Annotated in this window: 74 protein-coding genes (1 of these 74 running past the window's edge); 32 read left to right on the top strand and 42 right to left on the bottom strand. The window is 56.9% G+C overall.

Annotated elements, in window-relative coordinates; translation table 11 throughout:
- The first annotated feature begins 127 nt into the window (after positions 1-127).
- From GRS80_RS01575 to GRS80_RS01560, 4 genes are all read left to right on the top strand, one after another.
- Positions 128-892 (top strand): transposase, encoded by a 765-nt coding sequence (locus GRS80_RS01575; RefSeq protein ID WP_160046025.1) that lies wholly within the window; start codon positions 128-130, stop codon positions 890-892.
- A 228-nt stretch (positions 893-1,120) separates the two neighbouring features.
- On the top strand, positions 1,121-1,606 hold the full coding sequence (locus GRS80_RS01570) for a (2Fe-2S)-binding protein (protein ID WP_149080935.1): 486 nt from the start codon (positions 1,121-1,123) through the stop codon (positions 1,604-1,606).
- 5 nt (positions 1,607-1,611) lie between these two features.
- A complete protein-coding gene (locus GRS80_RS01565) occupies positions 1,612-4,041 on the top strand; it encodes a xanthine dehydrogenase family protein molybdopterin-binding subunit (protein WP_160046024.1) in 2,430 nt (809 codons plus the stop codon).
- Entirely contained in the window at positions 4,042-4,890 is an 849-nt protein-coding gene (locus tag GRS80_RS01560; protein ID WP_160046023.1) for a xanthine dehydrogenase family protein subunit M, read from the top strand.
- Between the two features lie 176 nt (positions 4,891-5,066).
- Here the strand turns inward: GRS80_RS01560 and GRS80_RS01555 are convergent, their stop codons facing one another.
- On the bottom strand, positions 5,067-5,639 hold the full coding sequence (locus GRS80_RS01555; protein ID WP_160046022.1) for a UbiX family flavin prenyltransferase: 573 nt from the start codon (positions 5,637-5,639) through the stop codon (positions 5,067-5,069).
- Between the two features lie 155 nt (positions 5,640-5,794).
- On the opposite strand from GRS80_RS01555, the gene GRS80_RS01550 reads away from it, so the two are divergent.
- Positions 5,795-6,151, top strand: coding sequence for a VOC family protein (locus GRS80_RS01550; RefSeq protein WP_160046021.1), 357 nt, complete (start codon positions 5,795-5,797; stop codon positions 6,149-6,151).
- Positions 6,152-6,183: 32 nt separating this feature from the next.
- On the opposite strand, the gene GRS80_RS01545 is transcribed toward GRS80_RS01550, so the two are convergent.
- On the bottom strand, positions 6,184-7,536 hold the full coding sequence (locus GRS80_RS01545) for a UbiD family decarboxylase (RefSeq protein ID WP_160046020.1): 1,353 nt from the start codon (positions 7,534-7,536) through the stop codon (positions 6,184-6,186).
- Positions 7,537-7,733: 197 nt separating this feature from the next.
- Between GRS80_RS01545 and GRS80_RS01540 the strand changes: the two genes are divergently transcribed.
- Complete coding sequence (locus tag GRS80_RS01540; protein ID WP_160046019.1) at positions 7,734-8,168, top strand: universal stress protein; 435 nt, start codon at positions 7,734-7,736, stop codon at positions 8,166-8,168.
- A gap of 2 nt (positions 8,169-8,170) precedes the next feature.
- On the opposite strand, the gene GRS80_RS01535 is transcribed toward GRS80_RS01540, so the two are convergent.
- The 3 genes from GRS80_RS01535 to GRS80_RS01525 form a co-directional block, all read right to left on the bottom strand.
- The gene (locus GRS80_RS01535; RefSeq protein WP_160046018.1) at positions 8,171-8,830 is read right to left on the bottom strand and encodes an isochorismatase family protein; all 660 of its coding nucleotides are present in this window, start codon (positions 8,828-8,830) and stop codon (positions 8,171-8,173) included.
- A gap of 69 nt (positions 8,831-8,899) precedes the next feature.
- Positions 8,900-9,409 carry a tripartite tricarboxylate transporter TctB family protein gene (locus GRS80_RS01530; protein WP_160046017.1) on the bottom strand — a complete coding sequence of 170 codons (510 nt, stop codon included), beginning with the start codon at positions 9,407-9,409 and terminating at the stop codon, positions 8,900-8,902.
- Between the two features lie 132 nt (positions 9,410-9,541).
- A complete protein-coding gene (locus GRS80_RS01525) occupies positions 9,542-10,504 on the bottom strand; it encodes an ornithine cyclodeaminase family protein (protein WP_255455238.1) in 963 nt (320 codons plus the stop codon).
- A 129-nt stretch (positions 10,505-10,633) separates the two neighbouring features.
- On the opposite strand from GRS80_RS01525, the gene GRS80_RS01520 reads away from it, so the two are divergent.
- The 3 genes from GRS80_RS01520 (at position 10,634) to GRS80_RS01510 (ending at position 15,137) form a co-directional block, all read left to right on the top strand.
- Positions 10,634-12,298: a thiamine pyrophosphate-binding protein gene (locus GRS80_RS01520; protein WP_160046015.1), complete on the top strand. Its 1,665-nt coding sequence runs from the start codon at positions 10,634-10,636 to the stop codon at positions 12,296-12,298.
- Positions 12,299-12,358: 60 nt separating this feature from the next.
- Complete coding sequence (locus tag GRS80_RS01515) at positions 12,359-13,855, top strand: tripartite tricarboxylate transporter permease (protein WP_149080924.1); 1,497 nt, start codon at positions 12,359-12,361, stop codon at positions 13,853-13,855.
- 277 nt (positions 13,856-14,132) lie between these two features.
- Positions 14,133-15,137 (top strand): tripartite tricarboxylate transporter substrate-binding protein, encoded by a 1,005-nt coding sequence (locus tag GRS80_RS01510; RefSeq protein WP_160046014.1) that lies wholly within the window; start codon positions 14,133-14,135, stop codon positions 15,135-15,137.
- A gap of 66 nt (positions 15,138-15,203) precedes the next feature.
- On the opposite strand, the gene GRS80_RS01505 is transcribed toward GRS80_RS01510, so the two are convergent.
- Positions 15,204-16,400 (bottom strand): FAD-dependent oxidoreductase, encoded by a 1,197-nt coding sequence (locus GRS80_RS01505; RefSeq protein ID WP_160046013.1) that lies wholly within the window; start codon positions 16,398-16,400, stop codon positions 15,204-15,206.
- Positions 16,401-16,578: 178 nt separating this feature from the next.
- Here GRS80_RS01505 and GRS80_RS01500 point away from each other — a divergent pair, with 178 nt between their 5' ends.
- The gene (locus GRS80_RS01500; RefSeq protein ID WP_160046012.1) at positions 16,579-17,259 is read left to right on the top strand and encodes an isochorismatase family protein; all 681 of its coding nucleotides are present in this window, start codon (positions 16,579-16,581) and stop codon (positions 17,257-17,259) included.
- A 186-nt stretch (positions 17,260-17,445) separates the two neighbouring features.
- Here GRS80_RS01500 and GRS80_RS01495 read toward each other — a convergent pair whose 3' ends face one another.
- The 8 genes from GRS80_RS01495 to GRS80_RS01460 all read right to left on the bottom strand — a co-directional run bounded on the left by GRS80_RS01495 (position 17,446) and on the right by GRS80_RS01460 (position 27,270).
- On the bottom strand, positions 17,446-18,264 hold the full coding sequence (locus GRS80_RS01495; protein ID WP_160046011.1) for an NAD(P)-dependent oxidoreductase: 819 nt from the start codon (positions 18,262-18,264) through the stop codon (positions 17,446-17,448).
- A 704-nt stretch (positions 18,265-18,968) separates the two neighbouring features.
- Positions 18,969-19,730 (bottom strand): IclR family transcriptional regulator, encoded by a 762-nt coding sequence (locus GRS80_RS01490; RefSeq protein WP_160046010.1) that lies wholly within the window; start codon positions 19,728-19,730, stop codon positions 18,969-18,971.
- 214 nt (positions 19,731-19,944) lie between these two features.
- On the bottom strand, positions 19,945-21,315 hold the full coding sequence (locus tag GRS80_RS01485; RefSeq protein ID WP_160046009.1) for an MmgE/PrpD family protein: 1,371 nt from the start codon (positions 21,313-21,315) through the stop codon (positions 19,945-19,947).
- 105 nt (positions 21,316-21,420) lie between these two features.
- Positions 21,421-22,368 (bottom strand): EamA family transporter, encoded by a 948-nt coding sequence (locus GRS80_RS01480; protein WP_160046008.1) that lies wholly within the window; start codon positions 22,366-22,368, stop codon positions 21,421-21,423.
- Positions 22,369-22,497: 129 nt separating this feature from the next.
- A complete protein-coding gene (locus GRS80_RS01475) occupies positions 22,498-23,466 on the bottom strand; it encodes an LLM class flavin-dependent oxidoreductase (protein ID WP_160046007.1) in 969 nt (322 codons plus the stop codon).
- A gap of 63 nt (positions 23,467-23,529) precedes the next feature.
- Positions 23,530-24,027, bottom strand: a complete 498-nt coding sequence (locus GRS80_RS01470; protein ID WP_160046006.1) for a (2Fe-2S)-binding protein — start codon at positions 24,025-24,027, stop codon at positions 23,530-23,532.
- Positions 24,024-24,947, bottom strand: coding sequence for an FAD binding domain-containing protein (locus GRS80_RS01465; protein WP_160046005.1), 924 nt, complete (start codon positions 24,945-24,947; stop codon positions 24,024-24,026). The genes GRS80_RS01470 and GRS80_RS01465 overlap by 4 nt, the downstream gene beginning before the upstream one ends.
- Positions 24,940-27,270, bottom strand: coding sequence for a xanthine dehydrogenase family protein molybdopterin-binding subunit (locus GRS80_RS01460; RefSeq protein WP_160046004.1), 2,331 nt, complete (start codon positions 27,268-27,270; stop codon positions 24,940-24,942). The genes GRS80_RS01465 and GRS80_RS01460 overlap by 8 nt, the downstream gene beginning before the upstream one ends.
- 104 nt (positions 27,271-27,374) lie before the next feature.
- On the opposite strand from GRS80_RS01460, the gene GRS80_RS01455 reads away from it, so the two are divergent.
- Positions 27,375-28,673 carry a M20/M25/M40 family metallo-hydrolase gene (locus tag GRS80_RS01455; RefSeq protein ID WP_160046003.1) on the top strand — a complete coding sequence of 433 codons (1,299 nt, stop codon included), beginning with the start codon at positions 27,375-27,377 and terminating at the stop codon, positions 28,671-28,673.
- Between the two features lie 15 nt (positions 28,674-28,688).
- Here GRS80_RS01455 and GRS80_RS01450 read toward each other — a convergent pair whose 3' ends face one another.
- The 3 genes from GRS80_RS01450 to GRS80_RS01440 all read right to left on the bottom strand — a co-directional run bounded on the left by GRS80_RS01450 (position 28,689) and on the right by GRS80_RS01440 (position 30,705).
- Positions 28,689-29,021: an AzlD domain-containing protein gene (locus GRS80_RS01450; protein ID WP_149080911.1), complete on the bottom strand. Its 333-nt coding sequence runs from the start codon at positions 29,019-29,021 to the stop codon at positions 28,689-28,691.
- A complete protein-coding gene (locus GRS80_RS01445) occupies positions 29,021-29,749 on the bottom strand; it encodes an AzlC family ABC transporter permease (RefSeq protein WP_149080910.1) in 729 nt (242 codons plus the stop codon). The genes GRS80_RS01450 and GRS80_RS01445 overlap by 1 nt, the downstream gene beginning before the upstream one ends.
- 296 nt (positions 29,750-30,045) lie before the next feature.
- The gene (locus tag GRS80_RS01440; protein ID WP_160046002.1) at positions 30,046-30,705 is read right to left on the bottom strand and encodes an isochorismatase family protein; all 660 of its coding nucleotides are present in this window, start codon (positions 30,703-30,705) and stop codon (positions 30,046-30,048) included.
- Between the two features lie 115 nt (positions 30,706-30,820).
- On the opposite strand from GRS80_RS01440, the gene GRS80_RS01435 reads away from it, so the two are divergent.
- The 4 genes from GRS80_RS01435 (at position 30,821) to GRS80_RS01420 (ending at position 34,378) form a co-directional block, all read left to right on the top strand.
- A complete protein-coding gene (locus GRS80_RS01435) occupies positions 30,821-31,939 on the top strand; it encodes an ABC transporter substrate-binding protein (protein WP_343161400.1) in 1,119 nt (372 codons plus the stop codon).
- A gap of 129 nt (positions 31,940-32,068) precedes the next feature.
- Positions 32,069-32,767: an ABC transporter permease gene (locus GRS80_RS01430; RefSeq protein ID WP_160046000.1), complete on the top strand. Its 699-nt coding sequence runs from the start codon at positions 32,069-32,071 to the stop codon at positions 32,765-32,767.
- Position 32,768: 1 nt separating this feature from the next.
- On the top strand, positions 32,769-33,581 hold the full coding sequence (locus tag GRS80_RS01425) for an ABC transporter permease (protein ID WP_149080906.1): 813 nt from the start codon (positions 32,769-32,771) through the stop codon (positions 33,579-33,581).
- Between the two features lie 2 nt (positions 33,582-33,583).
- Complete coding sequence (locus tag GRS80_RS01420) at positions 33,584-34,378, top strand: ABC transporter ATP-binding protein (RefSeq protein WP_149080905.1); 795 nt, start codon at positions 33,584-33,586, stop codon at positions 34,376-34,378.
- A gap of 544 nt (positions 34,379-34,922) precedes the next feature.
- On the opposite strand, the gene GRS80_RS01415 is transcribed toward GRS80_RS01420, so the two are convergent.
- From GRS80_RS01415 to GRS80_RS01400, 4 genes are all read right to left on the bottom strand, one after another.
- The gene (locus GRS80_RS01415; RefSeq protein ID WP_160045999.1) at positions 34,923-35,801 is read right to left on the bottom strand and encodes an LLM class flavin-dependent oxidoreductase; all 879 of its coding nucleotides are present in this window, start codon (positions 35,799-35,801) and stop codon (positions 34,923-34,925) included.
- 379 nt (positions 35,802-36,180) lie between these two features.
- Positions 36,181-36,807 carry an urea carboxylase-associated family protein gene (locus GRS80_RS01410; RefSeq protein WP_235019606.1) on the bottom strand — a complete coding sequence of 209 codons (627 nt, stop codon included), beginning with the start codon at positions 36,805-36,807 and terminating at the stop codon, positions 36,181-36,183.
- 1,110 nt (positions 36,808-37,917) lie between these two features.
- Positions 37,918-38,223, bottom strand: coding sequence for a Rieske 2Fe-2S domain-containing protein (locus GRS80_RS01405; RefSeq protein WP_160045997.1), 306 nt, complete (start codon positions 38,221-38,223; stop codon positions 37,918-37,920).
- 173 nt (positions 38,224-38,396) lie between these two features.
- Positions 38,397-39,398: a succinylglutamate desuccinylase/aspartoacylase family protein gene (locus GRS80_RS01400; RefSeq protein WP_160045996.1), complete on the bottom strand. Its 1,002-nt coding sequence runs from the start codon at positions 39,396-39,398 to the stop codon at positions 38,397-38,399.
- Positions 39,399-39,665: 267 nt separating this feature from the next.
- Between GRS80_RS01400 and GRS80_RS01395 the strand changes: the two genes are divergently transcribed.
- The gene (locus GRS80_RS01395; RefSeq protein ID WP_160045995.1) at positions 39,666-40,331 is read left to right on the top strand and encodes a hypothetical protein; all 666 of its coding nucleotides are present in this window, start codon (positions 39,666-39,668) and stop codon (positions 40,329-40,331) included.
- 174 nt (positions 40,332-40,505) lie between these two features.
- On the opposite strand, the gene GRS80_RS01390 is transcribed toward GRS80_RS01395, so the two are convergent.
- A complete protein-coding gene (locus GRS80_RS01390) occupies positions 40,506-42,278 on the bottom strand; it encodes an ABC transporter substrate-binding protein (RefSeq protein WP_160045994.1) in 1,773 nt (590 codons plus the stop codon).
- Between the two features lie 1,016 nt (positions 42,279-43,294).
- On the opposite strand from GRS80_RS01390, the gene GRS80_RS01385 reads away from it, so the two are divergent.
- The 4 genes from GRS80_RS01385 to GRS80_RS01370 are packed head-to-tail and all read left to right on the top strand — an operon-like array spanning position 43,295 to position 47,324.
- Positions 43,295-44,224, top strand: coding sequence for an ABC transporter permease (locus GRS80_RS01385; RefSeq protein WP_343161399.1), 930 nt, complete (start codon positions 43,295-43,297; stop codon positions 44,222-44,224).
- Between the two features lies 1 nt (position 44,225).
- Complete coding sequence (locus tag GRS80_RS01380; RefSeq protein WP_160045992.1) at positions 44,226-45,281, top strand: ABC transporter ATP-binding protein; 1,056 nt, start codon at positions 44,226-44,228, stop codon at positions 45,279-45,281.
- The gene (locus GRS80_RS01375; RefSeq protein ID WP_160045991.1) at positions 45,271-46,338 is read left to right on the top strand and encodes an ABC transporter ATP-binding protein; all 1,068 of its coding nucleotides are present in this window, start codon (positions 45,271-45,273) and stop codon (positions 46,336-46,338) included. The genes GRS80_RS01380 and GRS80_RS01375 overlap by 11 nt, the downstream gene beginning before the upstream one ends.
- Positions 46,335-47,324: an ABC transporter permease gene (locus GRS80_RS01370; RefSeq protein ID WP_160045990.1), complete on the top strand. Its 990-nt coding sequence runs from the start codon at positions 46,335-46,337 to the stop codon at positions 47,322-47,324. Before GRS80_RS01375 ends, GRS80_RS01370 begins: the two co-directional genes overlap by 4 nt.
- Before the next feature lie 75 nt (positions 47,325-47,399).
- Here the strand turns inward: GRS80_RS01370 and GRS80_RS01365 are convergent, their stop codons facing one another.
- Positions 47,400-48,035: an isochorismatase family protein gene (locus GRS80_RS01365; protein ID WP_200840300.1), complete on the bottom strand. Its 636-nt coding sequence runs from the start codon at positions 48,033-48,035 to the stop codon at positions 47,400-47,402.
- Positions 48,036-48,587: 552 nt separating this feature from the next.
- Between GRS80_RS01365 and GRS80_RS01360 the strand changes: the two genes are divergently transcribed.
- From GRS80_RS01360 to GRS80_RS01350, 3 genes are all read left to right on the top strand, one after another.
- The gene (locus tag GRS80_RS01360) at positions 48,588-50,456 is read left to right on the top strand and encodes a methyl-accepting chemotaxis protein (protein WP_160045989.1); all 1,869 of its coding nucleotides are present in this window, start codon (positions 48,588-48,590) and stop codon (positions 50,454-50,456) included.
- Between the two features lie 132 nt (positions 50,457-50,588).
- On the top strand, positions 50,589-51,962 hold the full coding sequence (locus GRS80_RS01355; RefSeq protein WP_160045988.1) for an MATE family efflux transporter: 1,374 nt from the start codon (positions 50,589-50,591) through the stop codon (positions 51,960-51,962).
- Positions 51,963-52,188: 226 nt separating this feature from the next.
- Positions 52,189-53,502 carry an RNA-guided endonuclease TnpB family protein gene (locus tag GRS80_RS01350; RefSeq protein WP_160045987.1) on the top strand — a complete coding sequence of 438 codons (1,314 nt, stop codon included), beginning with the start codon at positions 52,189-52,191 and terminating at the stop codon, positions 53,500-53,502.
- Positions 53,503-53,568: 66 nt separating this feature from the next.
- Here the strand turns inward: GRS80_RS01350 and GRS80_RS01345 are convergent, their stop codons facing one another.
- The 5 genes from GRS80_RS01345 to GRS80_RS01325 form a co-directional block, all read right to left on the bottom strand.
- Positions 53,569-53,967: a VOC family protein gene (locus GRS80_RS01345; protein ID WP_160045986.1), complete on the bottom strand. Its 399-nt coding sequence runs from the start codon at positions 53,965-53,967 to the stop codon at positions 53,569-53,571.
- A gap of 125 nt (positions 53,968-54,092) precedes the next feature.
- Complete coding sequence (locus GRS80_RS01340; RefSeq protein WP_160045985.1) at positions 54,093-54,851, bottom strand: ABC transporter ATP-binding protein; 759 nt, start codon at positions 54,849-54,851, stop codon at positions 54,093-54,095.
- Positions 54,844-55,668 (bottom strand): ABC transporter ATP-binding protein, encoded by an 825-nt coding sequence (locus GRS80_RS01335; RefSeq protein ID WP_160045984.1) that lies wholly within the window; start codon positions 55,666-55,668, stop codon positions 54,844-54,846. The genes GRS80_RS01340 and GRS80_RS01335 overlap by 8 nt, the downstream gene beginning before the upstream one ends.
- Positions 55,668-57,632: an ABC transporter permease gene (locus GRS80_RS01330; protein ID WP_160045983.1), complete on the bottom strand. Its 1,965-nt coding sequence runs from the start codon at positions 57,630-57,632 to the stop codon at positions 55,668-55,670. Before GRS80_RS01330 ends, GRS80_RS01335 begins: the two co-directional genes overlap by 1 nt.
- A 121-nt stretch (positions 57,633-57,753) precedes the next feature.
- The gene (locus tag GRS80_RS01325; RefSeq protein WP_160045982.1) at positions 57,754-59,046 is read right to left on the bottom strand and encodes an ABC transporter substrate-binding protein; all 1,293 of its coding nucleotides are present in this window, start codon (positions 59,044-59,046) and stop codon (positions 57,754-57,756) included.
- A 440-nt stretch (positions 59,047-59,486) separates the two neighbouring features.
- Here GRS80_RS01325 and GRS80_RS01320 point away from each other — a divergent pair, with 440 nt between their 5' ends.
- On the top strand, positions 59,487-60,914 hold the full coding sequence (locus tag GRS80_RS01320) for an FAD-dependent oxidoreductase (RefSeq protein ID WP_160045981.1): 1,428 nt from the start codon (positions 59,487-59,489) through the stop codon (positions 60,912-60,914).
- Between the two features lie 39 nt (positions 60,915-60,953).
- On the opposite strand, the gene hcaB is transcribed toward GRS80_RS01320, so the two are convergent.
- The 5 genes from hcaB to GRS80_RS01295 form a co-directional block, all read right to left on the bottom strand.
- The gene (gene hcaB, locus GRS80_RS01315) at positions 60,954-61,751 is read right to left on the bottom strand and encodes a 3-(cis-5,6-dihydroxycyclohexa-1,3-dien-1-yl)propanoate dehydrogenase (protein WP_160045980.1); all 798 of its coding nucleotides are present in this window, start codon (positions 61,749-61,751) and stop codon (positions 60,954-60,956) included.
- Positions 61,752-62,642, bottom strand: coding sequence for a VOC family protein (locus GRS80_RS01310; protein ID WP_160045979.1), 891 nt, complete (start codon positions 62,640-62,642; stop codon positions 61,752-61,754).
- A gap of 253 nt (positions 62,643-62,895) precedes the next feature.
- Positions 62,896-63,360, bottom strand: coding sequence for a hypothetical protein (locus GRS80_RS01305; RefSeq protein WP_160045978.1), 465 nt, complete (start codon positions 63,358-63,360; stop codon positions 62,896-62,898).
- A gap of 2 nt (positions 63,361-63,362) precedes the next feature.
- Positions 63,363-63,875, bottom strand: coding sequence for a 3-phenylpropionate/cinnamic acid dioxygenase subunit beta (locus GRS80_RS01300; protein ID WP_149080879.1), 513 nt, complete (start codon positions 63,873-63,875; stop codon positions 63,363-63,365).
- 21 nt (positions 63,876-63,896) lie between these two features.
- Positions 63,897-65,321, bottom strand: coding sequence for a Rieske 2Fe-2S domain-containing protein (locus GRS80_RS01295; protein WP_160045977.1), 1,425 nt, complete (start codon positions 65,319-65,321; stop codon positions 63,897-63,899).
- 297 nt (positions 65,322-65,618) lie between these two features.
- On the opposite strand from GRS80_RS01295, the gene GRS80_RS01290 reads away from it, so the two are divergent.
- Positions 65,619-66,017 (top strand): hotdog fold thioesterase, encoded by a 399-nt coding sequence (locus tag GRS80_RS01290; RefSeq protein ID WP_149080877.1) that lies wholly within the window; start codon positions 65,619-65,621, stop codon positions 66,015-66,017.
- A gap of 135 nt (positions 66,018-66,152) precedes the next feature.
- Here GRS80_RS01290 and GRS80_RS01285 read toward each other — a convergent pair whose 3' ends face one another.
- Positions 66,153-67,688: an AMP-binding protein gene (locus tag GRS80_RS01285; protein WP_160045976.1), complete on the bottom strand. Its 1,536-nt coding sequence runs from the start codon at positions 67,686-67,688 to the stop codon at positions 66,153-66,155.
- Positions 67,689-67,985: 297 nt separating this feature from the next.
- Between GRS80_RS01285 and GRS80_RS01280 the strand changes: the two genes are divergently transcribed.
- Positions 67,986-69,113 carry a CaiB/BaiF CoA-transferase family protein gene (locus tag GRS80_RS01280; RefSeq protein ID WP_160045975.1) on the top strand — a complete coding sequence of 376 codons (1,128 nt, stop codon included), beginning with the start codon at positions 67,986-67,988 and terminating at the stop codon, positions 69,111-69,113.
- Between the two features lie 123 nt (positions 69,114-69,236).
- Here the strand turns inward: GRS80_RS01280 and GRS80_RS01275 are convergent, their stop codons facing one another.
- Positions 69,237-70,232 (bottom strand): LLM class flavin-dependent oxidoreductase, encoded by a 996-nt coding sequence (locus tag GRS80_RS01275; protein ID WP_160045974.1) that lies wholly within the window; start codon positions 70,230-70,232, stop codon positions 69,237-69,239.
- 175 nt (positions 70,233-70,407) lie between these two features.
- On the opposite strand from GRS80_RS01275, the gene GRS80_RS01270 reads away from it, so the two are divergent.
- Positions 70,408-71,472 carry a quinone-dependent dihydroorotate dehydrogenase gene (locus GRS80_RS01270; protein WP_160045973.1) on the top strand — a complete coding sequence of 355 codons (1,065 nt, stop codon included), beginning with the start codon at positions 70,408-70,410 and terminating at the stop codon, positions 71,470-71,472.
- A gap of 9 nt (positions 71,473-71,481) precedes the next feature.
- On the opposite strand, the gene GRS80_RS01265 is transcribed toward GRS80_RS01270, so the two are convergent.
- Positions 71,482-72,240 carry a class I SAM-dependent methyltransferase gene (locus GRS80_RS01265; protein WP_160045972.1) on the bottom strand — a complete coding sequence of 253 codons (759 nt, stop codon included), beginning with the start codon at positions 72,238-72,240 and terminating at the stop codon, positions 71,482-71,484.
- 302 nt (positions 72,241-72,542) lie between these two features.
- Here GRS80_RS01265 and GRS80_RS01260 point away from each other — a divergent pair, with 302 nt between their 5' ends.
- The 5 genes from GRS80_RS01260 (at position 72,543) to GRS80_RS01240 (ending at position 78,343) form a co-directional block, all read left to right on the top strand.
- Positions 72,543-73,679 carry a PrpF domain-containing protein gene (locus GRS80_RS01260; protein WP_160045971.1) on the top strand — a complete coding sequence of 379 codons (1,137 nt, stop codon included), beginning with the start codon at positions 72,543-72,545 and terminating at the stop codon, positions 73,677-73,679.
- The gene (locus GRS80_RS01255; RefSeq protein ID WP_160045970.1) at positions 73,676-74,656 is read left to right on the top strand and encodes a MaoC family dehydratase N-terminal domain-containing protein; all 981 of its coding nucleotides are present in this window, start codon (positions 73,676-73,678) and stop codon (positions 74,654-74,656) included. Before GRS80_RS01260 ends, GRS80_RS01255 begins: the two co-directional genes overlap by 4 nt.
- A gap of 126 nt (positions 74,657-74,782) precedes the next feature.
- A complete protein-coding gene (locus GRS80_RS01250; protein ID WP_149080870.1) occupies positions 74,783-75,805 on the top strand; it encodes a dihydrodipicolinate synthase family protein in 1,023 nt (340 codons plus the stop codon).
- A gap of 471 nt (positions 75,806-76,276) precedes the next feature.
- Positions 76,277-77,635 carry an MFS transporter gene (locus GRS80_RS01245; RefSeq protein ID WP_160045969.1) on the top strand — a complete coding sequence of 453 codons (1,359 nt, stop codon included), beginning with the start codon at positions 76,277-76,279 and terminating at the stop codon, positions 77,633-77,635.
- 276 nt (positions 77,636-77,911) lie between these two features.
- Positions 77,912-78,343, top strand: coding sequence for a universal stress protein (locus GRS80_RS01240; protein ID WP_160045968.1), 432 nt, complete (start codon positions 77,912-77,914; stop codon positions 78,341-78,343).
- A gap of 89 nt (positions 78,344-78,432) precedes the next feature.
- On the opposite strand, the gene GRS80_RS01235 is transcribed toward GRS80_RS01240, so the two are convergent.
- The 6 genes from GRS80_RS01235 to allB form a co-directional block, all read right to left on the bottom strand.
- Positions 78,433-80,388, bottom strand: coding sequence for a TRAP transporter fused permease subunit (locus tag GRS80_RS01235; protein ID WP_160045967.1), 1,956 nt, complete (start codon positions 80,386-80,388; stop codon positions 78,433-78,435).
- 6 nt (positions 80,389-80,394) lie between these two features.
- Positions 80,395-81,351, bottom strand: coding sequence for a TAXI family TRAP transporter solute-binding subunit (locus GRS80_RS01230; protein ID WP_160045966.1), 957 nt, complete (start codon positions 81,349-81,351; stop codon positions 80,395-80,397).
- Between the two features lie 182 nt (positions 81,352-81,533).
- Positions 81,534-83,492, bottom strand: a complete 1,959-nt coding sequence (locus GRS80_RS01225; RefSeq protein ID WP_160045965.1) for a TRAP transporter fused permease subunit — start codon at positions 83,490-83,492, stop codon at positions 81,534-81,536.
- Positions 83,493-83,497: 5 nt separating this feature from the next.
- Positions 83,498-84,457: a TAXI family TRAP transporter solute-binding subunit gene (locus tag GRS80_RS01220; protein WP_160045964.1), complete on the bottom strand. Its 960-nt coding sequence runs from the start codon at positions 84,455-84,457 to the stop codon at positions 83,498-83,500.
- Between the two features lie 215 nt (positions 84,458-84,672).
- Positions 84,673-85,893 (bottom strand): C45 family peptidase, encoded by a 1,221-nt coding sequence (locus GRS80_RS01215; protein ID WP_160045963.1) that lies wholly within the window; start codon positions 85,891-85,893, stop codon positions 84,673-84,675.
- Positions 85,893-87,211, bottom strand: partial view of an allantoinase AllB gene (allB, locus tag GRS80_RS01210; RefSeq protein WP_160045962.1) — the 3' portion only. The gene runs 73 nt beyond the window's last position; only the last 1,319 of its 1,392 coding nucleotides appear in the window; the start codon falls outside the window, past its right edge; the stop codon is at positions 85,893-85,895. The genes GRS80_RS01215 and allB overlap by 1 nt, the downstream gene beginning before the upstream one ends.

Raw genomic sequence — 87,211 nt, 5'->3', positions numbered from 1 at the left:
AGATTTTCACGAAGTTGACCGATCAGCTGAGTTTCGCAGGCTCCTGGATCGAAAATCACCTCGACGGATTCATCCAGAAGTTGCGTTAATCACTAAACTCCGGGAGCGAGAGGACCGACTGAATCGATTGCGGGAAGCCAGGGACCGACTCAACGCCACCGAACAGCAGCTCAAGGAAGAGCAAGCCGAGAAGATCCGCCAGAGAGAACAGGAAGAAGAAGAATCAGGCCAGAAGAAGCGTGGCCGGAAGCCCACACCTCCGGAGGAGGTGGAGCTTCCGGAGGACTCGAAGGCAAACACGACAGATCCAGCGAGTCAAACGCTCAAAACGAGCAACGGGTGGAAACAGGGCTACAACGGCCAAGCAATGGTGGACTGCGACACACAGGTCATCGTCGCTCAGGAGATCACTACTGACGCAAACGACGTCCAGCAGCTCAAGCCGATGCTGGAGACCTGCGAGGAGGTGAACGGCAAGCGCCCGGAGAAGGCGCTTGCCGACGCTGGCTACTGGAGCAAAGCGAACGCGCAGTTAGCGGATGAGCAGACAGAACTGTTCATCGCCACGACCAAAGACTGGAAGCGACGGAAAGAACTCCGGGAAGCGGATCCGCCACGAGGGCGGATCCCCAAGTGGTACGGGCTGAAAGAACGCATGGAGCGAAAACTCCGGACGAAACGAGGCAGAGGTATCTATCGCAAGCGCAGCCAGAGCGTCGAAGCAGTGTTCGGTCAGCACGTCACCCGCGGCTGTGACCGATTTCTGTTACGTGGGGAGGCGGGAGCGCAAGCGGAGTGGTCGTTGTTTTCGGCGACGCACAACCTGTTGAAGCTGTGGCGGTCCGGCCGAGGGCCGGACGGCCACGAAGTAGCAGACACGATCGCCAGATAGCTGAGTTTGCCCCTCTTTTTCTCAACGCTGCTGGATCGGTTGAGCAAATTATACTGCGGTGTCTTCGGCCGATATCGATGACTGGGTGTGTGAGAATTCTTAGACAGGCTCCTAGTGGATACGATTTCTCTGCTCTCTCATTTTGTTGTGAATATTCTCCGCTACCGGCCTGGGAGCCACTAATCGTTCCAAAACATATTTTGTAGTTGGTCGCTCTGGTATACTCGAATGAGTCAGCAAAACCCAACGACTACAGTTACGGCCACCATCAATGATAGTGAGATTGATGCGACAGTTCCGTCGCGATATCTGTTGTCGGATCTGCTTCGACGTGAACTCGATATTACGAGTGTTAAACGTGGGTGTGAAACAGGCAAGTGCGGTGCCTGTACCGTACTGATGGACGGAGATCCGGTTAAATCGTGTAGTGTCCTCGCTGCTCAAGCGGATGGCACGGGAATCGAGACGATTGAGGGATTAGACGACGAACTCGGTGAAATCATAAAGAATGCCTATTCGCGGAATCACGGTCTGCAGTGTGGATTTTGCACATCTGGATTCCTGTTGTCGACGAAATCTCTGCTTGAAGACGTCTCCGATCCATCGAGAGATGAAATCCGCGAACGTCTTCAAGGAAACATCTGCCGGTGTACGGGATACACGCGAATCATCGAGGCCGTCGAAGACGCTGCTGTGAGATACGACCCCGAGTGATCGTTATGGAAGGAAAAACAAAATCACAGACTGACACGGACGAAGACACCCAGTACAAGGGTCGATCGATCCAGCGACTGGAAGACGATCGGATTCTCTCTGGAAACAGTCGGTACGTCGATGACATCGAGCTTCCGGGGATGTTGCATGCAACCGTTGTTCGGAGCATGCGCTCTCACGCTCTAATCGAAGAGATCGACACGAGTGAGGCTGAGGAAATGGACGGTGTCGTTGACACTCTTACCGGGGAGGAAGCTGCTGAAATGGCGAACCGGTACGGAAGTCGTCGCTCTGGAATGATGGATGACCATCCACCGCTGGCACAGGAGAAGGTGCGGTTTGCTGGTGAAGGGGTCGTCGCCGTTGCTGCAGAGTCTCACTACCTTGCTAAAGACGCAGCAAGTACAGTGAGCGTAAGCTACGACTCACTCCCGTCGATGGTCGAACTCGATGACGCGCTGGACCCGGAGTCCGAAGACGAACTCGTCCACCCAGAACTCGACGAAGCAGACGAAGACGTTTCGGGGAACGTCTGGGGCTCGTATTCGATCGATATTGGTGATGTAGAGGCGGCCTTCGACGAGGCTGACACTATCGTTTCACACGAAATAGAGACCAGTCGGCCAACAGCAGTTCCGCTGGAACCCCACGGTGCAGTTGCCGACTACGACCCCGCTGATGACGTACTGACCCTCTATACGTCGACACAAGAGGCCCATCAGGTACGGAGGGATCTTGCTGATACTCTAGATAGGCCGGTCAACTCTATCCGGGTAGTTCAGCCAGAAAACATGGGCGGTGGATTTGGACACAAACTGGAGCTACACGAAAACGAGATCGTCGCGGCACTCTTGTCGATCCGGACGGAACGTCCGGTCAAGGTTGTACTCGACCGCATCGAGGAGTTCCAGGGGACACGAGCACGACAACCACAACGACACGAACTCGAGTTAGCTGTCGACGATGACGGATCGTTCCTCGGCATTCGGGACGACATTACGGCTGTCGCTGGTGCCTATGCTGCACTCACGAAACCCGGTCTGTGGGTCTCTTGTAACCTCGTTGCTACGCCCTACCGAATCGATAACATCGAGGTAAACGGTCGATGTGTCTTTACGAATACCGTCCCATCAGGTGCATATCGGGGGTTCGGTATGACTCAGGCTGCGACAGCCCGTGAATCCCTCATCGAGAAGGTATCAAAGGAACTCGATCTCGATCCCTGGGAGGTACGTCGGAAGAACCTGATCGGAAACGAGGAGTGTCCGACGACGCATCCGATGGGGTTCTATTTGGACTCGTGTGGGACGGAGGAGTGTCTGGGTCTCGTTAGAGAAGATATCGATCTTTCGTTACTGGAAGAAAAAACCGACGACGAAATCGTCCGCGGCCTCGGTGTTGCATCCGCGATGCACGTCAGCAGTGCACAACGCCCTGCGTATACGTCGGATAACAGCTCGGTCACGATCAGGATGGACGAAGACGGTTCGGTGACGGTGACGAGCGATCAGTGTCCGATGGGGACTGGACTCGAAACGTCGTTCGCACAAATTGTTGCCGACGAGTTGGGGATATCCCCATCGAATATCAACTTCGATTTTGCAGACACAGAAACGTCTCCATTCGGACTCGGATCGTGGGGAAGCCGAGCAATCACCGTCGCCGGAAGTGCGGCCTACGAGGCCGGACGGTCACTGAGAGAACGGCTGACAACGATTGCGGCCCACCAGCTCGAGGCTGCACCATCGGATATCGTTCTCGAAGAAGGTCGGTTCTTCGTCGAATCCGATCCATCACGTTCACGGCCGCTGGAGGAGATTGCCTACGACGCACACTACAATGGTCGCAAACTGCCCGACGAAATCACTGCTGGGGCAGTGACCGTTACGGAATCGTTCGACAGTCCAGCACCGGGCATCCTGGATGAAAGCGGAAAAGCGGATATCGCGGTCAATTACCCGAGCAACGTCCATGCCTCGATCGTCGAAATCGATACGAGAACTGGCACGATCGACATTCTCGATTACGCGGCAGCTGACGACATCGGTGAAGTAATCAATCCGATGATCGTCGAGGGACAAATTCAGGGCGGAATTGTACAGGGACTTGGCATGGCATTGGGTGAAGACCTGGAGTACGACGCAAGCGGACAGCCGGTCAATGCGATGATGGAGGATTATCAACTTCCACTGATCAACGAAACGCCAATGATTACGAAGATCCGGGAGGCGGATACGACGTCCGAACGCGCTCCGCTCGGAACGAAGGGTGTCGGAGAGAGTGGCTCCATACTAGCACCGGTCGTGATACTGAACGCCGTAAATGACGCGCTGTACGACGAGTTCGTTTCGTCGACGGTAACTGAAATGCCACTCGACCCGGAAACCGTCTATCAGCTTTGTCACGGTGCAGACGAGTCTGGCGGTGATCGATAGATGAAACCGATAACGTACCTAGAGCCCGAAACGGTAGACGAAGCGTGTGAACAACTCGATCGGCACGGAAACGATGCCGTTGTCCTCGCAGGGGGACAGAGTCTCCTTCAGATTTTGAAACGACGGCTCGTTCAGGCGGATTACGTCGTCGATATCACGGCAATCGACGACTTACACGAACTGGGTGAATCAGATGGGTCGTTTCGGATCGGGGCAGCAGTGCCGTACGTCGACATCGTGCAACACCCCGTCGTTCGATCGCAAATCCCCGGTCTCGCAGAAGCTATCGAGACGATTGGCGACCACCAGATCCGCTGTCGTGGAACGTTCGTTGGGGGCATTGCACACGCGGATCCACAGGGAGATCCACCGATCATTGCGACGGCACTCGATGCGGAGTTTCACATCGCTAGTGTCGACGGGACTCGAACGGTCTCCGCTTCGGAGTTCTACGCTGGTCTGTTCGAAACCGATCTAAATCAGGGTGAACTTATCACACACGTCGAAGTGCCGCTTTCTGAGGATAACGAGATTTCGACGTACCAGTCGTTCACGCGACGGATGGGTGACTACGCGATTGCGGCGGTTGCCCTCTCAACTTCGCTGTCGAACGACGAGACGATGACTGATCCTCGAGTCGTCGTGGGCGCGGCAACTCACGGGCCCACGCGTTTGTCGTCAGTCGAGGACTCTCTCGAGGACTCTGTGATCACGGACGATATCATCGACGAGGCTGCAGAAACTGCCAGGGAGAACGTCGACGCGACCGACGACGAAGTCGCAACCGCAGCGTACAAGTCTCACTTAGTTGGCGAGTTAACGCGTGATGCACTCGAGTCGGTTCGATAACGCGAGTACCGGAGTTTTTCGATCTAGCTATCGAAATCGCTGAGTCGGTCTACGCACTGATCCCATTCGAGCAGTCAGTGTTGGCCTGCTGAGACGGATTGCTGTACCGATATACCGGAGAGGCCGAAGACCGGTCGCGGTTCCAGGGTAAAACGCTACAGCAATCCGTATGGGAATTACTCATTGATGCTCATGCCGTTCCACTCGTCGAAGGAAACATCAACACCTAGAAACGAGAGTGCCCGTGCCATTGTTCTTGTGACTGCCTCCTCGAGGGACTCTGGTTGCTGGTAGAAGGAGAGAAACGGCGGGTAGATAATTCCACCTGCATCCGTTACATCGAGCATGTTCTGTATGTGGATCCGGTTTAACGGTTTTTCACGTGGCATCAGTACGAGCGGCTGACGCTCCTTGAGCGAGACATCTGCTGTCCGCGTTATCAGGTTCCCGGCGTTCCCGTGTGCGATGTTCGACAACGTCTTCATCGAGCACGGACAAACGAGCGTCCCCTGAGTCCGAAACGACCCGCTCGCAGGCGGTGCACCGACGTTTTGAACGTTGTAGGCCGTGTCTGCGAGCTCTCGGACCTCCTCGACCGACTGGTCTGACTCCTGCTCGAGGTTCATCTTGGCTGCTCGTGACAGGATGAGATGGGATTCATACGGTGTTTCGTCGAGTAGCTCGAGGGCTTTAACCCCAAACAGTTGTCCAGTCGCTCCGGTAAAGGCTACGACAACGCGGTTCGACATACTTTGGTATTGCTGTCTAATAGCATAATAGTTGCGAGTGGCTGCTGGTGTCCCCAGGGCTCTCTGTACCGGTTCTTATTAGTATCCCTACACTGGTGAATATATACCTCGACCGTGAATAGTCGCCTATGACATCTGTCGAACAGGTGTATTTGATGGTTTCGGAAATCGAGAACTCGATCCAGTTCTACCGTGATGCACTCGGACTCTCACTCACGTCCGAGTCAGAGGGTCGAGCAAAGTTCGAGACGGGAGCATGTACGTTAGTGCTTGAAGAAGAGTTCGAACCGGACGTTCTCGAGGAGTTTGGACTCGATCCGGTCGGCGATACTCGAGGTGACGGAGTCATCGTCGTTCTGGAGGTAGAGAGTGTCGATGACATTCACGAATCGCTACAATCCGCGGATGCAACCGTCCTTTCACCACCACGTGAAGTCAGTTGGGGGAGAAAACTATTACTCGTCGAGGATCCGGACGGGTACGTTCTCGAAATCTCTCGTCCGCTCGAGTGAGATGGCTATGCGACTGTGAGCCACCGGACCGGTTACCACTCGACGTCGTCTTTTCCAGGAACTCGCGTCGGTTCGTACCGTTCGGAGTCTTCGTCCATGGGGATTGTTGCGTCGATACCCATCTTCTGTGCCTGTCGCTTCGGTCCAGAGGGATCGAGCGGTGCACCGGTCATCGTTGGGAAGGTGTAGACGTCGCGCTGTGGCTGAACGCGAGTTTCCCACGCCCAGTCGACCTCAGCTTCTTCGTCGAGGTCGATATCGTCGTCGACGACCATACAGTACTTCGCTTGGCTTCGCCCGCCGAGTACACTCGAGATGACGTTCCACGGGTCACCATCGAGTCGTTTGTCGATGGCGACGCGAGCTTGGAAGACGCCGTTACCGCCGGAAGGACCGATCTTGACGTCGACCTGATTTACGTTCGGAACTGCTTGTTGGGCGGAGGCGCGTACCGACGCACAGCGGGGGATCCAGTTCATCATCCCATCTTCGTTCGGCGGGAGTCCAGTCAGAACCGTATCGTAGATCGCGTCTTCGCGACGCATAATTCCAGTTACTTCGACACGCGGCGTATTCTCGTTTTGTTCCGAATAGACTCCCGGATACTCTCCGAACGGTGCTTCCGGATTCTTCTCGTCGCCGTGAATGAGGGTTTCGATAACGATCTCCGCGTGAGCTGGAACGTCGACGTCGATCGTTTCGCCGGGAACGAGTTCGACGGATTCGTTCATCAGCCCGCCAGCAACGCTGTACTTGTCGATGTCGTGACCGACGTTGGCGATACTTCCGAAGATAACAGAGGGGGAAGCACCGATGACGATCGCCATCTCGGTCGGTTTCCCTTCCTCTGCGTTGACGCGATATGCGTAGCCAACGCGTCGCTCTTCAGGTGACCACAGCGAAAGCTCGCGTTTCCCAGTGACAAGTTGCCGATAGATGCCTTGACCTCGGGTGCCTGTGTGAGGAAGGTTCGCAACCTGGACGCCGGACGTGATGTAGGGTCCGACGTCCTTCTCGTTGTGGGTAACGATCGGGATCTCTTCGAGGTTCGGTTCCGTATCGATTACTTCTTTGACCGGTCCGTCGTCGACGAGGGTTGGTTCGATTCGATCGGACGAGGCTTCGACCATATTCGTTTCAGCCTCCTTTTTCGTTTCGCCGCCCAGTGCCTCGAGAATACGTCGTTTCGCCGCAAAGAACCCAGCGTGGACGTCCATATCGTGCCCTTCGACGTTCGTAAATCGGAACGCTGGACCTTCCTCTTCGCAGGATTTCTTCACGTATGCTGCGATTTCATACTCCGGAGAAACCGGTTCGTCGACAACGACGAGATCTCCGCGATCTTTGAGATCTTCACTCCACTCTCGCAAGCTTTTCCAAGCCATGTGTGGGTGTTTACCTCATAGAACAAATAGTTTCCCATGACTGTGTTGTTTGGAGTGTCCGTTCGATCGAGATTAGCGTCTGTGGAGCATACTAAGGGGAGCGAAGGCCGAGTGGTTGGTTGCACGACCGCTCGTAGAAACCGGTCAGGTGTCTATCCAAAGGGTAACGATATAATCCTGCAAATTAAACTGCGTATATGGTCGTACTTGCTGCGGTAGATCGATCGAATCAGGCACACGATGTCGTCGAAGAGGCTCGATACCTCGCCGAATTGACGAACGAAGAACTACACGTGATTCACGTCCTCTCCAGAAAGGAGTTTGTCGATCTCGAGCGAACGAGTGTAGACGAAACTGGCGGACCAGCGAGTATCGACCAAGTCCGCCAGACTGCAGAGTCGATTGCCGATGAGATCGCCAGTGAAACCGAATCTGAGTACGTTCCAGTTGGTGAGTTCGGAAACGTCGCCAGCGAAATCAGTCAGTATGCGAACAATAACGAGGTGAGCTACGTCGTGATCGGTGGTCGGAAACGGACACCTGTCGGAAAAGCGGTTTTCGGAAGCGTTACGCAGTCGGTTCTCCTCGAAACGAAGGTACCAGTAGTGACGTTAATGAACTCCGCCCAGTAACGTCAGGAGAGCGTTCGAACCTCGCCGACGACCTCGTCGGTGGGCAAGATATCGGCGTATTTCATCTGCATCTCGAACAGTGCCATCTCGTGGGACGTCGTTGCCCGGTCAGCGACGCATTCTGCCGGAACGATCGTTCGAAAGTTGTGCGAACTCGCGTCGACGACAGTTGCTCTGACGCATCCACTCGTACTGACGCCGGTTACGATGGCGGTATCGATGTCGTGGTGGGTGAGCATCCCCGCAAGATGGGTGTCGAAAAACGCGCTCGGCTTCGTCTTTTCGATGACGATTTCGTCGTCTCTGGGCTCTAGATCTTCGCAGATCTCGTTTGCGTCGCCGACTTCGTATGCCTCACCCCCCTTCCGAAGCTCCATCGCGACGTGTGCGATTTCCTCGTCGGACGGTCCTCGTGTGTAGAAGATCGGTAATTCCGCCTGTCTCGCGGCATTCAGCAACCGTTCGTTCGCGTCGAGTAACGACTCCGTTGTGGCCGAACTTCCGAGCGCGTACTCGTCCTGAGTGAATTGGTTGGTGATATCGACGACGATAACTGCTGGTGAGCGCCCCCACCCAATTCGTTCGCCGTACTGCCCCTTCACAAACGCCTCACGGTCGGAGTCCGAAACGAACTCCGGGACGTACTGTGATAACTCGGTCATACGCTGGTATCGTTCGAGAACCCACCTAAGTGTTCCCGTCGGTGAAGATCCCGTTCGTGGGACCGACTCCTATGCCGGGAAGATTGGGAAGACGGGATTGAGCGGACGAACGTTGATCAAGACGATAAAGACCAAATAGATCGCGACACCGGTCGTTACCGCCGAGATCCCGCTTCGCAATAGCGACTGGTCTGCCTGAACGTAGAGAAACATAAACGAGAACGCAATTGTACTGGCGATAAATCCGAACAAATAGATCAACGCTAGATAGAGCAGAAACCAGCCAACGATGACTGCCGTCTCACTCGGTGAAGCGAAACTCTCCTTGATTCCGGTATCGACGTCCTCGGCGAATTTCGACATGTCGAAGGTCTCCGCGTATTTGCCAAATAGATCAGGGAATAGTAGTGTGACAATTCGAACTACCGTTAGAACTATCGCGGGGACGACGATCAGCATTGGAACCAGCCGTGGCTCCGACGGTAACTCTAATGACAAATAAAAAATGACGAGAAAGTAACAAAGGAGTAGTAGAAACACGGGGACTTTAAATCGTAGCTCCTCTGTGACGATGTTCATGTGTGCTATACACTGCATCTCGGTTATAACGATTGTGGTTGTCGCGGTATCTGTCGATGGTTCCCGCCGGAGCACCGTTTTACGTTCTGCGGGAGTATTTCGACGATAGTTCTGGATTTACGCGGGCATACATTACACCGTTGTCGACGCGTTGAGGATCTCGTTCGCAAGAATAACCTCTGTACCCGGTAATCCCATCGGAGAAAAGAGCGTGATCGCGTCTGAACTCGTCCGTCCAGGGTGGTTCTCGAGAACGACGTCTGCCAGTTCGACCATCTGCTCTTCGTGTTTGGTTCCGGCGAGGAAGTACCGATCGGCGTACTCGCGCACTTGTTCTTTCGAGTCGGTTACGATAACGTCGGCCATTTCCACGACGTCCATGTCCAGCTCGTGAGCATCCTTCCAGGCAGGCCCGATCGTATGGACGTGCGTTCCTTCCTCGAGCAGGTCGGGATCGAAGACGGGCGAGGGGCTGGTCGTCGCACAGACGAGAACGTCGGCACCTGTGACAGCAGCTTCCGCACTGTCGACGGCTTCGATATCGATTTCCAGTTCGGAGCCCATTTCCCGTGCAAAGCGCTCACGATTTTCTTCCGTGCGGCTGAACGCACGGATCTCGTCGAACGCTGTGACGGCGACGGCGGCCTCGAGTTGTGTTCGTGCCTGCCGGCCAGTCCCAATGATTCCAAGCGTTTTCGAATCGGGGCGAGCGAGGTGTTTGATTGCAACTCCCCCAAGCGCTCCAGTCCTGACGTCCGGCGTTCGACTCCCCGCAACAGCTCCTTTCAGCTCCCCGTTCTCGGTGTCGAATACGACGACCAGGTCGCTTTTGACCGGGGTTTCCACGTCGTAGTCCGCTTGCTCGGAACCGCCGATGGTGAACTTTCCGGAGATACGTGTCCCGATGACACTGTCGTCCATGTTTTCTCCTGGCGTGAACACGAGCGACCCGGAATCGGTATCGAAACTCGAACGCGGTTGGGAGACGAGTGTCCCGGTTGCGTACTGGCGGAACGCTGTTTCAGTCCGATCGATTGCCGTGCTCATTGACAACAATTCGCTTGCCCTCTCCTCACTAATGATTGTCGGTGCCATGGATCGTTCGAACGATTTCGATCAACAAAGTAAAAAGCTATCTGTCTGCTTTCTCGATACGCGGAACCCGTTGGTAATGACACTGGTGCCCTAGAAATTGTTATAGTTCTTCGATAACCATAGGGTTTCATGGACGCTGCTGAGGCGATCGTCCAATCGCTCGACGACGCTGGAATTGAGTACGTGTTCGGACTCCCGGGTTCGGTCATCATGAACGTGATTGATAAGTTCCACGAGTCTGACGTCGAGTTCGTCTCGACTCGGCACGAACAGGTCGCGACGTCGATGGCCGATGGATATGCGAGAGTCACCGGCCGCCCAGGGGTAACGCTCGTACACGTCGGACCTGGAGCGGCTAACCAAGTTGTCGGACTTGGAGCAGCGTATCGGGACGCATCGCCGATCGTTGCTATCGCTGGAAACGAAGACCTGGAACGACTGGGTCGCGATATCTGGCACGAATGGGATGTCGAGAACGTACTCGACCCGATCACCAAGTGGACGGGTCAGGTTCGACGTGGCGACGACGCAGCCCGGATCGTTCGAACTGGTCTCGTTAAATCCGTCTCTGAAACGCCCGGGCCGGTGTTTATCGACCTGCCCAAGGATGTCTCGCGTGAAAAATCGACGTACAACGACGCTCAGAAGTCGTTTTACGATCACAACGAGCTTTCAGTTCCGTTCTCTCGCCCGGAACCACATTCGGCGGACGTCGAGTGCACACTCCACTTGCTCGAGGATGCCACAAAGCCGCTCGTTCTTGCCGGTGGTGGATGCGTTCGAAGCGGTTCGGGTGACGCCCTCAAAACGTTCGTCGAGAATACGGGTATCCCAGTCGTAACCTCGAACTCTGGCCGCGGAATCCTCGACGAGACGAGTTCTTGGTCTCTGGGTGTGGTCGGGCGTCGTGGATCGGACGGTGCTAACGAAGCGCTCGGACAAGCGGATCTCGTCCTCGGAATCGGTGCGAGATTCTCGGGCTTGACAACGTCAAACTGGACGCGTCCGGATCCGGAAACGACACTCGTCCAGGTCGACATCGATTCAGCCGAGTTGGCGAGCCAGTATCCAGTCGAGTGTCCGGTCACTGCCGACGCGCGGGCGTTTCTCGAATCGATTACCGATCGTGCCGGTAACATCGACCTCTCCTGGGAGGAGGAAGTGATTAGCGAATACAGAGACCGCGTTAGAACGGAACGAGCGGCGTTTTTCGCCTACGAGACAGACGCAGAATCGATCGGCCCACAGCGTCTCTTTGCGACGATACTCGAGGAGAAAGACGACGACGCAATCGTTACGCAAGGTGGCGGTGTCCACGCAAGTTTCAACGCCCGTCAACCTGCGGCCGATCCCCACTCCCATCTGCACGCAATCAGCTTCGGCGGAATGGGATACGGATTTCCGTTTGCGTTGGGAGCAAAACTCGGTGCCCCCGATCGCCAGGTTATCTGCGTCGAGGGTGATGGTGGATTCACCATGGTGATTCAGGATCTCGAAACCGCGGTCCGATACGACATTGACGTAAAGATCGTCGTCTACAATAACTTCTCACACGGAACGCAAAAACTGCGTCAGGCTCGCCTGTTCGACGAACGGTATCTCGGAACGGACGTCGAGAACCCGTCGTTCGCTGGTGTCGCCGACCAGTTCGGCATGTACGGGGCGACGGTCTCCGATCCGTCGGAGCTTCGCCCCGCTCTCGGGGAGGTGTTAGACCACGATGGACCTGCATTACTGGACGTACTGGTCGATCCGACCGTATGGCCGAGTACCGACGATATCGCACAGATTTGAAACCGAAAGTAAAAAAGGGGGGAGAAGAATGAGTATACCTAACACAGAGGATGATACGTAATGCCGGTTGATTTCTTGTTGGCTGCACTCGAGATGTTGTTAGATCCCACTGTGATGTTGTACATCGTTCTTGGGACGCTGATTGGAATGGTGATCGGTGTGATTCCTGGACTCGGTGGGGTCGTTGCACTTACGCTTCTCATACCACTTACGTACGGTCTCGACCCGATTGCTGCGTTGGCCTTTCTCGCCGCAGCCAAGGGAGGTGTCACGTTCTCGGGATCCATTACTGCAATTCTGTTAAACATTCCTGGCTCGCCGGTTAACACGGCAACCTTACTCGATGGCCATCCGATGGCACAGAAGGGGGAGGGGAACGTCGCGATTGGTGCGAGTGCCGTTGCGAGTGCGCTTGGGGCTGTGCTCGGGGTCATTATTCTCGTCCTCTTGTTGCCGTTTATTCGTCCACTGATGGTTATGTTCGGCCCGCCCGAGTTCTTCATTTTGACGATCGTCGGGCTAGTCGCCATTTCCGTCGCCGTCAAAGGTGCAATTCTGTCGGGGCTGGTTGGTGCGTGCTTTGGACTGTTAATCGCATTTCACGGATTCAATCCAGTCACCGGGTCTGCTCGATTCACGTTCGATATCCAGTATCTCTACGACGGGTTCAATATTATCCCGGTTATCATCGGTTTGTTCGCTATCGCAGAGGCCATCAAACTGATGGGCCAGGACCAGATCGCAACCGACGACGCAGATATCCAGTTCGGCGAAGGGCGACTTGCCGGTGGACTTGCCGTCTTCCGGAACAAAATTCTGTTTGTACAGAGTGCAATGATCGGGTTGCTCGTCGGTGCGATTCCCGCCGTTGGCGGTGTCATCGCGGGATTCATTTCCTACATTCAGGGGAAAAACATCAGCAGCCACCCCGAGAAGTTCGGAACTGGGTGGATAGAGGGTGTCATTTCGACAGAGGCTGCAAACGACGCAAAAGACGCCGGTGATCTCGTCCCGACGCTTGCACTCGGTATTCCTGGGAGTGCAAGCGCGGCAATTCTCCTCGGCGCGTTTATTCTCCACGGGCTCCAGCCTGGACCACGATTCCTCATCGACCATATCGATATTGCGTATGCGATATTCTTCGCACTAATCATTGCAAACATCATTTCCAGTGTATTAGGGCTCGCGCTACTCAAGCCGCTGACCCGTCTTACACAGCTGGATACCGGGACAATCGTCATGGGGATTCTGTGTCTCTCGATCCCGGGAGCGTACGCTATCAACAACAATCCGACGGATATGCTTATCGCCCTCTTGTTCGGCGTAATCGGCTACGTGTTTATCCGCGCCAACATCTCTCGAATCGCGTTTATCATCGCGATGATCCTCGGCCCGATCGCGGAAAACGCGTACCATCAATCGCTGATGACCTCGCGAGGAAGCCATATGATCTTCCTCGAGCGACCGATATCGCTTGGCCTGATCGTCCTGGCCGTCGCGTTCACCCTGCTTCCGCTGATTTACACGAGTGTGAAACAGTATCGAGTACCAACTTGATCCCGACAAAACACGATACTTCTCGAGTGGCCCCTCCAACTGAATTCTAACTCTCGGTTTCAGTCGGTAGACGACGCGCACCTATTGACAGTGGGTAGACACCGTACCTGGCTGTGTCGTTTTTATCTTTACTAATACAACTCGGAACAATGGAGTAGTTATATATACTGATACTGTCTCTGTTGGGCTGAGAATGGTTAACAGTAAACCATCCGCCGGGCGTCGCAAGATGCTTCGGTACCTTGGTGGAGCAGGTGTTGTTGGTCTCGCAGGATGTATGGGTGATGAAAACGGCAATGGTAACGGAACCGGTGCTGGCAACGGAAACGGCACTGATGACGGCAACGGGGGTTCAGGATCCGAGTTCCCGGAACGGGATATCGAAATCGTTGCACCGGCAGATCCTGGCGGTTCGATCGACCTGTATGCACGACTGGTTGCGGGTCACCTCGCCGATCACTTGCCCAACGATGTCAACGTGACTGTCTCGAACGTCGCCGGTGCCGCGGCGCGAGTCGGTGCGGACGAGGTATACCAGGCAGAACCCGACGGCTATACGCTCTGTCTCGGCCACCTCGAGGCACACACGACCGGTCAGATTCTCTATGACCCGATGTACGAACTCACCGAGTTCACTCACCTCGGCCAGATCGGTGCAACGCCACGATCGTGGTTTGGTAATGCGGATGCCACGGATGAGTACGATTCGTGGGATGCGCTGGTCGAGGGAATGACGAATGGTGAACTCCTGTTTGCGACGCAGGGGGCTGGAGCGACTGGCCATATCATTGGCATCGTTGCGGGGGACCTCACTGGTGACTATTCGGCGGACGATCTCGACTTCGTCCACTACAGCGGGACCGGAGAGATGACTGCGCCGTTGATCCGTGGTGATCAGCATGTCGGCGCAGCGACCCACTCAACGACTGAAGACATTATCGAGGACGAAGACGATATTGGCTTCTACTTCATTATGGGTGAGTCCGACGAGTGGACGACAGCGGCGGAGTTTGGTATGCCTTCCGATGCGGCGGAAACGCTCGGAGACCAGTTCACAACGCCATATGGGCTGTACGCTCCACCGGATACACCTGACGACGTGACCGAGATTCTCCGGGATTCACTGTACGACACGCTCCAGGATGACGCGGTACACGCCGATGCCGAAGAACAAAACCTGCCGATCGAACCGGTCCACGGCGACGAGTTCCAGGACTTCGTCGGTGAGTTCTACGAAGGGTGGCTGGAGTACGAGGACGTCATGGCAGACGCCGTCGACTGAACGAGTTACCGCCTCAGGTCGGACGGGAAGTCACCATCCCTCCCTGGACGCAGCATTTGCTACCCATCACAATCTTTCGAGGATGTGTTCGGCCAGATGTTCTCCCAATGGAAGCGAGACAGTAACGCCAGCCGACATCGGGTTGAGTACGTGAACGGTCCGATCGGTCGTACGAACGTCCAGTTCTGACGATGCCATTTCACCATCGCGGGTGAGTAACCTGAGTGCGACTGCGACGAACGACTTGACGAGATCTTCCTCGTCGAGCGCTGGAATCAATGTTCGTGCCTCCTCGAGAAACGTCGTCGGTCGGTACGTTTTGGATAGTTCCTGTTTCGCCATACGGAGCGTTCCGGCGCTGGCAAGGAACTTCCAGAATCCTGCATTGGAAGCGATTTGGCGTATTTGTGGGGAATCGAAGATCGACTCGTACGACTCGTAGCCAAGCGCGGGGCTCACAGTCGGACCGAGAATGACCGTTCCGTCCGGCCGACGGACGAATTTGACGCCTGGCGAGGGTGAACTTGGATTCGGGGTTGGATAGAGCAGTGACCGACACAGCTCGGAGCTCGATGGGGTTAGTTCGTAGTACTGACACCGAAATGGCACGACGCTCACGTCCCGGGCGAGCCCGAACTCGTTTGCCAGCCGGCAGGCGTGAAGTCCCGCTGAATTCAGAACTGTCTGGGCCGAAATGGTCCCGACGGATGTCTGAAGACGGACTGCGGAACCAGTATCGTCTATCTGCTCAACTTCTGTTCCCTTCTGAAGTATCCCACCAATATTTTTACACTGTTTAGCGAGTTCGTGGAGGTACTGCTGGCTATCGACGACCCTCTCGTTCGGAACGAATAGCCCGGCCGTTCCAGCCGCATGCGGTTCGTACTCTTGAATGCCGGTGGTGTCTAGTCGCTCGACACTGATACCGGCCGACGAGGCACTCTCTTCGATCTTACCCAGCCTCTCCGCCTCTTGGTCGGTCGTTGCAACGATCGTTGCTCCTGATTGCTGGAGTTGGATGTCGTGTTGGCGACAGAACGCCGAAGCCCGTTCGACACCTTCCGTTCGAACTGTTGACTCACGCTCACTCAATCCCGCTCCGTACCCTGGTTGAAGAACGCCCGAGTTTCGCCCTGACTGGTGTTGGCCGAGGTGATATTCCTTCTCGAGGATGACGATGTCAAGGCCTGGATCGTGCTCGAGAAGCGCATACGCAGTTGAACATCCAACTAATCCGGCACCGATGATCGCGACATCGTGCATACTCACGCATTCCACTGGGTGGAGATAATAATTGTCTCTCCGGTAGCTCCCGTTCCTGTTGTTCGGGTGGAAATACGACGGTAACCGTTCCAGCGAACGCTTCCCTGGACCCCCTTCTCTAACTAATCTGACCGATAATACCACTACACTTTTTATTCTCTCCCTCGTTGGAGTGACTATGGTTGCAGAACGATTCGACGATGCCTACATTCCGGATATCATTCCGAAAGACGATCTCGACTACATGGACCAGGGTGGGTACGGTGCACGGATGGGATGGGGAGAACGTCCAGCGGTTCTCGTCGTCGATATGTTAGAGATATTTGCGAGTAGTGACCACCTCGGACGGTCTGAATCGTCGGGTAGCACTATTTCAGAAACGAAGCGCTTGCTGTCGGCAGCCCGTGAGGCAGAGTTGCCGGTTTTCTACACGAGGCTTGCCGACGATGAAACCACACTTCGGAATCACCGTGGGATCATCGATGAGAAGAAAGACGGTGCGTTCGATAACGTCGATATCGATGCGGCGAGTACGATCCACCCGGAACTGACTCCCGAGGACGGCGACGTCGTCCTCGAGAAGCCAAAGCTAAGCGCGTTCTTCGACACCCACCTCGCAAACGTCCTTCGCCTCGAGGGTATCGACACCCTCGTCATCGTCGGATTGAGTACGAGTGGTGGTGTTCGCTCGTCGGTCGTCGACGCGAACTGCCACAATATCCGACCGATTGTTCCAGCGGAATGTGTTGCGGATCGGTCTGAGATCTCACACGAAGTTACGCTATTTAATATCGATATGAAATTTGGTGACGTCGAATCAGTTAGTGATACCGTAAATCGAATTTCGGAATACCAGTAATACGACCCTGATCGAACGCGGTCTGCTTCTCAGACGTGTGCACCTCGGTGGTAGAGAGTACCCGTTGAGGCTGGCGGGGTGACGTCGAGTCACTGTACATCTGATCGCTAGCGGGATCGGTGCGTCTGCTCGATAGCGAGATCCATTTCACTCGAGTCGTCTTCTTCTTTCCAGGCTACCGCGTAGTCAACGCGTTCGGTCCAGTTCGTCTTGATCTATCTCTTGAACTAACTGCTCCGTAAGCGCCAGCGAAGGTATTCGAACATCCTGTCGTTTCGCCATGTCCGAAATAATATCCATGTCTTTGTGCGCCCACTTCGTGTGCATCCAATCCCACCCTCCGAGTGCCCAGTTGCTGCCCGTCGATTTCTGGAGTAACTCTCTCACGAGGTCGAGATCGAGATCGTACGCCTCGGCGAGGAGAAGCACTTCCTGATTTGCAACGACTGATGACCAAAGTAGTGCATTGTTCGCTGCTTTCGCAGCCTGTCCGGAACCGACTGGCCCGAGGTGGACGACGTTTTCTGGCGAGCTAAACTGCTCGAGGACGAGACGTGCCCTGTCGTACACTGATCGGTCGCTACCGACGAATACGAGTAGATCTCCGCGTCGAGCCGCTTTTTCTCCCCGACACGTCGGCGCACCGATGGGCTCGATCTCCTCGTCGCTGAGGTCCTCGCTGAGGGAAATACACTGTTCGGGGGAGAGGGTGCTACTGATCGCTACGATATCTCCCGCAGTCGCACTCTCGAGGATCCCACCCGTATCACAGACGACCGACTTTGCTTGCTCGTACGTTCCGACAGCGATGATGATCATCTCTGCAGGACGAACGGCTTTTTCTAGAGAGTCGGTCACGGTCGCCTGGGATTCAACGGCTTCTCTGGCCTTCTCATAATCGACGTCGTATGCATAGACGTCGTAGCCGCCTTCATCGATGTGTCCGACCATCGCTTCGCCCATCGTTCCAACTCCGATCACTGCAACTGTCTCGATATCGGCCATGACTGGCATATCGATAGTCGTACTAATAATTGTTGTCAATCGGTGACTCTTCACAAGATCGGCTGGTCGCTGTCAGTCGTATTCGATGAGGTGTGAGCGAACATCGCTTCTGGTATCCGTTCACAGACGTTCATAGCGCTCGCACCCCTGACACCGGGGTGGATATTGGGTGAACTACGCCGTTCACAACATCAAACAAACTTGGGGGGCTGAAATCAACCGTATTATGCAAACGGAACCCACGGTGGGACACAGTTCTCGAGCGATATCATCTAGTATTTTATCAACATACGGATACTGGTGTTATCAACTGAGTTAATATGCCGTCCGATTTCTCCGGAGATGGGCAGTGTTTCTAGTCTTCTCGAGTGGTATGCTGTATCTACCCACACTCTGTTTGATATGGTAGAACACACTCGCGGTCAGCCGGCACAGCTCGATATCTATTACAACTGTACCTGTGTAATTTCACCCGTGAGTCGGGAATTCGTCCAGTGTGTCTCGACTTTTCTGACTTTTTGTGGTTTAAGGGGAGGAAATAATGAGTATATGGACCTAATTTTCGTGTATACGTGCTAACTCATCACTCTTTTCGAGTCAGTATAACCGGTCTCGACGCCCCAGTTGTTCGATGTAGTAGAACGGTTTGTTGGCGATCGTCACCTCTCAACCAGATGGATTGTTTAGAATTCGGTGCGCTCCGTTCAATTAGTTAGGTTCAACTCGAGTTCGTTGGTAACGCCGAGGAGTAAATCGATTATCTCGTCGTCTAAGCGGTCGTGCATCCGCTTTTCTGGACCGGAGATCGTGATCGCACCCAGAATTGACTCGTCGGTACGGATCGGAGCACCGGCCGAGAGGAACCTTCCTTGGGATTCTCCCGTGTTTACTGCGTATCCCTGATCGCGTACTTCGTCGAGTTCTTCGAACAGTGTTTCTCTATCGGTGATCGTATTTTCCGTCTTCTGTGGCAATCCCCAGTAGTCGATTATTTCGCGAACACGCTCTCGAGGAAGCCCAGAGAGGATCGCTTTACCGGACGCACTCGTGTGTAAGTGGGTTGGCTGTCCGATTCTCGGCCGGGCCCTGACGGCGTACTGGCCGAACGAGCGAAATATCACGTATGCTTGACCGTGTTCCTCGATCACGAACTGTGTCCGTTCATCCGTCTGGTTGGCTAATCGTTCGACGCGTTCACGAATCGAATCAAAGTGTGGGACTTTATTCCTCGCGGATGCTCCTAAATTCAGAAAGCACATTCCTAACTTATACTGGTCCCCTTCTTTGGCCGCATATCCGCGTTGTTCGAGCGTTGCGAGGTGGGCGTGGACGGAACTCTTCGAGATACCGACTTCCGCAGAGATCTCTGTGATTCTCGCGCTGTCGACCTCTCTGAGGTATTCGATAATATCTAACACCGTTACGTCTGATTTGATCGTTTTAGTTTCTTTGTCGTTCGTTATCATGGTTCACTCTATGTGTTTGTGGGTTGCGTATATAAAGTTTCCTCACGTAGAACGACTGTCGGTCCGTTCTTCCTCCAGGGTGTGTTATCGGTTGCCGCCACGTGTTGTCGCGATTATACCCATTATTGGACGTAATACTGTAAGTAGCGGTCTACTATCGTCATACCCGAGAGAACGCTCGGCTGCCCACTCGACTGAGTGTAGAGAACACCCACTAGCTGGTAGTGCTCGGGACGCCACTGGCTATCTCGAGGAACCGTCCGACGTTCCCTGACTCGTCGATCGCCCCGGCAACATCGTAGAGGTCATCGACTAATGGCTCTGGGACTGATGGAGAGGCGCATTCGTAGAATTTCGTCCGAAGACGTTCTTCGCTCAGTGGGTTACTGGGACTTCCTGGTGCGTGACTCCGTTCGATCTGATACTCCTCGCCCGAAATCGTTTGGACACGTAGCTGTGCACCGTAATTCGCGAATCCGTCACCGAACAGGTTTGGTTCGAAATCACGCTCGATACGGTCGAATAGCTCCTGCGTTTCCGATTCCTGTAAAAAGTCGTATGAAAACTGCTCTGGCCGTACGTCGCCATCGCGAAGCGTTGCCACGAGTCCCATCTCGATCGACGCTCTCCCTTCCTCCGGTGTCGATGGGCGATCATAGGTCATGAGATCTTCCGCTGCTTTCTCGAGTGTAACGTGAATACACTCGATATCCTCTGGTGTCAGCGACTCAGTTTCGACGAGTTCACGCATGGCTTCGATCGCAGTATGGGTGATCCGGCCACACGGATACGGTTTAATTCCAAGGTCCATGATTGCCCACGTCTCTCCGAGGTCGTCGGTAATCGAAGACGAGTCGTAGCTGTTTCCTGGTGTCATCACTTCACCGTATCCACGTTCCCCGGACAGAATCGATTCGTTCGACGTAATCCCGTTCCGTGCGAGCAACGCTGCGTCCAGTCCAGTTCGGGCGGCGTGTCCGGCATGTAATGCCTTCGTCATCGTTCCAGCGTTTGCCAGGAGTGACGAGGAACACGATGCAACGATTCCAAACGCCCTTCGTATCTCCACGTCGGACAACCCGAGAACCGACGCTACACCAGCAGTCGCACCGAACGAGCCAACGGTTCCGGTGCTGTGAAATCCGTGCGTGTAGTGGGACGGATAGACTGCGTGTCCGATTCGGAACGTCGTTTCAACGCCGACAGCGTACCCCGTCAGTACCTCTTTTCCCGTTGCATTTACCTTCTCAGCTGCCGCCAGTGTCGCCGGCAACGTCGAAGCACTGGGATGGATAATCACGGACTCGAACGTATCGTCGTAATCCTGTGCGTGGGCAAACGCCCCATTTGCGAAGGCAGCGCCGGAGGCACTCGCCGTTTCACCCCCGAGGATGGTCGCTTCCTCACCCGGTGCCGTATCGGATATGTACTCGGTGATTTGATCTCCAAACGGTTCCGTCGAAGCATACAGCGCGACCCCAAGCGTGTCCCTGATCGTCGTCCTGGCGCGTTCGCGGACCTCTTCTGGGAGATCATCGATTGCGCAGTCACTAATAAAAGTGGCTAACGCTTCAGTCTCGTCCATACCACACAGAGTTGCGGCCACTAAAAATACTCTCTGGTTTCGGTGACGACTACCCCTTTCGCGCTACCAGAACCGAGGGCTTTTCTTCGGACCGATATCCGTGGGTTATCCCTGGAGGGTCACTGTTACGACGCCGACGACGACGATCGTTGCTGCGGCAACGATCTTCCACGTGACGTTCTCTAACCGTTTTGGCAGGAACGCAGCCGAGAGGAACACGGTGAACAACGTATTCGTTATCAACACTGGAACGACGACGTTCACCGGTGCGATCTCGAGTGCCACGTAGTAGCCGACGAGAAAGAGGGTGTTCGAAATTCCGGCGAGAACGAACCAACGGCTGTTTTTCGTGTAGAGTCCCGACATCGCCGGCAATGTTCCCTTCCATCGAAGGTAGAGCGTGAACCCGAGTGTGGCTGAGGCGGTTTTGATCGCGAGGCCAACCGGTGCTGGTGTTCCCTCGTTGAAACCCGTTGAAGCGAAGATCGGTTCCGCTCCGTAGGCAATTGCGGCTCCGAATGGAATTATCAGCCCTATCAACAGTTCCCGTCGGGGGATGTTGTTCAGGCTGTTGTGGCTGGTCTCCCACGTGATGAGACTTACCCCACTAACGATTAGAATTATCCCGAGCCCGTGAATCGGTGTCAGTGACTCACCGAGGACGAGTATGCCGAAAACGGTGGCAAACAGTGCTTGTGATGCGACGATTGGTGCGGTTCGACTCGCCCCAATTGTATCGATACTCGTGTACGTGAGCATCCGCCCGAGCAGTGTCCCGAAAAGTCCCGCGCCGATAAACGATATCCACGAAAACCGAGTGAGGTGATACTCCGGATAGTACAACAGTACCACCCCGGGGATGAGAACGGCGGAGTTGATGAGCATCACGATCATCACCGCATCGAAGGCTTTCCCTTTGTCGGTCCCCTTTCTAACGAAGACGTTCTGTGACGCATTAGCCACTGCTGCCCCAAGCGTTAGCGTGATCGCGAATAGATGGCTTAGATCAACCATGATGACTTTTCTGTATACTCTCAGTAGACACACTCCCATCATATATGTGTGTACAGTCGAGATCCATCGTTCTGTATCAGAGCGAGACCGCGTTACCGCTCTATGTGGTCGCTCTCTGGACCCACGCTGGTCGTTCGAACGGGTAACCGCTGTTGGATTTCTCGAGGGTTATCTGAACGCTGGGAGTACCTCGTCGGCGGTCAACTCCATCATCGACTCGAGTTCGTCGAACGAGTTTCGCATATCCAAAACGATGTGATCGAAGCCGCGGTCGACCAGGGCCTGGATTTGTTCGATACACGTCTCCGGATCTCCCGCGATATAGCTCCCTTCGATATCGTCGAGTGACTGGTGGTCCGTCCGCAGAATCGTGTTCACGTCGTGGATGAGTTCCTCAGTATTCAGATGTGAGATGGCTTCGTCGGTTTCCGGTGCAACGCTGTATATCGACAGATAGCCGAGATCGAGCGAGCGATCGTGTTCGGCTTCGAGTGAGTGAAGCTGTTCGAGCCGTTGATCTAACTTTTCGAGGGTCATTCGACCGGGATACCAGCCGTCAGCGTACTCCACAGCACGTCGAACCGCGAACGGTGAGAGGCCTCCGTACCAGAGTGGTACTGAATCGCCGGGTCGAGGATCGATCGTTACGTTTTCGAACGCGAAGTGATCGCCCTCGTAATCGACGTTCTCTTCGCGGAACGTTCGTCGCAGGATTTCGAGATTCTCCTCGACGAGGCGGCCCCGTTCGTCGAACGGCAGATCGACGGCATCGAACTCTCCTTTGAACGTCCCGGCACCGATTGCACAGAGGACGTCGCCTGTCGAGAGATAGTCGAGGGAACCAATGCACTGACTAAGCTTCAGCGGGTGTCGGTGGGGATTCAGACTCCCTGTGGCCAGGGTTAGATCGTCCGTCACTGCAGCGAGATGTGACAGCACCTGCATCGACTCGGCGAAACGTTGTTCGACGATGCCGCCGTGTTCTTTGTTCTCCGGTGGAACGTACAGGTGGTCTCGTGCCCACACTGAATCGAACCCAAGAGTTTCCGCCTGCTTTGCCGTGTCGACGATAAAATCACGGTTACAGTGTGGGCCGAAGTGAGGGAGCACTATCCCAAAGGATGGTTGGTTTGCCATTGCTATGGGTCTTAGACTCCACCAACATATAGATTGTGACGCTGTGGTTCCCCCAGTGTACGATTACTCTATGCCGACGGGAGAATCACGCTCGGCGTCAGTTTCCTCGTCGAGTGCCTCGATCGCGTCGAGGATCTTCTCGTACCCGGTACACCGACAGACGTTGCCCTTGATCGCCTTCTTTGCGTCTTCGCGATCGAACTCGTCGGTGTTCTCGAGGAAATCTACCGTCGTTAGTACGAATCCGGGGGTACAGTAGCCACACTGTGCGGCGAAGTTGTCGACGAACGCCGTCTGGACCGGGTGTAGGTTCTCGTCCGTACCGATATCTGCGATCGTCCGGACACGGCGGCCATCGACTTTGGGTGCCGGTGTGAGACACGACTTGACAACGGTATCGTCGAGCAAGACCGTACAAACCCCACACCGTCCGCTCTCACAGCCGGATTTGACCTGCTTGGCGTCGAGTGACTCGCGGAGCAACTCGCGAAGCGGTTGATCGGGTCTCGTCTCGACGGTCACGCTCTCTCCGTCGAGTTCGAACGTAATCGTGACCGTCATTCGAGCTCACCTCCCGCTCGAGTTACTGCTTCGGCAATGCTGCGGGATGTGAGCGTCTTTGTAACCTGTAACCGGTACTGGCTCGTGACGAACGTCGTCGTCGGGTCGATGTCCGCTCCAAGCTGTTCGACGGATTTGGTAATTTCTTGCATGGTTGTCGGTGTTCCTTCGAGTGCCGTCTCTACCGTTGGGGCAGACGCGCCAGTCTGACCGACCGCAGCAAGCCCGACCCGTGCCGAGTCGATCCGGTCGCGAGTTGGGGAGAGGGAAACTGACGTTCCCACGCCACTGATCGTCCATCCGCCCGCAACGTTCGTCTGCTTTCGGTAATCTTCTCCGTGATGGCCGTCGTCGTTAGTCGCTGGAATTTCGATCGCTTCGATGATCTCGCTGGAGTCGATCTCGACGGGTGCCAAGCCAATATAGTCTTCCCGTGGGCCGCGCAATTCGGTTTCTTTCGTCGCATTTCGATACAGTGCGCCCACATCTACTCGTCGTGTCCCGTCGCTGGACCCGATCACGACCGTGGCGTCGAGACAGTAGAGCACCGGGATAATATCGAGTGCAGGCTCACCGGATGCGAGTGCGCCACCGATAGTCCCCAGCGAGCGAACCTGACGATCACCGATCCCTTCGATGGTCTCGAGGAGCATCGAGTGGCGATCACCCACCTCACTCGCGAGAATGTCACGGTACGTGACAGCGCTCCCGATCACCGTTTTTTCGGCCCTCCGTTCGATGCGCGTCAACGCCGGAATCCGCGAAATATCGACAGCGTGGTCGAGTTCGACGGTGCCGTCTCTCACCAGGGGAAGAAGCGTTTGGCCTCCGCTGACGATCGTCACTTCTTCGCCGTGCCGATCGAGTATGCGCTTTACTTCTTCGATGCTATCCGGAAACCTGTACGACTGTTCACTCATCGACTGGCACCCCCTCGTCGATATCCTCCCCTGCCATCGCCCAAAACACGCGTTCTGCTGTCGCTGGTGGATTCGTGATTCTGTTTCCGATTGCATCACGAATCGCGTTTCCGATTGCGGGTGCAACCGGAGGAAGTGACGGCGTTCCGAGCCCCTTTGCACCGTACGGACCGCTGTGTTCCTCCGATTCGATAATCTCACACTCGAGTTGGTTCGGCATCTCGACTGGAGATGCGACGGAGTAGTCGGCCAACGATGAATTCTCCGGGATGCCGTTATCGGCACGAAGTTCGGAACATATCGCAAACTCGACGCCGTGGAGAACGGCACCTTCGAGTTGTCCCTCTACCATTTTGGGGTTGATCGCAAACCCAACGTCCTGTGCGGCGACGAATGTGCGTACGTCGACGTGACCGGTTTCGGGGTCGACCACCACCTCGGCGAAGTGTGCACCGTAGGAGGCCGGTGCGTCGTCGGCCGTGGCTCGGCCCACGACTGTAATCTCCGCTTCTAAGAGATCACTGATCGGAACTGTCGATCGATCGGTGTGTACGGTTCCATCGTCGATTCGGACATCAGCCGGTGAACAGTCGAGCGTCGTCGCGATCCGGTCGACCAGTGTAGAACTGAGCTGGGTACCGGCATCTCTGACTGCCCCACCGATGAGGTACGTCGAACGGGATGCAACTGCACCCAGCGAATCATCGAGGGGTGCCGACGCGGGGTATCGTTCGACTCGTACGGCTTCGGGCGGAACACCGACTTCCTGTGCGACGATTTGAGACATAACGGTATCCGATCCCTGGCCGAGTTCGACTCCCGCCGTCTTCGCGGTGACCGTCCCATCGGTCCGCATCGTCAGCTCCGCCTCCGAAACGTCTCGCCCGTCGCCAGCGCCGGATCCGGTCGTGTGAGTCCCGAGCGCGACGCCTCGGCCAACGAGTTCGTTGCTGGACGATGATCGATCGTCGGCCATCCGTTCGAACGTCTGTCGACCTCGTTCGAGACACTCCGTCACGCCACTGGTATCGATCGCACCACGACCGTTCGAGCGGTCTTCTCCCTCCTCCAGTAGGTTACGGGTTCGGAACGTGAGGGGGTCCATCTCAACAGTTCGTGCCGCCTCGTCGATGTGGGACTCGAGTGCAAACGTCCCCTGTGTCACACCGATTCCACGATATTCTCCCGCTGGCACGTTGTTCGTGAAGACTGAGACCCCTTCGTACTCGTAGTTGGGGATTCGATACATATCGAGCGGTCTATCACGACCGTTCGAAAGAACGATGTGACCGACCCCGTTCGGATACCCTCCGGTGTCCGCGATAACACTCGTTCGGAGCGCCGTGATCTCACCGTCGTCAGTAACGCCCATGGTTAGCTCCCACTCCGTTTTGTGACGTGTTTCGCCGGCCAAAAACTCCACATCACGTGGGAACTCGAGACGGACGGGCCGACCAGTACGTTCAGAAAGCGACGCTGCAACCGGTTCGAAGGTGAATTTTGGAAGCGATCTGCCGCCGAAGCTAGAAGACGGTGTCGGCGGAACGGTGATCTCGACGCTGTCGTGGTCGATCTCGAGGAAGTCTCCGAGTTCTTCCTGGGCTTGCGTAATATTCCCCAGCGTCGTTTCGACGTGGAGTTGGTCGTCGGTCCACGATGCGATACAGCAGTGGGTATCTAAGTTACAGTGACTGACACGCGGAGTCGTGTAGCTCCGTTCGATCACGTGGTCGGCGGTACTGAGAGCCTCGTCGACGTCTCCGTGTTGGTACGCATGGTAATCGTCGATGTTGTTGACGTACTCCTCGTTGGTGACCTCGATCGGATGTTGACGGTGTTGCTTGAGGTCTGGCTGGTTTTCGTGTACGATCGGTGCACCGGCCTGCACGGCGGTCGCCGCGTCGAAAACCGGGTCGTGCTCGATCACGTCGTACTCGATCTCCTCGAGAGCACGGTATGCCGTCTCTCGATCAGTCGCAGCGACCGCAGCGATGACGTCGCCGACGTGGCGAATCCTGTCGTCGAAAAATCCGCGAAGCTCCGATCGGGAACACGCCGCAACGACGCCGTCACAGTCTGTCGCCGCGGTCGTGTCGACGGTCCTGAGCGTTCCATGCGGTGTTTCTGCACGCAAGACGGCTGCATGGAGAGTCGATGGTCGAGAGACGTCTGAGCCGTAGATTGCCGTTCCCTGCACTTTCGATACGATATCGCTTCGCTTCGTTTCTGTCCCGACACCTCGTTTCGACGGAGGCTGCTCCGCTGTCTCCCTGCTGGCCTGGATCGATCTAGACGAATCAGTACCAGGTGCTTCGCGAGTCATACGAGTACCTCTGACTCGACCGTATTAAACGTTGGTTCAGTTGGAACGAGAGTGTTCGCCAATCCCAACACCCAATACCGGCCACGGAAAACCCTCAGGGAACGATGGAGCCACAACAGCAGATCGACGACTGGATCGAAGACCACCGCGAGGACGTCGCTACGTTTCTTCTCGAGTTCGCTACCGTGTCCAGCCCCCGAGGATACGAACGAGAAGCGGCCGAATACCTCTCCTCGTGGCTCCAGTCCAACGGAATCGAGACGCGTTTGCAACCTGTCGTCGGTGACAGAGTAAACGTCGTCGGGAAACTCCCGGGATCTCGAAACGAATCGGCCTCTCGAGTGGTTTTCAATGGTCATCTCGATACAGCATACGGAAACGCCGAGGAAGACGATCGGGTCCTTCCCGACCGTCTCCGAAGCCATACGTCCGCCTGGCGGGACGAGGACGATCTGTTCGGAGTCGGCGTCATCAACGACAAGGGACCGATGACAGCGTTTCTTTGGGCTGCACTGGCACTCGAGGCGTCGAACGTGAGCCCTGCTGGAGACATCTATCTTACTGCAAGCGCCGGTGAGATCGGAGGAACGACGACCGACGAGTCCTGGGATCCCCGTACGGTTGGAAGCGGAATTGGCACGCGTCGGTTGGTCGACGGCGGTATCACCGGTGATTACGCGATCGTTGCGGAGACGACGGATTATGCGATCGCACGGATGGAGTGTGGTGTCGTCTGGTTCGAGATCACGATAACCGGAACGCCGACCTATCAGCCTCGCCTGGCTGCCTACGAGCCAGATACCGTCATGGACGAACACCCGGGGGCCTTACCGGCGGCGTCCAAGGCTGTGCGCGTCCTCGAGCAGTGGGGGAGTGAGTATTCGAACTCGGAGACCAAAGAGTACGATCACGGAACGATGCGCCCCTCAGCAGGTGTCGGTGCGATCGAGTCCGGGAACCCGAACGCGCCGATCGTCGCACCAGGGACGGCAACTCTGTATCTCGACGTCCGGCTCCCTCCCGAAGCCGGTCCGGAACTCGTCAGAGATGAAATCGATCGTGTCCTGATGAGCGAAGGAATCGACGCAACGGTCGAGCCGTATCTCTTCCGCCGTGGATATATCGCCGACGACGAGGCGGTTTCACCACTCACTACGACCCTCTCGGACGCTCACTACGATCTGTTCGACGAAACTCCACCCGACCCACAACCAATGATAACGAGTATGTGGCGTGACATCAACGTCTTCAACGAAGTGGGCGTGCCTGCGGTCACGTGTGGGCCACCGCGTACCACGCGCGAATTCGAGGGGACGACGCACCCGTGTATGCACCTCGACGATCTCGTAGCGGGGGCGAAGTTGTACGCGCGGGCCATGGTCGACCTCTGTTGTGAGACGTGAGAGTCCGTCGGGAGTTCACAGCAGTTGTAGTAGCCAGAGAAGACCCATCCCGGCTACTACCGTCAGTATGAGGCTCTCGGTCTTTCGAGCGATTCCGAACGCCACGAGTCCAGCGACGAGGTATTCGTTGTGGAGACTGATCGAGAGCGAACCGTCGGCGAATGCGAGATCCGGTGCAGCGAGTGCCGCAAGCACCGCTAATGGAACGAAGGGGAGGACGCTTCTGACGGAAGGCGGTAGCTCGCCTATCAGTTCGATCCCCAGAACAAACGATGCTCTCAGAAGGTAGGTGGCGATGCTCAACAGTGCGATCACTGTCCACATCATCGGTGAAGAGAGGTTCTCCATCAGGGACTCACCCGGGTTCGGATTCGATCGTAATTATCGACAGAAACGCCGGCGAGGACGCCACAGATGATGGCTACGAGCAGACCGGTGTTGAAGGGCAGTCCCACTGTTGTGACGGAAACGACTGTCGCGGCGATCACCGTCATCAACGTCCCAAAATTTTCGATAGAGGGTGCCAGCAACGCGATAAAGATCAGCGGTATCGCGAACTCTAAATTCAATCCATCGCCGATGGCACCGCCGGCGAGTGCCCCGATATACGTGGCGATAACGAACGAACCGACCGCTGGTACCGTAAGCCCCAGGTAGTACCATCCCCGGTGTATATTCGACACCCTGGATGACGACTCCTTTGTTTCCCCGTCGATCTGAAATTTGCTCGTGAGTATTGCGAAGTTTATATCGAAGAGGGCATATCCCATGACTGCTCGCCATCGCCTGGATAAGTCCCGTACGAGCGGGGCTATTGATGCGCTGTAGATCATGTATCGAACGTTTATCACCATTACCGTTATCAGCACGATTGGAAGGGCAGTATCCGTTCTGAGAAGGTCGACTGCGGCAAGTTGGCCAGCACCAGCAAACATGAACAACGACATCCCAACCGCCTCGAGTGGTGCGATGCCAACCTCGACTGCCGTCGCGCCGAAGAGCATACCGAAGGGAATGTTCGGCGGAATAGCGGGTGTAATGTCACGAACGCCAGTAACGAAGTCCTCGTATTCCATACCACTACCGTACGTGCGAACTGCAATGATTGTTGTGTCTTTTCATTGGTTACCGGCTGACCGTGTCTTCAGACATCGTTTCGGCGTGGATACGATTGCGCTCTTTCGGTCTTCGTCAGCTTCACTTGGCGCATACGATCTGCCACGACTGATACGGATTGCTGGTCGATCGCCCGCTGCTCTATGGTCGACCCGTACCGACTCATGACAGCCCGTATCTGTGACGAGAGGTGCGTCCCTCGGTTACCTGGCCCTGGGACCGATGACAGCAGTGTAACTCGCTGCCGACAGAACCCTCATAACTGCTCGAGGACGTCGTCGAGTGGCCGAACGTCACCGTATTTCATGTCGATATCGAATAGCGTCGTTTCGTGTGAAATCTGTGAGCGGTCGGCAACGCACTCTTCCGGTACGATGATCCGATAGTTGTACGAGAACGCATCGACGACTGTTGCGCGGACACATCCCGATGTCGTCATTCCTGTCACGATCAGTGTGTCCACACCGTCGTAACTCAGCATACTCTCGAGTTGCGTTCCGAAGAACATGCTCGGTTTGTATTTCTCGTCGATAACGACGTCCTGTGGGCCTGGCTCGATACCGTCGGCCAACTCGTCAGGATTGTCATCGGTCGGTTCATGGCCCTGGTCGTCTTCGCCCAGGCCCGTCGACTCCGTCCATCTACCGAGTTCGACTGGGCTTCCTTCCGTCTTTGCTTTCGCATAGTATCCTCTGATTCCGTGCTTTCGTGCGTCGTCCATCAATCGTGAAATGGCTTCTACTGCAGGTTTGCCGGTCTCGGCGTATCCGTTTGGATAGTCGTCTTCGACAAACGCGTTAGTCATGTCAACGATGAGAACTGCTGGCGTCTCACCGAAACCGACTGATCCGGCATACCCAGCCTTCTCGAGCAGAACTTCCTTGTCGTCCTCTGGAACGAGCTCTGGAATGTACATCCAGTGTACGATACCAGGTGGTTCGCATATAACTTTTCCCACCACTACTCTCTCTGACCTGGCTGCTGAAATTTTCCGGATGGGTTGGATTTAATACGGTGGAGTTGCGTTGTAGATGTACACATATAGTGTGTTGAAAACTCACATGGTTAAACACAGTTCCAACAGACGCTCGTTCATGAAAGCATCAGGTACCGCAGGAGTGGCATTATCGATCGGTGTCACAGGCTGTCTGGGTGAGGAAGATACGCCGACTCCGGATTCGGACGACGACGACGGTAATGGTACGTCGGCGAACGGAGACGGGGGTAACGGAGGGACCGACAGCCTCTCTGTGGGGTTCTCTCATTATCCTGTTATTCCGCACGGTCTCCCACTCACCGTTGGTATGGAGGAGGGGTTTTTCGAGGACAACGGGGTTAGCGTAGACGATATCGTCTCAACTGATGGGGGTGGTGGTGGAGTTCGGACGATCACGACGGGGGACATCGAGGTCGGTATGTCACCTCCGAACGCAACGGCGCAAGCGTTCAACCAGGGGGCACCGCTTCACATTGTCGGCATGGCAACAGCCGTTCCGGACATCGATTACCAGACACGCGTCGACTCGGACATCGAAGAGATCCAGGACGTGGAAACGATTGCTGTAACTGACCCTGCGTCGTCCGGTGAAGCCAATGCAGTGTTATCGATAGAAGCAGCGGATGGTATCTCGCTGGACGATATCGAGTTCCTGTATACCGGTGGGCTAGGCGAAGTGATGTCCGCGGTGAGAGAAGGGATCGCCGACGTGGGTCTCAACACGAACCCGACGTCAACGGAGATGCTCAGGAATGAAGAGACACGCCGTGTGTGGCACACCAGAGACTACGTCGAGGAGTACACCGAGGACATCCTTTCGATGGGTAACATCATCCTCGACCAGGAGCCAGAACTGGCTCGAGGGTTCCTCCAGGGCTGGATCGACTCGTCCGAATGGATTCACGACAACGTCGATGAAGCAGGGCGTTTGTGGGCTGCTGAAGCCGACTTCGACGAAGAACTCGCCATCGCTGGCTTAGAGGACACGCAACCGGAGGCGTTCTTCCAAATTGGGATGTCCGAAGAGTTCGCGGATAATTTAGAGCGTGTCCTTCAGTTCGACGGAACCCTAGAGGAAGATGAGGAATTAGAGCGTGAGGAACTCTTCCGGGACGAGTACTTGCCCGAAGAGTATCAGAGTGACTGGCTCTAACGAGTTCTGCTGTACACAACAGAACTTGAACACCTATCCGACCACATACATATGAGTTTAACAGGACTTTCATCGTTACCCTATAGTAAACAGATACGGCTCGGTAGAGCAACGTTGTTGGTTGCGATATTGGCAACGCTCGAACTAGTTGGTCGTGCTGAATGGTTCGACCAACTAACGTACGTTCCACTCTCCACAATGGTGGAAACAGCGTACGGTCTTCTCGTATCGGGAGAACTCACGGACGATATCATTACGACGATCGGTCTCGTGTTCGTCTCGTTTGTGTCGGCGACACTGGTCGCGTTGGTCATAGGCTGGTTCCTGTGGCGACACGACAAGGTCAAGCAGGTGTTGGACCCGTACTTGATTGTACTGTACGCCATGCCAATATTCGTCTTTTACCCGATGTTCATCATCGTTTTCGGGCTGAACGTGTTCCCTATCGTTCTCATCGCCTTCGCGATGAGCGTCACGATCATCATTATTAGCACTGCGAACGGCTTGGCAAAGGTTCCGGACGTCCTCATCGACGTCGGACGCTCAATGGGTCTTTCGCGTCGAGAACAGTTTCGTCACGTGATTTTCCCCGCAGCAGTCCCCTATATCTTCACTGGCTTAAAGCTTGGATTCGTGTACGCATTTATCGGCGTTATCGCAAGCGAGTTTATTCTCTCGAATTCGGGACTTGGATACCAGATCTCTTGGTACTATCAGCAGTTTCAGACTGCAGATATGTACGCCGTATTACTGATAGTGATAACGCTTGCAGTCGTTGTGAATCTCGGACTGATCCGAATCGAAGACAGACTTCACCGGAGGACGTGAAATGAGTACCAAAACAACACGCACTCAAGACATATTGGATCGGACACCGTCATCGATCGCGCTCTACCGGCTGCTCGTTCCCTTCGTTATCGTCGGTCTCTGGGAGTTGTTGAGTCGGTGGATTGGGCCACGTGTTCTTCCAGGGCCAGTCCACACCTTCTCAGCCCTCTATGAGGGAATCCAATCAGGATGGGTTATCCCGAACACGAACGTGACGATGCAGGCTGTCGTTATTTCATTTCTCATCGCGACCGTCATTGGCGGTGTCACTGGGTTGATCCTCGGGTTTAACAAACCCGCCTACGACATCGTTGAACCGTTTTTCCTCTCGTTTTACTCCGTCCCAAAGATTACAATGTACCCGATATTCCTCTTTATTTTCGGTGTCGGGTTGAATACGAAAGTTGGGTTTGCAACGTTTTCGTCGTTTTTCCCGATGTTGATCATTACAATGGGGGCGGTACGCTCGATCGACGACGTCTACATCAACGTTGGAAAGTCGCTTCAGGTCTCCCGGTATCAGATGTTCCGCCACATCGTGCTCCCGTACATTCTCGTCCAGTTAGTCGTCGCTCTTCGACTTACGTTCAATAGTGCTTTCCTGGCGGTTATTCTCGTCGAACTATTCGCTGCCCGATCCGGCCTTGGCCTGGTCTTACAGCATGCTATGGGAACGTTTAACAGCGAAGAGATTCTAATCGTCGTTACCGTGTTAGCCGTTATCGCCTTTGTAATCAACATTATCTTCTACGGCGCTCAACAACTGCTTGAGGAACGCTGGAATATGACCTCCGACGAACAGATGGGGATCTAACAATGGCAAAATTAGAAATAAACAACGTTTCCAAGACGTACAACGCGAACAAACCGAACAGTGTCGAAGCCGTTCGTGACGTCAGCTGTGAACTCGATGAGGGTGAGTTCTTCTCCGTCATCGGTCCGACAGGGTGCGGTAAAAGCACGCTGATGAAAATGGTGGCTGGGCTGATCGAACCGACCGAAGGTGAAATCACGTTAGACGGTGAGTCAATTACAGGACCGCGAGAAGACATCGGGGTCGTTTTTCAGGAGGATTCGACGTTCCCGTGGCGTTCTACGCTCGAGAACGTCGAATTCGGTCTGGAAATGAGGGGTGTGGGCAAACAGGAGCGACGTGACCGTGCACACGATATTCTCGAGTTAGTTGGTCTCTCGGGGTTCGAAGACAATTATCCATCGGAGCTTTCCGGCGGAATGAGACAGCGCGTTGCAATTGCTCGAACGCTGGCGCTCAATCCGGATCTGATGTTGATGGACGAACCCTTCGGTGCGCTGGACGAGCAAACCCGACTCATTCTCGGTGGCGAACTACTCCGAATCTGTCAGGAAACCAATCAAACGACGATGTTCATTACACACTCGATTACTGAGGCTGCATTTCTCTCCGACAGAGTGTTCGTGATGAGCGCACGCCCTGGCGAGATCAAAGAACTAGTCGAAGTCGACATCGAACGACCACGAGACGAGTCGATCATGACGTCGGATAGATTCAACGAAATCACCGACGATCTGTGGGAAGCCCTGAAATCCGAGGCTCAGATTGGATTCGAGCAGTCGATGACAGTCGACTAATACGGATCCCTGTCCCACTGTCCCGACACAACTGCCCCAGGGTTCGCGGGTGCACCGGAACTGACCGACAGGAACCCGTATACGCCAAACCACGGTGTGTCGGTCCGATATTTCTGTAGCCGTTCGTTATTCGTCGTTGGCCACGGATACACACCCCGGTTGAGTAGCGGTGACAAGCGTCTCGTGTGACGCTGTCTGTGATCGTGTGTCTCTGATCAATCGGCTACAGTCACCACTGCACGTCTTCTACGCCTGCTCGGCAGACGGATCGGCGATCAGTGTCTCCGTTTCCAGTTGTGACTCTAAGCGATGGCGAGTAGCCGAGGCGATCGCCGAGTTACTGGGCGTCGTTTCCGCCCGTGCGGGCGATTCCACGTCACCGATCTCGACGCGATCGTCCCAGAATCGATGGAGCCGGCGGCGAGATTGGTTCACGGGATCGGCTCGAGCGCCCAGCGACGCTCAATCGGCAACTCCTCACAGACGGAGAGACTGATCTGACGTCTCCCGGATCAACGGCGGAAATCGTTCCCGACGAGTACAATCAACCTAGGTATTTCCGGACGTCGCGAAACCGGTCGACAGTCTCGCCCGCGTCGTCGACTGGGCTGATGACGACATCGTCTACCCCGAGCGATTCGTACTGCTCGAGTCGGTCAGCGACAGTTGCTGGATCGCCGGACAGAATCCGACCGGCTGGATCGTCCCAGCCGCGGTAGCCGTTCTGGATGAGCGACTCGACGTCGGCCGCCGCCGTGGTGGCATCGTCGCGGATCAGGGCGTCGCGGCGAAGCACGACGTCGCCCCCGCCAGCGTCGTTGAACCACTCGAGCTTTCGTTCCAGGTCGTCGTCGGTTTCTTGGACGGAGACGACCCAGGCATCGCCGCGCCGTCCGGCACGTCTGACCGCCGGTTTTGCGATTCCGCCGATACAGACCCGGAGATCCGGTCGTGGGTTGATGAGTACGCCGTCGAGGCTGACGTGCTCCCCGTCAAAAAAGACGGGCTCGTCGTCAGCTGTCAGCGATTCGATGACGGAGAGATGTTCATCGAACAGTTCGGCGCGGTTCTCGAACGAAACGTCAAACGCATCGAAGGCCGGCTCGTGACCTCCAATTGCACACCATAGGTCGAGCTGGTCGACGAAGCAATCGAGCGTACCGAGTCGTTCGGCGAGATACACCGGGTCGTATAGTGGGAGGAGACACATGACCGCGACGTGGTCGAACGTCGCGGATAGCCGGGATGCGGTCGGAAGATGCTGGAAGAAGTGGCGGTCGTCACTGATGTGGTGATCGGGACACTCCACGTAATCGAAATCACTATCGTATGCGGCCTGTGCACCTGAGACGACGTCATCGCCTGCACTGGCCGAGTCACTGTCGAGCGACTGGAAGGCGTCGATTGCGTACCCTATTTTCATGATTCAGAATGGTCTACGAGAATATTAAGGTTTGTGTCGCAATGGATACCCACCAACGATCTCCCTTCGGTTACAGCAGGCCTATGCAATCGATCGACAGCACTCATACGGTCTGCGATGACTGATTGTCGCTCGAGTTCGTGAGATAGCGTCCGAATCTCATGCTGGCTTTCTCACTACTGACGTGGGACACTGATACGGTTTACTGTAAGTCATTTCCGGCGCAACCGCCGCCCGGGTCGCGGTTGCAACGGTGGACTCGCTACACTCCTCCACCGAGACTCGTCTCACACGGTTCGACTCACCGCCGGTAAATCGGTACAGGAATCCGTATGAGTGCTTGGTTTCGGAGAGGTCCTACGCTTGTCGGACGTACGACTTACCGCGGCGGGTCCTCGAATTGGATCTCCAGTGATTTCGGCTCGGATTCGTTCATGATTGTCGTATCGTTTGGACACGAGGAAATCCCGACGATCAGATCGATCTGGGGTTCGAGTTCGATGTAATCTCCCCGGCCAAACTCCGGAGGTAGGTACTGGATTTGATCGTCCTCGACGGTAACGTGCATTCCGATGTTGAACACTTCCGGTACCTTCTCTAGCGAAAGACCACGCTCGTTGAGGGCCGTAAGCAGGTTGTCCGCGCAGTTCTCGTGAGATGGTTCGTCGTCACGTATCTCGTATAAGTACGAACAGCACATCCCCCCGGCCCACGGGAAATGGTGACCGATCGTATCTTCAGTCACACGTACCATTGGCTCCGTGTCCGGTGGGCGAGAATACAGCGTCTCGAGGCTGTGGATATCGCCTGTCCCCTCGAGCTGGTTGAACAGCACGGATAGGTCCGAGCTATAAGTGACAGAGTGGTCGTCGGCACCAACGAAGGCTGCGTCACAAACCTGTGCGCCCTCGTGTGCTACGATCCGAAACCGCTGATGTGCGGCCACCTGATACGCTCGAGCAGTCGACGCCGGAACTACTTCCGAGTGCGAGTGTGCGAACCCCATCTTACCGTATCGTATCGGTGTTCCTGTTATATAATCACTCCCACTCTGATACCGTTTCCTGTCAGCTATTTTTATACGTCCGCGAATCAAGTGGCGGTTGCGCCGGTCCACTGGGACAGTAAACCGTATGAGTGGCTGTTCTACGTTTCGCCACCCTGCTGTATCCTCTCGTCCCAACTGATACGATCAGCGATGAGTTAGCGATGACCGTCGCTAACCGGATGTTTCGTGGTCTCCGACTCGCTCACGTCGCTCGGTCCCGTGTACGGATTCTCCCTGCGTCGACTAACCCCTATCTGGTTGCCGGTCGGTCGCTCTCTATTGTGCGATTGGCCGGTATAGACCCATCGTCGTCCGCATCAGTGGCTACTATAGTAGAGTAGCACCCGTATAGCTTCACCACCGAGTGTATGCCTGTAACATCAATTCCACGGGCGGATACTCTCCGCACGGGTCCCGATACCCGTTACCCGTCGAACCCTCCCGTTTTCCGGCCTCGAGTGGGTGTCAAATCTGGGCGGCTTCGGCCCTGATCTGTTCTCCGTCGGAATGTGTTATGGAACACTGTGTGGTGTGTTACCACGAATTATCAAACCGCTAGCTTTTATTTTTTATAAAAAATAACTGGAATAATTGACTAAGGGTATTATAGATACTGTCGGTAACTGGGGAGTGCTTTGAATTACGTAAAACGATTCACCTGTTCCTATTGATTGTCTGTCCACATAGCTCGTCAACAATCTTTGAAGGACACGTCGAATTTCTTGTGGATTCGTACCACGATCGGATACCGTCCCGGACTTTCGTACTCGTTGTAACGATCTGCTCACTGCGTGCACTCGAGTGGCCATCACCGATGGCACTGACACCCGATTCACGAGCGAGCGTGCAACAGGAAATCGATTACTGCCGATTGTCTCGTACGGTCTGTGATACCTGATTGCCGGCCGATCACCCGGCGGTCTGCGATCGACCGGGATCGACTCATCGCGGTCCGCATCACGCGATTTACTGCTTTGGCAAGCCTAAACAGTAGGGTCGAACGGACCATACCACCGAACTCGACCCTGTAGTCGACGCGTGGCGGAGTAGTAAAAACTCACCGGGAGATTACGCAATTTTGCTGGGTAACGTCTCAACCACGAGCGAACCGTCCTCTCGGCTGACGGGGACTGCCGGAAGTCGTTCGTCGTCTACGGTCAGACACTCGCCGGTCTCGGGGTCGAACTTCCACCGGTGGTTTGGGCACAAGAGTATCTCCTCCCGAGCCGTAATTCGCCCGCGCTGATGGGGACAGATGGCACTGTACAGCGCAACGTCTCCGTTTTCGCGTTCGTGGAGCACGTATCGGTTCTCCTCGACTGTGACAATTTGGGGGGTCTCCTCGAGTAGTTCTTGCGTCCCAACGTCGATCATACTCCCACCGAGAGTTAGTGGAGTGATAATCGTTTTGTTAGGCTCACGACGCGACCGAGAATCACTCATCCTCGAGCGAAAACAGATGCTGGAGCGTTTTTACGCCGTCGTGGTGTCTCGATAACGGATCTCGACGCGGATAACAGCGTTCGTTTCCGGTGTCCCGTTACGAGTCACTCTGCGTCGTCGGTTGGAGTCGGTGCGGGGGCCATCTCGATGACGAGGTCACCGGGTCTGGCGGTGGGAAACGACCGAATCGCAAACACCGTTCCATCACACGGTGACGTGATCAGTTCACGTTGCCGACCTTTGAGATCCGTAATTTCGGCGAGTGACTCTCCGGATTCGACTTCGTCCCCGCCGCGAACGAATGTTTCGACGAACCCGCCTGCACCTGCGTTTAGAAACACGAGATCGGAGTACACCGTCTGGGACGAGTCGGTTTCCTCCGGTTTGCTGTCGAGAATGTCCAGATGCCGGGCGACATTTTGTATGCTCCGCCGGTAGGTTTCGTATGCCCACTCGTATACGTGAGTCCCGGACCCGGACTCGACGATGATCGACGGAATGCCACGTTCGACGAGTTCGGCGGTCATCCAGCCACTCATTTCCGTGGTATCCAACTCGACGAGATGTGAAATCCCGGAGGCAGATCCGAGTTTACTCGTCCGTTCGTCAGTCGTGGTATCGCTCATCGGAACGTACGCAAACTCGGTGTGCATTATCGTCTCTCCATCTGCACTGTGGGCATTGATAACGGCATCCGCATGTGACCGAATCAGCGAGAAAATTTCGTCTGCGAGCCGTTCGGGAAACGTCCCGTCGGGATCTCCTGGAAAGACGCTGTTGACGTCCCTCGAACCGACGTGATTGATTTGTGACCCGCGACGTTTGTTCGCGAACCCGGATGGATTCGACACTGGGAGAGCGATTACCGCTCCCGAAATCTCGCTGGGATCGAACTCGAGGGCGACGTCTCTTACGGCCAGGGACCCACCCTGTTCGTTTCCGTGGATCCCACCCTGCAGCCAGAGTGTCGGTCCCTCTCGCTCACCGTTGATGACGTAGAGATGCAACGTGACAGTCGAGAGGTCGGAGTCGACACCGACGTCGATTTCGACCCACTCTGATTCACCTTCCGGTATCTGTGCCTGTGAGATGTTGATTGTTGACACACTTATCCACTTTCTTTGATTAGTTAAAAACATTTTCGCTCACCATACGCTCGTTATATACTTCTATATGAGATTATATTAATTCACCCTTGGTTTCTATGTATTGTAGGTCTGTCCGACCGTGTACGTCGACATGGTCGTTTCTGACGCTACCGGTTCTACTCTCCACTGCAAGTGCAAACTCCTCATTCTGAGAAATAATATTCCGGGGAACCTGTAACGATATTTTCGGATATCATTATGGAGTCCTGTCTGTATATCACTGTTGTGCAGCACAATGTCGTGCTAAAGCGTGCAGCTAAAGCAGATGTACTTTCACGCAGTACCGGTGACACGTTTCAGCTTTCGAATGCGTTCGAGAACACTATTTCCGAGTACGAGGAGGAGATCCGCAAGCTAGACGAGTGTAGTGTAGAACAGGTGGAGAACCTCACCGGGAGGAAATTACCGTTCCTTACTAATATCCGTGACATTGATCGGGGTGTCCTCGCGGAATTTTGTGCGATTGCTGAACAGATTGAGCCATCAGCTGATATCATCAGGCTCACAACGATCTTGGACCAGTTTCGTCAACCGACTCCGCCTAGCGATGGTCTAACGCCGGAGTTTCTCCCAATTCGTGGAAACCGTCTTCCCTTACTACTGCAGTGCTACGAGCGAACTGTCGTATATATTTGGCGTCGCGACTGCAAGCCCTGTGATTCCGTTGCGTCCACTTTCGATGATATTTTCTCCAGTTCACCGGACGATATCCTGTTGGTTGGCGTGTATGGCCCGAACTGGGTTGAGTTCCTTCGAGATAACTACGATGTCGTTGGTGCCCCGACCACTCTATTTGCCGCTGGGAACAAGATCCATTCCCGGTTGATCGGCAACCAGTACAAAAGTAGTGTGGAGAAAGAGATGAAAAAGCTGATGAGTGACTCACGATAGATCAGTAAAGTCTGATTTTGTGAATTATCTGCCGACGATATCTCCATGTTGGATATACCATTTTTCATCCGATCGTCGCTTGGTAATACGAGTCCTGTTTCCACGATCCTCTTCGTAGTGGGTCCTTCTCGGTAATCTGGTCGAATGTCTCAAGTACTCTGATTCACTTCTCGACTAGAGATCGTCTAGGCAAGGAAACTCTTCCGGGTCGGGTCCCTCTCCCTCGGGCCATCGAGGTGAAAGATCAGCATCGTTGGGATATCGAAGGTTTCCGTTGCTGTCCCATTCCCATCCCGCTTCGGACAGCGCTTCTCGAGCTGCATCGATATCTCCGGATACGTCGTCGGTGTATTCGTATAGCATGTCGTCTGGCGCTCGCCACGGATGGGGTTGACCGAGGTATGAGGCATGTGTATCCGGTTCTCCTCGACCACGTAGCGCGACTTCAGCGATGAGTTCCCTATCGAAACACTTTCCGACTGCATCCCGGAACGCGTGGAATTTAGTTGGTCCGAACGAATACTGTGGGTACACGGACTGCGTCATATGCCCTTCAGTGACGATGATGTCGGCTTCATCGTCCATGGATTCTTCAATCTGGTCAGCAGCCCCCGGGCCGATTTGACTGATGATCTGTATCTCGTTGTTCTCGAACGCTTGCTGTGCCGATTGGGCGTCGGCGTATACGCTCAGTATGAGATCGTGATCGGGACTGTAGACTGGGTGGTCCGTGTGAGGTGAGAAGTAAATGCTCTCGTTCGGTCGGAAATCTTCGATCTGGAACGGCCCTGATCCGATAAACTCGTCGAAGTCGAGTGACGTCGGTGTCTCTTCAACCCCGGCGTCTTGCCAACTATCTTTATGAATGATACCCCATCGGGGCCATTCGCTCGTAGTCAACGGAAGGAACGGTTCAGTGGTATTGAACTCCACTGTCGTCTCGTCGATTATCTCGATTGACTCGAACGGAATACTACTGGCGTGGGGGAATACATCCGTGTTCTCGTCGAGTGTCTCGTAGGTAAACTGTACGTCCTCTGCAGTGATTGGGTCACCGTTATGGAACGTTCCATCACGAAGTTCGACTGTAAATGTTTGGCCACCGTTTGTCACCTCGTAGTCTTCTGCCAGAACGTTCTCTATCTCGTAATCTTCGTTATATCCAACGAGTGGCGAGTGCGGTATCTGACTCCAGAACGCGAGTGTTTCCGCATTCGGCATCGCGAGATAGTTCAGTGACTGTGCTCCGTCTGCGTGCATATTGCCCGATATTTGATCTCCCGTTCTCGGGCTTGACCGGATGTAGGCGTGAGGCATCGTGAAGTCGACACCGCCGGCCCCAATACCATCTGGATCTACTTCGTCGGTCCGGATTGCCCCAAACGAAGGAGTGGCATACATCGGATAGACCATTGCATCTTCACTCACAATGGACTGTGCTTGGTTGATGAGTTCTTCTCGCTCTTCTACGGTTTCGACTGTTTCTTGCTCGACGGCCACATCGGTATACTCACAGTTGGTATAGTTACCTGGATTGGCTCCTGCTTCGGGTCCTGCATAGTCGGCGGCGAACCGGCGTGTGGTTTCGTGGGGATCGAGTCGGTTTGGATTGTTTCCTGTATGAACGAATGCCAGGTTTGCGTTCCGTTCATCGTTAATAATGTTCACCCAGGCAGTTACTCCCTCGGTCCCCTCTAGTTCGACGTCCACGCCGAGCTCTTCGATATTCTCCTGGATGACGGGTGCAGCATTCTCCTGTATCTGGCTGAAGCCACCAAGACCGCTCCACCATTCGAAAACGATGGTTGGCACTCGCTCACCCAGGTCTTCATCTTCACTGTCTCCAGTACAGCCGGCTATTCCCGTGACTGCGGTCGCGCCAAGTGCGGAAAGTAACTTTCGCCGGTCGATAGACGATTCCTCGTCTTGTGATTTGCTCACAACCATACTACCAATGACTATCTTTCCCTTTGTTAAATGTATCCCCGATACTAGTCTAGCACCCAACTATAGCGTTTCCTCTGGTACACTACTCGAGGTCATCTCGTTCGAGCCTCCCGAAGACCTCTTGATATCAAGTGGGACCGAACTCTTACCGACAGACCGAGGATCCCTAAGCTGTCGGTACTTACCTTGACGACTTCGGGGTTCGTTCATCCGAACTGCTGCCTGTCAGTTCTCTATAGTAGCCATTGAATGTCATTACACACCTGATCGCCGGACAGAAGCGCGGTTCGAGTGACGCAAGAACCGCGGACTGCGACCGTGGGGAACGTCTCGTGGGCTGTGCGATCAGTGTCTAAACCGTTGCAGTTAGTACTATAGTAGAATCTCGACTCGTCCTGGGACCGAACCGGTATACTGAGCGGCTCCCGTATCAGTCGCGAGAGGCCTTAAAGCGGTTGTTGCCTCTATGGAGTAACTTCAGCGTGTATCCTCACCTACAGTCCTCGTTGACCTGCTTTCTACTTCCCGCTTCTTTCGAGGGGCCAGTACGATCAGTGATGCCCGCTGAGTCGCGAGCCGGAGTGTATTGCCGAAAATCGACTTTTATAGCTTTCAGCGATCGCACGTTGGCACGCTCTCCGACGTATCTCACCTCATGTTATATATGTGATAACTGTTGGTCGGTATCTATTCGTTTCATTGTACTTGTATAACGGGGCAAGTTATATTACCAGTGCTACTCATTGGTTTGCCATGTGCCAATAAACGACACAGACGGGAATTCGTTGGTTACACGACTTAATAGCTACTGATAGAAAATATCAATTAAGTATATGATGAAAGATACACCGCCCGGTGTGGTACGCAATTCCTTGCCGGAAAACATGCAGAATAACTACGATTCCGTATCGAACCAATGTAGCCAGAACCGATCTTGGTTCAACTGGCAGTGTCCTCGGATGGAACTAGTACCTTCGTGGAAAAAATCGAACTTTCGCACAAGGGGGTGATAACTGATGGTCGGAAATAACATCACAAACCGAATGAGTTCTGTGAGAGATAGACGCTTCTTCCGAAGTTTGATTGGAGGTATACGAATTCTGATATCTGATAAACTAACGATGATCTATTTGGGATTTATATCGTTCGTACTACTTCTCGCTGTCATTGGGCCACTGATCGTCCCGTACGGATACAACGAACGAATATACGGCCCTGACGGCGAAATACTGTTTTCCGCTGCACCTACCCTAGCGCACCCGCTAGGCACAACCGACTCTGGGTATGACGTACTCTCGCGTATCGTGTACGGTGCGAGACCGACGGTTGTCACTGGAATGGTCAGTGGATTTATGATATTCTCAATCGGGATGACTATCGGAGTTGTCTCTGGATACGTTGGTGGTCGGGTCGGAAACATTCTTATGCGTTTTACCGACTTGACGTACAGTATTCCGCTTATCCCGTTTGCACTGGTTGTCGTCGCGATATTCGGCAGCGGGTTTTATGTTTCGATAGTGATCATTGGTGCGGTTCTGTGGAGAGGACTGGCTCGCGTTATCCGATCACAGGTGCTCCAAATCAAGGAGCGTCCGTTTATCCTCGCGGCGAAAACGTCTGGTGCGAGCACCCCGTATATAATTTTCAAACACGTTCTTCCGAACGTTGCGCCCATGGGAATTCTGTTTCTTGCCCTGGGTACCGGATACGCGATCGTCATCCAAGCTGGACTTGCTTTTCTTGGTGTAACGGACCCGTTCGTCCCGTCGTGGGGGATTATGGTTCGTAACGCCTACGAGTCGGGAATGATGTCGTCGGCACTGTGGTGGTCGTTACCGCCTGGCTTTTTGATCTCTATAACAGTCCTTTCGCTCTTCATGCTTGGCCGTCGATTGGAGTCACAAATCACACAGAATGAGGAGTCCATGATCGCTGAGGCAGGATAACATGTCTGATGACCCACTGCTAGAAGTAGAAAACCTCACTGTACAGTACAAGACGAAGGAAGGAATGCTAACAGCCGTTTCAGACGCATCCTTTGGAATATCCGAAGGAGAGTACTTCGGTGTCGTTGGTGAATCCGGCTGTGGAAAGAGCACGTTGTTGCTGTCGATACTCAACGCTCTCGATTCGAACGGTCAAGTGACGAACGGAGTGATCCGTTACAAGGGGGAAGAAATCCAGGATATGTCTGAACAGGAACTGAATCGGCGGATTCGATGGAAAGAGATAGCCTATATCCCCCAGGGGTCGATGAACAGTCTCGACCCGCTTGAAAGAATTAGTACACAGGCTGTACAACTCGCCGACCTTCATTCGGACCTTGACGAGCAAGAGGCGCTAACAAAATTCGAGGAGATGTTCGAGATCGTTGGGATCGATCCGGAACGAATCCACGATTATCCTCACCAGTTCTCGGGTGGAATGAAACAGCGAGCAATTATCGCGCTTGCACTGTTTCTCGAACCCTCTCTCATTATCGCTGACGAACCGACGACTGCACTCGATGTGATTATGCAGGACCAAATTTTCAAGCACATCGACGATATCGTCGACCGAGTTGGGACGAGTATCATGTTGATCACTCACGATATCGCTGTCGTATTCGAATCCTGTGATCGGATGGCTGTTATGCATGGTGGACAGATTGCAGAAGTTGGTCCAGTTACGCGGATAGACAACGATCCCCATCACCCGTATTCCACGCTGTTACAGGAGGCATTTCCTGACATCCGTGAACCGGACCGAGATTTGAGCGTGATCGAGGGGAAACCGCCCCGGCAGATTGGTGAAACCGATTATTGTACGTTCGTCGATCGCTGTCCATGGGCAATAGAGGAGTGTCGAGAAGCACCTCCACCTCTCGAGAGGGCTGAGGCTGATCGTTCCGATCACTTCGTCTCCTGTTTCAGAAAGGACGACATTCGCGAAGAGAACGAACAGGGAACCGACGACCGGAAAGCGCCCAATCAAAAAAGCGGGAGTTTAGCAAATGACGAGTGACATGCCTCTATTGCAGGTGAAAAACCTAGAAAAGTACTACGATCAGCAGGCTGGGATCGTCGACTGGATCCTTCGAAAAGACTCTGACCCAGTTCAGGCGGTTGACGGCGTCTCTTTCAGTCTGGACGAAAATGAGAGTATGGGAGTCATCGGTGAGAGTGGATGCGGGAAAACGACACTGATCGAAACCCTCATTGGGCTACACGAACCGACGAGTGGTGAGATCTTATTTAAAGGGACGGACGTTTCTACGTTCGACAAAGGCGACTGGAAACAGTTCCGACGAGAGGTCCAGATGATTTTCCAGGATCCGTTTAACGCGCTCGATCCAAAACTAACGGTTCGTGAAACACTCGAGGAGCAGTTAAAAATCCACGATATCGACGGGAGGGACAGACGAATACGAGACGTACTCGAACAGGTTGAACTCTCTCCCGTAGATAACTACCTCGATAGGCTACCGAAGCAGTTGAGTGGTGGACAGAAGCAACGAGTATCGATTGCTCGTGCACTGATCGTTGAACCGGAGCTCATCCTCGCTGACGAACCTGTGTCGATGCTGGACGTTTCGACGCAAGCGGCGATTCTTCAGTTGCTCTCTGATCTGATCGACGACTTTGGGGTTTCGATGGTATACATCTCCCACGACCTTTCGACGGTCTCGTACGTTTGTCATCAGTTGCAGGTCATGTATCTGGGGAGAGTCGTCGAATCGGGAGCAACAGAGGTTGTCTTGAACGAGCCCAAACACCCGTATACGAGAGCACTCCTCTCTGCAATTCCGATTCCCGATTCGGAGGCTGAACGCGAACGGACCGAGCTCCCCGGAACACCCGGTGACCCGATCAATATAGGGAACGGATGTCGATTCAGGGATCGGTGTCCGGACCGAATGGAGATCTGTGACAAGACACCGGAATCGTATTCTCTATCGACAGATCATCACGTTGCCTGTCACCTCCACTCCGAACACGAGGACCTGAATGCGGTTTCATCGAATGGCGACGTAGCGAACGGCCAGTCTATCTCCGCTGGTGAAGGGGGTGACGAACTGTGAGCAAAGTTCGATTCTTCTTAAAGCGAATTACGCAGACCGTTTTCCTGCTGTGGCTCGTACTGACGTTTCTCTTCTTCCTCTTCCGCTTGATGCCGGGTGATGTTTCCGATATACTCCTCTATCAGGGTGCGGACCCGGATACGGTTGCCGAATTCGAAGAGTCGTGGGGTTTGAACGATCCGCTCTACGTCCAGTACTTCCAATATATCTACAATTTCATCCTGCTTGATCCGGGATACTCTGTACAGACAAACGAACCCGTCTGGGACTTCGTAAAGATGAATATCTTCAATACGTTCATCCTTGCGGCTCCTGCAATTACGCTTGCATATATTCTGGGCGCAATCATTGGGACGGTAACTGGGACTAAACGTGGCGGAAAGTTGGAGAAATTCGTCCCCGTTCCGTTACTCACGATTGGCGCCATTCCGGAGTTTTTCCTGGCAATACTGATGATTATCGTCTTCGCCGGCTTTTTGGGATGGTTCCCGACCTCCTCGATGATCGACCCGGCTGTTGCGAATCAGTACAGCGACGATCCGTGGTGGCGAATCTACTTTACCCAGTCGTTCGCGATGCACTTTGTACTCCCGTTCACGACAGTCGTTTTGCGCTATCTCTTCCTCCCATCGCTCATCATGCGGACGAGCGTCGTTGAGGTACTTGGTCAGGACTTCATATTCTACAAACGAGTTACTGGCCTTCCGAAGAGCGCACGTCTAAAATCAATTGCAAAACACTCCAGCCTACCAGTAATAACGCTGTACCCGATCTCGATGGCACGTGCTATCGGGGGGCTCGTACTCATCGAAACCGTGTTCAATTGGCCGGGGATGGGGTATGCACTGGTTCAGGCGGTTCTTGCGCGTGACTTCGCGACAGTTCAATTCGTATTTTTCGTTATCGCGGCATTCGTTATCGTGGCTAATTTCGTTATTGACATCTTCTACAGCGTCATTGACCCGCGTGTTAGTCTCGACGACTAACGACCTACTATCATCGTCCGTTTTCCCTGAACTCTTCTTCGAATCGACGCCGTGACGCTTTCCCGGGAGTATGCTTTACGGCGCCTCTTTCAGAGCCTCGATCAGGACATTGAGGCTGACCACGTCGGCGTACTTCATGTCCATATCGAACAGGGAGACCTCGTGGGAGACCTGTGAACGGTCGGCCACGCACTCTTCGGGAACGATCACTCGATAGTTGAGCGAGAACGCGTCGACGACCGTCGCGCGAACGCATCCGGAGGTCGTCATTCCTGTCACGATCACGGTGTCGACGTTCGAGTAGTTGAGCATACTCTCGAGTTGCGTCCCGAAGAAGACACTCGGCTTGTACTTCTCGAAGACGACGTCGTCTTCGGTGGGTGAGAGTTCGGTGGTGAGCTCGGTCATCTCCTCGGTCTGGTCCGCTTCGCCCCACTGTCCTGCCTCGACGCGGTGCTCTCCCTTGAGAGACCGCGAGTAGTATCCGCGGATGCCACGCTCGCTCGCTTCCTCCATCAGTCGGGCGATTGCACTCGCTGCGGGTTCTCCGGTCTCCGCGTAGCCGTTGGGATATTCGTCCTCGACGAACTCGCGGGTCATGTCGACGACGAGAACGGCGACTTCTTCGCCGAGACCCATCTCACCACCGAACTCCGCCTTGTCGACCATCGTCTGTCGGTCCTCCTCGGGAACGACGTCCGGAACGTACATCGATTGACTGGCTCGCCTCTAATGACTTATAGTTAGCTCTTATTCGACCTCGAGGTACCACATCGAGACGTTCTCGGGACAGGTGTCTCCACGACACTCGAACGTAGATAGTGGCATACGGTCTGCTGTCCATCGGTACTGCCGCATCCGGAGAACGGGTCCCGGATGCGGCGGTACACAGGGACAGCAATCCCTCTGAGACGGGCTGCTGTCTCACGGGTTGCCATCCCGATCTTTCGGTCTCCTCCAGGGGTCACGGCTGTGCCGGCACTGACTGATACGGATTGCTGTAACGGTTTACCGGTGAAACCGCAGACGGCTCGTGGTTTCGCCGGTAACGATTTACAGCAGACCGTATGACAGGAAGCCATATTGCTCTTGGATTTTGTTCGAGTCGTTCTCTCCCAACATGGCGGATAGTAAGCCGCCTGGCCCGTCTGCTCGGGACCACGGAGGACGCACTCTCGCCGTCGTTCTCTTAATTTAACATCGACTAGAAGTGGTATGTGGTACCATGAAACTAAGACGATCCAGTCTGAATACGACGAACATATGTCCGAACAAGAGGCTCGACGATCAAATATTGGACTTCGTTCAGAACTCGAGGAAGACGAACTCGTGGAGACGATCGGGCTCGACGACGAGGAGTGGGCGTGGCGAAAAGAATTCGTCGGATTCGACGGAGACGACGAAGCGAATTTGACGGAATTGACTGAGTTGTTCGAGACGATCGCAGACGAGTTTACCAGGACGTTCTACGAGCACCTCACGTCGTACGACGAGACGACGGACGTCCTCGAGCGGTCCGATCGCTCGCTCGAGCAGCTGAAAGAGACGCAGGCTCAGTATCTCCGGAGTCTGGGTGCGAACGCGTACGATACTGGTGCCGATCCGGGCTACGGGGGTGACTATTTTCGCCAGCGAGCAGTGGTCGGCAAACTTCACAGCATGCTCGAGATGCCACAGAAACACTACATCGGCACGTACATGCTCTACCACGAGGTGCTCATCACGGAGTTGTTCGACCGATTCCTCGAGGATCTCGAGGTAGAGGATACCGACACAGCGGCGGTGACAGATCGGTCGATGGAGCTTCGAGAGAACATTCTCTCCGTACTTCGGATCACGAATCTCGACCTCCAGGTTGCGATGGACACGTACTTCGAGAGTGAGGCCAAGAGCATCTGGGTCGATGCACTCAATGAAATGATCAACCCGGTGATCGTGATCGACGAGGAAAGCGAGGTGCTGGTGTTCAACGATGCAATAGAGGACTTGCTGGGGATTTCGAAACAGGAGGCAGAACGGATGGAGATGTGGGAAATCTTTCGGACGAATGAGACCCACGGAACGAAAGAAACGGTCATCGAATCCGTTCTCGAGACCGGCGAGCCGGTACGGGATCTCGAAACGCAGATCGAAAACCATCGGGGTGAAACGCTCGACGTTAATTCGGCAAGCGTTCCGATGTACGACGAAAACGGGGACTTGCAAGGCGCTGTGGGCGTGTTCCGGGATGTTACTGAACTCCGAGAGAAGGAACGAGAGCTGTCGGAGACTCGCGAACGGGTGACCAACGAGGTCAACTCGCTCGCTCGCGATCAGGTGACGACGTCGGATGAACTGACGGAGACCATGGACGACCTCGAGGAGCGTGTCACCGAGCAAGTCGAGATGGCAAACGAGATGAAAGAGGAACTCCGGGAGTACAGCGCGACTATGGACGACGTCGCGGCGAGTGCAGAGGAGGTCGCAGCGGCTGCCAGAGAGTCACAGCGGCTCGCTCGATCCGGTCTCGAGACGAGTTCGGACGCGAAAGATGGGATGGACGCCGTCGTAGAGAGCGTCGACGAGTTACTGGCGACGGCAGAGCAGTTGTCCGATCGGACCGCTGAAATTGACGATATCGTCGACGTCATCAACGACATCGCCGATCAGACCAATATTCTGGCGCTGAACGCGAACATCGAAGCGGCACACGCCGGTGACGCTGGCGACGGGTTCGCGGTCGTCGCGGACGAAGTCCAGTCGCTGGCCACCGAGACGAAAAATCATACGAAGGAGGTCAGAGCACAGATCGAGGAGGTCAAGCGCCAGGCCGACGAAACCGTCAGGGAGGCCGGTGAAACGACCGACCGAGTCACCGAAGCGAGCGAGAACGTCGAGGCGGCGTTCGAGTCCTTCGAGGAAATCGTGTCTGCCGTCGAGGAGGCTGCCGACGAGGTCGAGGCGATCGCAGCGGCCAACGACAAACAGGCCGACAGCGTCGATACGATGGTGACGATGGCGGAGTCGTACGCGGAACACTCCGAGGCGGCACTCGAGGCCGTCGAAACGACGAGGCGGGTCGCCGAGACGCAAGCGGAGACGGCCCAACAGATACAGACGCGTATCGGCGACTTTGCCGACGAAATGGACTAACGAGTTCCCTTACGTAAGCTACCGATGCTGACAAGGCCCTGTGGGTGTCTGTGAGCCCGTCTCGTGACATCGAATTTCATGGAGGTTTCCGTATCGATAGCCTGATTTGTGGGGTCTGCTTACCTGGGTTACATGTCTTCGTTGCGTCGTCGTCTCTTCGCTGTGTGGCGTGAAACGTTCTCGCTTTCGTGGCCCGTCGCGATCCAGGAGACGCTTTCGACGCTGATGCGAACTGTCGACATTATCATAACGGGTCTCTTTTCGCCGGCAGCGGTTGCAGCGGTCGGCATCGCTGACCTGTACGCACAGATCCCGATGCGAATCGGGTCGGGATTGGGGGCTGGTGCGATCGCTCTCTCGAGTCAGGATACGGGACGCGGGGCGGAACTGACGCGTGATAAAGCCGTCACGCAGGCGATTGCACTCGGGTTTGCGACCGGATTGCCGCTTATTCTTCTGGGGTATCTGTTCGGCGATCTCGCCATCGCAATCCTCGGGTCTGCCCCCGATGTCGTCCAGATTGGCGGTCTCTATCTGATGATCGTCTTCGCAGCGTCGCCGATGCGGATCGTTGCACTGACTGGATCGCGTGCGCTCCAGGGGACCGGCGACACGGTCACGCCGATGTACATAAACGGCGTATCGAACGCGTCGAACATTCTGCTTTCGGTCGTGCTCGGCCTCGGCTTCTGGGTTGTCCCCCAGTTCGGTGTCGTCGGCGTCGCGCTGGCGACGGCGATCAGTCGGACGGCCGAGGCGTTGTTGATGCTTCTTGCGATCGCGAGCGACCGGACGACTGTCGGCTACGCGTGGTCGACGGATTCGACGATAGCAACCCAACTCGTCGCGGTTGCCGTCCCAAATATCGCGGAAGGAATGACGACGTCGATCGTGAGCTATCCGTTCAACGCGTTGTTGTTGACTTTCGGGACGGAGGTGAACGCTGCCTACCACATCGCGCGGCGAATCTATCACCAGACGACCGGACCGCTCTACCGGTCGTATAGCGTCGCCTCGAGTATCATCGTCGGACAGCAACTCGGAGAAGGCGATCCGGAGCGAGCCCGGTTTTCGGGACTTTCGATCGCGGCGTTTGGCGTGTTGACCCTCGGTGCGGCTGGGCTCGGATTGATCGGGTTCGCCGAATACCTGGCGACGCTGTTCTCGAACGATCCGACGACTATCGAGTACGCAACTGACTTCACGCGAGTGTTCGGTGTGATGCTGTTTTTCGTCGGGATCTTTTTCCCGATTGCCGGTGCGTTACGCGGGGCCGGCGATACCAGAACGCCGTTTTACGCTCGTCTCACCGGCTCGTTCGGATTCATGCTTGGCTTTTCCTACGTGACGAGTATCGTGCTCGGATACGGCCTGTACGGCGTCTACGCGGGAATGGCGCTTACGTACGTTTGGTGGGCGCTTATCGTCTCCATTGGCTTCCTGTGGGGTGGCTGGGCGGACAAAGCGGAGGCGATGATCGCGGAGCGCGCCTCGTCTTCGGATTGATCACGAGCCGAAATGTTGCCGTGATCCCACTTTCCGGTTGACCTGTTGCCAACCGTTTTCTGTCGTATTATAAAAAGCAAGGAGAATACCCGCGCCTTCAGGCGCGGGATGAATCCGACAACCCATTTCACAAACGACTACCGATAGCAAGGCCGGATATTCCACCGCCACCAAACACCACCTTTACAAGAAAGACGAGTATAATCGATTATACAGGTGTTTCACAATGCTGGAGGTCCACCGCACCCATCGAGCGAAAATCCGCAACCACTCACAGGTGGCGGGACAGCTCGACCGCCATGGGTGGAGTGCCAGCAAACTCTGGAACGTTGCGAACTATCACTCCCGAGAAGTCTGGGAGGAGACGGGCGAGATCCCCGACCACAAGGAGCTGAAAAACGAGTTGAAGGCCCATCCAAAATACAAGGGACTACACTCACAGTCCAGTCAGCGGGTTCTGGAGGAACTCGCTGAAGCCTTCAACTCGTGGTACTCCAGCGATGATGACAGGGACAATCCGCCCGGCTACCGCAAAGAAAACTACTACGACGACCAAGGCCGCCGCGTCCACGAAGAACACCCCCGTTCGACGGTGACGTGGAAGCAAAACGGCATCCGCCACGACACCAAGAACAACCGTGTTCGCCTCTCAAAAGGCGCGAACCACAAGGAACACCCGAAGGCGTGGGAATACATCCTTGTCGAGTACGAGACACGTCCCGGCGTCACGGTCGAGAACCTGCAACAAGTCCGTGTCGTCTACGATAACGCGAAGGATCAGTGGGAACTGCATCTCGTCTGCAAAGACGATATCGAGACTCCCGACGCTCCCGGCAACGAAACGGCGGGCATCGACCTCGGCATCAGCAACTTCGCCGCCATCGCCTACAGCACCGAAGATGCCGACCTATACCCCGGAAACCGCCTGAAACAAGACGGCTACTACTTCCCGAAAGAGATCGCCAACTGCGATGATTCGAGTGGTGAAAGGGCCACTCGACTGCACCACAAGTGGTCAGAACGGCGTACTCACTTCTTTCACTCCTTAGCGAAACACATCGTTGAACGGTGTGTTGAGAAAGGAGTCGGCCGCATCAACGTCGGGGACTTGGAGGGTGTCCGTGAGGACGAGAACGGTGAGTCGAAGAACTGGGGCAAGCATGGCAATCTCGACCTGCATGGGTGGGCGTTCGACCGCTTCACCTCGATTCTCGAATACAAGGCGAAGGCTGAGGGAATCGAGGTCGTGGAAGTGTCCGAACGGGATACAAGCAAGAGGTGTTGTGCCTGCGGGAAAGAAGATAAGAGTCAGCGTGTTGAGCGCGGCTTGTACGTCTGTGAGAAGTGTGATGCGGCGTTCAACGCCGACGTGAACGGGGCGGAGAACATCCGTCTCGACATCGACGAATGTAACTCCAAGTCTGCACCCGATTTGGGTGGGGATAGGAGTACCGGCTGGTTGGCACAGCCCGGAGTCTACCTTTACGACTTGTCCAGCGGATTCCAACCGCAGGAACAAGTGGTAGACTGCAAACCGTAATATCCCAACCTCGGGATTCCTCCGCCTTCAGGCGGAGGAGGATGTCAAAACGGCTGTGCCGTCGTGTCAGGACTGCTGGGCCGTTTTGATCTCGATGAGATAGTCGAACGGGTCACGGACGTAGACGGCTGGCGCTCGCCCGGTCGCACCGAGGGGATTCCCGTCGCGCTCGATTTCGATGTCGGCTTCCTCGAGTCGTTCTCTGACCTCCTCGATCGATTCATCGACGACGATCGCGAAGTGGTCGAACCCTTTTCCGTCGGGTGGGGAAAACGATTCCACGGGTCGAACGTGCAGAATGCACCGCTCGTTCAGCCGGAACGAGAAGATGGTTCGTTCGCCGTCTCTGTACCGATCGAGGTTCTCCGGCTCGAATCCAAGTCCGTCTCGATAGAACGCGACGGCTTCGTCGACGCTCCCGATCGGAATCCGAATGTTGACGTGGTCGATGTCTAAAACGTCCATAGCTGATGTTAGGACCTCGAGCCAAAAAAACGGCCGGTTGCGGCAGGATGGACCACTGGCCGATCGGTTCGATGAGCGATCGTCGAGACGGACGGGCCGGTCGAACGACGAAACTGGGTGGGGTATTAGGAGCTGATACCGAGATACTGATCGAGAATCTGTTGATTCTCTTCGAGGTCTGCGGAGGTGCCCTCGTAGACGACTTCTCCCTGATTGATCACGTAGTGGGTGTCCGAGACCTCCATCGCGACCTGTACGTTCTGTTCGACGAGCAAGATCGTGATTCCGCTCTCGTTTAATTCCTTTATCGTCTCCTCGACTGATCGAACGATGTACGGTGCGAGGCCTTCGGTCGGTTCGTCGAGCATCAGGAGCTCTGCACCGCTGACGAGCGCACGGGCGATTGCGAGCATCTGTTGCTCACCGCCGCTCATCTCGCTGCCGAGGCTCTGTTCGTTCTCCTGGAGGTTTTCGAACATCCCGATGATGGTGTCGATGTCTCGAGCCCGGTCGTTCCCGGCGGCGACCTGTGCGACCTCGAGGTTCTCCCGGACTGTGAGTCCCGGGAATACGCGACGTTCTTCGGGGACGTACGCGATCCCCTGGCTGATGGTTTCGTCGTTGCTGAGCTCCGTGACATCGGTTCCGTCGAACTGGATGGTGCCAGCGATCTCGGGGACGTTCCCGAGAATACTCTCGAGTGTCGTCGTCTTTCCAGCGCCGTTGCGTCCGATTAGCGAGACGACTTCGCCCCGACCGACCTCGAAGTCGATCCCCCGAAGGACCTGTCCGAGACCGTATCCGGCGACGAGGTCTTCGACCGACAGCAACACCTCGCCGTCTGTCCGGTCTGACTCCCGTCGGTCGTGACTGGATTCACTCATCGGTGTGCCCTCCGAGGTAGGCATCTTGAACCTCTTGATTGTCCGCGATTTCGTCCGGCGTTCCGTCTGCGAGGATCTGTCCCTGATGGAGAACGGTTATCTGATCCGAAAGCTGCATCACGAGTTCGACGTCGTGTTCGACGAGGATCACGGTTGCGTCCGCCAGAACGTCCTCGATGAGCTCGATCGTCTCGTGTTTTTTGTCGATACTCATCCCGGCGGTGGGCTCGTCGAGCAACACGAGTTTTGGATCGGTCGCGAGGACGATTCCGATCTCGAGTTTGCGACGGTCTCCGTAGGATAAGTTCTGTGCGGGGATCTGAGCCTGGTCCTTGAGGCCGATCTGTTCGAGAATCTCCCTCGTCTGTTCGTCGATCGATCCGTGGGACCCTGCTTTCCGGATGAGGGTATCGATCTTCGAGAGCGAGCCATACTGGATGGCCTGGGTAGCGAGTCGGACGTTTTCGAAGACCGTGAGGCCATCGAGGACGCTCGTGATCTGGAACGATCGGGCGATTCCTTCGTGGACGAGCTCGTCGGACTCGAGGTCGGTGATATCCTCGTCTTCGAAGTATATCGATCCTGCAGTCGGCTCGCGACCGCCGGTGATCAGGTCCAGAAGGGTCGTCTTTCCGGCCCCGTTCGGGCCGATGATGCTGTGGAAATCCCCCTCACTGACGGAGAGGTCGACGTAGTCGACGGCGACCAGTTCACCGTACAACTTCGCGAGTCCCTCGGTTCGGAGGATCGCTGATCGTGCTGTGGTGTCGGTACTCGCCGCGGATCGATCGGTCTCTGATTGATCTGTCGCTGCCATCAGTCTTCACCTTTCGTTGAAACGTCGGTCTGTGCAGTGCTGTCCCCTGTGCCAGGCGAATCGCTCTGGTACCGGCCCCAGTATGCCTGGAGGCTCGCCGGGATAGATACCAGTCCGCGCGGGATGAAGATGACGAAGAGGATGAACAACGCACCGAGCAGGAGCCGCCAGGATTCGATGTATCCCGAAAGCCAGTCGGAGAAACCAACGAACACGCCGGCTCCGATCATCGGACCGTACAGCGTTCCGGTTCCACCGAGGACGACCATCAGGATCAACTCCCCGGAGACGAGCCAGTGGAACAACGCGGGTGCGGCGTATCCCTGAACGACTGCGTACAGGCCGCCTGCGAGTCCGGCCAGCGCACCGCTGATCGTGAAGGCGCGGAGTTTGTATCCGCGAACGTCGTATCCCATGAACTCCGTCCGTTTTTCGCTCTCTTTGACCGAACGCAGGACGCTTCCGAACGGTGCGTTCATCAGCGTTCGTGCCACGAGATACGAGGCGACGACCAGTATCAGGACGAAGTAGAAGTAGAGGTCGTTACCGGTGAGAAGCAACGGCTCGACGCCGACCTGAATGTTGTCGAAGTTGACGCCCACCCCCGCGAGACCGAACTCGCGTTCGGCACCGAACAGGCCGTTGGAACCGCCGGTGAAGTCGAACTTGTAGACGCCTTCGTAGAACAGCTCGGCGAATCCGAGCGTGATCAGGATGAAGTACGGTCCAGTGACTTTGATCGAGAGGTGGCCGACGACGATTGCGACGAGCGTACAGAGGAGTATCGTCGCTGCGAGTGCGACGAATATCGAGGGCGTCACGTGAATGAAGATGAGCATCGAGGTGTACGCCCCGAGTCCGTAGAATAGGGCGTGTCCAAGCGAGATGAGACCCGTATATCCCATCACGAGATCTAAGCTCAGCGCGAGCAACGCCCAGATCATCAGCTCTTGCATGAGGGAAACGTAGTACGCCGAGTAAAGAGTGTCAGCCCCGAACGGAACGAGTGCTAACACTGCGACTGCGCCGATCCCTAGATACCGTCTAGTCTGGGGCTCTAACACGCCACCGCGAATGCCAGAGAGGAAGTCAGTGTCGCCGCTTGGAACTTCCCAGTGTGGGTTTCCGAACAGCCCCTGTGGTTTGAGGAGCAAGACGGCGATCATGATCAGGAAGATTTCGACGCCGGAGAGAAACGGGAGGTACGTCGACATGAAGCTCTGTAAGATACCGACGAGCAACGCACCGATGACGGCGCCTTTGAAGCTTCCGAGACCGCCGATAACCACGATGACGAACGCCGGAATGATGATGGAGTGACCCATATTGAGGTCGACGCTCTGGTATGCACCGAGTGTGACGCCACCGATACCGGCGAGTGCCATCCCGAACCCGAACAGCAGGGTGTAGTATCGGTTGATGTCGATTCCCAGATCACCGACCATCTTTCTGTCCTGCGATCCGGCCCGGATGATCAGCCCGAACTTCGTGTAGTTCAGCAGTGCCCAGGTCGCAGCGACGAGGACGGCACCGAACGCGATGACGAAGAGGTTGTACATCGAATAGCTGAACCCGAGTATCTCGACGGTTCCAGACAGCGACGGCGGTGGTGGCACGAACTTACTGTCCGTTCCCCAGATCAGTCGCCGCGCGTCGTAGATGATCAGGAGAAACCCGAAAGTCACCAGCGCTTGATCGAGGTGGCCACGACCATACAGCGGACGGAGCGCGAATCGCTCTATGAGCATCCCGATCAGGCCGACCACGATCGGGGCGAGGAGTAACGCGATCCAAAACCCCGTCCCCGTTCCGAGCGCGACGATAATCGAGAAGGCCAAATATGCACCGAGTGCGAAGACTTCCCCGTGGCTGAGATTGAGGACGTCCATCACGCCAAAGATGATGGACAGCCCAGCAGCAGCTAACACGTAGATCATTCCGATAACGATACCGTTCAACATCATTTCGAATAACAACGAGACTGATATCATGTATTATCCCTCTGTGGTCATTGATGGTATTGGTTCGTGATCTATGCGGCCGTCCGTTCGGGGGGTGTTGGCTGACGTGGGCGATCGACGAACATTACATCTCACAGTTGCCGGAACAGTCCGGCGTGGTCTCTTCAGGCGGAATTTCGCTCAGGATGTTGAGTTCGGTCATCTCGGCGTCGTCGTCCGGAAGAACGATTTCCGACGGCCACACGGGGTTTGCCGACTGGTGATCGCAGTCTCGGAAGTGAGTCGTTCCGAGGATCGTCTCCATCTCCACATCGGGGAGAACGTCTTTGACCTCGCTGGGGTTCGACGTCCCGGCTTCCTGAATACCGCGGGCAGTCATTCGGACCGCTTCGTATCCGACTCGAGAGAACGCGTCGGGCAGTTCGTCGTGCATCTCCTCGTAGTGGGAGACGAACTGCTCGTTGTCCCCGACTTCGAGGTCGGCATCGTACAGCGCCGCACTGTACGTGTCGGCGACGGCGGGTCCGAGGGCGTTCCGAACGACCCTGGCGAAGTTCGCCGTGCCGATGATGTCGACGTCGTCTTTGAGGCCGGCGCTGTCCGCCTGCCCGATGAAGTCGATCAGGTCGCCTCCGGTCAGTGGAATTGCGAGGACGTCCGCGTCGGAATCCGAGATCTGACTGATGTACGGGCCGAAATCGTCGGTCCCCAGTGATGGAACCGTTGCGCCGATAATTTCGACGTCCTCTCCCTCGAGACTCGTTTCGATCTCTTCGACTGCCGAGTTACCGTACGCGTAGTCCGCGGTATGGATCCAGACGTTCTCGTACCCTTCCTCGAGAATCCACTCGGAGAGACCACTCGCCTGTTGGGCGGTGTTCGTCTCGTTTCTGAACGTGTACGCGTTGCACTCCTCTTCGGTGAGTTCCATCGCAGCACCGCCTGACGTGTAAATAACCTCTTGGCTGGCGGCGTACTCCGAAATCGCGAGGGCGACAGCCGAGTTGACTGCACCGACGATATACTCGGCTTCGTCTTCTTCGACCACGCGCTGGGCACGTCTTCGACCGACCGACGGTTCGGTTTCGGTGTCTTCGTACACCGCTTCAATTTCGAAATCGAACTCGTCGGATTCGTTGATGTACTCGACTGCCGTTTCGGCACCCTGTCGCTGTGGTCCGCCCTGTGGACTGAACCCGCCACTGACCGGAGAGAGCACTCCGAACGTGACCGTTCCGATCTCACCGTCGTCGCCACCATTCCCGTTTCCGTCACCGTTACCGTTGTCTTCAGTTTCCGAGACACATCCTGCGAATCCGGCGACACCAGCAACCCCGGTAGCTTGCAGGAGACGCCGCCTGCTGACGTTACGGCCGTCTATCTCAGCCCGTTCCCCATGTGAGTCATTTGGACGCATACGCGTTCGGTAGTTTCCCACCAATATAAATCCGGGGGATAATAGATGGGATGTTTGAACCGGTTATATTCGGTGGTTCCTGGCAAACCTCGAGTAAGTCCGAGCAGGGATATAACACACTTAGTCTGTTATTACATGCGTGTCCCTGAAGATATCAAAACCCCCTATCTGGATAATAGCGGAATATTTTTCCGTTTGTTGGGTGCTGTCTGAACAATATTTATGATGGTCTCGGCACCCAGTCTGAAGACCCGATACGGTCTACTGTACGTCGGTACAGCGAGCAGTATGAGTCCACTCACGGGCTCCGTGAAGGGCACACCAACAACACGCTATGGCCACGGCTGCGATCCGTTGGTCTCGACCGTCGAAGTACTGGGCTGGCCACAACGTGAGTTCACTGAAAAAACGTAAATCCGAGGCCCCCGAACATCCGCTCGATGACAACTGAGATACGACAGCGTGACGTCGTTATCGTCGGGGCCGGCATGGCCGGGCTCGTCGCCGGTGTTCGTGCGACAGAACTCGGTGCCGACGTATGCGTCCTCGAGAAGGGAACGCGTCCGGGTGGATCGATGTATCTCTCTGCCGGTCTGATCTGGTCGTACGAGACGATCGACGACGCACGAGAGAACGTTCCTCGTGGCGATCCCGAACTCCAACGAACCATCGTCGAGGGGCTCGATCCAGCCTTCGACTGGCTCGAGTCTCTGGGTGTGACCGTTCGCGAACCGCCGGTCGAGTTACCGACTGGCGAGACGGTCGTCGCACCGACTCCCGGCGCTAACTGCGGAAAGATCGAGCCGGAAGCGTTTACCGACCGCCTGCGAACGCGGATCGAAGACGGCGGCGGCGAGGTTCTCGTCGAAACGCCGATGCGGTCGCTTCGAACCGACGGGAACACGGTAGTCGGTGTCGACGCGACGACCGCTGACGGTGAAGATCTCGAGATCGAGGCCGACGCCGTCGTCCTCGCTACTGGCGGGTTCCAGGGGAACGAACGGCTTCTTCAGGAGTACGTGACGCCGGCGATCGAGAACCTCTGGCTTCGAGCGAATCCGTGGAGCACAGGCGACGGGCTGACGGCCGCACGAGACGTCGGTGCGAAGACGACCGGCGGAATGGAGACGTTTTACGGTCACAACCTCGCCGCGCCACCGGCGAACGTCACACCGGACCGGTATCTCGAGTTGACCCAGTACTACGGACCCTTCGCCGTCGCGATCGACGAACGCGGCGAGCGATTTACCGACGAGTCGGAGTCAGACCTCGAGCACACGCTGGCACAGGATACGGCACACGAGGCCGACGGCCGCGCGTACTACGTCTTCGATAGCGACCTCTACGACGACGAGGTGTTTAGCATGGGTCACATCGGGACGATCGTCGAGCGATCGGCCGATCGAGGAGCCGAGGTGGTTCGCGCCGACTCCCTCGAGGCGTTCGAGGAGAAACTGTACGCTGCAGGCGTCGACGGTACGAACGCGGTCGAAACGCTCGACGAGTACAACGAGGCAGTTCGGACGGGGTGTGGCGACCGACTCGATCCGCCGCGAACGGATTACCAGCGTCCCGTCGACACGCCGCCGTTTTACGCCGTGGCCGTCCAGCCCGGCATTACGTTTACGATGGGCGGACTCCACGTCGACGAGGGCGGTCGCGTCCTCGACGAACGCCGGAGTCCGTCGACGCTTTTCGTCGACGAGGGCCACGACGAATCGGTCGAATGCGAGCCGATTGCAGGTCTGTATGCGGCTGGCGTGGACATCGGGAACGTAAACAACCGCCACTACATGGGCGGACTCGCGAACGCGCTCGTGATGGGTCGACGCGCAGTAGAATCCGCTGTTGACGACCGAGTCGAGTAACCGTCCTTTCGAAAACCGAGGCGAGTGGATCGACCGTCGCTATAGATCGGTTCCGCCCGCCGGCTCGTCCGCACCGCGGATCGAGAGGCCGCTGTCGGCCTCGATAATCGCTCCCGTCGACGCGCGGCTGTTTTCTTCCGACCCGAGCAGTACGTAGTAGCCGGCGTACTCCTCGGCTTCAGGGATACGCAGTGGATACCGCTTGTCGATCTCGTCGGGATCTGCTGCGCTCTCTCCCTGCCCGAGGGCCTCGACGCCCGAGAGGTTCGTCGGACTGTACCCCGGTGCGACCCCGTTGACGCGAATCTTCGGAGCGAGCTCGTACGCCAGCTCCCGAATAATCCCCGCGATCGCGTGTTTCGAGGGCGTGTAGACCATGCCGCCCGTCGCCGGATAGAAACTCGAGTACGACGCCGTAAACACCATACAGCCCTCCGTCTTCAGCAATTCCGGAAGTGCCGCTTTCGCGCCGAGCATGTAGCCGAGTACGTTTACCCGGAACACCTCCTCGAACGCCGTCTCCAGTTCGTCCGGCTCGAGGTCGGCCAACTGGACGACCTTATCGAAGATGCCGGCGTTGCCGACGAAGATATCTAACTTGCCGAACTCCGAGACCGTCTCCGCGACGGCACGCTCGTTGTCTTCCCACTCGGAGACGTCGCCCTGGACGGCGTGGACTGCGTCGCCGTACTCCTCGTTCAACGCGGTGACGCGGTCGCCGTCGAGTTCGAGTACTCCGACTGTCGCGCCCTCTTCGACGTAGCGGTCCACGACGGCCCGACCGATGCCGGAACCACCGCCAGTGATGAGCGCGGTTTTTCCGTCGAGCCAGCCCATCTACGATCCCTCCTCGAGGAACTCTTTGGTGGGGACCACCCCACCCCACGTCGAGACCGTGTTCGTCTCGCGGTCGATTTCGCGGATGCCGGTCTCGGCGTCGGGATCGACCGTCGCCATCTCCGCGGTGAGCTCGATCCGGTTTCCGCCGGGTGCCCAGAAGTACGCGAAGAGGTTGCCACCGGCGTTGTGGCGGCTCGGGCCGAGTTCGAGTCGGTGGCCCTTGCTCGCCAGGCGGTCACAGAATTTCTTCATGTGATCGAACGAGTCCATCTGGAACGCGAGGTGATGGAGCGTCCGGACGACGTCGTTACCGTTCGACAGGCCCACGTCGTGGTGGAATCGGCCGTGGCGCAGCCACGCCTGGATCGTAAACCCGGACTCGCCGACGATCTTGTCCGAGACGGCGAAATCGAGGTGCTCCTCGAGGAACTCCAGGTCGGCGTCGGCGTCGTGGGTCATGAGGTTGATGTGGTCGAGGTCACGCGGGGTGACGGCGTTACGGTCGCCCTCCGGTTTGACCGGATGATGATACGAGGAGTCGGCGACGGTCACGAGCTCCATCTCGACGTCGCTGGGGAGCGAAAACCGGAGCCCGTCGGTCTGGCCCGGTTCGTCGCTGACTCGCTCGGTCTCGACGCCCGCGTCGTCGAGGCGCGTCTCGTACTCCTCGAGTTCGTCTGCCGTGACGCGCAGTGCGAAGTGTTCGACGCCGGTCTGGCCCTCGACCAGCCCGAGGTCGTAGTTTTCGTCCAGGCCACAGCCGAGATAGACGACATCGTCCGCGCGCTCGAGTTCGACGAGGCCGACGACGTCGGTGTAGAACTCGACCGCTTCGTCCAGATCAGTTACTTCCAGTACAGCGTGTTCTATTTTCTTAACTCCTGACATAGTTTCTCTTTCCTCTGTAGGTTCGTAGGTGCTTCGATGTTCGTAAACTGGTTGGTTTCCGTTCGATCAGAGCGATCGGCCGTGACAGCCGTAACCGTTGGGTGGCCTCCACACAGCGTGGCGGCACGTAGATCGCTCGTAGAGAGCGAACGCGACCCAAGCGAACTCGGGTCAGGCGGTCTGTCGTCCACTCCTCCCGGCGTGCCCGCGATCGATCTGCGATTGTATCGGGATGTCGGTACGACAGACCCCGTTAGTGGTGGTCGTGTTCGTCACCGGGTCCGAACGGCTGTTCGAGGAACTCGGTGAACGTCTCGTGGTCCTGTACCGTGAGCCACTCGAGTTCGTCGACACCGAGCGTTATGTCGTAGCCGAGTTTGGGTGCGGTGAGGTGTACACCGCTATCGCCCTCCTTTTCGAGGACGACCTGCCCGTACTCGTTTGCGACCATTAGCTCGGACGTACCGTCGTTCCAGTCGGTGGCGCTCCCGATCGACTCGTCGGCGTCGACCGAGCGGGCGCGATCGGCCATCTCCTCGGCGTCCTGCCACGTCACGCTTTCGAGGGCGACCGCGTCCAGATGGTTCGTTTCGCCCAGGCGAGGCGCTTCGAACCTGAGCCGTTCCCCGCGTGGCGTGTGGACCTTCTGAATGGCGACGCCTCTGTCGTCGTGTGCGGTCACGTACAGTGGGTTTCCTGTAGTACGTGTTCGGGACATGATTAGAAGAACACCGAGATGTTTTTCATCGGAAGGACGGTGTGGTCGAGGCGGATATCCCGTTCGGCCAGTTTGAGCTCGCCGTCGACACGTCGCAACACGTCGTGACGCTCGGCCGACACCGTCGTTCCGTCGGCCTCTTCACCCTGGGCCATGAACAACAGCAGGTTGTTCTTTACCGAGAGCTCGTCACCGTCGACGTCCGCTACCCGAACGTTCGTTACGAAGTGACGGGTTCGCGTCGGCGGATCTTCCGACCACGCGAACTCCGACTGAAACCGCTCGACCCGTGCTTCGAGCGTGCTCCGATCCTCTCGGTAGTTAAAGCCCTCCTCGCTGAACTCCGAGCGGTCCGAGCCACGGTCACGTGTGACTCGCAGCGGCATGTCGTATCTGATGTCTTCGGTCAACAGCTCCAGCCAGTGCTCGAGTTCTTTCTCGTCGAGCAACTCGGCCTCGCGGTTGTAAAACGACACGCACTCGTAGTGTCGTTCGAGTTCCGATTGATGTGTCATCTGGTTGGTCATGGATCTTGCTTAGATGTGGTCTCGCGGGTAGCGCATCCCGACTTCTTCGCCGTTCATTGCTTTCTGCCAGTTACCGTGGAACGTCCGACAGGTCCCCTCCTCGAGGTTGTCGTCCCAGGCGGTGCCGGGACCGTCCCAGTCCTCGTCGATTTCGGCTTTACCGATGCCGGGCATCCCCATCTGGTAGTTCATCTGGACGTCTTGCTGGTCGGCAAACACCGTCCCGGCGGCCTCGGCGATACCGTCCCAGACGGCGAAGTCGTCCTGTTCGAAGTTACCCGACGGGCTAAACGTCCCGAGGGCAACGTCGTATGCCCGCTGTTTGTACTCCTCGGAGGCTTCCGCGGGCACGAGCACCCAGCTCCAGGCTTCCATCTCGCCGGGAGCGACCGGCTGCCACTGACGAAGGCTGAAGAAGCCGTCGAGGGGTTTGTCCGGATCGTTGGTCGCAGCGAGGTGGATAAACGAGAGGTTCGGGAAGATCGTCCCCGTCGCCGCTCCGCAGGCGGCGGCGACCTCGTACTGTTCGTCGCTTAGGTTCTCGTCGGTGATGTACTCCTCGGGGTAGCCGAAGAAGATCTCCTCTTCGGGATCGAGCAGCCGGAGACTCGTCGAGCCCGAATCGGCGTGGGTGACGTGGCGCTGGGTCTCCTGACCGGCGGTTCCCGAGATATCTTCGTCACCGAAGCCGACTTCGAACACCGACCGGTGAGCGACGCCGGTGTGGTAGCTGTCGGCCGAGAAGTTGTCGGATCCCGACTTCCAGTCGCTGTCTGCTCGCCAGCGGTGGGGTTCGCCGATGACTTCCATCCCGCCTTTCGCGATGTCGAGGTGGACGTCGAGATACCACTTGAAGTCGCCCAGATACTCCTCGAGGGAGGGGCCCTCGTCGGCGATGGACGCGAAGACGAGGCCCTTGTAGTTTTCGACGCGGGGCGCTTCGTGGAGTCCCCACTCGTCGGGATCGAGCCCCTCGAAGGCCTGGTCGCGGAGGGGGATCCCGGCGAGGTCGCCGGTATTTTTGAACGTCCAGCCGTGGTACGGACACCGGAAGTGGGAGCTGTTACCCTGTTCGGCCTTGCAGAGTTGACTGCCGTGGTGGGTACAGCTGTCGAACAGAACCCGGATCTGACCGTCCTCGCCGCGGATGAAAATGAACGGGTCCTTGCCGATGTAGCGTTTGGCGTAGTCGCCGGGCTCGGGGACTTCGGTTTCGTGACCGATAAACATCCAGCACTGCCCGAAGATACGGTGTAGTTCGGTCTCGAAGATCTCCTCGTCGTTGTATACGGTCATCGGCAGCCGACCGTCTTGGAGTGCCTCGCGATGAGTGTCGAGAATTCGTTCAACCCGGGACGATGTCGTCACATCGTCCGTCATGGCTGCTGATCTATCCACGTCGCCGTGTGGACAGGAGTCTTCCTCTGTTGCCATAGATTCACATATGTGACTCCATGCTCTTAGTTATTTACCTTTGCCCGAACGTTCCCGTACTCTCAGCCGTTATATGGGGGGTATCCGACGAATACGGCCCCACGGATCGTGTTTGATCAGTACGCCCGAATATCACGGTATCGACCCAACACAGTGTCGGTTTACTCCGCTCGGCTACCACCGTTCAACCATCACCGAATCGGACCGTCCTCGAGTCATAAACAGTGGTCACTCTCGAGTCCGGGGTCGTGTGGTCCGACCAAACATTCAACTGGTCGCTCAGAGAACACGCAGAGGATGACAGACGACGTAGACGCCGCTCGAGAGCACATCCGGGCGGATCCGTTCTGCGGGACGCTCGGTATCGACTTCGCCACCATCGAACCTGGGTACGCCGAGACGACGCTCACCGTCACCGAAGACGTAGTGAATTTCAACGGGAAACTCCACGGGGCGGTGATCTTCGCACTCGCGGATGCTGCTGCAGCGGCCGCAACGCAGGCAGACGGACAGACGGTCGTCGGCATCGAGACGAACACGTCCTTTCTCTCGGCCGCCGAACCGGGCGACACGTTGATCGCGACGGCCCGGATCATCCACGAGAGCTCCCAACTGAACGGGACGCGGGTGGTCGTCGAGAAGGAGGACGGAACGCAGATCGCGATGTTTCGGGTCCGAGGCTATCGCATCGAGTGATAGATTTATTATCCGTCAGTTTCGGTCCACCTGCGACCCTCGGGCGGGTGCATCAGTACGTCGGGGCCCCAACCCGTACGAAACACGCCGTCTTGCAAAGCGTTTCGCGGTCGTCGTCTCCCTGCAGGGTCCGGGTTACTCGAGTGAGCGAAGTTCGTCTTTCAGAACGCTGCCACCGCTCGAGTTCCGTGGGATCTCCGGAACGACCGCGACTTCCCGTGGTCGCTTGTAATCCGCGAGCGAACTGTTCCGACAGTAGTCGATGATCGTCTCCCGATCGATCGAATCGCCGTTTACCGGAACGATGTACGCCTTGGGCGTCTGACCCCACTCGTCGTGCTCGACGCCGAGAACTGCGACGTCGTCGACCCGTTCGTGCTCGAGGACGACGTTTTCGATCTCTGACGGATAGATGTTCTCGCCGCCGCTTATGATCATACCGTCTTTCCGGCCCTTGACCCAGATGTAGCCGTCTTCGTTTCGCATCGCGAGGTCGCCGGTGAAGTACCAGTCGTCGACGAGCGAGTTCTCCGTTTTCTCCGCCAGGTTCAGATACTCGTTCATCACCGACTCGCCCTTGCAGATGAGTTCTCCCGTCGTCCCCGGTGGGACCGTCGCGTCCGGATCCGGCTCTCCGTCCGGTTCGACGATCCGAATCCGCTGATAGCTAAGTCCGGTCCCACAGGACTCCGGATACTCGTGGCTTTTCTCCGGGGGAAGGATCGAGACCGGCGGACCGACCTCCGTCGCACCGTAGATGACCGAGTGACGATCACAGAGGTGCGTTCGACAGCGCTCGAGTACCCCTTCGGTCATCGGTGCCCCGGAGTACCACCAGAACCGCAACGAGTCGAGATCGTAGTCATCGAGGTCGTCGACTTTCGTCAGGCGGTCGTACTGGGCTGGAACGCCGCCGAGTACCGTTGCGTCCCACTCGTCGATCGCCTCGAGGGTTGCTTCGGGATCGAACTGCTCGAAGATGATCGTCGGGATTCCAAACTGGAGAAACGGGACGAATCCGGAGTACAGTGGGCCGCTGTGATACAGCGGGAGGGGCAAGACGTTGACGTCGGTGTGGCGAAGACCCAACTCACTGATTACGTTCATGTTGACCATCACGCGGTCCGAGTGCGTGTGAATCACTCCTTTCGGGTTCCCCGTGCTGCCCGACGTGTAAAAGTAGCCGTCGATCGTTTCGCCGTCGACCGGGAGTCCGGGCTTCTGTGTCGATCCGTGTACCAGCTCTTCGTGGGAGACGTATTCGGATTCACCGAACGTATAGAGCGGGGCGTCGTAGGCTGCGAGTATCTCTTCTGCCTGTTTGCGCTCCTCGAGAAGCGACGAATCGGCGAGAAGACACGATGGGGAGGCGTCCTCGAGAACGTACTCCACGTCGGATGCGTCCAACCTGATGTTGATCGGCATGACGATCGCACCGAGTTTTTGTGCCGCAAAGAACGTCTCGACGAACTCGATCGAGTTTTGCGCGTAGATACTGACCACGTCACCCGTCCCGATGCCGATATCGAGCAACCCGTTTGCGATCTGGTTACTCTCGGCGTTTAGCTCGTCGAAGGTACGCGTTCGCGTTTCACCGTCCGACTGACAGGCAACTGCGAGGCGGTCACCGAAACGGTCGGCTGCTTGACCGACCATGCTTCCGATATCCATACGACTGGTATACTATAGCAAGAGAATAAATATATTGGTCACAGGTTTGTACTCTTTAATCGGACGTATTTATGCACAAACTGTCAAGTATGTCCGTTCACGGCTGTATCGTAACATCTGAACGAGTAACACACCGCTTGTGGGCAGCGCCCGGCGAACGGGCCACTCTCCGGTCCTCGAGCGGACGATCCCGGTCGGGTGTACAGTGACGTTCCGTGGCTGCTATCGGTCCGTATCAGTCCGGGTTCCAACGCCGGTAGCGTTACCTCTAACACGACGTAGACGAGTACGAGTGACATGCATCTCGACGAGTATACCGTCCTCGATCTCACACAGCTGTTGCCCGGTGCCTACACGACGCAGTTGCTCGCCGACCTCGGTGCGACGGTCCTGAAAGTCGAACCACCGGATGGCGATCCGCTGCGCTCCGTTCCGCTCGTCGAGCCCGACGACGGCGTCTTCGATGGGCTCTCTCGAGGGAAACGAAGTGTCACGCTGGATTTGAAAACCGATGAGGGACAGGAGGCGTTACACAGCATCGTCACGGACGTCGACGTCGTCATCGAGGGGTATCGCCCCGGCGTGGCGTCGCGTCTCGGTGCTGACGAGGAGACGCTCCGGTCGATCGCACCGGACCTCGTCTACTGTTCGCTCTCCGGGTTCGGACAGTCCGGGCCGTACAGCGACCGGCCGGGCCACGACCTGACGTTTGCCGGACTGAGCGGACTGGTCGACCTCTCGCGCCGGTCGACAGAACAGCGACCGACGCCGCCACCGTTCAGCATCTCGGATATCGGTGGCGGGCTGTTCGCCGCGTTTTCGATCGTCACCGCGTTGCTCTCTCGGGAACGAACTGGCGACGGATCCTATATCGACGTCAGTATGCTCGACGTCCTCCTGTCGTTCAGCCAGTCGTACGCACCGTCTGCGCTCGCGGGTACCGACCCACGCCCGCCCGAACCGTTTACCGGGCTGTATCCGTGCTACGACGTCTACGAAACTGCAGACGGTCGGTACGTGACGCTGGCAGCGGTCGAACCGCAGTTCTGGGAGCGGTTCTGTGACCTCGTCGACCGCCCCGATCTCCGCGAGAAACACTGTTCGTCCGACCCGGCGGTACGGGACGCACTCCGGGAGGAGGTCGCCGACATCTTCGCGGCGCGGAGTCAGTCGGTGTGGCTCGAGGCCGCCGACGAAGAAACCCCCATCGCTGCCGTGAACACGCTCGAGGAGGCGCTCGAAAGCGCTCACGCACGCGAACGCGAACTGGTGGTCGACGGCCGGATCGGGTTTCCGGCGCAGACGGAGCCGCCCGTCGAGCCGGCAACAGACGGGCCGCCGGCTCTCGGCGAACACACGCGGGAAGTCCTCGCGGCGGCGGGCTACAGCGAGGCCGAAATCGACGCGCTCGTCGACGCCGACTGATTCCGCGTCCGACCGTTCGAACGCACCAGGGGGCGACGGTGATCGCGACGTTCAACACCACCGCTCGCGAGGCGCACACTCTTACGAAGAAAACCGCGGCGACTGAGTCGTCGTGTCCGCGTCTTAGAACGCGGGAAGGACTTCGTCGGCGAACTTCTCCATCTGCTCGAACTGGTCTTCGCCACCGAATCGGATGATGAACTCCTCACAGCCGCTCTCGTGGAACTCCTCGATCCACTCGATGAGGTCGTTGGCGTCACCGCTTGGTCCCCATTCGGCTGGGTCCTTGCCCTTGTAGAGCTGTGGGTAGTACGTCTGGATGTACTCGTCCATCTTCTCGTCGGCAGCGTCAGTGTCGTCGTCGATGGTCATCGTCACCTGGAACGTCGTGTGGACGTCGTCGGGGTCGTGACCGTTCGCTTCGGCGTAATCGACGATGCTCTGCCACTGTCGTGCGTACTCCTCCGGTGCGTCGGAGAGGCCAGCCGCCATCCATCCGTCGCCGAGTTCGACGATTCGTTTGGCTGCGCGGTTGATGACGTCGTCGGAGCCCGAGTCGTGGTGTGCCGGATTGCTCACGACGAGGATCGGTGGCTCTTCCTGGACGGGGGCCAGATCCCGGATCTCCGGCCCGCGTCGGAAGTCGACGTCGTCGAACTGATAGATATCGCCGTCGTAGTTCAACTCGCCCTCACGCCAGAACTGCTTGAAGATCTCGAGTTGCTCTTCGAGCATCTTCGCGCGCTTGCGGTAATCGAGGTCGAGGACCTCGTACTGTTCCTTACAGCCGGGCGTCGGTGGACCCATACAGGCACCGAGCTCCATCCGCCCGTCGGAGATCATCTCGAGGCTGTTCCAAGCCTGCAGGAACTGCACTGGGTGACGCAGGGGGGTGATCATACACCCGGTCCCGAGTTTGACGTCGTCCGTGCGTGCCGCGAGATTCCCGAGAAGACTGATCGGCTCGAGACGCGGTCTGTCGAGGAGGCTGTCGCCGACCCAGACCGAGTCGAAGCCGTTTTCACCTGCCGCTTCGCCCAGGTCGAGCATACGTTCGACCGTATAGCTCTCGACCAGAAGTGGTTCGCGATTGTTGATGTTAATACCAAACTCTACCATCGTCAGTCGAAGGTTCGGAGAACAGCGGATTAATAGTTTCCATTATTCGTTGACATATCTGTCGGCTATATAACGTTTTCAGTGCCCGTGCTCGCAGGCGTGGTTGACGGTCACACGCGCTCTCCGATCCGTCAAAGTCGAACGAGTTTTGTTCGTGGCTGCGAAGGGAGGGACAATGACGCTCTACGAATCTGCCCGCCCGCTCCTGTTCGCGTTGCCGGCCGAGACGGCGCACAATCTCGGCAAGCGAGCGATGGCGTCGGCACAGTCGTCGGGAACGCTCAGACGAGCAATTCGGTACAACTACCGCTATCGCCACCCGATGCTCGAGATCGAACGGTTCGGGTTGACCTTCGAGTCGCCGGTGGGGGTGGCCGCTGGCTTCGACAAGAACGGCGAGGTGATGCACTGTCTGTCCGACCTCGGCTTCGGATTCGCCGAGGTCGGGACCGTCACGCCGTATCCGCAACCGGGGAACGAACGTCCCCGCCTGTTCCGGCTTCCCGACGACGAGGCGATGATCAATCGGCTGGCGTTCAACAGCCAGGGTGCAGACCGTGTCGCGAACCGACTCGAGACGCACGGAACGCCACAGGTTCCGGTCGCGGTCAACATCGGGAAGATGAACAGCTCGGACGAACACGAGGCGATCGAGGACTACCGACGCGTGCTCGATCGATTCTCCGAGCAGGCGGATTACTTCGTCCTCAACGTCTCCTGTCCGAACACGCCCGAGGACTACGACGAACAAAGCCCCGACCACCTCCGCGAGGTGTTCTCGACGCTCGAGGACGAAAACGAGAACGACAAGCCACTGCTGGTGAAAGTCGGCCCCGATTCGACCCGGGACAGCCTCGCCGACCTCGTCGAGATCGTCGAAGAGTTCGCGATCGATGGCATCGTCGCGACGAACACCACGACCGACCACGACGAGTTGACTGACACCCACCGAAACGAGTGGGGAGGGGTCAGCGGCGAGCCACTCGAGTCCGCGGCGACGGAAACCGTTGCGACGCTCGCGGAGCTGACGGAGCTGCCGATCATCGGCGTCGGCGGCGTCGACGACGCCGAGGGTGCATACCGGAAGATCCGGGCCGGCGCGTCACTCGTGCAGGTGTACACCGGATTCGTCTACCGCGGTCCGTCGCTCGCCCGCGAGATCAACCGAGGGCTCGTCGAGTTGCTCCGCCGGGACGGCTTCGACTCGCTCGAGGAGGCCATCGGTGCAGACCTCGAGTGAATCCAGGCCCTAACGTCTGGCGAGAACGAGTAGTTTCAGATTCGAAAAGGAGACCAGTTCTCCGTCCTCGTACGTAATATCGAACAGCTCCGACGCTCCCGCTGGCGGATCGGCGAACGCCTCGCGTAGCTGTGCCCGGTTTTCGGCTGGCGTCTCGAGTTGGCGAACCCAGTCACGGTAGTCGATCTCTTTCGAGAGTAACAGCCGTTCTTCGACGTCGAACCCGGCCTCGGTGAGCCACTGACGCCACTCGGATTCGGTGTGAGAGCGGACGTGCGTCGGGTCCCGAAGCCGTTCGACCTCGTTGAGAAACGCATCCAGTTCGGACTCCGCGGGAGCGACGTTGTCCTCCAACGCGAAGACCCCGCCGTCAGCGGTCACGCGGGCGACGTCCTCGACGAACGCTTCGGGATTGGGGAAGTGATGGGCGGCGATTCGGCAGGCGACGGCGTCGAAACTGCCGTCGGCAAACGGGAGTCGTTCGGCGTCGGAGACGACGCCGGCGATGTTGAACTCGGTCGTTGCCGTCTCGACCATCTTCGGTGCCGCGTCGGTGGCGACTACGTGTTCGACGCCCTGGTCAGCGATGGCGCCGGCGGTGTGGCCGGCACCGGTTGCGACGTCGAGCGCCCGGTTCGCCTCGCTACACCACGACGCGAGTTGCGCCAGGTCGTCGCCGGCCCGGTGGACGTCGCTCTCTAGATACTCGGATGCGCTCTCGTCGAACGCCGCTGCGGCCTCGCGTTTTCGGCTCGTGTCGTCGGTCATGGGTCGGTATCACGCTCTACCGTCATATGTATTATCCCGTTCGTTCACTGACGGACCGACCGGTCGACGGATCGAAACTCGCCACCGGGTTCGACCGATGGATCGGCACGGCCCACTGGATTTATAGGGATTATCGTAGCCAACCACCGGTTTCGAATCCTCTCTTTCGGCACTGTCTCTCGGTTCTTCACTGGGAACCGATGAACTCCTACGATAATCCCTATCAGTAGCCCGACCGAGCGAACTCGAGACGCAGGGTGAGTCCGTCGTTATTATTATCTATGCGAAGCAATCCCAGTACGATGGCACAACAGTACTTCCCGGCGAGTCTGTTTCGCGGCGGGACGAGCAAGGGCGTATACATCAGAGAACGTGAGTTGCCGGCGGACAGAGACCGGTGGGACGACCTCTTGTTACAGACGTTCGGCAGCCCAGACCCGAAACAGATCGACGGCGTCGGCGGCTCACACTCGACTGCGAGCAAGGCGATGATTATCTCACCCGGCGACGACGACATCGACGTCGAGTACCTGTTCGGACAGGTGGGCATCGAGAAACCGGTCGTCGACTGGGGTGGCAACTGCGGGAACCTCTCGTTTGCGATCGGTCCGTTCGCCCTCGAGCGCGGCGTCGCGACCGCAGAGCCTGACTCGGACGGGAATGCGACGCTCCGACTTCGAAACGAGAACACCGGAACGGTCGTCGAGCAGACGCTTCCGGTCGACGAGGACGGCAATCCCCGGTATCGCGGCGAGTTTACCGTCAACGGCGTTCCGGGAACCGGCGCACGGATTCGCTCGCGGTTTCTCGACCCCGGCGGCTCCGTCACCGACGCCGTCTTCCCGACGGGGAACCGGATCGACACCCTCGACGTCCCCGGCGTCGGATCGCTCGAGGTCTCGCTCGTCGACGTGTCGAACCCGTGTGTGTTCGCCCGCGCGTCGGATCTCTCGTTGACGGCTGCGGAAACGCCAGCGACGATCGACAGCGACGAGGCCGTCCTCGAGCGCCTCGAGCGGGTTCGAAGCGCCGCGTGTGAGCGACTCGGATTCGTCGACGACGCCGCCGACGCGACCGCTGAGAGTCCCGGGATTCCGAAGATGACGATCGTCGGCGAGCCCCAGTCGTACGAGACGGTCGGCGGAGAGACGATCGAGACCGAGGAGTACGACCTGCTCGCCCGGATCATGTCGATGCAAAAGGCCCACCACGCCTACGCCGTCACCGGAGCGATGTGTACTGCGACGGCGGGAGTGTTCGAGGGAACGATCCCCAACGAGTTCTGCCAGGCGTCGACCGACGGCGAGGTCACCATCGCACACCCGAAGGGGACGATGTGGGTCGGCGTCGAACGCGACGGAGAGTCCGTCGAGGCCGTCTCCGTCGATCGGACCGCGAGGGAGCTCATGCACGGCGACCTCTACTATCTCGACCGATGAGCGTCGACCCAGCGCAACTCGAGGGCCGGACGTTCGAGGGCGGTTCGACGACACTCGAGCCGTGGCTTGCGTACCTCTGGTCCGAAGCGACTGCGCCCGGGACTGGGGCGGCGGCAGACGAGACCGGCTGGGCCGCGCCACCGAGTACCGGCGTCGCTATCGCTCGCGAAGCCGCATCGCTCTCGACGATCGAGGAGACGCTCCGGGGCGGCGACTGGAGCGACCTCTCGGTGTTTCTCGGTGGCCATCGATTCTCGTTTGCGCGCCCGATACGCGTCGGCGAGACGTATCGAGCCACGGCGTCGGTGACGAACGTCTCCCACATCACTGGTGGTCAGGGATCCTTTCACGTTGTCACGATCACGTACGACGTAACGACCGAGGACGGAGAGCCGGCGTACGAACTCGAGACGGATCTGATCGTCCGCGACGACGAGGGTGACTCTTCCGACGACGGCGATGAGGGCACCGGTTCCGCCGACGACGAGTCGAGCCGCTCGAGTGGCGACGAAACTGAATCTCACCGGAGTGAGACGGACGGTCCGACGAATCTGAACGAGTGCTCGGTCGGCGAGACGATCGCACGACGGGTGTTCGACGTGGATCCGTCGTCCATGCAACTGCTCTCTGCGGTCCTCCGGGATCCAAACCCGATTCACTTCGATCCTGCCTACACGGAACGGTGTGGGTACCCCGGCCGGGTGAACCAGGGACCGATCAACGCGGAGTATCTGGCACAGACGGCACTCGAGATCGCTGATTCGCCGGCCGACCTCCGGACGCTGGACGTTCGGTACGAGTCGTTCGTATTCGAAACCGATACCGTCACCGTGACCGCGACGCTTTCGGCCGTCGACCACGAGACGTCGGCGGTCGAACTTGACCTAGCGGCACACACGGGAGACGGGTCGGTTGCGGTGACCGGTTCGGCAGTCGTGTCGGTCGAAACGGATCGATTCGCGCCAGACACTGACTGATCCCACTCCGAAGACCAGCGTCGTCATCGGGAACGACTGGCGATCGGTCCCGATCGAACCCATCTCCGGATCGGTCTCGCTCGCGTATCCAAATTATTATAGCCTTAGTTACTCCACTAGGGGTGTATGGGAAGTCAGCGATTAGAGTACGAAGACGTAGAGGGTATCTTTTCGATCATGCCAACGCCGGCGACGGCCGACGCGAGCGATCCAGCGGCCGAGTACACGCTCGACCGTGAGGAAGCAGAACGCGGTGCCCGGCAACTCGCCGACGACGGCGTCGACGCCATCATGATCAACGGGACGTTCGGTGAAGCGGCGACACTCACCGAAGAGGAGTGGAAGGACTTCACTCGAATCGTCGTCGAGGCTGTCGACGGGGACGTGCCGGTTATCGCCGGTCCGACCACGCTGAACACCCGATCGACGATCCGGCGTATGAAGTACGCCCGCGACGTCGGTGCCGACGGCGTCTTGCTCGGTCGACCGATGTGGCTCGAGCTCTCGCCGGAGGCGACCGTCGAGTTCCATCGCCACGTCGCGGAGGCAGTCCCGGAGCTCGGAATCATCGTCTACCACAACCCGCCGGCGTTCAAGAATCGGCTGACGCCGAAACTCTGGGAGGAACTCGCCGAGATCCCACAGGTCGTCGGTGCGAAATACGGTGCGGTCGACGCGGGATGGCGCGACGCCGTCAGCTCCGTCGGCGATTCGGTTCAGCTGATGCCGATCGAGCGAAAGTGGTACATCGCGAACGAACTCGCGCCCGAACACGCGAACGCGGCCTGGTCGGGGAGTGCATCGTGTGATCCCCTGCCGGCGCTCAGACTTCGGGACGCCATCACCGAGGGCGACGACGAGACCGCACGCGAACTGAACTACCGGATCAACAAGACGAACGAGAAGTTCTACCCACAGGTCGGTCCGGAAGCGGTCTACCCGGAAACGATGAACGTCCGCCACGACGACCTCTACGGGCTGTACACGATTCCGCTACAGAAGGCCCGAATCGAGGGTGCTGGGTATATCGACCCCGGCCCGGTTCGACCGCCATACCACGTTGCCCCCGAGGAACTCGTCGAGATGGCCCGCGAATCCGGTCGCGAGTGGCGCCAACTCGCGTCCGACCTCCGCGATACCGACAACTGATCGCACATCGACGGACGACTGACCGGCAATCAGTCATCGCAAACCGTATCACACGCTGAATCGGACAACTCCCGCCGAAGCTCGGTTTCGATGCCGGTCCTCACGGCCTAACGTGGTTTATCACTCGTTTTCGACCGGACGCTCCGTCGAAACGCTCGCACCGATGCTATCTCTTGTCAACCGACGATAGAAAATGTTACTTTCCTCTTGTCTAAACCACTGTCCTATCGATGAACGCCACCAGTCTTCCCTGCTGTATCCGACTGCTCGAAACTCGGGTCGTCTCTAGTACTCCGACAAGCGTCGACTGCAGGGTCGAATCGGACCACACCACCGAATTCGACCCTGCAGTGCAGGCTTGCCAAAGCACTAGCGGACCGGCCAGTACCGCCAGCTACCGATGGAACCGGACGGACCGAATGGATAACGATGGGTTCCGACGGGACCGACCAACGCAGAGCTCGTTCGACGATGTCTGATGAAACGACCGTCAGCGACGTCGTCGACGATCTCTCGACGGGGTCGTTTCACCGGCGATTGCTGCTCATTACTGGTTGTGCCCTGTGCTTTACGGCCGTCGAAATCCTCTCTATTTCGTTCGTCCTCCCGGCCCTGATAGATAGTTGGTCTCTTTCGGGCGTTGCAGCCGGGTTACTCGGAAGCAGCGCCCTGGTTGGCATCATGTTCGGAAGCTGGTTCGGCGGCTGGTATGCCGACCGGGTCGGGCGTGTTTCCGGCCTCCAGTGGGCAGTTCTCTGTTACTCACTGTTCGCTGGATTGACTGCGCTTTCGCTCGGGTTCTACTCGCTGTTCGCCTTTCGACTCCTCACCGGGTTCGGCGTCGGGTGGGCGACGACCATCACTGTCTCCTATCTCAGCGAACACCTTCCGACGCGCCATCGCGGTCGGTATATCGTCTATTTCGAAATGTTCTGGCCGATCGGGACGATTTTGGCGGTCGTCCTCGCGTGGATCTGTCTCGACGTTCTCGCCACCGATGGAACGATCCTCGGCGTCGCTTCCTGGCGGTTCGTCTTCCTCGGTGCGGCGCTTCCGGCCGTGCTCGTCCTGGTAATTCGCAGACTCGAGGAGACGCCGTACTATCTCGCCTCGGACGATCGTCTCGACGATGCGAACGCACGTGTCCAGGATATCGCGGGCGAAAACGGGGATTCCGCATCGGCAATTACTGCAACGCGATCCGACCGGGGTAATAGTGCCAGTTTCGCCCGACTGTTCGAACCGGGACTGCGTCGACGGACGATTCTTGCGTCACTCTCGTGGTTCGGCATCAACTTCGGATTCTACGGTATTTTCATCTGGCTTCCCGACACGCTCGAGGCGGCAAACGTCGGCGGCGATCTCTACGGGCAACTGTTTCTTGTCGCCATCGCGCAACTGCCCGGAATCCTCAGTGCGGCGTATCTGATCGACAGGATCGGCCGAATGTACACGATCGGTGGCTACCTGCTGTTGGCTGGCGTCTTTACGTTTACCTTCGCAACCGAACTGGCCGGCTGGTCGATCGCCGGACTCGAGGTCGTACACCCGCTGTTGAGCCTCTTTCTGGCGAGTTTCTTCCTGATTGGCGCGTGGGGACCGATGCTCGCCTATACCGCAGAACTGTTCCCGACCGAAGTGCGTGGGACTGGGTTTGGATTCGCAAGCGGTATCGGTAAGATCGCGTCGATCAGCGGTCCGATCGTGGCCGGCCTCCTCGTCACGTGGGGCTATTTCGTCGCGCTGACTCCCTTTGCCATCGGGATGGCAGCGGGTGCCGTTCTCATCCTCACGTGGGGGACGGAGACGAAAGGCCAATCACTGCGATAACCCCGACTCGAGGTTATCGTCGTCGGTGAACCGATTTTCCCGCTCGTCTCCGAGTGGCCGGCGGCGGCCGTACCCGATAGTGATTCGCGGGCTCAAAGCTGTTTCACGACCGCTCGAGGGTATTTTCACCGGAAACGACCTGTGTCACGGCCCAGTGGACGATGCTCGGTATTGCTTTCCGACCGAGAGATGTCGACTCAGAGAGACGAATGGACAAATCACTAACCATTCTTCTGGACCAGTTAGTTCAAGGCCTTGGACGTACAGTATGAGGACATGTATCGTGTTCTTATCCCGGTCGATCCGGACATGGACCGAGCGAGCGCAGCGGCGGATGCAGTCCTTTCATTACCTAGTGTGACCGACGAGATCGACGTAACCGTCCTGAGTGTGTTCGCGGAGCGGGACGTACAGGATCTCGACGGTGGTCGCCTCGAGTCCGAGGAACTGTTCGAGAATTCGGAGCCACCGGAGAGCCTCGAAGCGACGGCGGCGTATCTCAGCGAGAACGGTGTGTCCGTTTCGACACGTCGGGAACACGGCGATCCGGCAGAGACTATTTTGGCGGTTGCAGAAAACGACGATGTCGATACGATCGTCATGAGCGCTCGAAAGCGCACGCCGGTCGGCAAGGCTCTCTTCGGCAGCGTGACCCAAAACGTCACGCTGGATAGCCCGGTTCCGGTCGTTATCGCCGGCACAGCGTGACCGGTCTCGCGTCTTCGTCGGCATGGTCGTAGCCTGTGTGGACCGGTGAGCGATTAGTGAACTCGGTTCGTCTGCGTGATCGACGAGCTTTAATCACTTTTTGCTGGCGTCGAACGGAGGTGTTCGTCTTTCAGCCGGCTTCTGATCTGGCGATATCCGCCGACCAATCCGACGAGCAGACCGACGGCGTTCAACGTGAGACTCGGATGGATGAGCAACAGTGCGGATCCAACTAACATCCCGCGTTCGATGCGAGATATTCCCGTGTAGATGTGTCCAACGATTGCCGCGGCGAGAGCAACGAACCCGATCGATGTAGTGAGTATCGCAATGGCAATTCCGTCGGCCGACCCAATCAGGAGAAGTCGTTCGTCGTAGACGAACGCAAACGGCAGCAAGAACGCACCCAGTGAGAGCTTCCAGGCCCAGAAGCCGGTCTTGAGCGGATGGCTCTCTGCAATCGTCGATGCGGCGTATGCGGCGATACAAACTGGCGGTGTGACCATCGCCATCATACCGAAATAGAAGATAAAGAGGTGCGCCGTCAACTCCGGTAGGCCGATTCGGACCAGCGACGGTGCGACGAGAATCGCTAGTAGAATGTAGACGGTTACCGTATCGGTTGCCATTCCGAATATGATACAGAGTACCATCGTCACGAGCAGTGCCATCATCAGGTGTGTCCCCGCTAGATCCATCACCACCGATGAAATGGCCAGTCCGAGCCCCGTCAATCCGATAACGCCGAGTACGATACCAATACAGGTCGCAGCCACGATGATCGGCGCGGCCCGCTTACAGGCGAGCTCTATCCCATCAACTAACGAGTTTGACATCAGCGTATCGGATTCGGATCTCGGGTCGTACAGCCTCGCGTCCTTCGGAATGAACGTGATAAACAGCAGGATCGCCAGCGAGTAGACGATCGACCGGCGGACACTCATTCCCGTGTATAGGAGATAGACCAGTATAACCAGCGGAACGAAGTAATACAATCGTGAGATAACCGACCTGCGATCCGGGATCATCTCGTCAGGCAGTCCGACCAGATTCATCTTGACGCTCTGGAAATGAACGACCATGTATACACAGAAGAACGTCAGCAATCCTGGAACGAGTGCCCGTTCAATGATCGTTACGTAGTCGATCGCAGTGATATCCATCATAATAAAAATAGCAGCGCCCATAACGGGAGGGAGCAACTGACCGCCAGCACTGGCAGCGCTTTCGACTCCCGCCGCGAAGTTTCGTTCGTACCCCTGGTCTTTCATCGTCGGAATCGTAAAGGCTCCCGTCGTTAGCGCGTTCGCAACCGCACTTCCGGAGATCATACCCATGGAGCCACTGGCGAACACGGTGAGCTTTGCGGGTCCGCCGGTTACCTTTCCGAACAGCACCTTCGCGAGATCCAAAAACATCTTTCCGCCGCCTGAGATCTCCAACAGCGCCCCGAACAAGACGAATACGAACACGTAGTCGAACATGACCGACAGTGGGAACGAAAACAGCCCTTGCGAGCTCACGTAGATCTGCGTCGCCATCTGCTCTAAGGAGTACCCCGAGTGTCTGAACACGCCGGGAAACAGTGGACCAATAAACAGGTACAACAGAGAAAACACCGCGAGGATCGGTATCGCCCAGCCGATCGTCCGCCTCGTCGCTTCTACCACCACGATTATTGCGAATATCCCCAGGACGATCTCCGTCGGCGTCGCTGTCCCTGCCTGTTCGATCACCTGCTGTGAAAACACGATCAAGTAGCCGTACGACACCACAGAGAGTGCGATCAAGGCGCGATCTATCCAGTCGTAGTAGCTGTCGCTCGGCAAGACATCGTAACTGATCTCCTCTCTCAGCGGAAATTTCACAAACAGATATACCAACGTCAACAGGAGAAAGGTTCCCAGCTGTTGGTACGAGTTAAACTGCAGCGTCAGGGCTACGTACAGGGTAAATAGCGTTACTCCCACTGCGATTATCCGCTGGAGTATGGTCGCCTCCCCGCCAACTCGCTGTTCGTCCGCCGAATTCAGGGCAGTGTCCATGGCCGGTCAGATCAGACCGTGTTCTTCAAAGTACTCGAGCGACCCGTCGTGATAGGGGACACCGAAGTCGTAGTACGCCCATTCCGTTTCGAGATTCTCCGAATTAACGTTGGATTCCTGGATCGGTTCCGGATTTTCCAGAATCGCTCTCGTCATCTCGTAGACGACGTCGTCGTCCATCTCCGGCATCGTCACCCAGAAACTGTTCGTCCCCATCGCCAGCTCGGTCTCCTCGTAGTTTTCGAGCATGTCCGGCGTCACTTCCGCTCTCGCCGTCCACGGGAACACTTCTTGCATACTGTCGAACTCATCTTCGGTCCATCCGAGGACTCGAAGCTCGTCACCGTCCGTCGCAAAGGCGTTCATCGTGTCGGATCCGTGGTGTCCGAAGAACGCATCCAGATCCCCGTCACGAAGGGCCCGAAGCCCCTCGCCGTAGCCCATATACTGATCGTCCGTTTCGAGACCGTAGTGGTCCATCAGTGTATCGTGTTGACCGTGCGTGCCACTTCCCTCCGGTCCCGAGGTCATCGTCACGCCGTCTAAGTCGAAAATCGTTTCGATCTCCGAGTCGTCTCGCACGACGTAGTACTGTGCGACGACCTCCGAGCGCATGATACACCGTATATCGATTTCGTCTTCGAAGGGTACCTCGCCGTTGTACGCCAGATGTCCGATCTGGTCGACGGTCGTTCCAATATCGATCTCACCGTTGTCCAAATTTCGGATATTTGCCACGGAACCGTCCGACGTACTCACGGTTGCCGACAGCGGTGGATCTTCGGTGTGTTCCGGTAACAACTCCACGAGTGGCGCTGATTTCGTGTAATGAGAGGCTCCTTCACCGGCGGTGTGTATCGAGAGATCTCTCGCGTCGTCATCGCCACCGAGACATCCGGCAACCAATCCTGTTCCGACCGCCAGACCACTCGTTAGGAACTGTCGCCTGTTGGCTAGTACCATGCTAAATGGATACATCTACATTCACATAAAAATTCCCTTTCGTAACTGAGTGATAAGTTATTGCTGGAATGTCAACAAGACCCGGGAAATCGGCGGTTGTGGCCCACTATCTGTGGATGCATTTCCTAACACAACGATAACATGTATCGGGAAATCGGTTGATCGGTCGGCCGTAGCTGACCTCAGTCGGCTTCGGTTGGCTGCGGTGTCAGCCGTCGTTCGGTTACCATACTGCGGAACTGCCGGAATCCGCCGATTACGAGCAGGCCGAGACCGACGGCGTTTATCGTCAGGTTCGGCGCGATCAACAGGACGGACGCACCGAGGAGCGTAGCTCGTTCGATCCGGGAGAGGCCCGTGTACGCGTGGCCGACGATCGCTCCTGCGAGGGCAGTGAGCGCGACGATCGTCGTCAGGATCGACAATGCGATTGCGTCGGCCGACCCGATCATTAGCAGATTCTCGTCGAAGACGAACGCGAACGGAAGCAAGAACGCCGCAAGCGAGAGCTTCCAGGCCCAGAATCCGCTTCTGAGCGGATCGCTCTCGGCGATCGTCGACGCCGCGTACGCGGCGATACAGACCGGTGGGGTGACCATCGCCATCAGCCCGAAGTAGAAGATAAACAGGTGTGCGGTGAGCTCGGGAACGCCGATGTCGACGAGTCCGGGTGCGACGAGGACTGCGAGGAGGATGTACACCGTGACGGTGTCGGTTGCCATCCCGAACATGATGCTCAAAAGCATAACGACCACGAGCGCGACCATCAGGTGAATCGATGCGAGATCCATTACGACCGAGGAGATCGCGAGGCCGATCCCGGTCATGCCGATAACGCCCAGAATGATCCCGATACAGGTTGCAGCGACGACGATCGGTGCTGCACGTTTCGCGGTCAGTTCGATGGCGTCGACGAACGGGTTCGAAGCGAGTTCGTGAGATTCCCGTCGAGGATCGTACAGCCGTGCGTCGTAGACGAGGGTCGTCACGATGAGCAGAACACCGATTCCGTAGATGACCGATCGGCGAACGCTGATACCATCGTACAGCAGGTACACCAGGATCACGACCGGAATAAAATAGTACAGTCGCTTGAGTACCGAGCGTCGGTCCGGAATCGCCTCGTCGGGCAGACCGACCTGTCCGGATTTAACGCTCTGAAAGTGGACGACCATGTAGATACAGAGGAACATCAAGATCCCCGGAATGAGCGCTCTCGTGATGATCGTCACGTAATCGATGCCTGTGATGTCCATCATGATGAATACGGCAGCGCCCATGACCGGTGGCAGTAGCTGTCCGCCAGTACTCGCGGCGCTTTCGACGCCGGCCGCGAAGTCCCGATCGTATCCCTGATCTTTCATCGTCGGGATCGTAAATGCGCCCGTCGTCAGGGCGTTCGCGACTGCGCTGCCGGATATCATCCCCATCGAGCCACTCGCGAACACCGAGAGCTTTGCCGGTCCGCCGGTGACCTTTCCGAACAGGACCTTCGCGAGATCCAGGAACATCTTCCCACCGCCGGATACCTCCAGTAACGCCCCGAACAGAACGAACAGGAACACGTAGTCAAACATCACGGCGAGCGGGAACGAGAACAGCCCCCTCGTACTGACGTACATTTGTACGATCAGCTGATTGGTCGAGTAGCCGGGGTGGCTGAATATCCCCGGAAACGCCGGACCGAGATAGACGTAGACGAGGAACCCGGTGGCGAACATCGGGATCGTCCAGCCGATCGTCCGTCGCGTCGCTTCCAGGACGACGAACATCGCGAGGAATCCGAGCGGAATCTCGAACGTCTGTACGCGACCTGCTTGTTCGATAATCTGCGCTGAGTTGAGTATCAGGTAGCCGTACGTGACCGTCGACCCGACGATCATCGCGATATCGAACCAGTTACAGAGTCGTATCTGTCGATCGCTCAACTCCCGCTCGATCGTTTCCCGAAGCGGGAAGCGAAGAAACAGGTAGACGAGCGTCAGCATCAAAAACGTGCCCAGCCGCTGGAACGTGCTAAACTCCAGCGTCAGGGCGACGTATACGGTAAACGCTGCAATCAAAACGGCCAAAAGCTTCTGTAGCCGCGTCGTATCGTCGTCGATTGGAACTGCTACTTCTCCCTCGACAGATGTACTCATGACGATTAGAGTACGCCCTCGTCTTCGAAGAACTCGATTGCGGCGTCGTGATACGGGACGCCGAAGTCGTAGTGGGCGAACTCGAGTCCGAACTCCTCGGAGTTGACGTTACTGTCCCGAATCGGCTCCGGATTGCTCGTCACGACGCGACACAGCTCGTAGACGACGTCGTCGTCCATCTCCGGCGTCGTCATCCAGTAGCCGTGTGTCCCCATCACGCCCGTGGTGTCCTCGTAGTTTTCGAGCATATCCGGCGTCACATCCGCTTCGACCGTCCACGGGAACACCTCCTGGAGTCCCTCCATCGCTTCGTCGTCGAACTCGAGGAGCTCGAGTTCGTCGCCGTCCGTCGCAAACGCGTTGATGGCGTCCGACCCGTGGAAGACGAACCACGCGTCGACGTCGCCGTCACGGAGCGCACGTCCGCCCTCTCCGTAGCTCAGATAGACGTCGTCGGTCTCGAGGCCGTACTGGTCCATCAGCGCCTCGTGTTGTCCAGTCGTTCCGCCACCCTCCGGACCGGGAGTGACGCTCCGGCCGTCGAGATCCCAGATCGAATCGATGTCCGAATCGGCCTGGACCACGTAGTACTGCGGGACGAGCTCACCGCGCATGATACAACGAATGTCGATCTCGTTTCCGTCGAACGGTCCCTGTCCGTTGTAGGCCAGGTGTCCGATCTGGTCGACGGACGTTCCAACGTCGATTTCGCCGTCGTCGAGTGCGCGCATGTTCGCGACCGACCCGTCCGACGAACTCACCGTCGCGTTGAGCGCGGGATCCTCCGAGTGGTCGGGCAGTAGTTCGACCCAGGGCGCGGACATGTTGTAGTGCGATGCGCCCTCTGCCGCCGTATCGACCTGAAGGTGAACGCTATCGTCGTCCCCCCCGAGACAACCGGCGACGAGACCGGCACCGACAACACTCCCACTCGCGAGAAAGCTGCGTCTGCTGACTGGTGGCATAAGTCTCACACTATCCTTTATCACACTTAAATCTGGCGAAAAACTTAACGTGGTGAAAAAATACCTACAATAATATGTGGTGTATTTGTCGGTGAATAACTGGACGAATACGTTCGCCGTGGCGAGAGTGAGGTGACTGTCGACTCGCCCTCGTTACGGCCACCGACTGCTATCGACGCTGTCGACGGCGTACAGTCGAAAAAACGAACGAAAGTTCAGTCGAGCGCCGGCGGTTCGGCTTCGCCTTCGTAGGGTTCTTCCGTGTAGTGGTCGAACCAGGCGTCTCCCGTGAGGAATCGCTCCGGCACGTCGTCCTCGGAAGCGCCTGCCTCGAGGGCGAGCCAGCCGTCTCCCTCCTCGGTTCGCCAGGAGTGACATGGCTTACCGAGCGCGATGTAGATCGTGCTGTTTTCCGGCTCGTCGCCGTCGAGTTCGAAGATCGCCGACGAGAGCGACGTTTCGTCCGTGTAGTCGTTCTCCTCGTGGCGACAGATCGATTCGAGGCCCGGACCGTTCTCGTGATCCATCGACAGATCACGCATCGTCTCGGCGGTCACGTCGCCGTTTTCGGCCTCGAGGACCTCCATTACTCGCTCGTGGCGCGAGTAGCTCGAGGGAATCTCCTCGCGTGAACGCGCCAGGTCGGAGAGCACTTCGAACTTGTTCCCGCGACCGATGACGTCGTCTTCGACCCACTCGCTTGCGAGGTGGGTGAACTCGCCTTCGAGGATGATCGCTTTTTCGGCGTCGGCGATCGGGATGTTGCCGGGTGAGGACATCGGATCCGAGAACAGCATCGGCGTGATGTGCTGGGCGACCTCCTCTGCGGTGTCGCCGTGGAGCAGCCCTTCGCGCATGTACGCGCCCCGAGAGGCGGCTGCCCAGTCTTTCGAATCTTTCCCGTCCTCGTCGAAGGTGACCGTCCGGGAGATGTTCGAGCCGATGGCGACCCCCTGGTCGTTCATTCCCATCTTGACCGCCGTCGAACCTGCGGCCGTGACGCCGATAACCTTGTTCTTGTCGTCGGGATCCTCGACGCTGACGACGTTGATCTGGTTGTGCTTGTGGTAGTTCTCACCCTCGAACTCGTCAGCACCTTTCTTGTCACTTTGCTTGAAGAAGATCGTCTCGTCAGTCGCCGATGCCTCACCGGCGGCGATGGCCGTCGTACAGCCGTCGGTGACGAGCGTCTCCTCGAAGAGGTTGAACGCGAGCAGATCACGCTGGGGAACGCCCGCTGCGTCGGCCATTCCGTGGATCTTGGATCGCGTCGACTCCGTGAGCCGCTCTCGGTTGGCACGTGCTTCCTCGTGTACCGTCTCGCGGTCGAGTCCGCGGTTGGCGACTGCCTGCCAGAAGCCCTCGAGGTTGTGCTCGATGGCCTCTCGGAGCCGCGTTCCCGTCTCTCGGCCGCGTTCGTATGCGTCTTCGCTCATTAGTTTCCGTAATCGTTGTCGATTTCGTCGACGTCGACCTGGTTCCCGTAACCGGATTCGCCGACGACTTCGCCGTCCTCGTAGACGACGTTCCCTCTGACGATCGTCGTCTCGACGCTACCAGTGAACGACTCTCCCTCGAACGGCGTCACCGTGTTCTTCGAGTGCAGCGAGTGGCGATCCTCGAGGGTCCACTCTTCTTCGAGATCGAAGATGGTGAAGTCGGCGTCGGTACCGACCTGCAGCGATCCCTTCTCGGGATACATGCCCCAGATCTTCGCCGGCTGGGTCGAGTGCATGTCGATCCACTGCTCGAGGCTCATACGACCCTCGTTGACGAACGAGAGCATGGCCGGGACCTCGGTCTCGAGGCCGACGAACCCGGAGATAACCTCCCAGGTGTTCTTGAAGGGATCGTCCATGCCCTTCTCTTCGTCCGTGTGCGGCGAGTGGTCGGTTGCGATACAGTCGATGCCGTCGCCCTGGACCTGTTCCCAGAGGAGATCCTGCTCTTCCTGATCGCGGATCGGGGGCTGGATGCGAGCGACGTTTCCTTTCTCTCGCATGACGTCCTCAGTGAACCACAGATAGTGGGGCATCGTCTCGGCGGTCACGTCGATGCCGCGGTCTTTCCCCTCGGCGACGAGTTCCGCACCCGAGCCACACGAGAGGTGGAACATGTGAATCTTCGCACCGGTCTCCTCTGCGAAGAGGATCGTTCGGCTGATCGCCTCTCGTTCCGTGATCGGCGGTCGCGACCACGTGTGGTAGATCGGGTCGTTTTTGCCTTCTTCCTGGAACTTCTCGGCAAGGTGTGAGAGAATCTCGTCGTTCTCTTCGTGGAATCCGAGCCGGCGGTTGGTCTCGGCGACCTGTTCCATCGCCTCGAGAAGTTCGCCGTCGTTCGGTGGGGGAATCGCACCGATCGTGGTGCCCAGGAACACCTTGTAGCCGACGACGCCCGTCTCGGCGAGGTCGTGGACCTGATCGTAGTTGTTGGACGTGATGACCGCGTAGAACTGGAAGTCGACGAGCGCGTTCTCGTCACCGAGATTGGCTTTCGTCTCGATGTGTTCTGGCTGGTCGATGACCGGGTCCGTGTTGGGCATACCCATGACGGTGGTTACACCGCCGGCAGCCGCGGCCTGGGTGGCCGTTTTCCAGTCTTCTTTGTACTCGAGACCGGGGGTCCGGTTGTGAATGTGGCAGTCGATGACGCCGGGGGCGAGGTAGTTACCGTCTGCCTCGACGACCTCATCGGCGTCCGGCAGATTTTCGCTCGATCCGATCGCAACGATCTTCCCGTCGTCAACCGCAA

This window comes from Natrialba sp. INN-245, from assembly GCF_009807105.1.
Lineage (GTDB): Archaea > Halobacteriota > Halobacteria > Halobacteriales > Natrialbaceae > Natrarchaeobius > Natrarchaeobius swarupiae.
The sequence above is the reverse complement of the archived record's forward strand: the minus strand, read 5'-3'. Positions and strand labels throughout refer to the sequence as shown.

Bases quoted from the DNA above. Each gene is read 5' to 3' on its own strand.
- GRS80_RS01570 (WP_149080935.1), top strand. From the start codon at position 1,121: ATGAGTCAGCAAAACCCAACGACTACAGTTACGGCCACCATCAATGAT.
- GRS80_RS01565 (WP_160046024.1), top strand. From the start codon at position 1,612: ATGGAAGGAAAAACAAAATCACAGACTGACACGGACGAAGACACCCAG.
- GRS80_RS01560 (WP_160046023.1), top strand. From the start codon at position 4,042: ATGAAACCGATAACGTACCTAGAGCCCGAAACGGTAGACGAAGCGTGT.
- GRS80_RS01555 (WP_160046022.1), bottom strand. From the start codon at position 5,639: ATGTCGAACCGCGTTGTCGTAGCCTTTACCGGAGCGACTGGACAACTG.
- GRS80_RS01550 (WP_160046021.1), top strand. From the start codon at position 5,795: ATGGTTTCGGAAATCGAGAACTCGATCCAGTTCTACCGTGATGCACTC.
- GRS80_RS01545 (WP_160046020.1), bottom strand. From the start codon at position 7,536: ATGGCTTGGAAAAGCTTGCGAGAGTGGAGTGAAGATCTCAAAGATCGC.
- GRS80_RS01540 (WP_160046019.1), top strand. From the start codon at position 7,734: ATGGTCGTACTTGCTGCGGTAGATCGATCGAATCAGGCACACGATGTC.
- GRS80_RS01535 (WP_160046018.1), bottom strand. From the start codon at position 8,830: ATGACCGAGTTATCACAGTACGTCCCGGAGTTCGTTTCGGACTCCGAC.
- GRS80_RS01530 (WP_160046017.1), bottom strand. From the start codon at position 9,409: ATGAACATCGTCACAGAGGAGCTACGATTTAAAGTCCCCGTGTTTCTA.
- GRS80_RS01525 (WP_255455238.1), bottom strand. From the start codon at position 10,504: ATGGCACCGACAATCATTAGTGAGGAGAGGGCAAGCGAATTGTTGTCA.
- GRS80_RS01520 (WP_160046015.1), top strand. From the start codon at position 10,634: ATGGACGCTGCTGAGGCGATCGTCCAATCGCTCGACGACGCTGGAATT.
- GRS80_RS01515 (WP_149080924.1), top strand. From the start codon at position 12,359: ATGCCGGTTGATTTCTTGTTGGCTGCACTCGAGATGTTGTTAGATCCC.
- GRS80_RS01510 (WP_160046014.1), top strand. From the start codon at position 14,133: ATGGGTGATGAAAACGGCAATGGTAACGGAACCGGTGCTGGCAACGGA.
- GRS80_RS01505 (WP_160046013.1), bottom strand. From the start codon at position 16,400: ATGCACGATGTCGCGATCATCGGTGCCGGATTAGTTGGATGTTCAACT.
- GRS80_RS01500 (WP_160046012.1), top strand. From the start codon at position 16,579: ATGGTTGCAGAACGATTCGACGATGCCTACATTCCGGATATCATTCCG.
- GRS80_RS01495 (WP_160046011.1), bottom strand. From the start codon at position 18,264: ATGGCCGATATCGAGACAGTTGCAGTGATCGGAGTTGGAACGATGGGC.
- GRS80_RS01490 (WP_160046010.1), bottom strand. From the start codon at position 19,730: ATGATAACGAACGACAAAGAAACTAAAACGATCAAATCAGACGTAACG.
- GRS80_RS01485 (WP_160046009.1), bottom strand. From the start codon at position 21,315: ATGGACGAGACTGAAGCGTTAGCCACTTTTATTAGTGACTGCGCAATC.
- GRS80_RS01480 (WP_160046008.1), bottom strand. From the start codon at position 22,368: ATGGGAGTGTGTCTACTGAGAGTATACAGAAAAGTCATCATGGTTGAT.
- GRS80_RS01475 (WP_160046007.1), bottom strand. From the start codon at position 23,466: ATGGCAAACCAACCATCCTTTGGGATAGTGCTCCCTCACTTCGGCCCA.
- GRS80_RS01470 (WP_160046006.1), bottom strand. From the start codon at position 24,027: ATGACGGTCACGATTACGTTCGAACTCGACGGAGAGAGCGTGACCGTC.
- GRS80_RS01465 (WP_160046005.1), bottom strand. From the start codon at position 24,947: ATGAGTGAACAGTCGTACAGGTTTCCGGATAGCATCGAAGAAGTAAAG.
- GRS80_RS01460 (WP_160046004.1), bottom strand. From the start codon at position 27,270: ATGACTCGCGAAGCACCTGGTACTGATTCGTCTAGATCGATCCAGGCC.
- GRS80_RS01455 (WP_160046003.1), top strand. From the start codon at position 27,375: ATGGAGCCACAACAGCAGATCGACGACTGGATCGAAGACCACCGCGAG.
- GRS80_RS01450 (WP_149080911.1), bottom strand. From the start codon at position 29,021: ATGGAGAACCTCTCTTCACCGATGATGTGGACAGTGATCGCACTGTTG.
- GRS80_RS01445 (WP_149080910.1), bottom strand. From the start codon at position 29,749: ATGGAATACGAGGACTTCGTTACTGGCGTTCGTGACATTACACCCGCT.
- GRS80_RS01440 (WP_160046002.1), bottom strand. From the start codon at position 30,705: ATGTACATTCCAGAGCTCGTTCCAGAGGACGACAAGGAAGTTCTGCTC.
- GRS80_RS01435 (WP_343161400.1), top strand. From the start codon at position 30,821: ATGTACACATATAGTGTGTTGAAAACTCACATGGTTAAACACAGTTCC.
- GRS80_RS01425 (WP_149080906.1), top strand. From the start codon at position 32,769: ATGAGTACCAAAACAACACGCACTCAAGACATATTGGATCGGACACCG.
- GRS80_RS01420 (WP_149080905.1), top strand. From the start codon at position 33,584: ATGGCAAAATTAGAAATAAACAACGTTTCCAAGACGTACAACGCGAAC.
- GRS80_RS01415 (WP_160045999.1), bottom strand. From the start codon at position 35,801: ATGAAAATAGGGTACGCAATCGACGCCTTCCAGTCGCTCGACAGTGAC.
- GRS80_RS01410 (WP_235019606.1), bottom strand. From the start codon at position 36,807: ATGGGGTTCGCACACTCGCACTCGGAAGTAGTTCCGGCGTCGACTGCT.
- GRS80_RS01405 (WP_160045997.1), bottom strand. From the start codon at position 38,223: ATGATCGACGTTGGGACGCAAGAACTACTCGAGGAGACCCCCCAAATT.
- GRS80_RS01390 (WP_160045994.1), bottom strand. From the start codon at position 42,278: ATGGTTGTGAGCAAATCACAAGACGAGGAATCGTCTATCGACCGGCGA.
- GRS80_RS01385 (WP_343161399.1), top strand. From the start codon at position 43,295: ATGGTCGGAAATAACATCACAAACCGAATGAGTTCTGTGAGAGATAGA.
- GRS80_RS01380 (WP_160045992.1), top strand. From the start codon at position 44,226: ATGTCTGATGACCCACTGCTAGAAGTAGAAAACCTCACTGTACAGTAC.
- GRS80_RS01375 (WP_160045991.1), top strand. From the start codon at position 45,271: ATGACGAGTGACATGCCTCTATTGCAGGTGAAAAACCTAGAAAAGTAC.
- GRS80_RS01365 (WP_200840300.1), bottom strand. From the start codon at position 48,035: ATGTACGTTCCGGACGTCGTTCCCGAGGAGGACCGACAGACGATGGTC.
- GRS80_RS01360 (WP_160045989.1), top strand. From the start codon at position 48,588: ATGTCCGAACAAGAGGCTCGACGATCAAATATTGGACTTCGTTCAGAA.
- GRS80_RS01355 (WP_160045988.1), top strand. From the start codon at position 50,589: ATGTCTTCGTTGCGTCGTCGTCTCTTCGCTGTGTGGCGTGAAACGTTC.
- GRS80_RS01350 (WP_160045987.1), top strand. From the start codon at position 52,189: ATGCTGGAGGTCCACCGCACCCATCGAGCGAAAATCCGCAACCACTCA.
- GRS80_RS01345 (WP_160045986.1), bottom strand. From the start codon at position 53,967: ATGGACGTTTTAGACATCGACCACGTCAACATTCGGATTCCGATCGGG.
- GRS80_RS01340 (WP_160045985.1), bottom strand. From the start codon at position 54,851: ATGAGTGAATCCAGTCACGACCGACGGGAGTCAGACCGGACAGACGGC.
- GRS80_RS01335 (WP_160045984.1), bottom strand. From the start codon at position 55,668: ATGGCAGCGACAGATCAATCAGAGACCGATCGATCCGCGGCGAGTACC.
- GRS80_RS01330 (WP_160045983.1), bottom strand. From the start codon at position 57,632: ATGATGTTGAACGGTATCGTTATCGGAATGATCTACGTGTTAGCTGCT.
- GRS80_RS01325 (WP_160045982.1), bottom strand. From the start codon at position 59,046: ATGCGTCCAAATGACTCACATGGGGAACGGGCTGAGATAGACGGCCGT.
- GRS80_RS01320 (WP_160045981.1), top strand. From the start codon at position 59,487: ATGACAACTGAGATACGACAGCGTGACGTCGTTATCGTCGGGGCCGGC.
- hcaB (WP_160045980.1), bottom strand. From the start codon at position 61,751: ATGGGCTGGCTCGACGGAAAAACCGCGCTCATCACTGGCGGTGGTTCC.
- GRS80_RS01310 (WP_160045979.1), bottom strand. From the start codon at position 62,642: ATGTCAGGAGTTAAGAAAATAGAACACGCTGTACTGGAAGTAACTGAT.
- GRS80_RS01305 (WP_160045978.1), bottom strand. From the start codon at position 63,360: ATGTCCCGAACACGTACTACAGGAAACCCACTGTACGTGACCGCACAC.
- GRS80_RS01300 (WP_149080879.1), bottom strand. From the start codon at position 63,875: ATGACACATCAATCGGAACTCGAACGACACTACGAGTGCGTGTCGTTT.
- GRS80_RS01295 (WP_160045977.1), bottom strand. From the start codon at position 65,321: ATGGCAACAGAGGAAGACTCCTGTCCACACGGCGACGTGGATAGATCA.
- GRS80_RS01290 (WP_149080877.1), top strand. From the start codon at position 65,619: ATGACAGACGACGTAGACGCCGCTCGAGAGCACATCCGGGCGGATCCG.
- GRS80_RS01285 (WP_160045976.1), bottom strand. From the start codon at position 67,688: ATGGATATCGGAAGCATGGTCGGTCAAGCAGCCGACCGTTTCGGTGAC.
- GRS80_RS01280 (WP_160045975.1), top strand. From the start codon at position 67,986: ATGCATCTCGACGAGTATACCGTCCTCGATCTCACACAGCTGTTGCCC.
- GRS80_RS01275 (WP_160045974.1), bottom strand. From the start codon at position 70,232: ATGGTAGAGTTTGGTATTAACATCAACAATCGCGAACCACTTCTGGTC.
- GRS80_RS01270 (WP_160045973.1), top strand. From the start codon at position 70,408: ATGACGCTCTACGAATCTGCCCGCCCGCTCCTGTTCGCGTTGCCGGCC.
- GRS80_RS01265 (WP_160045972.1), bottom strand. From the start codon at position 72,240: ATGACCGACGACACGAGCCGAAAACGCGAGGCCGCAGCGGCGTTCGAC.
- GRS80_RS01260 (WP_160045971.1), top strand. From the start codon at position 72,543: ATGGCACAACAGTACTTCCCGGCGAGTCTGTTTCGCGGCGGGACGAGC.
- GRS80_RS01255 (WP_160045970.1), top strand. From the start codon at position 73,676: ATGAGCGTCGACCCAGCGCAACTCGAGGGCCGGACGTTCGAGGGCGGT.
- GRS80_RS01250 (WP_149080870.1), top strand. From the start codon at position 74,783: ATGGGAAGTCAGCGATTAGAGTACGAAGACGTAGAGGGTATCTTTTCG.
- GRS80_RS01245 (WP_160045969.1), top strand. From the start codon at position 76,277: ATGTCTGATGAAACGACCGTCAGCGACGTCGTCGACGATCTCTCGACG.
- GRS80_RS01240 (WP_160045968.1), top strand. From the start codon at position 77,912: ATGTATCGTGTTCTTATCCCGGTCGATCCGGACATGGACCGAGCGAGC.
- GRS80_RS01235 (WP_160045967.1), bottom strand. From the start codon at position 80,388: ATGGACACTGCCCTGAATTCGGCGGACGAACAGCGAGTTGGCGGGGAG.
- GRS80_RS01230 (WP_160045966.1), bottom strand. From the start codon at position 81,351: ATGGTACTAGCCAACAGGCGACAGTTCCTAACGAGTGGTCTGGCGGTC.
- GRS80_RS01225 (WP_160045965.1), bottom strand. From the start codon at position 83,492: ATGAGTACATCTGTCGAGGGAGAAGTAGCAGTTCCAATCGACGACGAT.
- GRS80_RS01220 (WP_160045964.1), bottom strand. From the start codon at position 84,457: ATGCCACCAGTCAGCAGACGCAGCTTTCTCGCGAGTGGGAGTGTTGTC.
- GRS80_RS01215 (WP_160045963.1), bottom strand. From the start codon at position 85,893: ATGAGCGAAGACGCATACGAACGCGGCCGAGAGACGGGAACGCGGCTC.